The organism is Niveispirillum sp. FG156 (genome assembly GCF_057809555.1).
Map to the genome: position 1 here is coordinate 57672 of NZ_JBMDKE010000009.1, position 115343 is coordinate 173014.

Below are 115343 nucleotides of genomic sequence, written 5' to 3' on the forward strand. Positions count from 1 at the left end.
TCGCAGAAGGCCAGGGAACGCGGGGTCTCTTCCACCGACAGCCCGTCGCGGGCCTTGAACCATTGCCGTTCCTCATCGACCAAGGAAATCAAGGCAATAGGTACGCGTAAGGCCCGTTTGGCCAGGGTGACGATACGGTTGAACTGCGGTTCCGGCTGGCTGTCCAGTACATGATACCGGTCGAGCGTGCGCAGGCGCAGCGCTTCATCCGTTTGCAGGCCACAGGCCCCGGCATGAAACGCCCCACCGGGCGGTTGGGTGTCGATGATCGCCGCCATGGTCGCCCCGCCTCCCGTCATGTCTGGAACTGGTTAATTCCCCGAAATGTATATGCAGTTGGCACGGGCGCGATAGCTATCCATTCGCTCTGTCAGTGCGGTTCTTGGGCCTATGGCGATTGGGTTACAAGCCCATCAAGATTCTCTAATGTAATATTAAAACCAATGTGTTATCATTTGTTTACAATAATGGGCGCCAGCTTTGCCTCCAGCACCCGGACGATATCTGCCGGTGCCGCCGCGATCTGCAGCCCCCGCCGCCCACCATTCATGATCATCTCGGCCAAGCCCCCGGCACTGGCATCGATCAAGGTGGGAAGGCGCTTGCGCATGCCCAGCGGGCTGATACCGCCGATCACATAGCCCGACACCCGTTCCGCCGCCTTCGGATCGGCCAGGGAGGCCCGCTTGCCGCCCGCCGCACTGGCCAGCGCCTTCAAATCCAGCCGGGCCGGCGACGGGATGACGGCACAGACCAACCCCACCCCTTCGACATCCGATACTAGCGTCTTGAACAGCATTGCCGGATCAACGCCCAGGGCTGCTGCGGCGGCCATGCCGATGGCATCGGCATCCGGATCGTAGTCATATTCCAGCAGCCGGTGGGCGATGCCGGCGGATTTCAGGGCGTTGACGGCGGGTGTTGCCTTGGCGGACATGGAATGGCGTTCTTCATGATGGGACCAAGTGGCCATTTTTTCCGCGCGTAACCGCCGGGTCAAGTCCACAACCCGTCACAAACCGATACAATTTGGTACGCGGTCACGCCTTCCCGTGCATGCCCTTGCGTGCCATCTTCCTGTAATCTTCATTTAACTGTTACCGATCCATGCAGGCCGCTGACAATCCCCATATCTTCCTGGTCGATGACCATCGCGACATCCGTGAGACCCTGACCCGCTTCCTGGAAAAGCATGGAATGCGTGTGACGGCGGCAGAGGATGCGGCGGTGGCCCGTCGGCGGCTGCGCGCCTGTGCTGCCGATCTGATTGTGCTGGATGTCATGATGCCGGGGGAGGATGGGCTCAGCCTGTTCCGCCATATCCGGGAGACGATGGACACACCTGTCATCTTCCTGACCGCCATCGGGGAACCGACGGACCGCATCGTCGGGCTGGAAATGGGTGCCGATGATTATGTGACCAAGCCGTTTGAGCCGCGCGAACTTCTGGCCCGCATCCGCGCCGTCCTGCGCCGCAGCCACTCTCTGCCCGTGACCGGTGCGCGAAAAAAGGCCGATGAAAGCCGACTTTCCTTTGATGGTTGGATGCTGGACCTGAATCGCCGCGAATTGACCGGGGCCGATGGCGTCGTCGTTTCGCTGTCGACGGCGGAGTTCTCGTTGCTGGAGGCGTTTGTGCGCCATCCCAATATGGTGCTGACCCGTGAGCAATTGCTGGATCTGACCAAGGGGCGGGAAGCCGATGTCTTCGACCGTTCCATCGACAATCAGGTCAGCCGCCTTCGTCGCAAGATCGAACCCGATCCCCGCAATCCCACCCTGATCAAGACGGTCTGGGGTGGGGGCTATTGCCTGGCGACGGAGGTCCGGGCGGCATGAAGGGGGTGATGTCCTTCCTGCGCCATCCGCGCAGCCTGTTCACTCATATGGTGGCGCTGCTGGTCGGTGCCATGCTGGTGGCGAAATTCGCCAGTTGGACGGCATCGCTGGACGACAAGGCCGCCACCGTCCGCCGCACCCATATTGAAGAGACGCTGCTGCGCATCGCGGCCACCACCCGCGTCATGGATACATTGCCGCGCGCACACCGGTCCGACACACTGGCCGCCATCCGCGCGCGGGAAACCCGCTACTCGGTGGATGATGCCCCTTCCATTCCGCCCGATTATCGCCTGACTGACCCGCAGGCCATGGCCGTGCGTGACCGGTTGATCGATATTCTGGACCTGCCGCCCAGTGCCGTGCAATTCAAGATGTGGAACCGGGCGGAGAATGCCGAACCTTCCTGGTTCCACAATCCCTGGGCCGCCATCGAACCGGTGGAGATGGGGATGAAATTCTCTGTCCGCCTGGATGACGGGCAATGGCTGAACGCCGTCAACCGCCGCATGGTACAGCCCACCGTCTGGTCCTCTACCTCCACCTGGACCCTGCTGACCTCCATCCTGATGGTGGCCGCCGCCACTTTCTACATCTCCCGCCGCCTGTCGCGCCCCTTGCGCGATCTGGCTGACAGCGCCGACCGGCTGGGTCGGGGGGAGGCTGTACCCGCGCTGGAGACGGAACGCGGGCCGGAGGAGGTGCGCCGCGCGGCCAACGCCTTCAACGCCATGGCCGCCCGCATCCGGCGTTTCGTGGATGACCGTACCCGCATCCTGGCCGCCATTTCCCACGACCTGCGCACCCCCATTACCAATCTGCGCCTGCGGGTGGAGTTGCTGGAGGAGGGGGAAACCAAGTCCCGGATGCTGGAAACCCTGGATGAGCTTCGGTCGACGGTGGAGGCCACGCTCTCCTTCACGCGGGAGGAGCTTGGGGAGGAGGCGGTGCGTGCTGATCTCTCCACCCTGGTGGAAAGCGTCTGCGATGATTTCGCCGATACCGGCCATCCCGTGCATTTCAGCGCGGCCGACCGTCTGCCCCTGATCTGCCGGACCAGTTCGCTGCGCCGTGCCATCCGCAATCTGATCGAGAATGCCCTGGCCTATGGCGGCACGGCCCGCGTCTCCATCCGCAGTGATGGGGCGGGGGCGGAGATCATTGTTGCGGATGATGGGCCTGGTATCCCGGAACCTGACATGGAGCGCGTGTTTGAACCGTTCGTGCGGCTGGAGGCGTCGCGCAATCGGCGCACAGGCGGTGTCGGGCTGGGCCTGTCCATTGCCCGCTCCGTCGTGCGTGGGCATGGGGGCGACATCCGTCTGTCCAACCGCCCGGACGGTGGCCTGGACGCCATCATCATGATCCCCATTGTGACCAGTCCGGATAAAGAAGGCATAATCCTGCGCAAGGCAGCGTGACCGGTTCAGTGCTAACGTTGCCTGAATCCCCTATCCCAATCCCCAACCACCCTGGCATAGCCGGCAGCGTGGTGCAGGTCGGACAGGGTGATGGCACGGTCCAACCTTTCTGCATATTCGCGCGCCAGGGGGCGTACCTTCACACGGGCCAGCGTATCCACATGCTGACCCAGCCCGATTAGCGGCAGGGTCACAGACAGGCCCAAGCGGCTGGTGCGGGTCGTCGCCGTGGCGTCCATGCCCAGTTCCAGACCCCATCCAAATTGCCGCGTCAGGGTGAACGTCGTCCCCAGGTCACCGGCCAGATAACGGCCAAATGACAGTTCGCTGCGGCTGCCCCCATCCTTTCCTTCCCAGCCGGCAGTCACAAAGCCGGTTGTGCGGCCACTGCCCCTATAAAGCGTTTCAACGCTGGGCGGGCGTTTCCAGACATGGTGCGCGGCCAGCCCCAGTGACCAGCGTGCCGTCAGTTGCTGATAGCGTAGCTCCCCGCCGCCGCCGCCATACATCGGGTCCAGGTGCCCGATTTCAGCCAACACGTCCAGCGAGGGTGTCGCCGCATACACAAACGCCATCTGTGCCCGGTCCAGGCTGAATCGGCGATAAAGATACAGGGCCGCATCGTCCCGGCCCTTTGACGGGGGATACCAGCGGGGCAGGGGAATGTTACCCGCATTTGCCACCCGCCCCTCCGCCGTCAGGATCAATCCCGACCAAGGCAGCAGATGCAGTTGCGCACCTGCGGATGCACGGCTCGCGGCGGGATATCCGCGCGGCCCCGCCTCCACCTCTATCGTCGCATCCAGCGTCATTTCCCAATGATGGGCGAGCTTTTCCGGCGTCAGTGCACGCTCAAATCGCGTACCCCGACGGATCTCGGCTGCACTGATCCGATGGCGTTTCCATTTCCGCAGATCCGGGGCGTAGAGCCGCGCCGATACGCCGGGAAGGCCTAGGCGGTGGCTGGCCACGCTCACCCTATCCGACGTCGGATGCTGATCGGCCAGGGCGGCATGCAGCGCACCGCCCGGTGACATGAAGGGTCCGATATCCGTCCATGCTCCGGCATCGGGTTGCCGTGATCGTCCGAAATAGGGCTGGGACAGTTCGTCACCTGCAATCTGTTCCGTGATGCCCGTCACCAGCCCCCGGTCACTCAGCCAGGTGATGCTCAACATGCGTCCTGGTTCTGGTGACCAACCGGCACCCAACATTGGTCCATCCACACCACCGATCCCGGCCCGAATCCAGGTATCATTCATAAACGGTACCGGCGTCTTCACGGGCAGCAGTACCTGCAGAACCGGTCTCACATCCCCCATACCTGACCGGGCCGCCCCTGCCGTGACCTCCACCCCGGCGCGCGTCCAGCCCAGAAGCAGGCTGTCCAGCCGCCCCGTCATGTCGCCACCATGCCCGCTGCTGTCCAACACCAGATTAGGCAACAGGCCACGTGCCTCGGCCAGTTCCAGCGTCACATCCGTCTGCGCGCTCCAATCGCCTTGGCGCACCGTCACGGCAAGTGGCCTCACGGGTCGCATGCCAACACTGACCGCCGCGACATTGTCCTCCGGCATCTCCAAACCCAACCATAGCGCGCCCTCGCCCGGAGGAAAGGCGGTGGGGTGGCCGGAAATACCCGCCACCCCGGCCAATGACGGCGGGGTCAGCAACAGCAGCAATGTCAGGGCTGATAACAGGCGCATGGGACGGGGCGATGATTAGTGCAGTCACACTATCCACGCCGATATTGGCAATATCAATCAAAAGGGGATGTTCAAACCTGATATAGGTATAATTGGTAGTCTGTGTCAGGGATACAGCCCGCCAAACGGAATAATTCAGCCCGCTTGATCGCGATAAAGGAACGGTGCAGGTCCGCCCCAAGGGCCGACTTCAGAAAGTCCGACCCTTGGGCCTGCGCGATGGCAGAACGCCAGTCACCGGGCATGGCCCGGGAAAAGGGTGTTTCCTGGGTAAAGCCCTGATATTCCGCTGCCGGTCCCGGATCGATGGTATGCGCCATGCCGTGCTGCATCCCGGCAAGGACGGTTGCACCCACCAAGTAGGGATTGGCATCAACCCCGGCGGGGCGATGTTCGATGCGTCTTGCCGTGACCGGTCCGGCGGGAATACGTAACGCAACTGACCTGTCGTTAACACCCCAGGTGGGCTGCACCGGGGCATAGAGCTTGGCCACGAACCGGCGCCAGGAATTGGCATGCGGGGCAAAGGCCAGCATCCCGTCCCCCATGGTCGCCGCCAGACCGCCGATGGCATGACGCAGCAGCGGATTGGGGTACACCGCGCCCTCATCCTCCGAAAACAGGTTGTGCCCCCGGCTGTCATTCAGCGACACATGCAGATGCATCCCCGATCCGGCCTGCGCCGCGAAAGGTTTGGCCATGAAGCAGGCCACCATCCCCTGCCGCCGCGCCATGGCCCGGACCAGCCGCTTCAGCATCACCAGATCGTCGGCGGCGCGCAGCAGGTCGCGGCGATAATGCAGGGTCAGTTCATATTGCCCCGGCGCATATTCGGAAATCAGGGTTTCCAGGGGCAGACCCTGAGCCTGCGCGGCCTGATAGACGGGGCCGAAAAATGGCTGCATCCCGTCCAGATCATCCAGGCCGTAGACCTGCACCTGTCCATGCCGCCGCCCGTCCAGGGCCATGGCTGCCGGGCGTGGGCGGCCATCGGGGCCGGGTTCGGCGTCCAGAAGATAGAATTCCAGTTCGAAGGCCCCGGCGGGGTAACGCCCGCCCGCCGCCATCGCGTCGATCTGGGTGGCCATGGCATGGCGCGGATCGGCCCCGTGCGGGCGACCATCCAGATGGTACAGGCTGACCAGAACCTGTGCCCGCCTGAGTGATGTCCAGGGCAGCAGGACCAGGGTGCCAGCGATGGGCCAGGCGCGCAGATCGGCATCACCAACTGACCAGACCAGCCCCGTCTCCTCCACATCCTCCCCCGTCACATCCAGACCCAGGATGGAGGAGGGGAGGTGGCGCCCCTGCTTGTACAGTGCCTCCACCTCATGCCGGCGGATGATCTTGCCGCGCCCGATGCCGTTGGCATCGGTCAGGACGATATCGACGGCCTCCACATCGGGATGTGCCGCCAGAAAGGCTTCGGCCTCTGCCCATTCGCCGATACGCGTGGTCATGCGGCTTTCCCCTGTGCCAGGATGCAAGCCACCTCCGCAAAGGCGGTGATCAGGCGATCGACCTGTTCCTCCGTCGTGGCCGGACAGACCAGCATCATATTGTGGAACGGCGCGATCAGGATGCCGCGATTGAGAAGCGCCAGATGGATAGCCTGTTCCAGCGGTCCCGCATGCGCCGCCTCCGCCTCTGTCCCATTGCGCAAGGGGCCGGGGGCGCAGATGAACTCCACCCGCGCGCCCACCCGTACCACATGCCAGGGCAGACCCAGCCGTTCGATCACGCCTGACAGCCCGGTTGCCAGATGCCCCGCCAGCGCCTCCATCTGGGCATAGGCCGCATCGGTCATCACCTGTTCCAAAGTCGCGCGCATGCAGGCCAGGGCCAGGGCGTTGGCCGACAGGGTTGTGCCCATGCCGGAATGTCCCGGCGGTGTCACCGCCCGCACAGCATCCAGCCGGCGCGCCACATCCTCGGTGAAGCCCCAGACACTGGCCGCCACCCCGCCCGCCACCGGCTTGCCCAGCACGAACATGTCGGGTTCCAACCCATATGCGCGCGTATAACCGCCGGGACCGGTCGAGATCGTATGCGTCTCATCAATCAGCAGCAGGGTACCCGTTTCGCGCGTCAGACGTCGCAGTGCCTCGTGAAACCCCGGATCGGGCAGAACCATGCAGCAGTTGGTCAGCACCGGCTCGGTGATCACGCAGGCCACCGTTCTGTCGGAAAGGGCAGCCCCCAGCGCCGGCAGGTCATTAAACTCCACGACCCGCGCGCCTTCCGTCAGGTCGGTGAACTGACCCAGCAGGCCAGGGCGGTTGACAGGTGCACCGTCAATCAGCCGCACGAATGTCTCGTCCACCGTCCCATGGTAGCAGCCATTAAAAACCAGGATTCTGCCGCGACCGGTCACAGCACGCGCAACACGAAGGGCAAAGCGGTTGGCGTCTGTTGCCGTTGTCGCCACCTGCCAGTACGGCAGCGCGAACCGGTCGCGCAGCAGGGCGCCAACGGCCAGCGCATCATCGGTTGGCAACATATAGGTAAGGCCGCGCCCCGCCTGCGCCATCAGGGCCTGACGCACCGGTTCCGGCGAATGCCCGAACATCGACCCTGTATCGCCCAGGCAGAAATCGGCCAGTACATGGCCGTCACTGTCGGTCAAGGTGGCGCCCTGCGCGCCCGTCACCAGCATCGGGAATGGCATGGGCCAATCCCGCATCCAGTGCATCGGTACGCCTTGATAGAAGCCGGGTAAGCCGTTACCTGCGCGTGCGGCGGCATCGGGGTGGGCCGCAATGAAGCGCGCGCGTTCACTTGCCATCAATGCCTGGATGGTCTTCGCGGCTATGCCACCGGAACCGTCCACCATTCATTCCTCTCCCGCAATGTCCGACTCCGAATGTCGGGGCCGGGCATGGCGGGCGTCAAGGGGCGCTTAAGTGTGCCTCAATGCGGGAACCAGATTCCGGCCACCTTGTGCAGCTTTTCCACATCCTCGATGGACAGTTCAACCCGGCGGCGGGAAAGGGTCATGCCATAGATCACGCCCTCGTCATCCTGCCGCAGGTAGAAGGCAAGCGGACTGAAATTCAGGCGGTTGATGACCAGATCGCCAACATTGGCCGGCGCATTGGGATTGACCAGCAAGGTTGCACCGATGCCGATAGCCGGCGCGTTCGACAGATCATGGACCGTCACTGCGTAGGCGCCGGCGATGCTGCGCATCTGCGGTGCGCGGGGGATCGTCCCGGCACTCTTGGCATCTACCCCGTCGCGGGCCAGATCGCGCCCTTCATACAGGGGCAATTCCGTGTCAGCCTTGTTCTCGCTCAGCATGGTGCGCAGTGGGCTGGCGGGCGACAGCATTTCCGTCGGACCGACACCAAAGATCTTGGCCAGCCGGATAACGTGATCCGGGCGGAAAGGCCGTACACCGTTTTCCAGCTTCGATATTTCGCTTTTCGACAGCCCCGCCGACGTGGCCAGAGCCGCCAGGCTCATCCCGCGTGAGGTGCGCATCATGCGCAGATGAACACCGTCATGATGTTGCACTTGTGATGTCTCCCCTGACAGACTTCATAGGAAACATACATCTTCAGTGTCGCGCGGAAAGGTCGTAGGTACCCCCCAAAGGGTTAGGTTGCTTTTTACAGAAATCCTCACTGGTTTTCCGACGCGCTAGAGGATCATGTGGGATCAAATTTATATTACTTTTTAATATCAATATGTTGGCCTGGAAAATCGCCCCATTATAACCCTAATCACTAGGTGCTGGGTGACAGCGACAGGTCCTGTTCCCACCCTCTTATCAGGGGGACCAGCGACGGCAGGTAAAACTTTTGATATAGGGCGAAGAACCTATATCGGTCCGGACTGATCAGCTGGCGGTATACAATGTTGTTGATGTCACTTTCCGTGGCGAAATAGTCGATGCTGGCGGCTGACACAACGGCTTGGACGTGGTTGCGCACCATCAGCAGGCCGATCTGATCAATCCAGCGCGATACGGTCGGCCTGGACAGAGCAAGAGACAGATATTGGCGCAAAAAGCCTGAAAAGGCGCGGCCCGTTTCCGTCGGCGCGATCAACAGCAGGTTCGCCGTCAACAGGCTGCAGACCATTCGTGCAAAGTCATTGCAGTTGAAAACGACGTCCTTGCCCTGCATGCGGTGCAGCAGGTCCCCCACACCGCGTAGCAGCAGACAGTCAATATCGGCAACAAAGACAGGCAGATTGAGCGTGTGGAGAAGATAGTCAGCCTGTTCAAAGCGCACACTTTGGAAATGTGCGACCGGCAGGTTGGGAATCGGCGTCTGCGGATCGGCGATACACCTTGTCGTGACCTGCGACGGATCGAAATCATCACCTGTCAGGATCAGCCGGTCATCATCGATACCGATAATGTCTACTAATTCCCGCATTCGCGCCGCACCGCCAATCACATGCACAATGATCAGCGCGGGCACATCAAGGTTGCGAAGGGCCGACAGCACGAACAGCCGCGCATAGCGCCGGAAATACCCCTCATCGGCGGCGACCAGCAGCACGGTTTGGGCGGAAAGTTCCTTGGCTCTTGCCTGCAACCCGGCGGGTGCCATCGGCAGTCCGCGTGCCGTCATCAACGCGGTCGGCGCCGCTGCTGTGCCGGTCGGTACCGGCCCCAACTCCTCCGCCAATCGTATGCCACGTGACACTGCGTCGAAATGGGCGACCCAGGCATCTTTCTCGGCATTTCCGTCCGGCACATGGCCGGCGGTCAGTTGCAAGGTGATGCCTGTCATTTCATCGACAAGGCGCTGATCCTCCGGCCCGGGGCGACCGGGACAGATCAGCAGATTGAGCAGTTCAAGAATCAGCAACTGCCGGACCTGCGGTTCGACGATGGAGTTTGCCTTGCGCGCCAATGCCATGACAAGACGCCGGAAGGTCGGCCAATCCCGTTCATTTCGGGATTTGGTGGTCAGCAAATGCAGACACAGTTCGTTCTCGGGCCGCAGGGGCAGCAGCAATTGTGCGCATCGGGTTGCTTCCGTCTCACGGTTCAGCAGAACCATGGTCCGGGTCGCCACCTCCAGGAAGGGAGCATGGTCGGGGAGCAGGATGGTTATGGGCACGACATAGCGGGCCAGTTCCTCAAATCCACCCTCGCTGAACAGGGTGGCAATACGCGGCAACACCTGATCCAGCAGGACAGAGACGAAGGGAAGATGGTCGGTGAGCGACCCTGTGAGGTCCCGTACCCGGATGAAATCTTCCAGTGCCTCAACCAGATTGCCCAAGCTCTGATGACAGCGGGCCCGCAGGGCAAGGGGTTCAGCCTGCTCCGGGTTCAGCATCACAAGGTGGTCGGCCATATTGAGCGCATCCGCCGTGCGCCCCTCGGCCAGCAATCGCGCGGCCATGGCTAACAGGCTGGGGGTGTGCGCCCTGACAATGGCCTGACCGTCATGCAGGGCGATTGTATCCTCGCCCTGAATAGCGACGCGATAGCCCTGTGCCATCAACAGTTCTGCTGCGGTTCGGCGGTCTGCCTGGCTCAATCTCTCATGGCGGTAATGGATGATTGCTGGTCGCGCCCGCTTGAAATCGAAGGCGTTCAGGATGTCCAAACCGTAGCCATCGCTGTCGAACCGCAGAATGTCGACCTGTCGCACGCCCTGTTCACGGAACAGCGTATCAAGCCGGACAGCACGCACCATTGTCTGGTCAAGCAGCGAGGCCAGGAGGTCGCGGGCCGTGTCCTCTGCTGTTGCGCCCCCCAGCACAGAGATATCTGCGAGCAGGGCTTCCTTGGTGAAGGAAATGATGGTGGCCAGATGGGGCGGCAGGATGCCCCTGGTAAATGCCTCGGCATTGAAAAACCAAAGTGGGCGCTGACCGTCGATACCGGAGATGCTTGCGTGAACCGCCTTGACACGCGGCTGCGCCTGATTTTGCTGCAACAGCTGCTGATAACGTGCAAGAACCGGTTCGACAATCAGGCCAGATAAACCACGCCCGGCGATGTGGGAATAAAGCGGGTCGTTCACAACCGCCACACAGCCGCCGATCTGCACGAAGAAGGGCGATGACTTCCACAAGGTCAGGCTGGCAATGGCATCGGCAAGCAGATCATGGGTACCCTGGGACGCAACCGCCACGACAGACTCCTTGCCCCTGAATATCGGTCGATGTACGCCCTTGCCCCTGCGGACAGGTTGCGTACCGTCCCGCAGATATAGCCTGCCAAAAGGGGATCTGTCGCCACAAAGCGGAACTGGACAGGCGACAGGCATTGGGGACGCTATGGGTATTCACGCACACTCGCTTGCGCCAAACCGCGCCTTGTGGTGCGCCCGGTCCCGTGCCACCTTCCTTGCAATAACCCAGGGAGGATCACTTGGTCGAGAAGCTGTACCATTTCATCGGCGGCGCCCGTGTTGAGGGCAAGTCTGGACGTTTCGCCCCCATCTTCACCCCCATGACGGGTGAAATCTCTGCCGAGGTGCCGCTGGCCAGCACAGTGGAACTGGCCGAGGCGGTTGCCAATGCCAAGGCCGCTCAGCCCGCCTGGGCTGCGACCAACCCGCAGAAGCGCGCCCGCGTCCTGATGAAGTTCCTGGAACTGCTGAACCGAGATTTCGAAAAGATCGCGCTGAAGCTGGCCCTGGAACATGGCAAAACCATCCCCGACGCGCGCGGCGATATTCAACGCGGCCTGGAAGTGGTGGAGTTCGCCATCGGCATTCCGCACCTGCTGAAGGGCGAGTATACAGAGGGTGCTGGCCCCGGCATCGACATGTATTCGATGCGTCAGCCCCTGGGTGTGGTTGCCGGCATCACGCCGTTCAACTTCCCCGCCATGATCCCGATGTGGAAATTCGCCCCGGCCATCGCCTGCGGCAACGCCTTCATCCTGAAACCGTCGGAACGCGACCCGTCGGTGCCGCTGATGCTGGCGGAGCTGATGTATGAGGCGGGCCTGCCCAAGGGCGTCCTGAATGTCGTCAATGGCGACAAGGAAGTTGTCGATGCCATCCTCGACCATCCCGACATCAAGGCCATCGGCTTTGTCGGCTCCACCCCCATCGGTGAATATATCTACACCCGTGGCACGGCCAATGGTAAGCGCGTGCAGGCCTTTGGCGGCGCCAAGAACCATGCCCTGATTATGCCCGATGCCGACCTGGACATGGTGGCCGATGCCTTGATCGGTGCCGGCTATGGTTCCGCTGGTGAACGCTGCATGGCGATTTCGGTGGCGGTGCCGGTGGGTGAGAAGACGGCGGATGCCCTGGTCGAACGGCTGGCCCCGCGTGTCCGCACCCTGCGCGTCGGTCCCTCCACCGATGAGAAGGCCGATTTCGGTCCCGTCATCACCCGCCAACATATGGAGAAGGTGAAGTCCTACGTCGATATCGGCGTGCAGGAAGGGGCCGAACTGGTGGTCGATGGCCGCGACGTGAACCTGCAGGGCTATGAAGGTGGCTATTATGTCGGCGGCGTCCTGTTCGATTGCGTGACCACCAATATGCGGATCTATAAGGAAGAGATTTTCGGGCCTGTCCTGTCCATCGTCCGCGCGCCGGATTATGAGACGGCCTTGTCGCTGCCGACCGACCATGAATATGGCAATGGTGTCGCCATCTTCACCCGTGACGGCGATACCGCGCGTGACTTCGCTGCCCGTGTTGACGTCGGCATGGTCGGCATCAATGTGCCGCTGCCAGTGCCGCTGGCCTATTACACCTTCGGCGGCTGGAAGCGCTCGGGCTTTGGCGATCTGAACCAGCATGGCCCGGACAGTGTCCGCTTCTACACCAAGACCAAGACGGTGACGTCGCGCTGGCCGTCGGGCATCCGCTCCGGCGCGTCCTTCGTCATCCCGACCATGGGTTGATCAATCTATCCTCATTGCGTTGTCCTCCTTACGTCATCCCGGCGAAAGCCGGGACCCAGGGCCAGCAAGCCCGACCTATCGGCTTCCTTGATCAAGGTAGCTTCTGGGTTTGATCCTGTGGCCCCTGGGTTCCGGCTTTCGCCGGGATGACGTATAAGGGGCCGCTTTCTTGCAACAGGACACCCCCGATGGATTTCGATCTTTCCGAGGATCAACGCGCCATCCAGGATCTGGCACGCGGCTTCGCGGCCGAACATATGGCCCCCTTCGCCGGCGAATGGGATGAACACCATATCTTCCCTGTCGATACGCTGCGCAAGGCCGCCGAACTGGGGTTCGCCGGCATCTATTGTTCGGAAGCATCCGGCGGCACGGGACTGGGCCGGCTGGACGCGTCGATCCTGTTTGAGGAATTGTCGGCGGCCTGTCCCTCCACGGCGGCCTATATCTCCATCCACAATATGGCCGCCTGGATGATCGACACGTTCGGCAATGCCGAACAAAAGTCCCGGTGGCTGCCTGACCTGTTCTCCATGGCGAAATTCGCCAGCTACTGCCTGACCGAGCCTGGCGCCGGGTCCGACGCGGCGTCCTTGCGCACCAAGGCGGAGCGGGATGGCGACCATTATGTCCTGAACGGGTCCAAGGCCTTCATCTCCGGTGGCGGGGCATCCGACATCTATGTCGTGATGGTGCGTACCGGCGGGCCGGGGCCGAAGGGGATTTCCTGTCTGGTCGTGGAAAAGGGCATGCCCGGCCTGTCGTTTGGCAAGCAGGAAAAGAAGATGGGCTGGAACAGCCAGCCCACGGCGCAGGTGATTTTTGAGGATTGCCGTGTCCCCGTCGCCAACCGTCTGGGTGCCGAGGGCGACGGGTTCAAGATCGCCATGAAGGGCCTGGATGGCGGTCGCCTGAATATCGCCTCCTGTTCCCTGGGCGGGGCCCGCGCCTGCCTGAATGCGGCCCGCGACCATATGGAGGTGCGGCAGCAGTTCGGCAAAAAGCTGAACGAGTTCCAGGCCTTGCAGTTCAAGTTCGCCGACATGGCAACGGAGCTGGAGGCCGCCCGCCTGATGGTCCACCGGGGTGCTGCGGCCCTGGATGCCGGCCATCTCGACGCCACGCTTTACTGTGCCATGGCCAAGCGCTTTGCAACCGATGCCGGGTTCGCCGTCGCCAATGATGCGCTGCAACTTCACGGCGGATATGGTTACATCCGGGAATATCCGGTGGAGCGCATCCTGCGTGACCTGCGCGTCCACCAGATCCTGGAAGGCACCAACGAGATCATGCGCGTGATCATCGCCCGCCGCCTGCTGGGTGGGGCATAATGCCAATCTGGCAAAGGCTTGCCCTTTGATAGATTGGGGGCTGGCGACTGCCAGCCCGGCGAACATGCACCGTGATGCTCAAGTCGCCGGATGGCGGCGCCCGGCGTCTGAGAGAACGAATAAACGAGGCGAGTGAAATGACCGAGACCTACGAAAACATCCTGGTGGAGACCAAGGGCGCCGTCGGCATCATCCGGCTGAACCGGCCCAAGGCGCTGAATGCCCTGTCCGACGGTCTGGTGACCGATATGGAAAAGGCCCTGAACGCGTTCGAGGATGATGCCGCCATCAACGTCATCGTCGTCACCGGTTCGGAAAAGGCCTTTGCCGCCGGGGCGGACATCAAGGAGATGATGAATTTCTCCTACATGGATGCCTATCTGAACGATTTCATCACCAAGAAGTGGGGCCGTCTGGCCACCTGCCGCAAGCCGACCATCGCTGCTGTTGCCGGCTATGCCCTGGGTGGCGGGTGCGAGTTGGCCATGATGGCCGATTTCATCATTGCCGCCGACAATGCCAAGTTCGGCCAGCCGGAGATCACCATCGGCACCATCCCCGGTGCCGGCGGGACCCAGCGCCTGACCCGCGCCATCGGCAAGGCCAAGGCCATGGAAATGTGTCTGACGGGCCGCATGATGGACGCGGCGGAGGCGGAACGGTCGGGTCTGGTGGCCCGCGTGGTTCCCGTGGCCGACCTGATGGACGAGGTGATGAAGACGGCGGAAAAGATCGCCTCCCTGTCGCGCCCCGCCGCCATGATGGCGAAGGAAGCCTTGAACCGCAGCTTCGAAGCCACCCTGACCGAGGGCCTGCTGTTCGAACGCCGCGTCTTCCATAGCACCTTCGCCCTGGCCGATCAGAAGGAAGGCATGGCCGCCTTCGCCGAAAAGCGCCCGCCGAACTTCACGGGCAAGTAACGGCTTATCGGGGGCGGGGAGGCCGGAGCTTCCCCGCCCCTTGCTTTTGTAGCGGTTGCAAGGCCACTACATCAGGCTTATCTGTTGCGCCGCAATATAATTGATCTGGGAGGATCACCCGTGAGCAGCTTGAACGACGTCGTCATCGTTGCCGGCACCCGCACCGCCATTGGCGGTTTCGGCGGCAGCCTGAAGGATCATGCGCCCGCCGAGCTGGGTACGCTGGTGATCAAGGAGGCCGTGAGCCGCGCCGGTATCGACGCCGCCGATGTGCAGCATGTCGTGATGGGCCAGGTGATCCCCAGCGGCCCGCAAGATGCCTATCTGGCCCGTGTCGCCGCCGTGAATGCAGGCGTGCCGGTGCAGGCCCCGGCCCTGACCCTGAACCGCCTGTGCGGGTCGGGCGTGCAGGCCATCATCTCCGCCGCCCAGATGATCAAGCTCGGCGAATGCGACGTGGCCGTGGCCGGCGGGGCGGAGAGCATGAGCCGGTCGCCCCATGTCATGCCGTCGGTCCGCTGGGGCCAGCGCATGGGCGATGCCGCCGTGGTGGACGCCATGGTCACCGTCCTGACCGACCCGTTCCACAAGATCCATATGGGTATCACGGCGGAAAATGTGGCCGCCCGGCATGAGATTGACCGCGCCGCCCAGGATGCGTTGGCCCTGGAAAGCCACCACCGTGCCGCCCGCGCCACCGCCGAGGGCCGGTTCAAGTCGCAGATCCTGCCGGTGGAGGTGAAGGTCAAGGGTGGCACCAAGCTGTTCGATACGGACGAGCATTTTCGCGCCGACGCCACCGAGGCCGACTTTGCCAAGCTGAAGCCCGTGTTCAAGAAGGACGGTTCCGTCACAGCCGGCAACGCATCCGGCGTCAATGACGGTGCCGCCGCTGTGGTCCTGATGTCCGCCGCCGAGGCCGCCAAGCGCGGGACCAAGCCGTTGGCCCGCATCATCAGCTGGGGCCATGCCGGTGTGGAGCCGGAGGTGATGGGGCTGGGTCCCGTCCATGCCGTGCCCATCGCGTTGGAACGTGCCGGGCTGACCGTCGCCGATATCGATGTGATCGAAAGCAACGAGGCCTTTGCGGCGCAGGCCTGTGCCGTGTCCAAGGTGCTGGGCTTCCCGGCGGACAAGGTGAACCCCAACGGCTCCGGCGTCTCGCTGGGCCACCCGGTGGGTGCCACCGGCGCCATCATCACCGTGAAGGCGCTGTATGAGCTGGAACGGATCGGCGGGCGTTATGGCCTGATCACCATGTGCATCGGCGGCGGCCAGGGCATCGCCATGGTCATCGAACGGCTGTAACCAGGATCATCCGTCGGTTAAGATCGGCCCACCTCGCTGAATGGCGGGGTGGGCCATTTCATTTCGGTCCCACAATAATCAAGATAAAGGTTGGGTCCATGCATATCCGAAACATTCTGGCGGCGCTGTCATTGCTGATCGCCCTGCCTGCCGCCGCCGCACCGGCGGATGGTTTCCTGGCCGCACTGCAGCCCCTGTGCGGCAAGGCGTTCGAGGGCACGATCACCACGAACGAAGGCGGGGCCGCCAATGACCCGTTCGTGGGCAAGCGGCTGGTCATGCATGTGCGAGCCTGCAAGGCGGGGGAGGTTCGCATTCCCCTGCATGTGGGGGAGGACCGGTCGCGCACCTGGATCGTCACCCGTACCGAAACGGGCCTGCGCCTGAAACATGATCACCGTCATGAGGATGGGACGGAGGATAAGCTGACCCAATATGGCGGCGACACGATTGCCCCCGGCACCGCCGCACGTCAGGACTTCCCCGCCGACGCCTTCTCCAAGACCCTGTTTGCCGATAACAAGCTGCCACCGGGCGCGCAGCAGAATGTCTGGGCATTGGAACAGGGGCAGGGGACCTTCACCTATGAGTTGTCCCGCCCCGGCCGCGTGGTGCGCATGGTCTTCGACCTGACCAAACCCGTGGCCGCCCCGCCTGCACCCTGGGGGCATGAGTGAGGCTTCCAAGGCGTCCCAGGACGCGCTAGGAAGGATCGTTCAACCAAGAAGGAAAGCCCCATGGCCCAGGTCACCGTCATCGGTTCCATTAATTACGACATCCTGTCCACCATGGAACGCGCGCCCAAGGCGGGGGAGACGGTGAATGGCCAGACGGTGCAGTTGATGCCGGGCGGCAAGGGCCTGAACCAGGCGGTCGCCGCCCGGCAGCAGGGTGTGCCCGTGTCCTTCGTGGGCAAGGTCGGACAGGACATGTTCGGCGACCGCATCCTGTCCTTCTTCGCTGAAAAGGGCATTGACGCCACCCATGTGGGGCGGTCGGCGGATGAAGCGACGGGATCGGCCCTGATCCTGGTGGATGCGACGGCGGAAAACCGCATCGTTGTCATTCCCGCCGCCAACCGGCAGATCGTGCCCGCCGATGCCGATGGCCTGTCCATTTCGCCCGGCGACATCCTGGTCAGCCAGTTTGAGGTGCCGCGCGCCACCATCGCCGCCCTGTTCGCCAAGGGCCGGGCCGCCGGTGCCCGTACCCTGCTGAACGCCGCACCGGCCTTGGATGACGCGCCCGACAGCCTGTGGACCGACACCGACATCCTTGTGGTGAATGAGACGGAGCTGGGCCATTTCGCGGGCGTGGAACTGTCGGGCGACGCCGCGGTGGCCGATATCGCCGCCCCGGCCCGCGGGCTGCTGCGCCGCCCGGAGCAGGTGATCATCGCAACGCTGGGCGTGCGCGGGGCCCTGGCCGTCACCATGGATAGCGAAACCCTGGTACCGGGGCGCAAGGTGGTGGCCGTGGACACGACGGGGGCGGGTGATTGTTTTGTGGGCAGCCTGTCGGCCCGGCTGGCGGCGGGGGATGATCTGGCCACCGCCATGCGCTATGCCAATGTCGCGGCCTCCATCGCCTGCACGCGCATCGGCACCGGTACCGCTATGCCCGTCGCGGAAGAGGTACGGGCCGCCCTGTGACGCGAAATCACTTGGGAAACCCGGCCTTGCTTGGCTAATCTAGGAACCTTGATCCATCCGGGAGGGCCGGGCCATGAGCGACACCTATGTCACGCTCAAGATCCGTGAGGCATTGAAGGCCGCACAGGGCAGCCGCAGCCAGGCGCAGCGTGTGCTGATCGCCTGGGCGCTGGATGACGAACAATTGCTGCGCGGCCTGTGCAAGCCGTTCCTGAAGGCGATTGCCGGCAGCGCCGTTGACCGTGTGGCCCGTGGGGGTTCCATCACCACGGCGGCCCCGGCCCCCGGCCAGGGCGTGGTGCGCGCGGCGCGTCCGTCCACCGGGCCGAAGAAACTGTCGCCGCAGATGATGGATGCCATCATCGCCCGCATGGGCACGGGCGGCGGTGGGGCGGCACCCGCACCCGACGATGGACAAGAACAGGCCGACAATCTGAAGGCCCTGGCCGCTGCCTTTACCCAGCGCAAGAAGCCGTGATGCGGCGTCCGGCGGCTTTGTTGATGCTGTGCCTGCTCTCCGCCCTGCCGGCCCGCGCGCAGCAGGCCGAGGCGCGGGAGGCGGCACAGTCCGCCAATTGCAAGCCGACCAAACTGGAAGTCATGAAGCAGGTCACGGGCCGCATCGCGGAGACGATCTATAAGGTCAGTTGTGCGGCACCGAAGGACAGTTTCGTCCTGATCCAGTGCCGCGACCGCACCTGCGCGGTGATGCGCTGACCCGCACCCGAATCAGCCGGTGAAATAACGGCGCGTTTCGTCACCGACTGGGAAAAGCCGTACCGCCTGTTCCAGCATTTCGGCCTCCAGGGCGCCCACTGCCGGTAATCCATCGCCGCCGATCAGCATCGGGGCGCGGAACCATTCAACCCCGTCCACCAGCCCCGTCTTCAGGAATGAGGTGGCCACAGCAGGCCCACCCTCCACCAGCAGCCGTGTGATACCCTGGCCGGCCAGGGCGGTCAGGGCGGCGGCAATGGACAGGCGGCCCGTTTCATCGCGATCAACCCGCAGGATGCGAACACCAAGCGCCTCCAGGTCCGCAGCACGGGACCCGTCTGCGTCCGCCAGCGTCACCACCCAGGTAGGCGCCACGCTGGCGGCCCCCTGCACCAGCTTTGCGCTGGGCGGCAGGCGCAGATGACTATCCAGCACGATGCGCACGGGGCTGCACCCCTCCAACCCCGGAAGCCGGCAGGTCAGTTCGGGATCATCGGCCAGCGCCGTGCCGATTCCGACCAGGATGGCATCATGATTGGCGCGCAGCAGGTGGCCGCGTGCGCGGCTGTCGGGGCCGGTGATCCATTGGCTATGTCCGGTCGAGGTGGCGACACGGGCGTCCAGGCTGGTGGCCAGTTTCAGGGTGACGCCGGGGCGGCCCTTCAGGATGCGGCTGATGAAGCCGGCATTGACCGCCTGCGCCTCTTCCGCACACAACCCGACATCGACCTGAATCCCCGCTTCGCGCAGACGGCGGATACCGCCACCTGAGACGCGGGGGTCCGGGTCCTCGCATGCCACCACGATACGGGTGATGCCGGCCTCGATCAGCGCCTCTGAACAGGGCGGGGTCTTGCCATGGTGGTTGCAGGGCTCCAGGCTGACATAGACGGTGGCGCCGCGTGCCGCATCACCGGCCTGGACCAGGGCCTGCGGTTCCCCATGCGGGCGACCGCCGGGGGCGGTGACCCCCCGGCCCACAACCTGTCCATCCTTCACCACGATGCAGCCGACCGACGGATTGGGCCAGACACGGCCCAGATTGCGCCGGGCCAGGGCCAGGGCGGCGCGCATATGCGCCGCGTCATCCGTGCTGAAGGATGGGGCCGCGCCGATCACGCCATCCCCGCTCAATCGTTGTCTTCGGGCCGCAGCTTTTCAACGAAATCGTTGAAATCCGCCGCCTCGCGGAAATCGCGATAGACGGACGCGTAGCGGATATAGGCAACCTTGTCGATGCCGGCCAGCTGGTTCATCACCATCTCACCGATCTGGGTGGAGGGGATTTCAGTCTCCCCGCTGCTTTCAAGCTGCCGCACGATGGAATTGACCACACGGTCGATCCGGTCAGCATCCACGGGCCGCTTGCGCAGCGAAATGCGCATGGAACGCAACAGCTTCTCCCGGTCGAAGGGTTCCTTCTGACCGGACGATTTCACGACATAAAGCTCACGCAGCTGCACCCGTTCGAAGGTGGTGAAGCGGGCGCCGCAGGCCGGGCAGAAACGGCGGCGGCGGATGGCGGACCCATCATCGGTGGGACGGCTGTCCTTCACCTGGGTATCGTCATTCCCGCAGAACGGGCAGCGCATATGAGCCCTCCATGATTATTATGGTTGCCGATACGAAAACCCCGGTTCCGGCATGGGGCCGAAACCGGGGTTTGTCAATCACAGCGTCTGGTAGATGGGGAAGCGGCGGCACAGTTCCTGTACCCGCGCGCGCACCCGGCCTTCCGCCGCTGCATTGTCACCATTGCTGACCGCGAGCGCGTCCAGCACCTCCACGATCATGTCGCCGACCTGGGCGAATTCGGCGGTGCCGAAGCCGCGCGTGGTGGCCGCCGGGGTGCCCAGACGCACACCGGAGGTCACGAACGGCTTTTCCGGGTCGAACGGCACGCCATTCTTGTTGCAGGTCATGCCGGCATTTTCCAGCGCATGCTCGGCGGCCTTGCCCGTCAGCTTCTTCGGACGCAGGTCAACCAGCACGATATGGCTGTCGGTGCCGCCAGACACGATGTCCAGGCCGCCGGCGATCAGACGCTCGGCCAGAACCTTGGCATTGGCAACGACATTGGCGGCATAGGTCTTGAATTCAGGACGCAGCGCCTCACCGAAGGCCACGGCCTTGCCGGCGATGACATGCATCAGCGGGCCGCCCTGCAGGCCCGGGAACACGGCGGAATTGAACTTCTTGCCCAGGTCCAGGTCGTCGGACAGGATCATGCCGCCACGCGGACCGCGCAGGGTCTTGTGCGTGGTGGTGGTCACGACATGGGCGTGCGGCAGGGGCGAGGGGTAGACGCCAGCGGCGACCAGACCCGCATAATGGGCCATGTCCACCATCAGATAGGCGCCGATCTCGTCCGCGATCTTGCGGAAGCGGGCAAAGTCGATCTGGCGCGGATAGGCGGAACCACCGGCGATGATCAGCTTGGGCTTATGCTCACGCGCCTTCGCCTCGACATCGTCATAATCGATCAGGTTGGTATCGCGGGTCACGCCATAGGACACGACCTTGAACCACTTGCCCGACTGGTTGGCAGGGGCGCCATGGGTCAGGTGACCGCCGGCGGCCAGATCCATGCCCATGAAGGTGTCGCCGGGCTGCAAGAGCGCCATGAACACGGCCTGGTTGGCCTGCGCGCCGGAATGCGGCTGAACGTTCGCATACTCACAGCCGAACAGCTTCTTCGCGCGCTCAATAGCCAGCGTTTCGGCGATGTCGACATATTCGCAGCCGCCATAATAGCGCTTGCCCGAGTAACCCTCGGCATACTTGTTGGTCAGAACCGAACCCTGGGCCTCCAGCACGGCGGTGGAGACGATGTTTTCCGAGGCGATCAGTTCGATCTGATCCTGCTGGCGGCCCAGTTCCTGACGCAGCGAGGCGTACAGTTCGGGATCGGCGTCGGACAGCTTGTCGGTGAAGAAACCCTGGATGCTCATGTTCGTCTGGTCCTCTGGTACCGGTCGGGCGTTTTAGCCCAACATCGCGACACGGCGGGCATGACGGCCGCCTTCGAATTCCGTGGTGAAGAAGGTGGCAACACAGTCCTTCGCCACCTCCACGCCGATGGTGCGCGCGCCCAGGCACAGCACGTTGGCATCATTATGCAGGCGGGTCAGCCGGGCCTCCGTCGGCGTATGGCACAGGGCGGCACGCACATGACGGTGTCGGTTGGCGGCAATGGAAATGCCGATACCGGTGCCGCAGATCAGCACGCCAGCATTGGCCCGCCCATCGGCCAGGGCCGCAGCGACAGCATCCGCAAAGCTGGGATAATCTACCGACTCCGGCCCGTTGGTGCCAAGGTCGAGGACCGTGTGACCGGCGGCGCGCAGTTGTTCGGCCAGGACGGCCTTCAGTTCCGGGCTGGCATGATCGCCGGCAATCGCGATGGTCTGGATACCCATAATCCACCCTCTCCGGGCAAGGAGGCCCGGCACCCCTGGAAACAGAGAAGCAACCCCATCACTAGGGGGTCGCCGACGGGCAGGACCCTAGCAGAAGTGTCGCCGCCACACCAGTTCCCGCCCTGGCCCATGAAAGCAGCCCGGCCTTGCCCCCGGCGCGCGCCTGGAGTGACCGTTGCAAGTCTGAAAGTAATGACACAATAGAAATAATTGAAACAGAGCGCTGGCAAATCTTATAGGGGCAACTTACCCTGTGGTTCTCAAGCGCTATCACCATAAATGAAGATAATTTGATAAATCTTGAAAATTGCTGAGAAATCCATTGTTCATCTGGATCGTCCAATCAGACTAATATCCATTGGCCGTGGTGGATCTACAAAAAGCGAAATCAGTGACTTATGATATTTCGTCAACCATAGACTGATATGATAATGGCAATCCAAGTAAAAAACTTCCCCGTTTTCAACGGTTCCGTGTTGACATGCGAACGCACCCATGCGAAGCGTCCGTTCATAGTTGATTAACCGTTCAGGAATGTTGGGTGCGATGGAACAGCAAGGGAATGAGGTGTTGACGGGGGATCTGCTGCGTATGACGGCGGAGATCGTATCCGCCTATGTCGGCCAGAATGCACTGCCGACGCAGCAATTGCCGGAGGTCATCAACTCCGTCTATGTAACCTTGACGGGGCTGCAGGGCGCTCCTGCTGAAGTGCCGCAGGAACCGATGCGTCCTGCCGTGCCGATCAAGAAGTCGGTGACGCCGGAATACATTGTCTGTCTGGAGGATGGGAAGAAACTGAAGATGCTGAAGCGGCATCTGCGTTCCACCTACGACATGACTCCGGAAGAATACCGTGCCAAGTGGGGCCTGCCGCCTGATTACCCCATGGTGGCGCCCAATTATGCGGCACAGCGGTCTGAATTCGCCAAAAAGATCGGTCTGGGCCGGGGCGATACGCGCAGCGCTTCCCGCCGCCGGGCCTGACCTGCCTGGGTTTCCATAAGAAAAGGCCGCGCGGGACACTGCCCGCGCGGCCTTTTTGGTTTCAGGACTGGCCCTTGCGCAGCACGTAATTCAATTTGGCCAGGGCGTTGCGCGCCAGAACGGTCTTACCGGCACTGGCGGGCCCCTGAATGATGATCTCGGTATTGGTGGCCGGGTCGATGGCGCTGACCCGCACGATGTTGCCGACCGGATGGAATTCGATCAGCACATCCTTTTCATTCAAAGGCGGCCGTGGCATGGCGGCGCCCCGCAGTCAGAGCGGCCCCGACGACGCATAGGCGCCGTAGGACAGAGACGAGGTCCAGAACCGCTCCAGCGTGCGCATCGTCTCGTTTGCGCGCGTCAGCTCCTCTGCCGACAGACCGGACTTGTCCAGCGCATCCACCTGACGGGAGAACAGTTCCGAAATCCGGTCGCGCAGCTTCAGCCCCTTGTCGGACAAGCGGACACGGACGGAGCGACGGTCATGCGTGGAACGTTCCTGCGTCAGGTAACCGTTCTCATGCATCTTCTTGACGTTGTAAGAAACGTTGGAGCCAAGATAATAGCCCCGTGCCGTCAATTCACCGACGGTCAGCTCATCATCGCCGATATTATACAGGATCAGACTTTGGACATTGTTGATGTCCTGCATGCCAAGACGGTCCAGCTCGATCTTCAGCACTTCCAGGAAATGGCGATGCAGCCGCTCGATAAGCAGGATGCTGTCATAATAGGGTTGCCGCAATGCCATCTCCATTGGTCCCATGCGCCCGCGTGCGTGAAACTTCACCGGCAATAATGACCGCCTTTTATCACGAACCGGGCCTGTGACTAGTCAAAAACCATACTCCGTTCGGGGAGGCGGCGCGTAAAATAACCGAATTCCGTAACAATGTGCCAGAAAACCCATCGCACGGCGTGTATGTCACGCGCCGCGCTTCGCGCCCAGCTTGGCGCGGGCCATGTTCAAGGACACGGCAAGGGCCTGTCCGATCTGGCCGCCATCACCCTTGATATCGTCACGCACCAGAACATGCATGGCGTCGATATGCAGGCCGACAACGGCCAACTGCGCCACGCTTGGGTTGGGGATGGGCACCAGGAAATGGTTCAGTGAGTTGGCGAAATCGGACAGAAGATCATATCCGAAGGTCTTGCCCAACGTCATGATGCCGTCGCTGATCTTGATCACCCGCTTCAGATGGGAGGGGCGGTTATCAACGTCGGTCATGGCGCGGCGATAAGCGTCCTGCAATTCCGTGAGATCGACGCGTGTCTGGGCGATATGGGCATCGGACATACGGGCGACATGTGTGCTGGCGCGTGCAAGGGCGGCCGGGTCGATCATGCCCGGCTTTCCATCGGCAGAGCCGCCCACCTTCTCGCGCAGCTTGTTCGGCCGCTTGATGATCTCGACCGCCGGCACACGTGCGTCGGGCTTCAGATTGTCATTCATGCGCTTGCCCGCTGGGCCTCGGCTTCCGCCGGAACCTCAGCCCCTCCATCAACATTCTCAGCGGGATTCTCCACAGAACCACCCTGGCTGTCGATAACCATGTGAGCGCCTTCGTCAACAACCCGCACATCTTCGGGGCTCATCAGGCGGCGGTCGGCACCATCATGGGGCAAAGTCTGACGTCGGCGGTCGGGTCCGAAATAATTCGGCGCGCGTACAAAGGATCGCGGCTTGTCGATGATGGCCAGAAGACGGCTGGCGACATTGATGACCGACATGGGCTTGGCCAGATATTCCGTCACCCCGCTGTCGCGGGCCAGGCGCACTGCCGCCTCATCGGCCTCACCACTCATCATCACGACGGGCAGGAAACGGATCTTGTCGCTTTCATGTTCGCGCACCCATTTCAGCAAACCGATCCCATCCATCGGCTCCATCAGGTGGTCAGCGAAAATAATGTCCACATCGCGGCCCGCGGTACTGTCCATCTGGGCGGAAACGTCGAGGATGGCCATTGCCTCCTCCCCATTATCCGCCTGCAAAACCTTGCCGATCCCTAACGCCTTGAAAATGGTCACCATGATGGAACGCACAAAGCGGTTATCGTCCGCGATCAGCACGGACAGACCGTCGAACCGATAATATTTGCCGCTGGAAGGTGGTTTCGACATCAGGTCAGACGTTCCGCGCAAGACCGCCCCGTGTGGGGCGTGCCGTTACAGCTATCGTCATCCCGACGGCGAATGCAAGCACAGAGAGTATCACCGAAAGCATAAGTTCAGCCTTTGCCAGAGTGCCGGCATTTAAATTGGTTGATATTTATATAGGGTTAACATGATCATCCATGCGTTGGTAACCATGCTACCCTGTGCGGGAAGGTCAGTTTCCAGTAAAATTGATCGGCGTAAACAAAACATTAAACAAGCAATGAATACGTTTGCGGAAGGCCAGCATGAACGGCACTGTCGCGATAGTTGAAAGTCAGCGCTGGACGCAAAGCGCCAATGCTTGGGATCATTGGGCTGATGGCATGGCCAACCCCGCCGACCGGATTAACCAGCCGCTTCTCGACCTTGCCGGTGCCCCGCCGGGCTCACGGGTATTGGATATCGCCGCCGGTGTGGGGGAACCATCCCTGACCCAGGCTCACCGGATCGGTGCCGATGGTCTTGTCGTGGCCTGCGATCTGGTTCCGGCAATGCTGTCGGGACTCGGGCGGCGCGCCAGGGGCCATCCGTATCCGCCGCATCCTGTGACCGCCGACATGACCATCCTGCCCTTTGCCGATGGCGGATTCGACCGGGTTCTGTGCCGGTTCGGTCTGATGTTCGTGCCTGAACATGAAGCTGCCCTGGCGGAGATGCGCCGGGTCCTGCGCCCCAACGGGGTTGCCGCCTTGGCGGTCTGGGGACCACGGGCCGGGAACAGTCTGTTCGACCGTCTGGGACGCCTGCTCTCCCGCGAATATGGGGAGAGGGTGGATGCCTTGCTTTCCCCGCTTTTCCGCTTCGCCGATCCGGGAAACCTGCTGCGGCAGGCTGAAGCCGCCGGTTTCCGCCATGTCCGGGCGGAGACATTAATGCTGAACAATCCGGCCAGGGCAGACCATCCCTTCTGGCTGCCGACATTGGAGATGGCATTCAGCCCCCTTGTCGCCGCCATGCCCCCTGATCAGCGCGCCGCCCTGCATGCCCGTATCGCCGCTGATTTCGCTACAGCGACGGATGAGCAGGGGCGGTTCCACGTTCATATGGCGGTTAACCTAATCCGGCTGCAAACATGATTAACGGAATGTTATATATCAATCCGATGCATCGCTTGACTATGAACAGGCAAGCTCTATCGTGCCGGCACTGTCAGACAGGTGTGTGATGATTGATGTAAAGACCTTGTGCCTCGGTGTGTTGAGCCGTGGCGATGCTTCCGGCTATGAAATTCGCAAGGAATTCGAGGAAGGCCCGCTGAGCCATTTCAGTGATGCGGGCTTCGGATCCATTTATCCGGCGCTGAAGCGACTGCTGGATGATGGCCAGATCGTGATGCTGCCGCATAATGGTGATGGCCGGCCCGACAAGAAACTGTACCGCATCACGCCCGCAGGGCGGCATGCGCTTTACCAGGCACTGATCAAGACGCCGTCTGCGGACAAGCTGCGGTCCGACCTGATGTTTATCCTCAGCTTCGGCCACCTGCTGCCGCCGCGTCATCTGGACCGGATCATTGGTGACCGGATCAGCGATTACCGTCAGATGATCGCGACCCTGGAAGTGGAGGGCAGCACCGCCCATCGCACGCCCGGCGAACGATTCGTGGAGGGAATGGGTCTGGCGATCTATCGCGCCGTTGCCGGATACCTGGAGGAACACCGCCATGAGCTGGTGGCGGCCGCGTTGATGGAAAGCCAGGTCGCCTGAGCATATTCCTTGTTACGCCCCTTCCGCCGCAGATGCGGAAAGGGGCGACGGCGGCGCGCACATACGGCCACCGGCCTGCGTCAGCATCGCATTAGCCCCATCCCGCCATGCGCCACGCGCATCTATCGCCCCCTCGCACAAATGCGCGGTAAGCCCTAGGTTATGCCCCATGTTTACCGGAATCATCACCGATGTCGGCCGCGTCGTGGAGATCGAGCGCCGTGGCGACCTGAGACTGACCATCCAAACGCGGTTCGACCTGAACAGCGTTGCCATGGGTGCGTCCATTGCTTCCAACGGGGTCTGCCTGACCGTCGTGGAGAAGCTGGCCGACGCCTATAAGGTGGATGTGTCTGCCGAAACCATCGCCAAAACCACGGTCGGCGACTGGGGGATTGGCACGCCCCTCAACCTGGAACGCTCCTTGAAACTGGGGGATGAGCTGGGCGGGCATCTGGTCTATGGCCATGTCGATGGTGTGGGGGAGGTGGTGTCCGTCACCCAAGATGGTGACAGTCACCGCTGGCGCTTCCGCGTACCGCAGAGCCTGAAGCGCTTCATCGCGGCCAAGGGATCTGTCGCACTGAACGGCGTGTCACTGACCGTCAATGAGGTCGATGACGATGTCTTCGGCGTCAATATCATCCCGCATACGGCGGAACAGACGACCTTCGGCCTGATCGGGCCGGGGGCGAAGATCAATCTGGAAGTGGACATGCTGGCGCGCTACGTCGCCCGGCTGGTGGGGAAGGACGTTTAATCCATGTCGGCCATCGAAACCCGTCTGACCGAGGACGACCGTCCCGTGCTGTCCAGCACCGAGGAACTGATCGAAGAGGCCCGCCAGGGCCGCATGTTCATCCTGGTCGATGATGAGGACCGGGAGAATGAGGGCGATCTGGTCATCCCCGCCTCCGCCGCCACGCCGGAAGCCATCAATTTCATGGCGCGCTTCGGGCGCGGCCTGATCTGTCTGGCCATTGACAGCCCGATGAATGAACGTCTGCGCCTGCCCCTGATGGCGCAGCAGAATGGCACCCGGCACCAGACGGCCTTTACCGTGTCGATCGAGGCGCGGACCGGCGTGACCACGGGCATTTCCGCTGCCGACCGTGCCCGCACCATCCAGGTCGCCATTGATGAGAATGTCGACAGCCGCGATATCGTGACCCCCGGTCACGTCTTTCCGCTGCTGGCGCGTGACGGCGGCACCCTGGTCCGTGCTGGCCATACCGAGGCGTCGGTGGACCTGTCGCGTCTGGCCGGTCTGCCCGCCGCCGGCGTGATCTGCGAGATCATGAATGATGACGGCACCATGGCCCGTATGCCGGATCTGGTGAAGTTCGCGCAGCTGCACGGGCTGAAGATCGGCACCATCGCTGACCTGATCGCCTATCGCCGCCGCACCGAAACCATTGTCGAACGCTCCTACCGCACTGTTCTGGACAGCCATCATGGCGGTCGGTTCGAAATGATCGTCTATCGCAACCGTATTTCGGGTGCGGAGCATATCGCGCTGGTCAAGGGCGACATCCATGATGATGTGCCGGTGCCGGTGCGCATGCATTCGCTGAACATCGTCAAGGACCTGCTGGCCGACAGCCGCCATGGCCCGGTGGGCAGCTTGGAAGCCGCCATGAAGGCCGTGGGTGATGAAGGGCGCGGCGTCATCGTCCTGATGCGCGATGCCCAGCCCTTCTCGCTGGCCGACCGGCTGCGCGCCATTGATGATGGCAATGACGACCTGAACGGGGAGCTGCGCGATTACGGTATCGGCGCCCAGATCCTGAACGACCTGGGCGTGAAGAAGATGGTGCTGTTGAGCAATACCAAAAAGACGGTGGTGGGCCTCGAAGGCTATGGCTTGACCATTGTCGGTCAAAGGGCCATACCCACCCCCTTCTGATCTTTCAACATGACGGACTGGATGGCCCCCATGGCTGACGCGCCCCATATCATGATCGTTGAGGCCCGTTTTTACGACGACCTCGCGGACGAACTGGTGAAGGGCGCCGTGGCAGCCCTGGATGCCGTGGGCGCGACCTATGAGATTTTCCAGGTGCCCGGTGCCCTGGAAATCCCCGCCGCCATCCAGTTCTCTGTCCGCTCCATGGATTTCTATTCCGGTCGCCGCCGTTTTGACGGTTACGTGGCGCTGGGCTGCGTGATCCGGGGCGAGACGACGCATTACGACTATGTCTGCCAGGAAAGCGCCCATGGCCTGGCTCAGCTGTCGCTGAACCATACGCTGGCCATCGGCAACGGCATTCTCACCACCGAGAATTATGAGCAGGCCTGGGCCCGCGCCGCCGTCAATCAGAAGAACAAGGGCGGTTTCGCCGCCAATGCCTGCCTTCAGATGATCGAGCTGAAGAAGCAGTTCCGTCTCTATTCACGCTGAGTTTCCAGGTTTAAATATGCCCCCGCGCAAGAAGATCACCCCGCCGGCCGCCACTGAACCGGCCCCCAAGATCAAGCCCACCGGGTCTGCCAAAGCCCGCCGCTCGGCTGCCCGTCTGGCCGCCGTCCAGGGCCTGTACCAGATTGATCTGGCCGGGGCGTCCAGCGACACGGTGATCCATGAATTTGCGCGTCACCGCATCGGCCAGGAACAGGATGGCGAGGAGTTTGTGACCGCCGACCCCACCCTGTTCGCCGATATCGTGCGCGGGGTACAGGGTCGTCTGGCCGAGGTGGATCAGCATCTGGGCGGGTTGCTGGACCGGCAATGGTCGCTGGAGCGGATGGAACTGTTGCTGCGCGCCATCCTGCGGGCCGGGTCCTGGGAACTGCTGGCCAATATAGCGGTCGCCCCGCACATCATCATCAATGACTATATCGACGTGGCCCATGCCTTTTTCGCGGGTCGCGAGCCGGGCATGGTCAATGGCGTTCTGGACAAGCTGGCCCGTACGCTGCGCGCCGCCGAAATGAACGCCAAGCCGGCGGGCAAGGGCGACGCGTCGTGACCAGTCAGGGCGGCGCCGTCAGCTTGGGCGAATTTGGCCGGATCGAACGTTTCTTCCGGCCCCTGGCCGTGGGCGTGCCCGGCGCCTTCGACCTGACCGACGATGCCGCCGTCCTGGACGTGCCGCATGATCAGCAGTTGGTGGTCACCACCGACGCCATGGTCAGCGGCGTGCATTTCCTGCCGGGCGACAATCCCGCCGACCTGGCCTGGAAAATCCTGGCTGTCAACATGTCGGATCTGGCGGCCAAGGGTGCCGAACCGCTGGCCTATTCCCTGGTCACCAACCTGCCGAAAAGTATTGGCGATGATTGGGTGGAAGCCTTCGCCAAGGGGTTGGGGGAGGCGCAGCGCGCTTTCAAGGTCAATCTGCTGGGCGGCGATACCGTCTCCACCTCTGGTCCCTTGTCCCTGACCATCACGGCTCTGGGTCTGGTGCCGCGCAACCGCATGATCCGGCGCAAGGGGGCGAAGTTGGGCGACGCCCTGTTCGTCACCGGTTCCATCGGCGATGCGGCCTTGGGCTTGAAGCTGGCGCAGGGTGCGCTGACGCAGCCGGTACCGGAGGCTGACCGCGCCTATCTCCTGTCCCGCCTGCGCCGCCCGGCCCCGCGTCTGGACCTTGTCGCCTCGCTGCGCGTATTCGGCACGGCGGCCCTGGATATTTCCGACGGGCTGGTTGCCGACCTGCGGCACATGGCGCTGACCAGCAAGGTGCGGTTGTCACTGGATGTGCAGTCCGTGCCGCTGTCCGGACCGGCCCTGCGCCTGCTGGTCGGCATGCCCACCCTGCGTCGCACCATCCTGACCGGTGGCGATGATTACGAGGTGGCCTTCACCGCCCCTGCTGATAAGGCCGAAGACATCGCCGCCGCCGGTCAGAATGCCGGCATCGCCGTCACCCGTATCGGCAAGGTAGTGGACGGCGAACCGGGTCTCGACATCCTGGGCCTGGACGGGGCCGAAACGGATCTCGGCCCCGGCGGCTGGCGTCATTTCTGAGACGGCTGGTATTGCCGTAGGTCAGGTCGAGGCATAAGCCTCGCCCTGACAGAACGGGCTTTTAATCCATACCTGTCAGGGCTCGCCTTCGGCTCGACCTGACCTACGGCCTGAACACCATTACCGCGCCGCCGGCTCCCGCCAGGGTCAGGGATAGCGCATCGCCGGTCTTTACTGTGCGGGTGCTGCGGGCGATTGCGGCGACGGCGGTTCCATCCTGGATGATGTCCGCCCGATAGCTGCCTTTCCCCAGGAAGCTCAGCGGCAGGTCAACCGTCCGCCCCTGCTCGTTATTGATGATGCCCACGTACCAGACATCCCCCTTGCGCCGGGCCAGGGCGATATACTGCCCCACCTCACCCGCCACAAACCGCACCTCGTCCCACACGGTCGGAACCGAGCGGATGAAGTCCAGCCCGTCTTGCCCCTTATAGGCGTCGGGGCTGTCGGACACGCAGGCAAACGGGCTGTCATAGACCACATACAGCGCCAACCCATGCGCCCGCGTCGTCTGCACCATCGGCAGCTTGAAGCGCGGATCAAACGTCGCCGGCGTAGCATGGCGGAAACCGCCGGGCGTGTAATCCATGGGACCCAGCAGCAGGCGCGTATAGGCCAGCATGACATTATGGGTGGGCGTGATGCGGCTGGACCATTTGTTATATTCCGCCCCCAGTACCCCTTCCTGCGTCAGGTAATGCGGATATGTCCGGATCAGGCCCGTGGGGTGATAGGCGCCGTGCAGGTCCACCATCAGCTTGTTCCTGGCCGCGACGGTCAACAGGCGGTGGTAGAAATCCACCATCCATTGGTCGTCACGGTCCATGAAATCGACCTTGATGCCCTTGATGCCCATCTTGGCATAGTGGGCCAGCACCGCCTCCATCCTGGGTTCCAGCATTTCCCAATGCATCCACAGCCACAGGCCCACCCCCTTCTTGCGGCCATGCTCGATCATGGCGGGCAGGTTCAGGCCTGGGGTGACTTTCATCAGGTCGGCGCCGGGCCGCACACTGCCCTCACCGCCGGAATTCAGGTACCAGCCATCATCGACCAGCATGTATTCAAGGCCTTGGGCCGCCGCCTGATCGATGAAGGCGGCGACGGTGGCGTCATTGGCCTGGACCTCATTCTGCGCACCCGGCGCGCGCCAGCCATTCCACCAGTCCCAGGATGCCTTGCCCGGCTTGATCCAGCTTGTGTCCTTGAACGCCGGGTCGGGGTTAAGCGTCGTCATCAGGTTCGATTCGTTCAGCGCGCCGGGATGCCGCGCCAGCATGATGATGCGCCAGGGGCTGAGGGCGCCATCCGCCGGGATGGGTCGCCGCACCGCGATCTTCGGTTCGTCCGGGCGGGGCGACAGCACGCTTTCCACGCCCAGGCTGCCATCGCCGGGCCGGGTCAGGTATAGGCCGGCATAGTCCTTCAGGTCCGCTTCCGCGATGGCAAAGGCCGGGCCATTGTCCGCTGTCTGGCAGACCAGCGGGGCGTCATACAGGTGGCTGGGCCGGATACGACCGGCAGGAATGGGGTCAAACTCCCCCTCATGTGAGGTGCGGAAATGCCCCAGGTTGAGACCCCAGCAGTTGAAGTCGCCGGCAAAGCTGAATCGGGTGCGTTCCTGCCGCAGCGCCATTTCCGTCAGGCCCGCCTGCTGAGGCAGACGGTAGCGCAGGGCCACCCCGTCATCATAGGCGCGGATGATCACATCCAGCTTGCGCCCTAGCGCGTCCTTTTCCGTCAGACTGACCGTCACCTCGTTGAAATGGTCGCGCGCCGTGGAGACCTTGCCGGCCACAAGGCGATAGGTGCTGTCGCTGGTCCGTGTCGCGGTCCCGGTAACCGTCAGCCCACCGACCAGCGGCTTGCGCTGCCCGTCCAGATCCAGCCCCAGGATGGAGGGCGACAGCACCGCCACATCGCCATAGCGCACGGCATAGGTGAGCCGCTCCGCGCTGTCCTGATCGATGCGGACCGCCACCGTGCCATCGGGTGAGGTCAGGTCGATAGGGGCCGCCGCCACCGGGGCCGTGGTCAGCAGCAGGGATAAAACGCTGGTCAGAAGCTTGTTCATCCTATCCTTCCTATTCTTATCCGCTGTTTGATTGGCCGCTGAAATCCGACATTGCCTCCCCGGCGAAGGCCGGGGCCCAGGGGGAACAGGCACAAACCGTTCCGATGCCCCGGTTGACGCGACATATAGGTTGGGCGCTTGGCCCCTGGGCACCGGCCTTCGCCGGGGAGGCCGGAAAGAACCGCGCGCGCCTCACACCAGTCCCCGCCCGTTCAGGCGCAGGGCCAGCATGGGGGTCGTATTGGGCCGGTCGGGCAAGGTGATCTCCAGCCCGGCTGCCGTCTGCCGGAAGGGCAGGGGCGTGCCCTCTCGGCCCAGCAGTTCCGCGCGTTCCACCACACCCTGGCCGTCCCCGGCCAAGCTGCCCACGATCAGGCATCCATCGGCGGGCCAGGCCATGGCCAGCACATACAGCGCGTCCGCCTTGGTGGTGAAGCGCAGGTCGGCGGCGGTGAAAGGCTCCTGTTTGGCTTCGTCCTTGGCGAACCGCGTCGGCCCCTCACCAAACCGGCGCCAGGGCCTTGTACCGAAAATCGCCTCGCCGTTGCTGGCGGTCCAGGCGGCCAACCCATCCAGGAAGCGGATTTCAAGATCGTCCAGGCTGCCATCGCCGCGAAGGGGCACCGACAGCAGCAGGTTGCCATTCTTGGAGACGATGTCCGTCAGGCTTTGCACCACCTGGGTGACGGATTTATAGCCGCCGCGTTCGTAAAGCCTCCGGTCGTAATGCCATTGCCCGATGCAGGTGCAGGTCTGCCAGGGATCGGCGCGGATTTCATCGACGAAGCTGCGCTCGTGATCTTCAACAATGGCCTTGCGCTGCCGTTCCTCGGCCAGGCGCTTACCATTGACCACCACCTCCATCCGCCCGTCATGCCATTGCTGGGACAGGTTGTAATAGCGGGCGGTCACATCCAGGCCGACCTGACCGAAGGGCAGGCCGTAATTGTCGAAATAGACCAGATCGGGCCGGTATTTCTCAATGGCGTCCAGGGCACGCAGGTACCAGGATTTCACGAAGGCCGGATTGCCGGGCGGCGGGGTTTCCAGCCATTGGCCGGTATGGGCATCGTGCCAGTCATCCATGGCCTTGGTGGAAGCGATGCCCCCCGGAGGCACCATCATCGGGCCGCCATAAAGCTCCTGCGGGTCCAGCCCATCCCACCATGTCCCCTTGCCATCGGCGCGGGTCAGGCGGTGGGCATCATAGCGGATGCCGGCCCGTGACCCTTCGGGATCATAGCCATAGGCCGTCTGGAACCAGTGCCAGGCATGGGCGCCATGGTTGGAAATGCCAAAGCGCAGGCCGGCCCGTCGCGCCAGCTTCTCCCAAATGCCGACAATATCGCGCTTCGGTCCCACCCGCGTGGAATTCCAGGGGTGCCAGCGGCTGTCGAAATTATCGAAATTGTCGTGATGCTGGGCCATGGCCACGACATAGCGGGCACCCGCCCTCTGGTACCGGCCCATCAGGTCGCGCGGGTCCCATCTTTCCGCCTTCCACCGCCCGATGATCTCCATGAAGCCCGTATCTGACGGGTGCCCATAGGTCTTCAGATGGTGGTCGTACATGCAGTGGCCCTGCATATACATGAAGCGGCCATACCAGTCGCCCGCCTCCGGCACGCATTGCGGCCCCCAATGCGCCCATAGGCCCAGCTTAGCATCGCGGAACCAGTCGGGCGTGCGGTATCCGGCGGCCAGACTATCCCAGTTGGGTTGAAAAAGCGCTTCTTCCTGAGCCTTGGCGGGCAGGGCCGTCAGACCCGCTGCCGATATCGTCCCCAAGAGCTGGCGTCTCGTCAGCTTCATTCCGTCGCTTCCCCCATCGGCCTGGCTGGTTTCACGCCATCGCGGTGTGACCGAAGCTTATTTATCCGATAAATCATCTATACACCCTTGCGCACGCCGGTTGATAGCGCTATCATCGAATTAATAAAACAAACATCCGAAATCATAGCGGATGTGAATTCGGGGGAAACCGGGCACGGAAGGCGGCCATCAAAAAGGCCGTGCTGTCGCCCGCTGGGAAGGCTTTCGATGAAGCTGCGCACCATCCTTATGGCCGGCATTGCCGGCGGCCTGTGGGCAACCATGTTCTTTGCCACCGGTATCATTGCCGGTTCGGTGCCGCCCGGCTCCAATGGCAAGGCCGGTATTGCCGATCCCGCGCGCTGGCCCATGGTGAAGGCGCCGAAGCTGGCCGATGCCGCGACGGAGGCGAAGATCACCGCCCTGCTGTCGCGGATGAGTGTGGAGGAAAAGGTGGGTCAGATGATCCAGGCCGACCTACCCTCCATCAAACCGTCGGACCTGCGTGACTATCCGCTGGGCTCTGTCCTGGCCGGGGGCGACAGCGCACCGTTCAATGCACCGGACCGGTCGGGCGTCGGCCCCTGGGTCGAGACGGCCCGCGCGCTGCGCGCCGTCGCCCTGGAACAGCGTCCGGGGCATGAGCCGATCCCCCTGATTTTCGGCATCGATGCCGTCCACGGGAACAGCAATGTCGTCGGGGCCACGCTGTTCCCGCACAATATTGGCCTGGGCGCTGCCAACGATGCCGACCTGATCCGGCGTATCGGCGCTGCGACGGCACTGGAAACGGCGGCATCGGGTATCGACTGGGCCTTCGCCCCCACCTTGGCCGTCCCGCAGGATGACCGCTGGGGCCGCACCTATGAAGGTTATTCCGAAGACCCGGACCTTGTGCGCCGCTATGCCGGCGCGATGGTGGAGGGCCTGCAGGGCGCCTATTCGCCGGCGGGCTCTGACAGCGCTGTCCAGAAGGGGCGGGTGGCCGCGTCGGCCAAACACTTCCTGGGCGATGGCGGCACCAGCAACGGCATCGACCAGGGTGACACTGCGGTTGGTGAGGATGATCTGATCCGCATCCACGCCGCAGGATATCCGCCCGCCCTTCAAGCTGGGGCCATGACAGTCATGGTCAGCTTCTCCTCCTGGCAGGGGGTGAAGATGCATGGCAATGGCACCTTGCTGAATGGTGTGTTGAAGGATCGCTGGGGTTTTGACGGTTTCGTGATCAGCGACTGGAACGGTCATGCCCAGGTTCCGGGCTGCAAGGAGGATGATTGCGTCGCCTCCGTGATGGCCGGCATCGACATGCTGATGGCGCCCTATGACTGGAAGGCGCTGTTCAAGAACATGGTGGCGCAGGTCAAGGCGGGGACCATTCCCATGGCCCGCCTGGATGATGCCGTGCGCCGCATCCTGCGCGTGAAATTCCGCCTGGGCCTGTTTGATGCCGCCCGCCCGCTGGAGGGCCGGGGCGAGTTGCTGGGCAGCGCCGATCACCGTGCCCTGGCGCGGGAGGCGGCGGCCAAGTCGCTGGTCCTGCTGAAGAACCAGGGCAATATCCTGCCGCTGAAAGCCAGCGCCAGGGTGCTTGTGGCCGGCAGTGGTGCCGATGATATTGGGCGGCAATCGGGCGGCTGGTCCTTGTCCTGGCAGGGGACGGGGAACAAGAACAGCGACTTCCCCGATGCGCAATCGATCTATGCCGGCTTGAAGGAAACATTGTCGGCACAGGGGGGTGAGGCCATCCTGTCCGTTGATGGCAGCGCCCGTGACAAGGTCGATGCCGCCATCGTCGTGTTTGGCGAAATGCCCTATGCCGAGGGGCAGGGCGATATCCCGACGCTGGAATATCAGCCGGGCGACAAGTCGGACCTGGCCCTGCTGAAAGGCCTGCGGGCGCGCGGTATTCCGGTGGTCGCCCTGTTCCTGTCGGGCCGCCCGCTGTGGGTGAACCCGGAGATCAATGCATCAGACGCCTTTGTCGCCGCCTGGCTTCCGGGCAGCGAGGGTGGGGCCATCGCCGATGTCCTGATCGGGGACAAGGCCGGCAAGCCGCGCCGTGACTTCAAGGGCCGCCTATCCTTCTCCTGGCCCGCCAATGCGGCGCAGGCCGTGCTGAACAAGGGGCAGGCGGGATATGCGCCGCTGTTCCCGCTTGGCTATGGCCTTGATTATGCGGGCACATCCAAGGCCGCTGTCGTGCTGGCGCAGCCCTTGCCTGAACAGTCGGGCGTGTCGCCGGCTTCGGCCAATACCGACACCTGGTTCGCGCGGGGCCGCAACCCGGCGCCGTGGAAATTCACCCTGCGCCAGGGGGCGGTGCAGGTGCCCGTCGGCAATGACGGTAGCATCGTGACCCTGGGCGAGGCCCTGTCCCTGCGCCCCGTCGATGCTGGCGGGCTGCAGGGGGCGGGGCGGGCGCTGACCTGGACGGGTAAGGGCGATGCCGCCCTGACTGTCACAGGTGGGCCGGTGCTGGACCTGGACCGCCTGTCCCTGGGTAATGCCCTGCTGCTGGATTACCGCGTCGATCAGGCCCCGGCGGGTCCCGTACGGGTCACCATCGGGCAGGGGGCAGCCCTGGATCTGACACCGACCCTGACCGCATCGCCTGTTGGACAGTGGCGGTCGGTGAAGCTGCGCCTGTCCTGTTTCAAGCAGGCGGGCGCGCAGCTGAAGGCGGTCGAGACACCTTTTACCTTGGCCACGGGGGCACCCGCCGGCCTTTCCATCGCGACGGTCAGGATCGTGTCGGACGTGTCCGATGCCATCTGTCCGGCCGCCCTTGCGCGTCCCTGATCCGGGACGCGGCGTATCGCATCCACCGGCGTGACGTTTTCGTGCCGGTCACAGTCAAAAAATCAAACAGGGGGGTATTGAGATGAGTGCAAGAAACGCCCGCAAGGGCATTCGCTACGGCGCGTCGCTGATCGCATTGACAGCGCTGTTTCCGGTGCAGGTGGCACTGGCCCAGACCGCCGATAATGGTGGTCAGCTGGAAGAAATCATCGTCACCGGTATCCGCGCGCAGGTACAGTCGGCACAGGCGATCAAGCAGAATGCCGAACAGCTGGTCGACAGCGTCACCGCCGTCGATATCGGCGCCCTGCCGGACCGGTCGGTGACGGAGGTTCTGCAGCGCATCCCCGGCATCACCATTGGCCGCACCGCCAATGGCCGCGACGCCGACCGCCTGTCCATCGAAGGCAGCGGCGTGCAGGTCCGGGGCCTGTCGCTGGTGCGTGGTGAATTCAATGGCCGCGACAGTTTCGGTGCCAATAATGGCCGCGCCCTGGGGTTTGAGGATGTGCCCCCGGAACTGATGGCCGGCGTCGATGTCTATAAGAACCCGTCCGCCGACCTGATCGAGGGCGGGTTGGGCGGCGTGGTCAATCTGCGCACCCGCACGCCGTTCGACGCCAAGGGCCGCATCCTCGCCGGCTCCGTCGATTATTCCTATACCGATCTGCGCAAGGAAGCGAAGCCGTCCGGCTCCGTGCTTTATTCCGACCGCTGGGAAAGCAACAAGCTGGGTGAGTTCGGCGTGCTGGTCGATCTGGCCTATTCCGAGCTGTCCACCCGCGCCGACACCTTCTCCGTCAATGCCTATCGCGAGCGTATGGGCGCCGATCCCAATTCCACCAACAAGCCGGGCAATTACATTGCCGGCGTGGCGCCGGGCAAGACGGTCTATGTGCCCGATGGCTGGGGCTACCGTACCCTGGATTTCGAGCGTGAGCGGTTTGGCGTGGCCGGCGTGGTGCAGTGGCGGCCCGACGCGCGCTGGGACATCACGGCGCAATATCTTCGCTCTGCCGCCGAACAGGCAGCACTCGAACATGTGGTGGGCCTGAATACCGGGTCGGCCAACGGTCCGGCGGCGGGCACCAGCTTCACCTACGATGATCGCGGCTATTTCATCAAGGGCACCATCGCCAATCAGGCCGATGGCACTGGCACAACCCAGGATGTCGACCTGCTGGACGCCCGCTGGAATCGCCGCTACTCGACCACCGAAGATGCCTCGCTGAACATCAAGTTCAATCCGAACGACCGCTGGTCGTTCAGCGGCGACGTGCAATATGTGAAGTCGAAGACCAAGTCGATCGACTTCACCCTGTTCGACGCGATGCCGGGCGGTACCGCCATTCCCGCCTCTACGTTGGACCTGACGGGCGGGCTGCCCAAGGTGACGCTGTCCATCGCCGACAGTTACCGCAACAACCCCGCCAACTATTATTACAGCGCCGCGATGGACAACCATCAGCGCAATCAGGCGGACCAGTGGGCCGAACGGTTCGATACCGAATATAGTTTCGATGATGACTGGCTGTCGTCGGCCCGGTTCGGCGTACGCCATAACAAGCGCGATGCCGTGACCCGCGACAGCAATTACAACTGGGGCTGGATCAGCCAGAGCTGGACCGGTGCCGGCCTCGCCACCCTGGACAAGGCAGGTTCCAAGGTCCCCTATTACAGCTATGGCGATGATGATTTCATGCGCGGCGCGGTTCAGCTGCCGGGCAATTTCCTGGTCCCCGATGGCCGTCTGGCCAAGGACTATGTGAAGGGTGCCGCCGCCATTGCCTCTGTCCAGATGGAATCCCCCGGCACGACCGGCTGGCGTCCCTTCAACGGCGATTATGAGGCACAGACCGGCGGTGGTGGTGGTGTGAACCGCCAGTCGGAGGAAACCTGGGCCGCCTATGGTCTGGTGCGCTTCGCCAATCAGGTGAAGCTGTTCGGCGAGGATAAGGATGTCGATGGCAATATCGGCCTGCGTTACGTCCATACCGAAACCAATGGCCAGGGCTTCTCCGTGGTGCAGTCGGCCAGCTCGCTCAATCTGGGGCCGGGCGCGGCAGCGCAGGATCTGGCCTTCCTGAACGGCACGCGATCCACGCTTGAAGGGGGGCGGACCTATGATTACTTCCTGCCCAGCCTGAATGTGCGTGTGAAGTTGACCGACGAACTGCAATGGCGCTTTGCCGCCGGCAGCTCCATTGTGCGTCCCGACCTGCAGCAGTTGCAGGCCACAGCCAATATCACCGCCGATGGCGGACATCTGGTTGGCAACACCTGCCAGAGCGGGTCCGGCCCCGGCGATGTCAAGAACTGCGTCTATCAGTTCAAGGGCAGTGCGGGTAACCCGGACCTGAAGCCCCTGCGTTCCAACCAGTTCGACACCTCGCTGGAATGGTATTTCGCGCCGACGGGCAGCGTGACGGGCGTGGTGTTCTATAAGGACATCTACAACTTCATCACCAACACGCTGCAGGCGGTGAAATTCACCAATAATGGCGTGACCCGCGATGTCTCCGCGACCCGGCCCTACAATGCCGGCAAGGGCAGCATCAAGGGCTTCGAACTGGCCTATTCGCAGTTCTACGACTTCCTGCCCGACCCGTTCAGCGGGCTGGGTCTGCAGGCCAACATTACGCATATCGAGTCCAAGGGCACACGCAACGCCGCCGTCAACCCGTTCGATGCCAACCAGCAGGCCAATGTCCAGGGGTCGACCAACCTGCCGCTGGAGGGTATGTCGAAATGGGCCTACAACATCCAGGGCCTGTACGAAAAGGGTCCCATCTCCCTGCGTCTGGCCTGGAATTGGCGTGAGCGTTACCTGCTCACCACCACGGCGGCGAATATCAATATCCCGGCCTGGGCGGATGATTACGGGCAGCTGGATGCGTCCGTTTTCTTCACCATCAACGACCATATCAAGGCCGGTGTCGAAGCGGCGAACCTGTCCAATTCCCGCACCAAGGTTCTGGTCGGGTTCCCGGGCAAGCTGACCATGCATAATTGGGTGGATGCCGACCGCCGCTACACCTTCGTGGTCCGCGCCACCTACTGATTTTCACGGTCCCCATGCCCCTCCCAGGGCTGGAAACTTCCGGACCGGTGTTGCCACCGGTCCGGGCTTCTTTTTCTTCTGGCAACAGACTGTGTTACCGTTATCGCAGACGCCGCAAAGGCGCGGATGGTAGGGGGAGGAGGGATGATGCAGACAAAGCCTCTGGACATCACCATCGTCGGCGGTGGCACCGCCGGATGGATGACGGCGGCCCTTCTGGCCAAGGCGACCAAGGGCCGTCTGGGCCGCATCACCCTGATTGAATCGGTTGAGATCGGCACTGTCGGCGTGGGTGAGGCGACGATCCCGCCCATTCAATTCTTCAACCAGCTTCTGGGCATTGACGAGCGTGACTTCGTGGCGCGCACCCAGGCCAGTTTCAAGCTGGGCATCGAATTCCGCAACTGGACCCGTACCGGGCACAGCTATATCCACCCGTTCGGCAGCTACGGCGCCAATATCGATGCCGTATCCTTCCATCATTACTGGCTGCGTGCCCGCGCGCTGGGTGACGGCACCGACATCGGTGATTACTGCCCCGCCATCGTGGCGGCCCGACAGGGAAGATTTTCGCCCGAAATCCCGCAGGGTCCGGCCTCCGCCCCGCTTTTGTCGTACGCCTATCATTTTGATGCCGCCCTTTACGCCGCCTATCTGCGCGATTTTGCGACAAGGGCGGGTGTGACGCGGATTGAGGGGCGGATCACCGGCATCCGGCAGCGGGCCGAAGATGGCTATATCACAACACTCGACCTGGCCGATGGTGGCAGCGTCGGGGGTGACCTGTTCATCGATTGCTCCGGTTTCCGCTCCCTGCTGCTGGGTCAGACGCTGGGCGTGGGGTTCAAGGACTGGAGCCGCTGGCTGCCCTGCGACCGCGCACTGGCGGTCCCTTGCGAGGGCGGGCGGGAGATCGCACCCTATACAAGGTCCACCGCCCATACCGCCGGCTGGCAATGGCGCATCCCGTTGCAGCACCGGATCGGCAATGGCCATGTCTATTCCTCGGCCTTCATGTCGGATGAAGAGGCGGAGGGCTTGCTGCTGGGCCATCTGGATGGCCGCCCCCTGGCCGATGCCCGCCCGTTGCGCTTTACCGCGGGGCGGCGGGACAAGGCCTGGGTGCGCAATGTCCTGGGCATCGGGCTTGCCGGCGGGTTCCTGGAACCGCTGGAGAGCACCTCGATCCACCTGATCCAGACGGCGCTGTTCCGCCTGCTGGCCCTGATGCCCACCGATATCCGGGATCAGGCGACGCGGGACGAGTTCAACCGGTTGAGCGAGATCGAGTATGAGCAGATCCGCGACTTCCTGATCCTGCATTACAATGCGACGGAACGGGACGACAGCGACTTCTGGAACTATTGCCGCACCATGCCGATCCCGGACAGTCTGCGGCACAAGATCGACCTGTTCCGCGCCCGTGGCCGCGTCGCCCGCTTTGATGGGCAGTTATTCGCGGAGGCTAGCTGGCTTGCCGTATTCCTGGGCCAGGGGGTGGACCCGGTCGGGTACGACCCGATGGCCGACATCATGGCGGAGGGGGAGTTACAGCAGCGCCTGTCCCGCCACCGTGATTATGTGCAGCGGGCGGTCGCCACCATGCCGGCCCACCGCGATTTCATCGACCGTCATTGCAAGGCGCCGGCTACCGCCGCCTGAGCCTTGTCCGCACCCGACCCCGAACGGAGCCGTGATGCCTGTTTCCCGCTTTTCCCGCCTGCTGGCTGTCGGCCTGCTCTCCTTTGGTCTTGCCACCGGCCCGGCCCTGGCCGCCGATGCCCCGCTGCCGCGCATGGTGACACAGGATGGGCGCCATGCCCTGCTGGTCGATGGCAAGCCGTTCCTGATCCTGGGCGCGCAGGTCAATAATTCCAGCAACTATCCCGCCGCCTTGCCCTCTGTCTGGCCGGCGGTGAAGGAGGTGGGGGCCAACACGCTTCAGGTTCCCATCGCCTGGGAACAGATCGAGCCAAAGGAAGGCCAGTTCGATTTCAGCTTTGTCGACCATCTGCTGGAACAGGCCCGCGCCAACAATGTGCGGCTGATCCCGCTCTGGTTTGCGACCTGGAAGAATAACGGTCCCAATTACGCGCCGTCCTGGGTCAAGCTGAACAATGACCGCTTCCCGCGCGTGGTGGAAGCCAAGGGCATTATCCGCAATTCCCTGTCGCCGCATGGCAAGGAAACGCTGGAGGCTGACAAACGCGCCTTTGCCGCCCTGATGCGCCACCTGAAGAAGGTGGACCCGCAGCGCACGATCATCATGGTGCAGGTGGAGAATGAGGTTGGCACCTATGGCGCCATCCGCGACCATGGGCCGGCGGCGGAGAAACTGTTCAACGGGCCGGTGCCAGCCGCGCTGGTCAAGGCTATGGGCCGGAAGCCGGGCACCTGGGCCAACGTGTTCGGCAAGGATGCCGATGAATTCTTCCATGCCTGGCATATCGGCACCTTCTGTGACGCGGTGACGGCGGCGGGCAAGAAGGAATATGACCTGCCCATGTATGTGAACGCGGCGCTCCGCGACCCGTTCAAGGATCAGGACCCCTACACCTATTCCGCCGGCGGCCCTACTTGGAACGTGCTGGATGTGTGGAAGGCGGCGGCCCCCAGCATCGATTTCCTGGCGCCCGACATCTATATGCATAGCTATACGCCCTATACGAAGACGCTGGAACAATATGGCCGCCCCGACAACGCCCTGATGGTGGCAGAGATGGGCAGCAAGGCCGTCTATGCCCGCTATCTGTTCGCGGTGCTGGGGCAGCAGGGCATCGGGTTCAGCCCGTTCGGCCTGGACTATACCGGCTATGCCAATGCGCCCTTGGGCGCGGAGAAGGTGACACCGGAGACGCTGGCACCGTTCGCCCTGGCCTACCGCACTGTCACGCCCATCGCCGACCTGATCGCGGAACGCAGCCTGAAGGGAAGGGTTTGGGGCGGAGCAGAGCCGGAGGCCGTGCATGCCGAACAGATCGCCCTGGGCGATGCGCCGTGGAAGGTGGAGCTGTCCTACGGTCTGGGCCAATTCGGCATGGAAAAGCCGCCCGGCATTCCCGTGCCCAAGGGCGGAGCCGTGGTGATCGAGATGGGCAAGGATGATTACCTGATTACCGGTGTGCATGCGCGGGTGGATTTCATCAGCACGCGTGAGGGTCGCGGTCGGATTTACGACCGGGTGGAGGAGGGGCGCTTTGTTGACGGCGCCTGGGTCATGGACCGGGTGTGGAACGGCGACCAGACCGATTACGGCCTGAACCTGACCGACCGGGCGCAGTTGTTGCGGGTGAAGTTGGGGACGTATCCGACGAAGTGAGGGGTGGGGTAGGGAACGCTGCTCCCTCACCCTCCCATTGGCTGGCGCCAACGGGCCCCTCCCTCTCCCACCTTCGTGGGCGAGGGGTGAAAATTTTAGCCCCTCGCCCGCTTGGCGGGAGAGGGAGGGGCCCACGCCGCAAGGTGTGGGAGGGTGAGGGAACCCCCTTCACCACAATGATATTGGCAGTTAGACAGGGAGAAAACGACGCATGACTTTCCGATCCATGATGCTGGCCCGCGCGGCCCTTCTGCCGCTGCTGTTGCTGGCGGGCTGCGATGGCGGCGCCAAATCCGGCGGCGACACGGTGGCCCAGGTCATACAGGCCGGTGCGGTACAGCAGACCCCGGACGGTTTGGTCGCGACCCTGTCATCGGGACCGGCAAAGAAGCTGCGCCTGCAGGTCATCAATGACCGCACGATCCGCGTTACGGCGGTGCCGACCGACAGCCTGGACATCCCGGCCAGCCTGATCACCGTGGCCGGCCCCGCCAAGGGTGGCTTCACCCTGGAACAGGATGGCAAGGTCGCGCGGCTGAAGACCCCGGAACTGACGGCGGAACTGAATCTGGCCACCGGTACCGTGCGTTTCCTGGACAAAAACGGCAACCCTCTGCTGGCCGAGAAGGACCGGGGTGCCATCGCCCCGGTGAAGGTGCTGGATCGCGACTATTACACGATCAGCCAGACCTTCAACCCCGGCACGGACGAGGCCTTTTACGGCCTGGGCCAGCATCAGAACGGTGTGCTGAACTGGAACGGTGAAGACCTGCGTCTGGCCCAGCACAACATGGACATCGCGGTTCCATTCGTGGTGTCCAGCCGCAATTACGGCGTGCTGTGGGACAATAACTCCATCACCCGTTTCGGCGTGCCGCATGATTATGCCGATCTGGATGGCAGCCTGAAGCTGTTCGATGCCGACGGCAAGGAAGGGGCGCTGACCGCCACCTATACCAAGGATGGCGAGACCAAGCTGGTCCGCCGCGAGGCCAAGATCGACTGGCGGGACCTTGACGATCTGCTGAATTGGCCTGCTGAAGTCGGCGGCAACCGCCGCCCTGACAAGACCCGCGACACGCCGGGCCAGAAGGTGACCTGGGAAGGCAAGATCAGTACGGACAAGGCCGGCACGCACAAGTTCCAGCTCTATTCATCGGGCTATGCCACCGTCTTCATCGATGGCAAGGAAGTAATCCACCGCTGGCGCCAGAACTGGAACCCTTGGTTCCATAATTTTGAGGTGGCGCTGGAAGCCGGCAAGCAGCACGACATCCGTATCGAGTGGCAGCCCGATGGCGGCTATATCGGCGTCTCCCACCAGGACCCGCTGCCGCCTGAGCAGCGCAACGCCCTGACCCTGTCGTCAGAAGTGGCCAATGCCCTGGATTACTATGTCATCGCGGGTGACGATATCGATGGCGTGATCGCCGGGTACCGGCAACTGACAGGCAAGTCCGTGATGTTGCCACGCTGGGCCTATGGTTTCTGGCAGAGCCGGGAACGCTACAAGACCCAGGAAGAGGTGGTGGGCACCGTCAAGGAATATCGCAAGCGCGGCATTCCGCTGGATAACATCGTGCTGGACTGGAACTACTGGCCAGAGGATAGCTGGGGCAGCCACGACTTCGACAAGGCCCGTTTCCCCGATCCCGCCGGCATGGTGCAGGAAGTTCACAAGCTGAACGCCCGGTTCATGATCTCCGTCTGGCCGAAATTCTATCCCAATACGGCGCATTACAAGGAGCTGGACGCCAAGGGCTACATCTATCGCCGCAATGTGGAGAAGGGGGAGCGTGACTGGATCGGCGACGGTTATCTGAACGCCCATTACGACACCTACAGCCAGGAAGCGCGGGATATCTACTGGCGGCAGATGCGCGACAAGCTGAACGTGCTGAAGGTCGATGCCTGGTGGCTGGACAATACCGAGCCGGATGTCCATTCCAATCTGCCGATTGAGGAGGTGAAGCTGCGCATCGGGCCGACTTCCATGGGTCCGGGCTCTGCCTTCTTCAACTCCTACCCCTTGATGCAGACCAAGGCCGTGTATGAGGGGGAGCGCCGCGACGATGGCGGGCAGCGCAGCTTCATCCTGACCCGTTCCGGCTTTGCCGGGCAGCAACGCCATGGCATGGCGGTGTGGTCAGGCGATGTGGTGTCGCGCTTTGTCGATCTGGAGCATCAGATCGCTGCGGGTATCAATACCTCGCTGTCCGGCCTGCCCAACTGGACCACCGATATTGGCGGCTTCGCGCTGGAAAAGCGGTTCGAGGCACAGCCAATGAAGGCGGAGGATCAGGCGGAATGGCGCGAGTTGAACCTGCGCTGGTTCCAGTTCGGGGCATTCAGCCCGCTGTTCCGTTCCCACGGGCAGTTCCCGCTGCGCGAGATCTATAATATCGCGCCGGAAAGCTCGGACGTGTACCAGTCCATGGTCTGGTACACCAAGCTGCGTTACAGCCTGCTGCCCTATATCTACACCCTGGCCGGTGACACCTGGCACAAGGACGGGACCATCATGCGCGCCCTGGCGCAGGATTTCCCCGCCGATGCCAAGGTGAAGGATCTGGGTACCCAATACCTGTTCGGGCCCAGCATCCTGGTCGCGCCCGTCTATACCCAGGGCGCCACCACCAAGGCCGTCTATCTGCCCGCCGGCGCCAACTGGGTGAATTTCTATACCGGTGAGAAGCTGACGGGTGGGCAGGAGGTGACGGTGGATGCACCGTTGACCCGTATCCCGCTGTTCGTGCGGGAAGGGGCAATCATCCCGACCGGCCCGGCAGTGCAATCCACGGCAGAGAAGCAGGATGGTTCCCTGCTGATCAATGTCTATGCCGGGGCCGATGGCAGCTTCGATCTCTATGAAGATGAAGGCACCACCTATGGCTATGAAAAGGGTGAGTTCAGCCGCATCAAGCTGTCCTGGAACCAGGCCAGTGGTGAGCTGACCATCGCCCAGCGGCAGGGGACGTTCCCTGGCATGGCGGAAAAGCGCACCATCCGTGTGCGCTGGATCGACGGCAAGAACACCAAGGCCGCTGACTTCAATGTGAAGGGCGAGCGCGAGGTGATGTATGACGGCAAGCAGGTTGTTGTGAAGCGTTAAGCGTAGCGCCGTAGGTCAGGTCGAGGCGAAAGCCTCGCCCTGACAGAAAAGGCTATAATCCAATCCTGTCAGGGCGTGGGCTGACGCCCCCGACCTGACCTACGCATCTTTGCCAGGGGATTACCATGAACCGCCGCCATCTGCTTGCCACCGCCCCCCTGTTGCCACTGCTGGCCGTGACACAAGCGGGTGCGGCAGAACCGGTGCAGGCGCTGGACTGGGCCAATCGCGCCCGCTATGCCGCCGCAAACACCGCCGACAAGGCACTGCCCGCCGACAAACGGCGCGTGGTGTTCATGGGGGACAGCATTACGGAGAACTGGGCACGTCCCGAACATGACGGCGCGTTCTTCCCCACCCATGGCTTCATCGGGCGCGGCATTTCGGGACAGACAACGTCGCAGATGCTGCTGCGCTTCACGCCCGACGTGTTGGACCTGGCCCCGCGCGCCGTCCATATCCTGGCCGGCACCAATGATGTCGCCGAAAATGGCGGCACCTATGAACCGGCCCTGACCCATGACAATCTGGCCGCCATGGCGTCGCTGGCCAAGGCTGCGGGGATGAAGGTTTTCATCGGCTCCGTGCCGCCCGCGCGTGATGTCTATTGGCGCAAATCGGTGGGTGACCCGACGGAACGTATCCTGGCGCTGAATGCCTGGATCGCCGGCTTCTGCCGCGAACAGGGCCACATCTATATCGATTACTGGCCTGTCCTGGCCGATGCGAACAAGGGCCTGAAGGCGGAACTGGGCCTGGACCCGGTGCATCCCAACCGCGCCGGCTATCTGGCCATGGGGCCGCTGGCGCTGAAGGTTCTGGCTGGTATTTAGATCGGGTTTACGTTGACTGGAATCGCCCCCCTATCGTCATCCCGGCGAAAGCCGGGATGACGATGAAAACGCGTTTCCAATTAAAAGAAGTTCGCTCTAGCGCGGTCGACTTCGGCGGCGAGACTACCAGCGCGCCGCATATCGTTGTTTACCAGGTTGGGGCATCAATCTTGATCTTACCGTCCAGCACCGCAATCGGATTGGCGGCGATTTGCGGGTAGTACTGCTTCAACATGGCGTGCCAGTCGTCCGGCAAATCTTCGAAGCGGCTGACCGTTCCGCCATTGGCGAACAGTGCCAGCGATCCGGGCCGGTCGCCCATCTTCAGCCATGCCGGCCAACTGCGGACATCGTTGGATTGGACGCGGGAATTGACATGGGTGGTTAGCGGATCAAGCACGATGTCGCGGGGGGCGGAGATCGTGCTGACCTCGTTCAGATGGGATACCGAACCGTCGGGCGTGGTGACGCGGGTGTGGGAACGATCGCGGATGGCCAGTTCTGTCTGACCCAGCGGAAAAATGGTGACGGGCGCGCGTTCATGCTCATATTTCGGCTGACCGGGCGCTGCGGGGATCATAGCTTCATTGTCGGCCGACACCGTCACATGCGTCGGAACCGGTCCACGCCCTCCGACTGCTACCGTCTCCCCGGTGATGGGATTGTAGAGGGATTTCAGACGCTCGCCCGTCTGCACGTCCACGCGGAAACTGATTTCCAGATCAATCAGATGGAAGCTGCCATCGCTGTTTTGCGTTACACGCCGAATGGAACCAAGGTTCAGGGCATAAAGAGGGATCAGGTCGCCCCCTGTCGACGCCATATAGGGGCCCTTGATCCACGAAAACAGCAACCCGTCATCCGTGCGGTAGCGCAGTTTGCGATAGATTATGCGTGCGTCGGCAGGATTGGCGATGTCCAGCGGTCGCTGCGTTGCCGCAAGGGATGGACTGACGGCAGTTGCCGCGACAATGCCCATCCCCCATTTCAATGCATCGCGCCGTCCCGGTCGGGCCACATCCAGCATGATCTTCTTTCCGCACCGCATCTCATGAAAGAAGCACTTTATTCCAAGCCGGAGGCGGGACTACCGCCATTGTGCAATTGTCCGCCCTATGACCAGAGACGGGGGGTGGCGCGGCAGTCACCCTGACGGGCCGCGTGGTGATAACGGTGCTACAGCACGCGGCCTGATCCCATTCTGTCGATGGCCGCCCGGCATTCGCTGTCATCCAGCAGCCGGGCGGACAGCAGACCATCGGCATCCGCCCCTGCCAGTGCCGCCGCACCCGGCGGCGGATCGAACACCCGGACCATGCCCATCACCTGTGTCGCCGGCTCTCTCGCCCGCGCCGCCACGGGCAGCAGCAGACGGGTGAACCCGCGCCAGCCCTTGCCCACCGGCACCAGAAACCCGCGATAGAGCAGGGGAAGGCCGCCATCCAGGGTGCGGTGGAACAGGGCGCTGCGGCCCGGCACGCTGTGCGGTGCGATCATCTGATCCAGGAACAGGCCGGTCCCGTCATTCCCGAACAGATCGCGCATCCGCGTGCCCGACAGGCGGCAGCGTAGCCGGTCGCCCAGCCGTTCATAGATGAACATGAAGGGCAGGATCGATCGGGGCAGGTCGCACGGGTCCATCTGTGCCCGCACCGGCAACATGCCATCATTGGCGGCACGGGCCTGACACCAGTGGCGCAACAGGGCCAGCATGCCGCGATCTGTGGTCAGGGCCGCCAGATCCGCATCGATAGTGTTTTCCCAGCCCGGCTGCATGCCCATCCCTGTATGTCTTAGCAACAGCTTATGCGCGAGCAGGGCGTGTCAGCAAATAAACAATCAAGCAGGCGAAGCGGCGGGCCAGCGTGATAGGATCATCATGACGGCCCGTTCCCGCCCGAGGATGAAGATGATCCGCCGCTTGCCCCTGTCCTGCCTTGCCCTGTCGCTTCTGCTGGTGCTGCCGGGCTGCCTGACCCCGCGCTGGGCACAGCCGGTGAACCCTTTCATGAATGATGACGGTGACCGGGGACACGCCGCGCTGAAGGCCAGGGACTATGTCATGGCGCTGGAATTCTATGGCAGGCTGGTGGAGGAAAAGCCCGACGACATGACGGCCCGTTATCAACTGGCCCTGGTCAATCAGGAGGTCGGGCGCCTGGACGACGCCTATGGCCTTTACCGTATCGTCTATGTCTCCGGCAGCGAGGATGACACGCCGCTGCTGAATGGCGGCAGCACGGAGGAGCCGCTGTTTCAGTCTGCCGAACGGCAATTGATGCTGCTGAGTGGCCGGCTGGGCAAGGATACGGAACTGCGCGATATGCAGGCCGAACGCGCCCGCCGCATCGCGGCGGAACAGGCGCAGAAGGAAGCCGCCAAGAAAAAGGCGGAGCAGGAGGGTGCACCCGCCGCCACCGGCTGTTCCATCCGCAATATCGGTATCTGCCCGCATTGACCGGCGGACGCGGAGGCTTTCAGGCTTTATTCGGCGGCGATGGCCGGGGCCATGTGGGCGTCACAATTGGCCGCCTTGGTTTCGCCCACCATCTCCCGGATGGTGGTGAAGCAGCGGCCACATTGCGGGGTCTTGCCGCAGGCCTTGAACACACTGGCTATGCTGCTGGCCCCGTCCTCAACAGTCCGGCGTACCGTCTTGCAGTTGATGGCATTGCAGATGCAGACATACATGATCGGCGCCAAACCCCGGACCAGCGTGTGATGATCACTAGTTACTGCAAATCAGTCGCATATGCCAGAGGAAAATGAGAATGCATCGCAGGTGCGACAAGGTGGTCTTAATTTCCATAATGAAAGTTATCGATTTTTTGATTTGTAAGCGGTGGGTTCTATTTTGAAGCACGACTCTTCTTTATAATCAGATGGTTAGCAATGGAGACTGCCATGGGAGAGCATTATTCGCACCTGAGTTTGGCGGAACGACGTCGGATTGACGCGATGTTCCAGGCGTCGATCCCGGTTCGGGAGATCGCGGCACAGCTTGGCCGGCATCGCGGGACGATCCATCGTGAGATCAACCGGAACTTTTACCATACGAGTTTCCGGGATCGGTTTGGCAACGACTACCGGGGCTACTACTGCCTGACGGCGAACGCGATGGCCAAGTGCCGACGGCGGTCTGGCCGGGTGAAGTTGCTGCGGCATCCGGCCCTTCTGGCGCATGTGGTGGCGAAGCTGCATTCAGGCTGGTCGCCGCAGCAGGTTTCTGGTCGCCTGAAGATCGAGCCGGAGCAAGTGGGCCGGATTTCGCATGAGAGCATCTACCGACATATCTACAGTGCCGAGGGCAGAGAGGCGAAGCTGTATGCCCTGCTTGCTGTGGCCCGGCGGCACCGCCGTCGTCAGAAAGGCCGCAAGCCTCGGACCTCGGTGATCCCGGCGGAGCGGTGGATTGAAGCCCGCCCGGCTGAAATCGGTGATCGCAGCCAGTTCGGCCATTGGGAGGCGGATTTGGTGATCTTTGCGCGCAAGCATGGCAAGAGCAACGTCACTTCGCTCCAGGAGCGGCAAACCCGATATCTGCTGTTACTGGGCAACGAGGATCGACGCTCCACTGGCGTTATGTCCCGTATCACCGATGCTCTGGCCCCCCTGCCCAGCTCCGCCCGGCGCAGCATCACCTTCGACCGGGGCACCGAGTTTGTGGGTGCCTGGCGGTCATTGTCCATGCCCAGTTGGTTCTGCGACCCGCACAGCCCCTGGCAAAAGGGCGGCGTTGAGAATGCCAATGGACGGGTGCGACGCCGATTGCCGCTCGACAGTCCGGTCGAGGATCGATCCTCGACCGGACTGTCGGCCATCGCAACCAGGATGAACGACACACCCCGTAAGTGCCTGGGATGGCAAACCCCGGCAGAGGCTTTCAGCAGCAAGCTGGCTGCTATCAAGCGAACCGACTACACTGACTTGCAACCCAGTCGCACTTCAGCGTGAATCTGCCCAAAATCGCCGCCCCCTTACGACAGCCACATCCTCAGCGCCTCGTTGAAAGCGACGGGTTCCTCAGCGGGTGCCATGTGGCCGGCCTTCTCGATAATCGACAAACGCGAACCCGTAATCGCCGCTGCGATGTCCTGATGCTGATCAACCGGTGACCAGCGGTCGTCACGACCGACGATCACGGCGGTGGAACAGGTGATTGTGGCCAGGACCGGTGCCGCATCGGGACGGTTCAACAGGGCGTTGATCTGCGCCTCATAGATGGCCACGCCGGCATCGACGCACATGGCCCGCAAGCTGGTGTAGAGTTCCAGGTCATCGGCATGGGCCGGCCCGATCATCGGCGGCAGCCACTGATCAATCATCGCCCCCGCCCCGGCATTGCGGCCCAGGTCACGCAGGGCAAAGCGCTTTTCGGCCTCTCCGGGGCGGACGGGATGCACGCCTGTATCGGCCAGGGCCAGGCGCGCCACCCGTTCCGGTGCGCGCCGGTAAAGTTCCAATGCCACCCGCGCGCCCATCGAATGGCCCAACAGCGCACACCGTGCAGGCATGCGCGCCAGGGCATAGTCAACCATGGCCGCAATGCTGTCGGCCCCGCCATAAAAGCCGTCGATGCATTGTCCTTCGAAGGCACCGATCTGATGGCCGAACATCCGGCTGTCGCACATCAGTCCGGGCAGGATAACCAGCGGCGCGTCACAGGCGGCAGGGGCAGACATCGGCAATCCTTTACGGGTTTACACCGTAAGTGATGGCACACCGGAGCCGCCCACCGCTAATCGCTTTTACCCCTCGCCGATAAACTTTGGCTAACCATCGCCAACCCGTTCTTTACCAATCGCGCAGCTTACCAAGCACCGACGTCGGCAAAGCGGGCCCGAAGGTCCAGCTTTTGGGCCGTTCCTCAGGCTTCAAATTCATCTGTGCCCAGTCCGTCAGGCGGGCTTGCAGGCTTTCGGCGTCCATGGTGCTTGCCGGTACGATAAAGGCCTTCAGGCGCAGACCGTCGCTGATTGTTATGGGCAGCACGGCCGCCTCGGTCACATCGGGATGCTGACGCAGGCGGGCTGCCACCTGTTCGGGAAAAACATTGACGCCCCCCACCTGTACCGCGCTATCGCGACGGCCCCGCAGGCGGAACTGCCCGTTTCCCGATAGCACCACCCGGTCAAGCAGGTCTTGCCCCTGCCCTTGCCAATCCCGGTCAAGCCGGCTGCCGTCCGCCGACAGGGACAATCCCTCCAGTAGAGTGAAAGGCTCATCGGGGCGGCGGCGCCAGCCGATGCCTGCTGTCTCGCTGGAGCCGTAAATCTCTGTCAGCGACAGGCCCCGTCCGATCAGTTCCGCGAAAAGGTCGGGCGCAAGCGGCCCGGTGGAACATAGTCCGGCCCTGCCCGTCAGGTCGGCGGGGCCGGTGCGCGCGATCAAGGCCCATTGTTCGGGCACCGCCACCAGCAGATCACCCGCCACCATCTCCGCCACTACTCGGCCCGGCATGCGCCCGCGCGCATCCGTGAAGGATATGCCCAGAAAACGGGGCAGCAGAATGGTGAACAGAAAGCCGTATATATGATGGGACGGCACCATCCCGATCACCCGCCGCACCGGCCCCAGGTGCCGGGCCTGCGCCCGGATTTCGGCCTCAAGCCCGGCCAGTGTGTGACGGCAGGGCTTTGGCCTGCCCGTACTGCCAGACGTGTGAAAGGTCAACTCTGCATCGAAGACCGACAGGCCACGGGCCGCGATCTGCGTCCAGTCGCCCAAACGGCGATGCATCAGCAGATAATCCTCAATCCCCGACCGGTGGAGGTGCAGCGCTTCTGTCAGACCGGTGGCCACCGTCACCAGTTCCAGACTGTCCATGCCAAGGCCACCGGAACCGAGTTCCAGGTCCGGCGACAAGGTGGCAGGCGGCGGCAGGACTTCGCCGGGGCGAAGACGGGCAAGATCCCCTGCGACCTTATCGGCGATGAAGCGCGACAGGCTGTCCCCAGCCTGCCACCAGGGAGCGGTTTCCGCATCGGTGCGCGGTGCCGCAGGCGTCGATGTCATGGAAACCACTCCCGGTGGAAGGCGGCTCAGAGCCGCTTCACGAAGACCCAGTAGCTGTCGCCGACCAGGGCCTTCTTCATATGAACCTTCACCTTGGTGGGCTTCATATTATAGTCGAACGTGTACTCGATCATGGTGTTCAGATTGCCGGACTTCACGCCGGCATCAAAGGCACCCTTGAAGGCGGCGGTGTTGGTGCAGGGGGCCACTTCTGTAAAGAAGCTCTTGCCGATCACGGCCTTGGGGTCGCGCCCGGTGATGGCCCCTTCAGCTGCATTATATTGAAGGATGCGGCCTTCCGAATCCAACTGCACAGCGCCGAAGGCCAAACCATCGATCTCGGTGGACGACATTTTCGACATGACATTGTCAATGTCAGCCTTGCCGAACTCAACGAGTTGGAAATCATTCAACATGGTTTGCTGTCCTGTCCGATCATTGCCTGCCTGGAAAATCAGGCGTGCTGATAACTGGCTCAGGACAGCTCCCCTTCAATGGGCATAGGCATTATGGCCTATCCAATTACAGCCGCGCGGCATGCCAGCGCAGATGGTCTTCCATGAAGCTGGAGATGAAATAGTAGGAATGATCGTAACCTTCCTGCAGGCGCAGGGTCAGGGCGATCCCGGCCTTGGCGCAGGCATCGGCCAGCAGTTGCGGGCGCAGCTGGTTTTCCAGGAACCCGTCTGCCGTTCCCTGATCGACCAGGATTTCCGGCACCCGCGCCCCATCCTCAATCAGCGCCACGGCATCGTGCCGGCGCCAGGACGCCTGATCGCCGCCCAGATAGGCCGGAAAGGCCTTCTGCCCCCACGGCACCTGCGCCGGCGCCACGATGGGCGCGAAGGCGGACACGGACTTGAACCGGCCCGGATGGCGCAGGGCCACGGTCAGCGCGCCATGCCCGCCCATGGAATGACCGGTGATGCCCTGCCGGTCCATATCAACGGGGAAATGCTCCGCCACCAGGGCCGGCAATTCCACCGTCACATAGGTCCACATCCTGAAATGCGGCGTCCAGGGTGCCTCCGTCGCATCAACATAGAAGCCCGCCCCCTGGCCCAAATCCCAGCCGGCATCATCAGCCACGCCCTCGCCACGCGGGCTGGTGTCGGGGCAGACGATGATCAGGCCCAGTTCCGCCGCCCAGCGCCGGAACTCCCCCTTCTCCGTCACATTGGCATGGGTGCAGGTCAGACCCGACAGGTACCAGACGACAGGGCATTTGGCCCCGCCGGCCGCCTGTGGCGGGGTGAAGACGCTGAACAGCATTTGCGTGCCGGTGGCGGTGGAGGTGTGGCGATACACACCCTGTACACCGCCATGGGACCGGGTGGTGGAGACGGTTTCAAGGGTCATGATGGGGCGCACCGATATTGAGGAAACGGGTTCCCTCACCCTCCCAAGCCTTTCGGCTTGGGCCCCTCCCTCTCCCACCTTCGTGGGCGAGGGTAAAAATTCTGCCCCTCGCCCGCATGGCAGGAGAGGGAGGGGCCCGCCCGCGTCAGCGGATGGGAGGGTGAGGGAACAACGACAAGAATTAATAAACCACAACGCTGCGGATGCTCTCACCCGCATGCATCAAGTCGAAGCCCTTGTTGATCTCGTCCAGGGTCAGGACATGGGTGATCATCGGGTCGATCTCGATCTTGCCCTGCATGTACCAGTCGACGATCTTCGGCACATCGGTGCGCCCGCGCGCGCCGCCAAAGGCCGACCCCTTCCAGACCCTGCCCGTGACCAGTTGGAACGGACGCGTCGAAATCTCCTTACCGGCCTCCGCGACGCCGATCACCACCGACACGCCCCAGCCACGGTGGCAGGCCTCCAGCGCCTGACGCATCACAATGGTATTGCCGGTGCAGTCGAACGTGTAGTCGGCGCCACCCTCGGTCAATGCCACCAGATGCTGGACGATATCGCCCTCGATCTTCTGCGGATTGACGAAATGGGTCATGCCGAAGCGCTGGCCCCATTCGGCCTTGCGGTCGTTGATATCGACGCCGATGATCTTGTCGGCACCCACCATGCGGGCCGCCTGAATGACATTCAGGCCGATACCACCCAGGCCGAACACCACGACATTGGAACCCGGTTCCACCTTGGCCGTGTTGGTCACCGCACCCACGCCCGTGGTCACGCCGCAGCCGATATAGCAGGAGGACTGGAACGGCGCGTCCTCGCGGATCTTGGCAACCGCGATTTCCGGCAGGACGGTGAAGTTGGAGAAAGTGGAACAGCCCATGTAATGGAAGACCGGCTGGCCCTTATAGCTGAACCGCGATGTGCCGTCGGGCATCAGGCCCTTACCCTGCGTGGCGCGGATCGAGGTGCACAGGTTGGTCTTGCGCGACAGGCAGCTTTTGCACTGGCGGCATTCCGGGGTGTAGAGGGGGATGACATGGTCGCCGGGCTTCAGGCTGGTAACCCCTGCCCCCACTTCGCGCACGATCCCGGCCCCTTCATGGCCCAGGATGGAGGGGAAGATGCCTTCGCTGTCGAACCCGTCCAGCGTGTAGGCATCGGTGTGGCAGATCCCCGTCGCCATGATCTCGATCAGCACCTCGCCCGGCTTGGGCCCTTCCAGGTCCAGTTCGACGATTTCCAGCGGCTTCTTGGCCTCGAAAGCGACGGCGGCGCGGGTCTTCATGGCGGTCTTATCCGGTCAGGGGTCGTGAAAGGGTTCGCCCGGCGAGGGTCGCACGGACAGGTCGGGGGCGACAATAGCTTGAAAGCCCTGGCAACGATCATGCATTTTGGCAAATGATTATTGCTGTGTGGGAACAATCATGGGCTCCTGGGACGGGATCGACAGTTTCATCGCCGTCTGCGAGACGGAAAGCTTCTCCGCCGCCGCAGCCCGCCTGGGCGTCTCCACTTCCCATGTCAGCCGGGAGGTGGCGCGACTGGAGGACCGGCTGCAGGTCCGCCTGCTTTACCGCACCACGCGGCGGGTCAGCGTCACCGATGCAGGGCGCACCTTTCTGGAACGCTGCCGCCGGCTGGTGGAGGAACGGGAGGAAGCGTTCGCCACCGTCAGCGAAAGCGACGGCGCCCCGCGCGGCCATCTGCGCCTCACCTGCTCCATCGCCTATGGCGAACGCTTCATCGTGCCCCTGGTCAACCGCTTCCTGCTGACCCATCCGCAGTTGTCGGTCAGCATTGATCTGACCAACCGGCTGACCGATCTGGTGGGTGAAGGGTTCGATCTGGCGGTGCGCACCGGCACCAGCCTGGATGACAGCCGCCTGATTGCCGTGCGTCTGGCGTCACGCCGCCGCTATCTTTGTGCCGCCCCCGCCTATCTGGAACGGCATGGCGCGCCGGGCTGCCTGGATGATCTGGCCCACCACCAGTGCCTGATGGGCACTGCCGACCTGTGGCATTTCGAGGATCAGGGCCGGCAGGTCTCCTTCCGGCCTGTCGGCAGCTGGCGCTGCAACAGCGGCTTTGCCGTGCTGGACGCTGCACGCCAGGGGCTGGGCCTCTGTCAACTACCGGATTTCTATGTGGAAACGGAGCTGGCGACCGGAACATTGGTCAGCCTTCTGGACCGTCACCGCCCGCCGGACGAAGGGATCTGGGCGGTTTATCCCCATCGCCGTCACCTGTCGCCCAAGGTTTCGCTGCTGGTGGATTACCTGAAATCCCATGTCGGTCGGCTGTGACATCTACGGGGAAGATCACCCAAACCTCAGCCATTCTTGATAAAACATGGTCTAATATAGCAGTAGAAACAGAGTCCTAGGACCATCGGCAGGATTGACGGAAAAGTCCGGTCGCTGATGATGGCACGTCATCTCCCCATTTTCCGCGGGAAACCCGACTTGACCGGCACCATGCAGCATCTGACCGCCGATAGTCTGGCGGGGGAACGGCACCTGCGCGTGCTGATCGAAAGCGTGCATGACTACGCCATCTATATGGTGGACCCCAACGGCATCGTGGTCAGTTGGAATGGCGGAGCGCAGCGCTTCAAGGGCTATCGCGCCAGTGAAATCATCGGTCAGCATTTCTCACGCTTCTTCCGGGCGGAGGATGTGCGCGACGGGCTTCCCGCCCGCGTGCTCGCCACAGCACTTGCCGAGGGCCGGTTCGAGGCTGAAGGCTGGCGCGTGCGCAAGGATGGCGGCCATTTCTGGGCCAGCGTGGTGGTCGAACCGGTGCGTGACGATGACGGGACCCTGATCGGTTTCGCCAAGGTCACCCGCGACATCACCGAACGCCGTCAGGCGCAACAGGCGCTGGAGGAAGCGCGCGAGGCCCTGTTCCAGGCACAGAAGCTGGAAACCGTGGGTCGGCTGACCGGCAGCGTGGCGCATGATTTCAACAACCTTCTGCAGGTGATCGGCAACAGTCTGGAACTGGTTTCCGCCCGCCTGCCCCCGGACCTGCCGGATGTGCAGCGCCATATGGCGACGGCGCGGTCGGCGCTGGAAACCGCTGGGGCCGTCACACAGCGGCTTCTGGCCTTTGCCCGGCGTCAACCATTGCAGCCCGAAGCCGTCGATCTGAATGCCCTTGCCCGTGGCATGGCCGAACTGGTCCGCCGGTCGGTGGGGGAGGATGTGCTGCTGCGCCTTGATCTGACCGACGATATCTGTTCCGCCTGGGCCGACCCGCATCAGGTGGAAAGCGGTATCCTCAACCTCGCTGTCAATGCCCGCGATGCTATGCCCGATGGCGGCACCCTGACCATCGCCACCCGCATGCGCCATATCGACCGCGCTGCCGCCGCCGCAAACGAGGTGGAGGAAGGCGAGTATGCCACCCTGTCCGTGGCCGATACCGGTATCGGCATGTCGGCGGAGGTGCTGGCCCGCGCCGTCGAGCCCTTCTTCACCACCAAGCCGGTCGGCCATGGCACCGGCCTTGGCCTGTCGCAACTATATGGGTTTGCGCGGCAATCGGGTGGCTTCCTGACCCTGGACAGCCGGGAGCGACGGGGAACAAAGGTGACGCTGCACCTGCCCTGCCACATCTTTTCCGCCGCCGAACCGTCGGGGGAGCAAGGTCCGGCGATGCCGCCCGAAACCCCGTCATCGATCTATCGCCTGCTGCTGGTGGAGGATGAGGTGCTGATACGCCTTGTCCTGGCCGAGGCGCTGGAGGAACAGGGGCATGTGGTACATCAGGCGGGCAATACCGATGCGGCCCTGGATATCCTGTCGGACCATCCGGACATTCAATTCCTGGTCACCGATGTCGGCCTGCCCGGCACCAATGGACGGCAATTGGCGGAGCTGGCGCTGGGCCGCTGGCCGGGGCTGAAAGTGTTGTTCCTGACCGGCTATATCGACCGGGCCGACACGTCCCGCCTGCCCCCCGGCACCCAGATGCTGACCAAGCCGACCAGCATCGATGCGCTGCTGGCCAAGCTGCGGCAGATGGCGACGGGGTAGCCGGCATTACGCCGGCATGCCCTGCGAAACGCCGTCAATTACCCTGCATATCGACAGATCGCCGCCTTCCGATCGGCGGCGGCGGGCGGCACCATTCCCCGTAAACACCTTTCGGGAAACGGGGAACATTATGAAGAACATCCTGCTGCTGGGCGCCGGCAAGATCGGCATCGCCATCACCCTGCTGCTGCGCCGGACCGGTGATTACACCGTGACCGTCGCCGACCACAGCGCCGATGCCCTGAAGCGGTTCACCGACCTGGGTGTGGACACGGTGCAGTTGGACATCAATGACGGCGCCGCCCTGCGCAAGACCATGGCCGGCAAGTACGCGGTGCTGAACGCCCTGCCCTTCCATACGACCTCTACCGTCGCCTATGGCGCCTATGATGCCGGCATCCATTATTTCGACCTGACCGAGGATGTGGCCAGCACGCGTGTGGTGAAGGAAGTGGCCGCCAAGGCCGGCAGCGCCTTTGTCCCGCAATGCGGGCTTGCCCCCGGTTTCGTCTCCATCGCGGCCCATGGTCTGGCCGCCGGCTTCGACAGCTTGCGCGATGTGCAGCTGCGCGTCGGTGCCCTGCCCCGCTATCCCACCAACGCCCTGAAATACAACCTGACCTGGTCCACCGACGGCCTGATCAACGAATATCTGAACCCGTGCGAGGCCGTGCAGGACGGCAAGAATGTCGAGCTGCCGCCCCTGGAAGACCTGGAAGAATTCGTGCTGGAGGGTGTCGCCTACGAGGCATTCAACACCTCCGGCGGCCTGGGCTCGCTGACCGAGACGCTGGCCGGCAAGGTGGAGAACCTGACCTACAAGTCAGTGCGCTATCCCGGCCACTGCGCCATCATCAAGCTGCTGGTGGAGGATCTGCGTCTGGCCCGTCGCCGTGACCTGTTGAAGGAAGTGCTGGAAGAGGCCCTGCCCATCACCATGCAGGATGTCGTCCTGGTCTTCTGCACCGTCAGCGGCAAGCGCCATGGCCGTCTGGAACAGGAAAGCATCGTCCGCCATATCCATGGTGAAGAGGTCGAAGGCCAGTTCCTGTCGGCCATTCAGATGAGCACGGCTGCCGGCATCTGCGCCATGCTGGACCTGCAGGCAGCGGGCCACCTGCCCTCCAAGGGCTTTGTCCGTCAGGAGCAGATGCCACTGGACCTGTTCCTTTCCAACCGTTTCGGAAAGGTTTATGCGTGAGGGCTCGGTCTCTGAACTGACACTCCTCTTTCTCGTCATCCCGGCGAAAGCCGGGACCCAGGAGCCACCGGATCATACCTTCAAGCAGCGTTTATGAGCGCCGCCGAAAGGTCGGGCGCTTGGCCCCTGGGTCCCGGCTTTCGCCGGGATGACGAGAGATGAGAATGAAACCTAGACAATAGACAGCCATCCATACCGGAGTTCCGCCCCATGTCCGCCACCGCCGCCCTTCTGGACCGTCTGGGCATCGCCCATCTCGTCGCTGACGGGGACATCGTTTCCCGGTCCCCCATCGACGGCGCCCGCCTGGGTTCCGTGAAGGCGCACAAAGCCGCCGAGGTTGATGCCGCCTTGGCCCAGTCCGCCGCCGCCTTCAAGGCCTGGCGCACCGTCCCTGCCCCGCGCCGGGGCGAGTTGATCCGCCTGTTCGGTGAGGTGCTGCGCGAGCATAAGGCCGACCTGGGCGCGTTGGTGACGCTGGAAGCCGGCAAGATCGTCCAGGAAGGCCTGGGCGAAGTGCAGGAGATGATCGACATCTGCGACTTTGCCGTTGGCCTGTCGCGGCAGTTGCACGGCCTGACCATCGCTTCGGAGCGTCCCCGCCACCGCATGGTGGAGACGTGGCAACCGCTGGGCCCCGTCGCCATCATCACCGCCTTCAACTTCCCCGTCGCCGTCTGGGCCTGGAACGCGGCCCTGGCCGTGGTTTGTGGCGATCCGGTGATCTGGAAGCCGTCGGAAAAGACGCCGCTGACGGCGCTGGCCACCCAGGCCCTGTTCGAAAAGGCCCTGGCCCGCTTCGGCGACGCGCCCGCAGGATTGTCGCAGTTGCTGTTCGGTCTGCGCGAGGTGGGTGAGCAGATCGCCGCCGACCCCCGCGTGCCGCTGGTCAGCGCCACCGGCTCCACCCGCATGGGCCGCGAGGTCGCTCCGGTCGTGGCCAAGCGCTTTGGCCGCTCCATCCTGGAGCTGGGCGGCAACAATGCCATGATCGTCACGCCGTCAGCCGACCTGAAACTGGCCGTGCGCGCCATCCTGTTCGCCGCCGTGGGCACCGCCGGTCAGCGCTGCACCACCCTGCGCCGTCTGATCGTGCATACCGATTGCTATGACAAGGTGGTGTCGGCGGTGAAGAATGCCTTTGCCGCCATTCAGCCGGGCGACCCGCGCAATGCCGGCACCCTGATGGGTCCGCTGGTCGACAAGGCCGCCTTTGAAGCCGTGACCAAGGCCCTGGATGCCGCCAAGGCACAGGGCGGTACCGTCCATGGCGGTGGCCGCGCCCTGGCCGATACGTTCCCCGATGCCTGGTACGCCTACCCCGCCATCGCGGAAATGCCGGCCCAGACGGAGATCGTTCGCCACGAGACCTTCGGCCCCATCCTCTACGTCCTGCGCTACAGCGACTTCGAAGAGGCCGTGGCCCTGCAGAACGACGTGCCGCAGGGCCTGTCGTCCAGCATCATCACCCGCGACCTGCTGGAGGCCGAGCGCTTCCTGGCCCCCGATGGCTCCGACTGCGGCATCGCCAATGTCAATATGGGCCCCAGCGGTGCGGAAATCGGCGGTGCCTTCGGTGGCGAGAAGGAAACCGGTGGTGGCCGCGAAAGCGGTTCGGACAGCTGGCGGCAATATATGCGCCGCCAGACCTCGGCCATCAATTATGGCACGTCCCTACCGCTGGCCCAGGGGATTGAGTTCCCCGAGCTGTGATAGGATGCGTGACTTTCGGGTTCGTCAGTTCCCAATAGGCTGCTAAAGCCTTCATCACCGTCATCCCCGCGTAAGCGGGGACCCAGCGTGAGGCGCGGTCAGCGCCGATATGAGCCATGTCGCGGCTATCGCCGCTCGCGCTGGGTTCCCGCTTTCGCGGGAATGACGTTGGAGGTATCTGCAACCTGAATAATTTTCAGTTGACCGATCTCAAGGCCCCCGATGGACTCCACCGACGCTCAACAGGATGCCGTTGATACGGCCCTGCTCGCCCTGCTGAAGGCCAATGCCCGTGAACCGGCGGCGTCGCTGGCGCGCAAGCTGGGACTGGCACGGTCGTCGGTACAGGCCCGTATCGCACGGCTGGAACGGCTCGGCGTCATTCAGGGCTATACGCTGCGTCAGGACCCGGGCAGCAGCCGTCTGATCCGCGCCTATGTCCTGCTCTCCACCAACCCCAAGATGCTGTCGCGCATCGTGGCGGAGGTGAAGCGGATCACCGAGGTGGAAAGCCTGTCCGCCATTTCCGGCACCTATGACATGATGGCCGTCATTGCGGCACAGTCGGTGCAAGATATCGACCGGGTCCTGGACCTGCTGGGTCAGGTGCAGGGCGTGGAGCGCACCATGTCATCCCTGGTCCTGTCGGACAAGTTCAGGCGATAAGCGCCGGGCAGAGGATCATCTCAACCGCCTCCCCGGCCTTCGCCGGGGAGGCAACTTTTGGGGGGCACTCCGACTTTCACCCCACCGCGCGACGCGCCAGAACGCCCACAATATTGGCCCGGTACGCTGCATCGGCATGCATATCGCTGTTAAGGCCATCGGCATCCAGAACCAAGCCATCCAGCGCCTCCGCACTGAACCGTGCGCTTAGCGCGGCCTCCGCCGCGTCCCAGCGGAAGACGGAAGGCCCGGCACCCGTCACCGCCACCCGCACCACATCCCCCCGTTTGGCCACGAACACGCCCGCCATGGCGTAACGGCTGGCCGGATTGGGAAACTTGGCATAGCGGGCATGGGACGCGGCAGGGAAGAACACGGATGTCACGACCTCACCGGGCCGCAACGCCGTCTCAAACAGTCCCGTAAAGAATTCCCCGCCCGCAATATCCCGCCGGTCGGTGCGGATCACCGCATCCAGGGCAACCACTGCCGCTGGATAATCCGCCGCCGGGTCGGCATTGGCGATGGACCCGCCGATGGTGCCCCGGTTGCGCACCTGTGGGTCGCCAATATGGGCCGCCAGATCGGCCAAGCCTGGCAGCACCGCGCGCACCCCGTCACTGCCCGCCACGACGGCATGGGTCGCCATGGCCCCGATGCGCACCCCGTCACCCTCCGCCGCAATATCCCGCAATCCCGGCACCGCCGACAGGTCCACCAGGGATGTCGGCATGGCCAGCCGCTGTTTCAGCGTCGGGATCAGGGTCTGGCCGCCAGCCAGGACCTTGGCATCCTCATCTCCCGTCAACAGATCGACGATATCGGACAGGACGGCGGGACGGTGATAGTCGAACCCATACATGGCCTCACCCTTCCCGCATGGCCTGCGCGCCCGCGCGCACGGCCTTCACGATATTCTGGTAACCGGTGCAGCGGCAGAGATTACCTTCCAGTCCCTCGCGTATCGTCGCCTCCTCCAGGTCCGGTGCCGTCCGGGCCAGCTCGATGGCGCCCATCACCATGCCCGGCGTGCAGAAGCCGCATTGCAGGCCATGATGCTCCCGGAACGCCGCCTGCATCGGGTGCAACGCCCCGTCCGGCCCCGTGATCCCTTCGATGGTCAGCACATCCGTGCCGTCGGCCTGCACGGCCAGCACGGCACAGCTTTTGACCGACAACCCATCAAGATGAACCGTACAGGCACCGCACTGGCTGGTATCACACCCGACATGGGTGCCGGTCAGCCCCAGCTCATCGCGCAGCAACTGCGACAGCAGCAGACGCGGGTCCACTTCAAGGCTTACCGGGTTGCCATTGACGGTCAGGGTAATCGCGACGGACATCATGCCCCCTTCAATCTCTTGGCCCTTATCTGTGCCGCCGTTGGTCACTGCGTCAAGCGGCTGCGCACCCCGACACAATTGTCACCGCTTCGTAACAGGCTTGTTACAGCCCTATCGGACTACCCCCATCGCTGGCATCCTTCCGCGCAAAATCCTGTCGGACGGAGGATAAGAAATGCGTTTTGGGTCTTTCGCGCGTGTGGGTCTGCTGCTGGCGGCGGCGTCGGTGGCCTTGGCTGCCCCGGCCCTGGCACAGCAGAAAAAGGTAATGAGTGCCACCGACATGTGGGGGCTGAAGCGGGTGGCATCGCCCGCCCTGTCGCCCGACGGCAAGTCGGCCGTCGTGTCGGTTTCCGTCTTCGACCTGAAGACGGACAAGCGCGCCGCCGATCTGTGGCTGTTTCCTGTCGATGGCGGTCCGGCACGGCAGCTGACCACCGATCCGGCGGCGGAAGCCGATGCGGTGTGGAGCCCGGATGGCAAATATATCGCCTTCACCGCCAAGCGCGACGATGACAAGGCCCCGCAGATCTATGTCCTGCCCGTGAGCGGGGGTGAGGCGAAGCGGGTGACCAGTGTCCCCACCGGTGCCCGCACGCCGAAATGGCTGGCCGATGGCAAGGGGCTGGTCTTCATGGCCCGTGTCTGGACCGACCTGTCTACCTGGGAGGAGCAGGCCAAGCGCCTGAAGGACCGGGAAGAAACCAAAATGTCGGCCAGGGTATGGGACAAGGCGCCCATCGCCTATTTCGACCATTACCTGGACGACCGCGAAAACCACCTCTACGCCACCGACATTGATGGTGCCGCCCCACGCGCCATCACGCTGGGGTCGGGTGTGTCGGTGCAATATAACGAAGGCGGCGCGCCGTTCGATATCTCGCCCGACGGCAAGGAAATCGCCTTCCCCGTGAATGTCGACAAGGTCGGCAACCGGCCCAATATCGACCTGTTCACCATCGCCGTGGCCGGTGGTGCCGCCACCAACATCACACCTGACAACAAGACCGGGCCGGACAGCAACCCCGTCTATTCGCCTGACGGCAAGTCACTGGCCTATAATCAGCGTACCATTTTCGGCTTCTATGGCGAGAATGCGAAGCTGATGGTGCGCGACCGGGCCACGGGTGCCACGCGCAACATCACCGACAGGTTCGACCGGTCGGCCAATGACTTTTCCTGGACCGATGACAGCAGCGCCCTGTATGGCGCGGTCGATGATGCTTCGGTTCAGCGCGTCTATCGCTATGACCCCAAGGGCAAGGAAAAGCCGCGCCGCATCACCGATGGTTCCACGGGCGACGTGACCGATGTGGAAGTGGCCGGCAAGTCGCTGGTGGCCCTGCGTCAGTCGATCAGCGCGCCCGCCGAACTGGTCGCCATCGACGCGAAGTCCGGCAAGGTCCGCGACATTTCCGCCGCCAATGCCCAGACCCTGGCCGGGTTCCAGATGGGCAAGGTGGAAAGCGTCACCTACAAGGGGGCCAACGGCGACGATATCCAGATGTGGGTGGTCTATCCGCCCAATTTCGACCCGGCGAAGAAATATCCTTCCATGATGCTGGTCCATGGCGGCCCGCATAATGCCATCACCGATGCTTTCAGCTATCGCTGGAACGCGCAGGTCTTCGCCGGCTGGGGCTATGTCGTCACTTGGCATAATTTCCACGGGTCCAGCGGCTTTGGTCAGGCCTTCACCGACAGCATCAATCCCGAATGGGGCGAGGTGCCGTATCAGGACACGATGAAGGCCGCCGAATGGCTGATGGCCAAGCCCTTCATCGACAAGGATCGTATGCTGGCCGCCGGTGCGTCTTATGGCGGCTACCTGACCAGCTTCATCCTGGGCCGCGAACATCCGTTCAAGACCCTGGTGATCCACGCCGCCGTCTATAACCTCTATACTCAGTACGCCGCCGATTTCAGCGGCAGCCAGGCACGGTTCAAGGAATTCTGGGACGATCAGGCCAATATCGCCCGCAATTCCCCGCATATGCAGGCCGGTAATTTCAAGACGCCGACTCTGGTCCTGCATGGCGAGCAGGATCTGCGCGTGCCCATCAACCATGGTATCGAACTGTTCAACACGTTGCAGCGCCGGGGCGTGGAAAGCCGTCTGGTCTATTTCCCCGACGAGAACCACTGGGTCCTGAAACCGCAGAACAGCGTCTTCTGGTATGGCGAGGTTGAACGCTGGACCAAGGCGCATGTGGCGCCGGGGCCGGCTAACTGAGGCCAGAAATCAGGAGGGCGGGACCGAAAGATTCCGCCCTTTTCGTTTGTGTTGTTCCCTCACCCTCCCAAACGCTGGCGCGTTCGGGTCCATCGCTGCCAAGCGATGGGAAGGTGAGGGAACCACGCCCATTATTCCACCCAATGAAATAATGAACTGCCCAACCAACGAATTAACGCCAACGCCTTCATGACCCATTCTGCCCTGGAAGGCCGGGACCGCCGGCCCCTCGAAACCAGGGATCAGAACCATGAAGCTCCACTACCATCCCCTGTCGGGCAATGCCCACCGCGCCCGCCTGTTCCTGTCACTGCTGGCCCTGCCGCATGAACTGGTGGAGGTCGATCTGATGGAAGGCGCGCATAAGCGGTCGGAATTCCTGGCCCTGAACCCGTTCGGGCAGGTGCCGGTGCTGGAGGATGACGGGGTTGTGATCCCGGACAGCGTCGCCATCCTGATCTATCTGGCCAAAAAGCATGGCGGCAACTGGTTGCCCGAGGATGCGGAAGGGGCCGCTGCGGTTCAGCGCTGGCTGTCTGTCGCCACGGGTGATCTGGCCTTCGGGCCGGCGGCGGCCCGCCTGATCACGCTGTTCGGTGCAAAGCTGAACCCCGATGAAGTGGTGGCCCGCGCCCATCTGATGCTGGGCCGGCTGGAGGCGCATCTGGAGGACCGTGACTGGATGGTCGGCACGCGTCCCACCATCGCTGACGTCGCGCTCTATTCCTACCTGTCCAGCGCGCCGGAGGGGAATATCGACCTCACCGCCTATCGCCATGTGAAGGCCTTCCTGACCCGGATCGAAGGGCTTCCCGGCTTCGTGCCGTTCGCCCGCAACAAGGTCGGCCTGTTCGCCTGAAACCCGACAGCCCAAAGCGATGGAGGGGATGATGAGCGCCAAGCGGCCCATCTGGCATGAAGGTGAAACGGCCCTCCAGGAAAAGCTGGGCGTGGCTGCGCGGATGCAGGATGTGGGACAGCGGGTCATCCGTGACCACATGCCCCAGCAGCATCGCGACTTCTATGCCCATGCCCCCTTTATCGTGGCAGGGTCGGTGGATGGTGCCGGCGATGCCTGGGCCACGCTGCTGGCCGGTGGGGCGGGGTTCATCACCTCCCCCACCGCCACGCGGCTGGACATCCAGGTCCCGCTGGCCCCGCAGGACCCGGCCAGTGCCGGCATGAATAAAGGCGACGCCATCGGCCTGCTGGGGATTGAGTTGCACACCCGCCGCCGCAACCGCGTCAACGGCATCATCCGGGCAAGCCATCCCGGCCTGCTGCGGTTTGAGGTGGATCAGAGCTTCGGCAATTGCCCGCAATATATCCAGCTGCGCGACGTCGCCCTGGTCCGCGACCCCGCCGAACCCTTCAGGGGCGAGGTGCAGGAAAGCAGCCAGATCGACGCCACCGCACGCGCCATGATCGAAGGCACCGATACATTCTTCGTCGCCTCCTATGCCGACCGGGACGGGCACCGTCAGGTCGATGTCTCCCACCGGGGCGGCAAGGCGGGGTTTGTGCGCGTCGGTGATGACGGCACCCTGACCATTCCGGATTTCGCCGGCAACCTGTTCTTTTCCACGCTGGGCAACATCCTGCTGAATGGCAAGGCCGGGCTGGTCTTTGTCGATTTCGCCACCGGCGACATGCTGCACCTGACGGGTGACGCGACCCTGATCCTGGACGGGCCGGAGGTGGCTTCGTTTCAGGGGGCCGAACGGCTATGGACCTTCCGCCCCCGCTGCGTGGTGCATCGCCCGGCGGCCCTGCCCCTGCGCTGGTCTTTTCAGCCGCAGGGCTGGTCGCCCAATTCCCTGATGACGGGTGATTGGCAACAGGCGGCGGACCGGCTGCGCGCCGCCGATCTCTCCACCCAATGGCGGCCCTTCACGGTTGCCCGCATCGTGGAGGAATCGTCCAGCATCCGTTCCTTCCACTTGGCTCCCGCCGACGGGGCCGGCCTGCTGCCGCATCTGGCGGGACAGCATCTGCCCATCCGCCTGACCCTGCCTGGCCAGGACAGACCCGTGATCCGCACCTACACCCTGTCGGTGGCGCCGTCTGATGGCTATTACCGGATCAGTGTAAAGCGCGACGGGCTGGCCTCCCAATACCTGCACGACCATGTCCGCCGCGGCGACCGGATCGAGGCGCGCGCCCCCGCCGGTGCCTTCACCATAGACGCGGGCGAGAAGCGCCCCGCTGTCCTGCTGGCCGCCGGGGTGGGCATCACGCCGATGCTGGCCATGCTGCGCCACATCGTCTACGAAGGGCTGCGCACCCGGTCCATCCGCCCCACCATCCTGTTCCAGGCCGCCCGCACCAGGGCTGAACGCGTATTCGACCGCGAACTGGCCGACCTGGTCGCGTCGGCGGGCGGTGCCGTGCGGGTCATCCGGGTGTTGAGCGACCCGGACGATGCCATGCAGGGCCGCGACTACGATGTCGCCGGCCGCATCGACACCGCCCTTCTGAAGGAACACCTGTCCTTCAACGACTATGATTTCTATCTCTGCGGCCCGCCCGCCTTCACCCAGGCGCAGTATGACGGTCTGCGCGCCCTGACCATCGCCGACCACCGCATCCATGCCGAAGCCTTCGGCCCCTCCTCCCTGACCCGCAGCACCGACAGCGCCAAACCGGCATCACCGCAGCCACCACCCGCCACCGCCCCGGTCCCCGTGACCTTCACCACCTCGGCCAAGGAGGCCCGCTGGACCCCCGGTTCCGGCACCCTGCTGGAACTGGCGGAGGCGCGCGGCCTGTCCCCAGAATTCAGCTGCCGTGGCGGCACCTGCGGCAGTTGCAAGACCAGGCTGCTGGCCGGTGCCGTCAGCTATCTCAAGCAACCCACCGCCCCGCGCAGCGCCGACGAGGTGCTGATCTGCTGCGCCGTACCCAGCGGGGATCAGCCTTTGCAACTCGATATCTAACCAAGGGTCATCGACGATGACCCTTGGAGGCTGGCGACCGCCAGCCCGGCGCATGAGGGAAAATGTACAACCAAGGAGAACCACCATGTCCCGTCCCCCCCTGCCCCCCTTCACCGAACAATCCGCCATCGAGAAGGTGCGTCTGGCCGAAGATGGCTGGAACAGCCGCGATCCGGCCAAGGTGGCGCTGGCCTATACTACCGACACCCGCTGGCGCAACCGCGCCGAGTTCGTAAACAGCCGGGCGGAAGCAGAGGCCTTCCTGGCCCGCAAATGGAACCGGGAGCTGGAATACCGCCTGATCAAGGAACTCTGGGCCTTCACCGGGAACCGCATCGCGGTGCGCTACGCCTATGAATATCGTGACGACAGCGGCCAATGGTACCGCGCCTATGGCAACGAGAATTGGGAATTCGCGGAGGATGGCTTGATGCGCGCCCGCCATGCCAGCATCAACGAACACCCGATCACCGAGGCCGACCGCAAGTTCCGCTGGCCGCAGGGCCGCCGGCCTGATGACCATCCGGGGCTGAGCCATTTCGGATTCTGAGGGGCACCCTCACCCTCCCACGCCTTACGGCGCGGGCCCCTCCCTCTCCCTGCCAAGCGGGCGAGGGGCTAAATTTTCACCCCTCGCCCACGAAGGTGGGAGAGGGAGGGGCCCAAGCCTGCCAAGGCTTGGGAGGGTGAGGGAACAACAGACCCAATCAATATCCTCCGCCAATGCTATGCTATCCCTCCCCAAAACCCCAACGAAAGGAACAAGGATGGATCGCTGGCAGTCCATGCGCATCTTCGTGAAGGTCGCGGAGACGGCCAGCTTTGCCGAGGCGGCGCGCCAGTTGAACCTGAGCGCGCCGGCGGTCACCCGCGCCATCGCGGCGCTGGAGGAAACCATTGGTGCGCGCCTGTTCGTGCGCACCACCCGCTCGGTCAAGCTGACGGAGGGTGGGGGCCGGTATCTGGAGGATTGCCGCCGCATCCTGTCCGATATCGTGGAGGCGGAGGCCGCCGCCGGCGGTTCCTATGCCACGCCCACCGGCACCCTGTCGGTCACGGCCCCGCTGCTGTTCGGGCAGATGCATGTGCTGCCCATCCTGTTGGACTACATGGATGCCCATCCCGCCATGGCGGTACGTACCCTATTCATCGACCGCTCTGTGAACATCATTGATGAAGGCGTCGATGTCGCCGTGCGCATCGGCCACCTGCCCGACAGCGCCTTTACCGCCATCCGCGTCGGGCGGGTGCGGCGCGTCATCTGCGCCTCCCCCAGCTATCTTGCAGAACATGGCGAACCGGAAAGCCCTGCCGACCTGAACCGCCACCGTATCGCTGCCCCCACCAGCGCCTGGGCCATCAATGAATGGCGGTTCAAGGGGGACCAACGTCTGACGGTCCGCCCCGCCCTGCAATGCAACACCAACGAGGCGGTGATCAGTGCCGCGCTGGCCGGCTGGGGCCTGACGCGGGTGCTGCATTATCAGGTCGGCCCGGCCCTGGCCGCCGGCAAGCTGCGCATCGTGCTGGCGGAGCATGAGGAGGAGCCGGTGCCCGTGCATGTCCTGCATCCGGAGGGTCGGCACGCCCCTGCCAAGGTCCGGGCCTTTGTCGACATGGCGGTCGACCGGCTGCGCGCCAACCTGCTGCTGAACGGGTAGCGGGACTGCCCCACCCTTGCTACCCTGCCGATATAACAAACGGGGAAACGCAGGGATGAACATCAGGGCATTGATCCTTCTCGCATTGTTAGCGGTACCGAACGCCGCCGCCGCCGCCGCCGATGCCCCCCTGGCCCGCACAGAAGCGGGGACGGTGCGCGGCCTGTCTGCCGAGGGTGTGGACAGGTTCCTGGGCATCCCCTTCGCGGTCCCGCCCGTGGGTGATCTGCGCTGGCGCCCCCCGGCCCCTGCCGCTGCCTGGAATGGCGAACGCCCGGCCACCACCTATGGCGCCGACTGTGCGCAAAAGCCCTTTATCGGTGATGACGCCCCACTGGCGACCATTCCGGCGGAGGATTGCCTGTTCCTGAATGTCTGGCGGCCGGCGGGGATGGCCGGAAAGCGGCTGCCGGTCATGGTCTGGATCCATGGCGGCGGCTTCGTGAATGGCGGCACCTCCCCCGCCATCTATGACGGGTCGCGCATGGCGCGTGACCGGGTGGTGGTGGTCAGCGCCAATCACCGGCTGGGCCGTTTCGGTTTCTTCGCCCATCCTGCCCTGACGGCGGAGGCGGCGGGCGGCCCCACCGCCAATTTCGGCTTCATGGACCAGATCGCGGCCCTGCGCTGGGTCGCGGCCAATATCGCCGCCTTCGGTGGGGACCCGTCCAACGTCACCATCTTCGGGGAAAGTGCCGGCGGGGAATCGGTCAATGTCCTGCTGACCACGCCGCTGGCCGCCGGCCTGTTCCACAAGGCCATTGCCATGTCGGGCGGGGGGCGGAACACATTGCTGCCCTCCCCCGGTTTCAAGGAAGGGGAGGCCATCGGCGCCCTGTTCGCCCGCAACCAGGGGATCGAGGGCAGCGGGCCGGAGGCGCTGGCCGCCCTACGCGCCCTGCCGGCGGAACGGCTGGTGGGTAACTTGAACCTCGCCACCCTGGGCGGCACAAAGGATTATTCCGGTCCCGTCATGGGGGTGCCGTCGATGCCCGACGAACCGCTGGCCCTGATGCGGGCCGGCAAGGCGGCGCGGGTCCCCTATATGGTCGGCGCCACCAGCGATGATGGCTGGCATGAGGGCGGCAGCAAGGAGGATGTGCTGTCCCGCTTCGGTCCCCTGCGGGACGAGGCGGCACGGATTTACGATCCCACCGGCACCGACACGGCGGATAAGGTGGGCCACCGCGTATCAGGCGATGCCATCTTCATCGAACCCGCCCGCGCCACGGCCCGCGCCATGGTGGCACTGGGCGTGCCCGTCTATCACTACCGCTTCTCCTATGTCGCCGAACGCATGCGCGACCGCTGGCCCGGCACACCGCATGCCAAGGAACTGCCCTTCGTGTTCGACCATGTACTGCCGCGCTATGGCAGCCGGACGACATCGGCGGATTTGGCCATGGCACCCCGCCTGCGTGCCTACTGGACCCGCTTTGCCAAGACGGGTGTCCCCGCCCCCGCCGGTGATCCAGTCGCCCCCTTGTTCAAGGCGGGTGAGGAAAAACTGATCGATTTCAGCAATGACGGCCCGGTCGTGACGACCGATCCGCTGCGGGCCCGCCTGGACCTGACCGAACGGCGGCTGGATGGGCGGCCATGAAAAAAGCCCGGCCCCTTTTCGGGGGCCGGGTCCATCAGGATCAAGTCTTATGGGAGGGTGGTCCAACAGGGTTCCGCGCCCGAGGAAGGGGAAAGCGGTATCGGCACCACACTGATCCTTTATTTATAGGATAAATCTGATCAGTCAAGCCTGCGGCCTTTGCAGTCGCGAAAATTATCATATATATCCCAAGCAAGCTCAGGGATCGGCTCAACGACCCTTCCACGGGGGAAAACCATATGCGACGCGGGCCATTCATTGCCGGCGACTGGGGTACCAGCAATCTGCGCCTGTGGCTGTGCGCGGACGATGGCACCGTGCTGGACCGGGCGGAAGGGCCGGGTGTGGCCGCCGCCACGGGCCGGCTGGAAGCGGTGTTTCTTGACGCGACGGCGGCTTGGCGCGCGGCCCATGGCCCCCTGCCCGCCCTGATGTGCGGCATGGTCGGCTCCACCATCGGCTGGGTGGAAGCGGCATATCATCCTTGCCCTGCCGATGTACGATCGCTGGCCACCGGCCTGACGCGATTCACCGCCGCCGAGGCAGAGATCGCCATCGTGCCGGGCCTTTCGACGCGCACCGCCCTGGACGCACCCGACGTGATGCGCGGGGAGGAGACGCAGATTCTGGGCGTACTGGCGACCAGACCGGAGCTGGCACGGGGCCACCACCTGCTCTGCCTGCCCGGCACCCACGCCAAATGGGCGCTGCTGATTGATGGACGGGTGGAGAATTTCCAGACCGGCTTCACGGGCGAGCTGTTCGCCCTGCTTCGGCAGCACAGCGTGCTGGGCCGGGGCACCGACGGCTTGCAGCCGCAGGTAGGGCCGGCCTTCACCCTGGGCGTTGAACGCGCCCTGTCGGGCGTCAGCCTGTCGCATCTGCTGTTCCAGGCACGGTCGCGGCAATTGCTGGACGGCATGAATGCGCAGGATGCCCTGTCCTTCCTGTCCGGTCTGGTCATCGGGGGCGATGTCGCGGGCGGGCTTGCCATGATGGCCGGTCTGACCGACGCGCCGGTGATCCTGGTGGCCAGCCCGGCCCTGATCCAGTCCTATAAGGCTGCCCTGTCCGTCGCGGGGCGGGGCGGCATCGGCCTTGATGGCGGTGACCTTGCCCTGGCGGGCCTGCTTTCCATCCGCGCCGCAACCCTTGCCGGAAACCTGTGATGACCCATCCGCTTGACCGTTTCCTGACCGAAAGCCCCCTGGTCGCCATCCTGCGCGGCGTCACGCCCGATACGGTGCTGGCCATCGGGCAGGCGCTGTTCGATGCCGGTTTCCGCGCCATCGAGGTGCCGTTGAACAGCCCGGACCCGTTCGACAGCATCGCCATCCTGGCCCGGCATTTCGGTGACACCTGTCTGGTGGGCGCCGGCACCGTTCTGACACCGGAGGCGGTGGAAAAGGTGGCGGCGGCAGGTGGCCGGCTGATTGTCACCCCCAATACCGATCCTGCGGTCATCACGCGCGCGGTGGAACTGGGCCTGCTGCCCATGCCCGGATTCGCCACCGCGACGGAGGCCTTTGCCGCCATCAAGGCCGGCGCGCGGCACCTGAAACTGTTCCCCGCCGCCACCTATGGTCATGGCCATATCAAGGCCCTGTCGGCGGTGATGCCGGCGGATGTGAAGCTTTATGCCGTCGGCGGCGTCGGGGCGGACAACCTGTCCGTCTGGCGGGCGGCGGGCGTGGCCGGTATCGGCGTGGGCAGCGAAATCTTCAAGCCCGGCCTGACGGCAGATCAGGTTGGCATCCGGGCACAGCAGATTATATCGGCATGGTGCAGGACAGCTGATTGATATCGTTGTCTTGCCTTTATCTGCCGCCTGCTGAATATGCTATTGGGCACGAATGATCAGGGGCGCCGCCGGGGTGGCGGTTGACCGAAGGGGGAGCGGAAACGCATGAGCGTGAATGAACGGGGCTTGCGCGCGGAATCCGGCCGGAACTTCACCTATGGCATTCTTCAGCAGCTTGGCGTCGATATTGTTACCGGTACCTATGGCCATTCCAATCCGTTCCCGACGGAGGCGGAACTGTGCAAGCGGCTGGGCGCCAGCCGGTCGGTGCTGCGCGAAGCGGTGAAGATGCTGACGGCCAAGGGCCTGCTAAAGGCCCGGCCGCGTCAGGGCACCTGGATCGAGCCGGAGCGCAACTGGAACCTGCTAGACCCCGATGTGCTGCGCTGGTTGCTGGAGCGGAAATTTTCGCCGGCCCTGCTTCTGGAATTCACACAGGTGCGCCTGGCCATCGAACCGGTGGCGGCATCGCTGGCCGCCCGTCATGCCGATGACAAGGCAAGGGCCGCAATCCGGGCGGCAATGGCCCGCATGCAGGCTGCCGAACTGGGCGATGATGACCCCCTGACCTCCGACATCGCCTTCCATGTGGCGGTGCTGGAGGCGACGGGAAACCGGTTCTATGCTCAGCTGCGTGACGTCATCGACGCCGCCCTGCGCACCTCCATTCGCCTGACCAATCGCCGCAAGGGCGTTCGGTTGGCCAGCGTTGCCGACCATCAGAAGGTGGCTGACGCCATCAATGCCGGTAACGCGGACGAAGCAGCAATCGCCATGCGCCACCTGATCGTGGAGGCCATGACCTTGATCGAAAATGCCATTGCCACCGGCGAACTGTCGGATTGATTGAGAAGGGCTTAGCGCCACCATTTCCGCATCGGCTCTTAACGAGCAGGCGTTTATATGGCCTCCCCGGCATGGGACAGGGAGGCCATATTTTTCTACTCACAAAAGCCCCTACAGCGGCTTGATGCCCTGCCCGTAATTGAACACCGAATCCCGGTCATACTTGGTTTTCACCTCCCGCAGCCGGGTCAGGTTCTCCCCATAGTAAGCCTTGGCCCAATCATCCAGCGAGGGGTCGGGGAAATTCTGATAGGCACCGACAGCCGAGAATGTCCGGTTGGCCAGCGCATAGAAATCCTTCTGCCAGGTCAGATTGTCATTGATCAGGCCCTGCGGGTCCGTCGGCTGCCACCAGTTCATCTCCACCGAGAACAGCCAGTCATTGCCGCGATGGACATAGGCGGTGGCGTCGGCCTGCATGTCGTTGCAGGCCCCGCCCGTCTGGAAGAACTTGTAGGCGACGGGCATGGAGGTGCCGGGCTGCAGGCGACCGGCGTCGAACAGGGCCTGCACCCCATCGCGGCTGATCCGCGATGCCTGCACATAACTGGACTTCTCCTGGTAATAGTAGGGGTAGGTTTCTTCGGCCAGATAATCCTGCGCCACCCAATAGGGGATGTCCTCATGGACCCAGACCTTCTGGGCCGTCTCCCATAGCGGGCCGAACATGTCCTTCAGGGTCTTGCCCTTGGTCTTGTGCAATTGCGCCAGGATCGACACTTCGCTGCCGATCCCCTGGCAGCGCTGCTGGATGCTGGGCAGGGTGACATTGATCTTGCTGCCGAACGTGTTGGGCATGTTGGGCAGCCGGGTCAGCAGCGCATGCAGAACATCGGCCTGCTTGTCCGTCCATTTCAACTGACAGACAGACACGGTCTCTGCGGGGAAGGTGCGCAGCAGGAATTCCGTATTGATACCGAAATTGCCACCGGCCCCGCCCCGGCAGGCCCAGTAAAGGTCGCTGTCATTCTTGGCATCGGCCTTGTGGATCTTGGCATCCGCCGTCACCACCGTGGTGCCGGCCAGAAGGTCGGACGCGATGCCGTACATCCGCATGCTGAACCCGATACCGCCGCCCAGCAGGAAGCCGGCGGCGCCCACCGCGTCGCAACGGCCATGGGTGATGGTAAGGCCCGCACGCTCCAGGTCCTTATAGACCAGGGCGTTGCCGGTGCCGCCCTTGACACGGACGATGCCTTCCTTCTTGTCCACCACCTCGACGCCGGCCATCAGCGACATGTCGATCAACAGACCGTTGGTGGAGGAATAGCCCGCGTAATTGTGCCCGCCCGACCGCACGGCAAAGGGCAGCCCCTGCTGCTGCACCCAGTTCAGGGCACCCTGCACATCCTCCGTCTTCAGACAGCGGGCAATACCCATGGGCAGGGTGTTGTAGCGCAGGTTGTTGGGCCGGCAGACATCGTTGAAGAACGGGTCCTGCGGGCGCAACACGCCGCCGCTGACCCGGCTGGCCAGATCGCTCCAGGCCGATACCGGCGGGCAGGCATTGGCCGGCATGGCGGCCCGCGCCGCACCCCAGGGCATGGAGGCAGCCAGCGGCGCCACCGCCGCGAACTTGCCCGCCCCCACCAGGAAATTGCGACGAGACGGCTCGATATTGCGCAGCATCATTCCCTCCCCAAGGATATTATCGCTTAGGTTTATAATGGCATATGCGCAATCGCGTCAACGTGGTGATATGACTTGCTAGAGTTCTGGGTTCATTCCGATACCGGAATAGTTTTCCCTACCGAAAATCTTCTATTTCGATCCCGAAACGTTTCAACTTGTCATAAAGGGTTTTCTTTGGAACGGCCAATGCTTCCGCCGCCGCCGGCACATCGCCCTTCTGGTCGGTCAGGGCAGCCATGATCAACTGGCGTTCAAATGCCTCCACCTGCGCCGCCAGCCCGACCGCGTCTGCCCCCGCACCCAACAAGGCCGGCAGACCCAGCGCCATACGGTCGGCGACATTGCGCAATTCGCGGACATTGCCGGGCCAGGTATGGGCCAGCAGCGCCTGACGATCCGCCGCCGGCACCAGTGGTGGCGGTGTGCCCAGTCGGTCGCTGGCCGTCAGCAGGAAATGGTCCAACAGCATGGGGATATCCTCGCGCCGCTGCCGCAGCGGCGGGATGGACAGGGGCACGACATTCAGCCGGAAATACAGATCCTCGCGGAACCGCCCCTGCTTCGACAGCGCGCCCAGATCCTCCTTGGTGGCCGCGACAAAGCGGATATTCAGCGCGATGGAGCGGTTGGAGCCCAGCCGTTCCACCCGCCGGTCCTGCAGCACGCGCAGCAGCTTCACCTGGGCTGCCATCGGCATGCTTTCGATCTCGTCCAGGAAGACGGTGCCGCCATCGGCGAATTCCAGCCTGCCGATGCGGGTCTTGGCGGCCCCGGTAAAGGCGCCCGCCTCATGCCCGAACAGTTCGCTTTCCACCATACTGTCGGGGATCGCCCCGCAATTGATGGCGACGAACGGCTTGGGCGCGCGCTTGGAGAACTGGTGCAGGGCGTGGGCCACCATCTCCTTGCCGCTGCCCGTCTCACCCAGAATCAGGACATCGGCGCCGGTATCCGCCACCTGCCGGATCAGCTTCTTGACGGCCATCATGCAAGCCGACCGGCCCAGCAGGGCAGCATCCAAGCCATCCTGCTGTACCAGCGCCTGACGCAGCGCCCCCACCTCTGCCACCAGCCGGCGTTTTTCCAGCGCGCGGTTGACGGTGCTGACCAGCCGGTCGGACGCGAACGGCTTCTCGATGAAATCATAGGCGCCGTCGCGCATGGCGCCCACCGCCATGGCAATATCACCATGCCCCGTCATCAGGATGACCGGCAGCCCCGCATCCACACCCTGTGCCGCCTTCAGCAGCGCCAACCCATCCATCCCCGGCAGGCACACATCGGTGATCAGCACATCCGCCCCGTCCCGCTGCAATGCGTCCAGCGCTGGTTCCGCCGCCGCAAAGCCGCGCACGGGCAGGTCGGCCAGTTCCAGCGCCTGTTCCACGCCCAACCGTACGGAATCATCATCCTCCACCAGCAGGATGCGCGGTGCGCCCATGCCCTAAACCCCTTCTGCCGCCGGCAGGTCGATGCTGAAAACCGCCCCGCCATCCTGCCCGTTCGCGGCGGTCAGACTACCATCATGGTCGCGGATGATGCTGGCCGAAATCACCAGCCCCAGGCCAAGGCCGACACCGGGCGGCTTGGTGGTGAAGAACGGTTCGAACAGATGCGGCATATGTTCATCCGCAATCCCCGGCCCCGTATCGACGACGCACAGCTGTACCCGCTCCCCCGCCGCCTCTCCCGTCACCAACACCCGCCGCTGCACCTGACCCGCGACCGCGTCCAGGGCATTGCCGATCAGGTTGACCAGCACCTGTTCCAGGCGCAGCGGGTCACAGCGCACAATCAGCCCATCGGCCAAATCCAGCACGATCTCCGCCCCCACCCGCCGCACCTTTTCGGCCAAAAGCGTCAGGGCATTGTCGGTGGCGCGGGCCACGGCCACATCCTCGGGCCTGTTGTCCGACCGCCGGGCAAAGGTGCGCAGCTGCCCCGTGATCCGCGCCATCCGTTCCGTCAGGCCCGCAATATGGCGCAAATTCTCCTCCACCCGGTCCAGCTTGCCGCGTTCCAGGAACGCCGCCGCATTGTCGGAAAAGGTGCGAAGGGCCGCCAACGGCTGGTTCAGCTCATGCGTGATGCCCGCCGACAGCTGGCCCAGGGCCGCCAGCTTGGCCGCCTGCACCAGATCATCCTGCGCCCGACGCAGGTCCTCGTTCGCGGCGACCAGTTCGGCGGTGCGCGCCGCCACCTCGCGCTCCAGCGCTGCCGCCGAGCGTTCCCAGGCCCGCCTTGTCCGCCGCCGCTGCCGCCAGTAAAGCCAGCCCAACAGGCAGAGTGCTGCCACCCCCACCCCACCGACACGGCCCACAATGCGGGCCATCTGCACCCCGTCCAGGCTGGAAAGAAGGTAAAGCCGCCAGGTCGTGCCCTCCACCGCACTGTCGCTGGCCAGATAGGCCACGGGCGCGCCGGCCAGCGTCACCGTCCCGTCTGTACCCGCGCGCCAGTCCAGCCCACGCAGCGCCACCCCCTCATACTGCCTTGTATCGGCCAGCCGCACCTTCTCCGCATCCGACAGCGGCGTCAGTGTGCGGAAGGTCCAGTCGGGCACCGATGACAGGATCACCACGCCATTGCCATCCACCACCAAAATGCGATCCGACAACCCGGCCCAGCTTTTCTCCACCGGGGCCAGCGACACCTTGACGACGGTAATGCCCAGGGTCAGGCCGCCTTCTTCAAGCGCGCGGGCAAAATAATGCCCCGGTTCCCGGCTGGTGGTACCCACGCCATAGAAGCGCCCCGCCCCGCTGGCCAGCGCCTCGCGGAAATAGGGGCGATAGGCGAAGTTGCGGCCCACGAAACTGTCCGCCTGGCGCCAGTTGCTGGCCGCCAGCGTCGTGCCGCCCGTATCCATCAGGTACAGCGCCGCCGCCCCCGTGCGCGCCGCAATCTGCTCCATATAGATATTCGCAGCTTCCACCGCCCCCGGATCGTCCGGGTTTTGCAACGCGGCGCGCAGGGTGCGTGACAGGCCCAGGATGGCGGGCGTCGTCTCATGCCGCGTCAGCTCACTGCGCAGGCCCGCGACATACAGGTCGCGCTTCGGCCCCGCCTGATCCAGCAACGCGTCCCGGCTGATCCCCGCCGCCAGCTCCCCGCCAGCCCAGGCCAGGACAAGCGCCAACAGGGCGAAGCCCAGCCCGATGATCAGGCCGGTCCCGACCTGTCCCGGACGCGGTGTGGAGGGGGAAATAATCATGGTCGGCCCAGGATAGGATGCGGGCCGGCCCGCCGCAAGGCCACGCCGTCAGCTCTCGGCGCACATGACACCGGGGGCAATTTCAAATCGCACAGGCGTGACCGGTAACAACAGATATTATACATTTCCATTATTCCGCCGTTAATAATTGGCGTGACAGGCTGACCCTGCCTCATCCGGAGGCCCCTGACAGCAGGAAAGGAGTTCGCCTCATGCGTGCAACTTCCATGATCCTTCCCGCCCTTGTCACCGCGCTGTTCCTTCCCTCCCCCGCCCTGGCCCAGATGGCGCCGCCGCCCGTCACCGATGACATCAACCTGTCCTTGCAGGTGGAGGATTGGGTGAAGGCGGAAACGGCGCGCGTCATCCTGGTCGTTGATCTGGCGGGTCAGGCAGGCGGGGTGAACCGCACCGACCTGTTGAAAACCGCCGATGCCATTGCCGACCGCACCGACTGGCGCGTCATCGCCATGGACAAGGTGTCTGACAGCGCCGGCCTGGACCGCTGGCGCGCCATGCTGGAAACAAGGCTGCCGGAGGGGCGGTTGGCGGGGCTGGCCGAACGGGCCAAGCGTGCCAGCAAACCCGGACAGCAGGTTCGCATCGCCGCCGTGCGGTTTGAGCCGACATTGCAGGAGATGGAGGCCGCCCGTTCCGCCCTGCGCGTCAAGCTCTATGCCCGCATCAAGGATGAGATTGCCCTGTTGCAGCAGACCTTCCCCGACCGCCGCTACCGGGTACAAAGCCTGCGCTTCAACGAGGATAGCGGCGGTTATCGCGACACGGCCCCACCGCCGCCACCCTTTATCCCACCACCGGAAATCCAGATCGCAAGCGACGCCATCCGCACGGAAATAATCGAGGAGACGCGCCCCGCTACGGCCACGACCGGCAGCGGCGGGCAGGAGGATAAGATGATCGTGCAGGCCATGGTGTCGCTGGGCGCCTTCGCCAGTCCCACGCAATGAAACGAAAAGGCCCCTTTCCCGATCCGGGAAAGGGGCCTTTGCCGCATAACCCTTACTCCGCCGGGGCCAGCACGGCGCGCGGGCGCTCCAAAGCCTCTTCGATCCCCGTGGGGTTTGCCAGTTCGGCCTGCAGCTTGGCCGTATCCAGCGCCCCTTCCCACTTGGCCACCACCAGCGTGGCGACACCATTGCCGATCAGGTTGGTCAGCGCGCGCGCCTCCGACATGAAGCGATCCACACCCAGGATCAGGGCGATGGACGCCACCGGGATATGCCCTACGGTGGCCAGCGTGGCGGCCAGCACGATGAAGCCCGATCCGGTCACCCCCGCCGCACCCTTGGAGGTCAGCAGCAGCACTGCCAGAATGCCCAGCTCCTGCCAGATGCTGAGCTCGGTATTGGTGGCCTGGGCCAGGAAGATGGCGGCCATGGTCAGATAGATGCAGGTGCCATCCAGGTTGAACGAATAACCGGTGGGTACGACCAGACCCACGACCGACTTTTCCACACCCAGCTTGTTCAGCTTGGCCATCAGGCGCGGCAGGGCGCTTTCCGATGACGACGTGCCCAGCACGATCAGCAGCTCTTCACGGATATAGCGGATGAAGCGGGTGATGGAGAAACCGCAGACCCGCGCCACCACACCCAGCACGCCAAAGATGAAGATCAGGCAGGTGACATAAAAGGCGGCCATCAGTTGCCCCAGCGAGATCAGCGTATCAACGCCATACTTGCCGATGGTAAAGGCCATGGCCCCGAACGCGCCGATGGGGGCGACCTTCATCAGGATGCCGACAATCTTGAAAAAGATGCCCGACGCCTGATCGATCAGGTGCAGCATGGGCCGGCCCTTGTCACCCAGGCTTTGCAGGCCAAAGGCGAACAGGATGGCGATGAACAGCACCTGCAAAATCTCGCCCTCGGCAAAGGCACCGACCACCGTGGTGGGGATGATATGCATCAGAAAGGCGACGGTCCCCTGCTCCTGCGCCTTGGCGGCATAGGATGCGATGGACTTGGTGTCCAGCGTGGCGGGATCGACATTCATGCCGGCCCCCGGTTGCCAGACATTGACGATCACCATGCCCAGAACCAGGGCGACGGTCGTCAGAACCTCAAAGTAAATCAGGGCCTTGAACCCAACCCGCCCCACCTTCTTCATATCCTCCATGCCGGCAATGCCATGCACGACGGTCAGAAAGATGATGGGCGCGATCAACATCTTGATCATCTTGATGAAGGCATCGCCCAACGGCTTCATGCTTTCACCCACCGACGGGTAGAAATGCCCCAGCGCGATGCCAAGGGCGATGGCCGCCAGCACCTGCACATAAAGGCTCTGATAGAACTTTTTCGGCGCCGCCGGGCTGGCGGCGATGCTGGCACCCTGGGCCATGTCGCTTCTCCCAATAATCCGTTTCCGCCGGGTTGGGAGGCCGCCTGGCCCCGTCCCGCCTTCGGGGGGCTATAGGCATGTGCTGTGCCAGGGGCAGGGATGCAGAGGAATCAAGGGGTTGGCGCGGGGCGGGGGTGGGTTTTGTCTGGAAGTTCGGACAGGGGTAGCGGGGTTTGCGCGAGATTTCGGACGGGGGCCGGGGAGGGGGGCATCCAGCGAAATTTGCCACCTCGACCGGCACTCTGTCTTTCGCGTGCTCGGTGTCGTATTCTGTATGCGTCACACAACTCAACCCTACGCAGTATCCATGACCGCGAGCACAGAAACTTCAGCACTAACCCCCGCTGAGCAGAACCCATGGTATCTGTTGGCGACTCTGCATGGTGTTGGAAGCATTACCAATCCAGAAGTTCAAAATCAAAATCGTTTAACCTGGAATCGCTTTCATGCTTCTTTGTTGAAGGACGAAGATCGGAAGTTTTTGAAAGATTTCATTTATGATCAGAATATAATTCCATTTGACGAAAATGAAATGATTGAAATTGAAAAATTGTACAGAAAAGTATCTAAATCTAATTGTATTTCACCAATCATGTCCAGATTTGCAATATTAAATAACTGTGAATATTTAGATGAAGTTGATTTTTCAGGGTATATATTTTTTAATGTTGATTTTAGTGGCTCTGCTTTTTACGATATATCAACATTTTCAAGGGCAATATTTCTTGGATCTGCTGATTTTGATCAGTGTAAATTTAAGAATTATGTTAGTTTTTATAAATCTAATTTCGCATCCGGCGTCAAATTTGAACAAGCCGAGTTTTTTGATTTAGCTGTGTTCAGTGACATAAAGTGTCATCGGTATGCTGCTTTCAGCAATGCTGATTTTTACAATAAAGTGGATTTTACAGATGCAAAATTTCAGGCTCCGACCAACTTTGATAGCTGCCGGTTTGATAAATCGCCGCCCCAGCTCGACGGCGCCACGCTGCACCAGCGCACGAACTGGCGCCGGGTGACTTGGCCAAGTCTTCAAGGACTAGAGATTACACAGGTAGAAGGCCTCACCGACGCCTATAGCTGCCTCAAGTTAGAGATGGATAAACAAAAACGACATCATGATGAACTCATGTTCTTCTCTAAGGAATTAGAGTGCCGTAAGGTCGAGCTTGGGAACCTAAAAGGACTCCCTATTTCCCTATTTGGGTGGACCTGTGACTATGGCCAAAGCGTAGTTTTGCCGACACTATGGCTTTTTGATCTCATACTTATTGGCTGGAATATCATGATGACATTTTATGCCCCCGAAATGACTTGGGATAAGGCGCTATTGATCAGCATCGCGAACTCTCTTGGTAGCTTCGGCATTCGAAAGGAAATTATGGAAGGCCTGCCCAAGACCCCTTCTACTGGAATGCAGATGTTCCTTATGATGCAAGGTATTATTGCATTGATCCTCCTCTTCCTCATCGGCCTCGGCCTGCGCAACCGGTTTCGGATGAAGTGATCCGCCGCCCCTTTTCGCCTTCCCGGCGGAGGCCGGGACCCAGGGGCCACAAGTTCAAACCTCGGCGGTGCGTTCATAAGAGCTGCTGAAAGGTCGGGCGCTTGGCCCCTGGGTCCCGGCCTTCGCCGGGAAGGCGGTGGGGGCTATGAAGGGGGATGTGGCGGGGTAAACGGCGGCCATGCCCGCCAAAGCCCAAACCCACGCCCACCCCAACCGCACCCCTGCCCCCCGCCAACCGCCCTTGTCGCAGCGCACAAACCCATGCGATAAGGCACCCATAACGCAACATTCTGGAACCGCCGCCCATCGGGCCGCCACCGTTCCGGTGGTGCTTATGATGTTCGGCTGCATCCTGCGCCGGGCCGGTTACAGGGTTACGTTTCCTCACATGCAAGATTTCAACGGCCTCGGGCTGCTGTCCCCGCTTTCCGCCGGCTTGGCCACGGCGGGCTATACCACCCCCACCCCGATCCAGGCCCAGGCCCTGCCCGCCGCTTTGGCCGGTCGTGACGTGCTGGGTCTGGCCCAAACGGGTACGGGCAAGACAGCGGCCTTTGCCCTGCCGGTGCTCCAGGCCCTGACCAAGGCGGATAAACGCGCCCGTCCGCATTATCCCCGCGCCCTGATCATGCTGCCCACCCGCGAACTGGCGCTGCAGGTCGGTACCGTGTTCGACCTGCTGGGCGTGCAACTGCCTTTCACCAATGCCGTGGTGCATGGTGGTGTCTCGATCAATCCGCAGCTGAAGGCGCTGGCCGCCGGCGTCGATATCCTGATCGCCACGCCGGGCCGCCTGATCGACCTGATGGATCAGGGCAAGTGCAAGCTGGACAATATCGCCCTGTTCGTCCTGGACGAGGCGGACCGCATGCTGGACATGGGGTTCCTGCCGGCGGTGAAGAAGATCGTGGCCAAGCTGCCGAAGACGGGCCGCCAGACCATGTTCTTCTCCGCCACCATGCCCAATGACGTCTCCGGTCTGGCCGAAAGCCTGCTGCATGATCATGTCCGGGTGGAGGTGACGCCGCCCGCCACCACCGTGGAACGCATCGATCAGTCGGTGATCCATCTGGACATGGCGCAGAAGGCACCGACCCTGGTGAAGCTGCTGTCCGATCCGGCGGTAGAGACCGCCATCATCTTCACCCGCACCAAGCATGGCGCCAATAAACTGGCGGCACAGTTGGCGGGCGCCGGCCTGGATGCCGATGCCTATCACGCCAACAAGTCGCAGAATGCCCGCGAACGCGCCCTGGATTCCTTCCGCGCCGGCAAGACCCGCGCCCTGGTCGCCACCGACATTGCGGCGCGCGGCATCGATGTGGACCTGATCACCCACGTCTTCAATTATGACTTGCCGGAAGTGCCCGACGCCTATGTCCACCGCATTGGCCGCACGGGCCGCGCGGGCCGGGCCGGCACCGCCGTTTCCCTGGTCACGCCCGCCGACCGTCCGCTGCTGAAGCAGATCGAGAAGGTCACGCGACAGTCGATCCCGCGCCACGCGATGGAACCCGCCGCCGCCGCCGTCCTGCCGCAGCTGAAGCCCGAACGCCCGCCGCAGCCGAGCCCCAAGCGCAACCGTCCCAAGCCGGCGGGCCAGCCGGGCGAGCGCGCGCAGCAGGGCCGTGGCCATCGCGGCCAGCCGCGCAACGCCGAGGCGGCACGCGGCGACAGCCCGCGCACCGACGCGCCCCGCGCCGAGGGCACGGCAAACCCATCTGGCAACCCGTCCGCCACCCCGAGCGCCCGGCCGCAGCAGCCGCGCCCCCAGGGTCCCCGCTCGCAGGGTCAGGGCCAACGCCCCCAGGGCCAGGGACAGCGCCCGGCCCAGCAGGGCAAGCCGCAGCAGCATTCCCGCCCCGCCGCCAAGCAGACCGCCGACAACCGCCCCGCCCGCGACGGTGCCGCCAAGCCGCAGCGTCCGGCCCGTGAGGGGGCGGAGGCTTCCGGTGGTGACTGGACTCCAGATTTCCTGCGCCGTCCCGCGCGCGGGTGAGATTGGTTGGGAGGAGGGTGTTCCCTCACCCTCCCAAACGCTTGCGCGTTCGGGCCCCTCCCTCTCCCACCTTCGTGGGCGAGGGGTAAAATAGGGCAAAACGTTAAGTTCCGCCCCTCGCCCACGAAGGTGGGAGAGGGAGGGGCCTATTGACGCCCGTCAATGGGAGGGTGAGGGAACCACGCAGCCCTATCCAACCGCTGACTTCCCCACCGCACAATGCTACACTGCGCCAGACAGCGGTCGGACTTTGTCCAAAGACCCGCCCCCCCCCTGCAACACCCCTTCATTTTCTGTTGCATCCTGTTGCACGACCGCGCGGGAACCGTTGTTCTGGTAACTGAATTACCAAACTGACATCGAATTCTTGTAACTGGGGGGATCAAATTCCCCGCGAACCATGCTATAAGGCATGGGAACGATGGGGCGCGCACGCCCCGATAAGATTATTGCGCCACCAGAGCCTCAAGGATCGCCCATGCGCCGCCACCGCCACGCCAAGATCGTCGCCACCGTCGGCCCGGCCAGCAATACGCCGGAAAAGCTGAAGGAGCTGTTCCTGGCCGGTGCCGACGTGTTCCGCCTGAATTTCAGCCACGGCACCCATGAGGACCATGCCAAGGTCCACGCCGCCATCCGCGCCCTGGAAAAGGAAGTGGGCCGTCCCATCGGCATCCTGCAGGATTTGCAGGGTCCCAAGATCCGTATCGGCACCCTGACCGCCGGCAAGGAAGAGCTGGTGAATGGGGAGAAGGTGACCTTTGTCCTGGGCAAGGAACCGGGCGGAAAGGACAATATCCCCCTGCCCCATCCCGAGATTTTCAAGGCCATCATGCCAGGCCAGGACCTGCTGATCGATGATGGCCGCGTGCGCGTGCGGGTGCGTGGCGTGACGGATGACAAGATCACGGCGGAGGTGATTGTCGGCGGCGTCATTTCCAACCGCAAGGGCGTGAACCTGCCGGGCACCGCCCTGGACCTGTCGCCCCTGACGGAGAAGGACCGCGCCGATCTGGCCTTTGGCCTGTCGCTGGGCATGGACTGGATCGCCCTGTCCTTCGTGCAGCGCCCGTCCGACGTGATTGAGGCCAAGGCCCTGATCGGTGACAAGGCCGGTCTGGTCTCCAAGATCGAAAAGCCGCAGGCGCTGGACAAGATCGAGGATATTATCCGCCTGTCCGACGCCATCATGGTGGCTAGAGGCGACCTGGGCGTTGAAATCCCGCATGAGGATGTGCCCGGCCGTCAGAAGGAACTGGTCCGCGCCGCGCGCCTGGCCGCCAAGCCGGTGATCGTGGCCACCCAGATGCTGGACAGCATGGTGGCCAGCCCCACCCCGACCCGCGCCGAGGCCTCCGACGTCGCCACCGCCGTCTATGATGGTGCCGATGCCGTCATGCTGTCCGCCGAAAGTGCGTCGGGCCAGTATCCGGTGGAAGCCGTGTCAATGATGAACCGCATCATCACCAGCACGGAGCATCACCCGACATACCGCCCCATCATCACGGCGCTGGAGCCGGAGGTAGATCACACCCCGTCGCATGCCGTCGCCGGTGTGGCCGCCGATCTGGCCGGCACCATCGATGCCGCTGCCATCTTCGCCTATACGTCCAGCGGCAATACCGTTGCCCGTATCGCCCGCAAGCGTCCGGACGTGCCGGTGCTGGCCACCACCCCGCATGAGGGTGTGGCCCGCCGTCTGGCGCTCGTCTGGGGCTCGCACGCTATCCATTCCGTCGATGTCGGCACATATGAAGAGATGGTGGACCGCGCCCGTACCCTGGCCGTGAAGGAAGAGTTCGCCCGTCCCGGTGAACGGATCGTCATCGTCGCCGGCATCCCCTTCGGCCAGTCGGGCAGCACCAACAATCTGCGCATCGCCAAGATCTGATCCTACAAATTACGACCGCCTCTCCTTCGCCGGGGAGGCGGTTTTCTTGGGCCGCGAAACCCGATCCCCATTGCACAGCGCCAGCCGCAGGCGCACAATCTGTACCTCAGCCAAAAAAGAAAGCCGGCTGCGAGACGCAGCCGGCCAGAGATGAAGGGAGCCTCATAAGGAGGTAAAGTCCCTGACCGTTGCCCTTATGCAACGGTCAAGTCACTTTCTTATAGCCCTTCACGAGCCGTTTGAAAAGCAAAAAACGTGTCCGAAAGGCTACACTCGGCAAATTTCATATTCCGGCCCCTTGCGCGGGACGGGATGCTGCCCATCAATCCCCGCGCACCTCTTCCACCATTTCCTCCAGCCGCTCAAAGTCCGGAACGACCAGACTGTTGCCCTGGCGGATGACGATATTGTCGCGTGACAGGTCGCTCATCACGCGCGCCACCGTCTCACGCGTGGTCGACACGCGCGACGCGATGTCGGAATGGATGGGCACGGGCGTGATTTCGGCCTTGCCGTCCGGGCGCAGGCCGGCCTTGGCCAGGCGCAGCAATTCAGCATGCACGCGGTTATTGGCGCCCAGAGTGGACAGATCCATGATACGGCCCGTGGAGGCGCGCACGATCTGGGTCAGGCGGTGCATGACCTTGGCGGCCACACCCGGATGGTTGGTCGCCGTTTCCAGGAACAGGCGCGGCGACATGAAGGCGACCTGCGTTTCGGTCAGCGCCACGATGCTGGCCGAGCGGGGGCCGCCATCGATGGCCGACAATTCGCCCAGATAACCACCGGCATCGATATCATCGAAGGTGATCTCGCGCCCCGACAGGGAATAGTTCACGACGCGAACCCGCCCCTCTACGATCAGACAGACATCGCGGCTGTCGGACGACCGGTCCACGATCTGTTCATGGGGATGGAAGTGGCGCCAACTGCATTGGCGCGCGATGGCGGCACGCGCCTCCGCCGTCAGGCTTTGCAGCAGTTCAATCCGGTCAAGATTGGCGTTATGGGCGTCGCTCACGTCGTCTATCCGGGCTTGGGATACGGTCATTGGAATGTATATCTAGGCCGTTCGCCTGCAAACCGCTACGGTTACATCCCTGTTTTTGCAGCAACGGCGGATGGAGACCAGCATGAGCGGAACCGATGGCGGGGAACAGCGGCGAGGCCGGGCGCGGTTCGCGGGCCTGCACCTGACGCTGGCGGCCCGGCTGAAGGCCTATCTGTTCACCGGCATCCTGGTCACCGCCCCCATTTCCATCACGCTGTATCTGGCCTGGCTGGTCGTGGACGGGGTCGATAATCTGGTCGACAGCCTGCTGCCCACCCCCTATCACCCCGACCAGTTTCTGCCCTTCACCCTTCCGGGGCTGGGCCTGCTGCTGCTGCTGGTCTTCCTGGTCCTGGTGGGGATGGTGTCGGCGGGGGTGGTCGGCAATCTGCTGGTCCGACTCGGCGAGGCGCTGGTGGGCCGGATGCCGGTGCTGCGCGGCATCTATTCAGCGGTGAAGCAGGTTTTTGAAACCGTGCTAGCCCAGAAATCGGACGCGTTCCGCGAAGTGGTGCTGGTGGAGTTCCCCCGCCCCGGCGCCTGGGCCATCGCCTTTGTCACCGGCGGCACTAAGGGTGACCTGCAGCAGGCACTGGGCGGCGGCGACTGGGTCAATGTCTTCGTGCCCACCACCCCCAACCCCACCTCCGGCTATCTGATGTTCGTGCCGCGCAATCAGGTGAAGCCGCTGGCCATGAGTGTGGAGGATGGGTTGAAGATGGTGGTGTCCGGCGGGCTGGTCGGGCCAGAGGACGCGACGATAAAAGCACCCTGATGCGCGTATAAACGTCCATCTCATTCTTGCTTTGATTGAGATTGCTCTACGCCGGGTGCCTAAGTCATATTACTGCCCTTATCCAAGATCGAGGAGGGGGCAGATGGGACAGGACCGGAGCATGTGGCGTGGGGGTGCGGCCTTCGTTGGCGCAGGCCTGCTGCTGACGGCGTGCGGCAGCGTGTCGGCAGAGCCGCCGCGCCTGTTGAAGGCACCATCGGTGTTGAAGTCGGACGAACAGAAGCCGCGCGATCAGGAAAAACCACAGGGCTACAATCTTCTGTCGCTGGGCGCCCTGAACGCCGCCATTCAGCAGGGCCGTGAAATCCACTATGTCCTGCCCATCAAATATACCGACGGCACCATCTTCAACCCGTCCACGGGCAAGAATGACAAGGTGCGGCTGCGTTCCTATGGCGATCAGTTCCTGGCCCCCACCATCCTGATGGAACCCGGTCAGACGGTGCGCATCAGCCTGCTGAACCAGTTACCGGCGGAGCCGAAATGCGGCATCGACCCCAGTACGGGCAAACCCTATCTCACCAACCAGCCGCACTGTTTCAACAACACCAACCTGCACAGCCATGGCCTGTGGGTTTCGCCGACCGGCAACAGCGACAATGTCCTGCTGAATATCGAGCCAGGGGTGAATTTCCAGTACGAGTACAATGTGCCGGAAGATCACCCCGCCGGCACCTTCTGGTATCACCCGCACAAGCATGGCTCCACCTCCATCCAGGTGGGCAGCGGTATGGCCGGCGCCCTGGTGATCAAAGGCAGCCGAGCGCCATCGGAACTGTCTAATGGCGACCTGGACACGCTGTTGCAGCCGGTAACGGCCAATGGCGATTTCGCCGGTCAGGTGATGCTGATCCAGCAGATCCCCTATGCCTGCTTCAAGGATGGTATTCTCCAGACCAGCGGCCCGAACGGCACCTGGACCTGCGCCGATGATCAGATCGGCAAGGTCGAGAATTTCGACGCGCAGTTCGATCCCAAGGCCTGGGGAAAGAGCGGGCGTTTCACCATGTTCAACGGCATCGTCCGCCCCAAGATGGAAGCCAAGACGGGCCAGATGTACCGTTGGCGGCTGATCCATGCCGGTGTGGAGGAAACCATCAACCTGCGTGTCCGTAAGATGGGGGCGAAGGCGCCCGCGACCGGCCTGGTGAAGAATGTGAAGGCGGCGGCGGATGAAGTGGCCAAGTCCTGTACCGGGATCGACGTCACCCAGTATGAGGTGGCGACCGACGGCCTGACCCGTCCGCAGGTCTTCACAAAGACGGTCAACAACCTGCAGCCGGGTTACCGCAGCGACATCCTGTTCGTGCTGCCGGAGGCCGGGCGCTACTGCGTCTATGATGACAGCAGCGGCACCGATCAGGTGGCGGGCGAGGATAATCCCAAGATCATCGGCGTCATCGAGGCGACCGGCGAAAAGGTAGCCAGCACCGACGCCTTGGTGCAGGCCAAACTGCTGGAGGGGGCGTCACGCCTGCAGGGGCCGGTGCGGGAAACGGTGATGCGCGATCTGGAAGACCCGAAGAACCTGAAGCTGACGAAATATGTTCCGCATCCGACCATCACGGACGCGGAAATCGCCAAATGGGGCCAGCCTGACATCCCCATCACCTTCAATATCGACACCAGCACGCCCGATACCAAATTCACCGTCAATGACAAGGAATATGACCCCGCCGTGGTGAACCAGACCCTGGTCCTGGGCACCGCACAGCAATGGATATTGAATTCCAAGCGGGCGAACCACCCGTTCCACATCCATGTGAACCCGTTCCAGATCCTGTCGATCCGGAAGAAGAATCCCGACGGCACGCCGGGACCGGAATGGACGGACGGTATCTATGCGGGCATGCAGGGAACGTGGAAGGACACGCTGATCACCGACCCCAACGCCATCATCACGGTCCGAACTCGCTATAACCGCTATATTGGCGAGTTCGTGCTGCATTGCCACATCCTGGATCACGAGGATAAGGGCATGATGCAGAACGTGCAGATCGTCCTGCCCGGCACCGACGGCAAGGCGGCGGCGATGGGGCATCATTGAAGGGTTGGGGGTGTGCTGTCGGCCACGGCTGACAGCACACCCCCAACACTCATTCCACCTCCTTGGGCGCCAGCAGTAGATACATCGCCGGCGTCACCAGACGTGACAGGACGGTGGAGGAGACCAGACCACCGATGATGACGGCGGCCAGCGGTGAATAGAGGCCCGACCCGCCCAGCGCTAAGGGCATCAACCCGCCGATGGCCGTGACGGAGGTCAGGAGGACGGGCAGGAAACGCACCTCCCCCGCCTCCTCAATCGCCGCCTTCAGCGGGGTGCCGGCCCGGCGCAGCTGGGTCGTGAAATCGACCAGCAGGATCGAATTCTTGATCTCAATCCCGATCAGCGCGATGAAGCCGATGACCGCTGTGAAGGACAAGGTGTAACCCGTCACGAACAGGGCCACCATGCCGCCGATGATGCCCAGCGGAATGACACCGGCCACAACGGCGGTGGTGGCGAAGCTGCGGAATTCCAGGATCAGGACGGCCATGATGCCGAACATGGCCACCAGGATGGCCCCCGACAGGCCGGCAAAGCTTTTCGACCGCGTCTCTGCCTCCCCGCCCGTCATCAACCGATAACCCGGTGGCAGGCCCAGGGCCGACAGCTGTTCACCGATGGCACGGGCAACACGATCAGTATTGTGGCCCGTGGCCGTGAAGGCGGTGATGGTGACGGCGCGTTCGCGGTTGAACCGGTCGATGCGGGCCGGGCTGGTGATGAAATGCGGGTCGCTGATGGCGGACAGGGGCACCGCGCCTGCTGCAGCCGGCACCCGGATATCACCCAGCACCGACAGTTCATGCCGCCCCTCCATGGGCAGGCGCAGGGTGATGGGATAATCGTCGCCGTCGCTTTCCCGGTATGTCGCCACCGCCTCCCCCGACAGGGACAGGCGCACGGCGCGGTCCACGGCCCCCGCCGGCACGCCCAGAACACCGGCCTTGTCCAGATCGATCCCAAGATCCAGGTCGGTGCGGTCGAGGCGCAGCGGGTTGACCACGTCGCGCGAACCAAGCGTGCCCTCAATGATCGACGTCACCTTGGCCGCCAGTTCCTTCAGCACCGGCAATTCGGGACCCAGAATGCGCACGGCGATGGGGGCTTCGATGGGCGGACCGTTTTCAAACACCCGTACAATGATCTGGGCACCGGGATAGGCGGCCAGCCGGGCGCGTAGCTTGTCCAGTTCCGCCGTACTCTGCCGGCCCTTCCATTCGGTCAGACCGACAAAGATGGCGCCATGCGTGGGGTCATCCTCCCGCGGGGTGATGTTGTAATAGATGCGGGGATTGCCATGCCCGGCATTGGCCATGACAAAGCGCACGTCCGGCATCTGCTTCACCTGTTCCTCAACGAACTTCACGGCTTTATCCGTCTCCGCCAGGGGCGCGCCGTCGGGCAGGTCAATCTCGATCAGGAATTGTGGAATGTCGGCGGACGGAAACAGGCTGAACCCGATGCGCGGTACCAGGGCGACGGACCCGGCGAACAGGATGGTCGCGATCAGCACCGTGATGTCGGGCCGTTCCAGCGCCCGGTGCAGCACAGGGCGATAGACGGCATGGATGGCACCCATGACCATCCGCAGGGCCTTGTTCCCCTCCGGATGCTCATGCCGCGACAGGATGCGGGCGGACAGGAACGGGATCATGGTCAGCGCCACGAACAAGGATGCGGCCACCGTCGCCAGCACCGATACAGGCAACGACTTGATGAACTTGCCCGACCCTTCGGGCAAAAACATCAGGGGCAGGAAGGCCAGCAGTAGCGTGGCCGTACAGCCCAGAACCGCCACCGCGATCTGTCGCGTGCCCTCAATCGCCGCCTCTTCCCGGCTTTTGCCCATACGCAGATGCCGGGCGATATTCTCCGTCACCACAATACTGTCATCGACCAGCAGGCCCAGCGACAGGACGAAACCGGCAATGGAGAGCTGGTTCAAGGTGAAGCCTGCAAACTGCAACACCGTCACACCGATGGCCAGCGACAGCGGAATGGCCAGCATCACCACCAGCGAGGCGCGCAAGCCCAGCGGGATCAAGGTGATCAGCACCAACCCCAGCGCAATGGCGAAATCCCGGAACAGGGCCGACAGGCGCTTGGATACGTTTTCTGACTGATCGAAGCCGCGTTCCAGCTTGATGTTGGACGGCAGCGACCGCTCAAACTCATCCAGCGCGGCATAGGCATTCTTCTTCAGCTCGAAGATGTTCTGCCCCGGCTTCTGATTGGCGGTGACGAACACCGCCCGCTTGCCATTGAAGCGCGCAATATGGTTGGCCTCATCCGCCGCCCAGGTGACATCCGCGACATCGCGCACCCGCACCACCCGGCCATCGGATGCCCGGACAACGGTATCGGCAATATCGTCCAGCGTGTCGAAATCACCCTCGGTCTTCACCGTGAAGCGGCGTTCCCCGGCATGCAGAGCCCCCAACGGAACCGCCGCACCTTCCGCCTTCAAGGCGTCGGCCACCGCCGTAACGGGCAGGCGCAGTTCGGCCAGCCGCCCGGCATCGACGGCAACGCGCACCTCCGTCCGCTCCTCCCCCCAGATCTCGCTTTCCCAGACGCCGGGAACACGGTCGACAATATCGCGCAGATCATCGGCCCGCTTACGCAGTTCCAGCGCAGAGGCGCCGTCACCGACGAGCGCCACCTGCATGAAGTTGGTCAGGGCGGTGTTAAATTTCTTCACTTCCAGCCGGACAAGGCCGGCGGGCAGGGTCGGGCGGATGGCATTGACCTCCCGCACCACCTGATCATACTTGCGCTCCGCGTCGCTGGACCAGTCGAACTCCACCGTGATCACGGCCACCCCGTCGCGGGTGCGCGAGGTGATCTTGTTGATGTCATCCAGACTGTCGATGGCATCTTCCAGTGGGTCGGTGACCTGCTTTTCCAGGTCAATCGTATCGGCGCCCGGCAGCACGGCCACCACCAGGATGGTGGGGATGGGAAAGCTGGGGTCTTCTGCACGCGGGATGGACAGAAGCGAGCTGACGCCCATGGCGGCCAGCATGGCGAACAGCACCAGGGTGAATTGCCACTGGCGCACGGAGAAGGCGGCGATATTGCCCATGGTTCACTTCCCCGCCGGCGCGATGGTGATGGCGCTGTCGGGCCGCAGATAGGCACCACCGGCCGAGACGACGCGTTCGCCCTGCGCAAGACCGCCCGCCACCAGAAGATCGGCGCCGCGCAATCCCGCCACCTTCACCTGCCGCCGTTCCACGCCCTTGCCATCGGCCTTCACGACATAAAGCGTGGCCAGATCGCCGAACCCCTCAATGATGGCGGATGCTGGCACCGCCAGCGGCGGGGCAGCGCCACCGGGTCGCGGCGCGATATGCATGGTAACGATGCGACCGCTGGACAGATAGGCCGGCGCCTCGGGCAAGGTCACCTCCACATCGAAGACGCCGGTGCCCGTGGCACTCTTGGCGGCGATGCGGGTGACGTGACCGGTCAGCCTGCCTTCCGGCAGGTCCAGTTCGACGGTATTGCCGGTGGCGATGCGGGCCACGTCGCGGTCGGACAGGCCCGCCCGCACGATCACCCCGCTTTCACGATCCCCGATGACCAGGGCCGTGGTGCCGGCGGGCACGATCTGCCCCGGTTCCAGCGGCCTGGCCAGCACCACGCCATCGGCGGGGGCCGCAATCTCCGACAGGCCCCGGTTGAAGGCGATGGCGTCGCGGTCGGCCTGCGCCGTATCCAGCGCCGATTTGGCGGCATCGACCCGCGCCTTTTCAACAAAGCCCTTGGCAACCAGCGGCAGCAGCCGATCCAGATCCTGCCGTGCCTTGGTGACACGGGCATCCGCCGCGCGAAGCTGTGCGTCCACCTCCGTCACCTGAATGCGCGCCAGCCGCTGACCGCGTGTCACCGGGTCGGCGATATCGACCTGAAACCCCTCCACCTTGCCCGCCACCTTGAAGGAAAGCGGGATTTCCCGCTTGAAGGCGACGCTGCCGGTGGCCTTCACCATCTGCGCCTCCGGTGCCGGGCGGGCGACACTGACCGATACGGGCACGGGTGGGGCGGCAGGCGCCGCTTGTGCCGTATCGGGATTGGCCTTGCCACAGGCGGACAGGGCAAGGGCGAGGATCAGCGGGATGGACGCGCGCAGCATGGCACACCTAACCTAACGGCGATAAGTTTACGGTGTTAGGTTTAGTCCGAACGCGCTATAGGTCAATAGGGATTCTGAAGGTTGATGGCATGGTTAACGAAAAAGGTGGGCGTGCAGCAAATCCGGGCAAGCGGACACGGCTTCCCGCCGCCGAACGGCGCGCCCAGATCCTGACCGTGGCCCGCGACCTGTTCGTGACGCAGGGGTTTGAACAGGCCAGCATGCGCCGCATCGCGGATGCTGCCGGCATCACGCCCACCGCCATCTATGACCATTTCGCCGACAAGGAAGCGCTGCTGACCGCCATCGCGGCGGATTTCTTCGATGGTCTGGTGGCGGCCATGACGGTGCCGCCGGACGCGGCGACAGACCCGCTGGGCCTGCTGCGACAGCTGATGATCAATTATGTGCGCTATGGCCTGGCGCACCCCAACGAATACAGGCTGGTCTTCATGAGCAGCCTGTCACGCTTCGTCCCCACTTTGGGCCATCGCGGCCTGCCCTGCGCTGGCGAGGTGCCGGAGGATGTGGCCCAGAAAACCGTCAAGGCGATGCAGTCCTTCGGCATTCTGCAAACCGGCATCGAACGGCTGGTCGCCGCCGGCCTGCTGCGCGCCGACGACCCGGCAGGCTTCGCCGACAGCGTCTGGGCCATGGGCCATGGCATCGTATCCCTGGTCATCACCAAGGGCGACAGCAACTTCACCCCCATCGACCGCTGGATCGATACCTCCATCGGGATTTTGATGGAGGGGATGCGCCCGCGTTAGCTGACGCCGCCCCCAACCTCATCCAGATAGACCTTCGCCATTTCCGCATAATGCGGGGCGATGGACATCTGTATCCTGATGTCATCCTGGGTCAGGGCGCGCAGGAATTTAGCGGGGCTGCCGCCCCACAATTCGCCGGCCTTCACCCGCTTGCCCGGCGTGACCAGGGCACCGGCGGCGACCATGGCACCCGCCTCGACCACGGCGCCATCCATGACGCAGGCCTTCATGCCGATAAACGCCCCATCCTCCACCACGCAGCCGTGCAGCAGGGCCAGGTGGCCGACGGTGACATTGTCACCAATGGTCGTGCTGAACCGTTCACGGGTGCAGTGGACGACGCTGCCATCCTGGATGTTGCTGTTGCGGCCAATGCGGATGGCATTGACGTCACCACGAATGGTGACACCAAACCACAGGTTGGTCCCGGCCCCGATCTCGACATCGCCGATAACCGTGGCATTGGCCAGGAATACCGACGGGTCGATGACGGGCAGCTTGCCCTTGAAGGGCAGGATGGTGGGGATGGGGCGCGTATGGATCATGGGAACACCGGTACGACATCCAGGCCCAAGGTTTCATCAAACCCGTTCATGATGTTGAAATTCTGAACAGCCTGACCCGACGCGCCCTTCATCAGATTATCGATGACGGAGACCAGGATGGCGCGGCCCGGAATACGGTCGGCAAAGACATTGATCAGGGCCAGGTTGGACCCGGCCACATGCCGCGTCTGCGGACCGACACCGGGTGCCAGCACCTTCACAAACGCCTCTCCCGCATAGGCCTTTTCCAGGCTGGCGCGTAGGGAAGCGACATCCACCCCGTCCTTCAGGCGGACATAGGTGGTGGCCATCATGCCCCGGTTCATGGGGATCAGGTGCGGGGTGAAGGCGACGCGGATATCGGCGCGCCCCGCAGCCCAACCCAGGCTCTGTTCAATCTCCGGCGCGTGGCGGTGCGATGCGATACCATAAGCATGCATGCCCTCCGCCACTTCGCAATAAAGGCTGCCCTGCTTGGCATCGCGGCCCGCACCCGACACGCCCGACTTGGCATCGATGATGATGTCATCGGCGGAAATCAGACTGTCCTTCAGCAGCGGCAATAGCGGCAGCAGCGATGCCGTCGGATAGCAGCCGGGATTGGCCACCAGCCGGGCCGTGGCCACCTGTTCGCGCGCCACCTCCGACAGGCCGTAAATAGCGGTTTCCTGCAGGTCCACGGCCTTGTGCGCGTGGCCATACCATTCGGCATAGGTGTCGACATTGAACAGCCGGAAATCCGCCGACAGGTCGCAGACGCGGACATGGGCGGGCAGGCCGGCGATCACCTCCTGCGTGGTGCCATGCGGCAGGCCGCAGAAGACGAAATCCACCTCGCCCCAGTTCACGTCGGCGATCTTGGTCAGGGCCGGCAGGTCATAGGGGGCCAGATGCGGGAACACGTCGGCCACCGGCTTGCCGGCGGCGCGTTCCCCCGTCAGGGCCGTGATGCGGACACGCGGATGGCGCAGCAGCAATCGCATCAGCTCCGCCCCTGTATAGCCGGAAGCGCCCAGAATCGCGACGCGGACGGGGGGGACGGCGGAAGCGGTGCTCATTTACGGCAATCTCCTGGTCAAAGACGGGTGCCCCACACTGGCACCCGTCTGTTACAAATACAGCTTCATGCCCTCATGCGAAGCATCAAAGCCAAGGCGCTGGTAGAACCTGTGCGCATCGGTCCGCCGCTTGTCGGTGGTCAACTGCACCATGCCGCAGCCACGGGCGCGGGCCATATCCAGGCAATTTTCGATCAGAATGGCGCCCAGCCCCTTGGAGCGAAGGTTGGAGGCCACCCGCACCGCCTCGATGGTGCAACGACGCATACCCTTGCGGCCCAGACCCCGCGCATAGTTCAGCTGCGCCATGCCCACCACGCGGCCATCCATATCCAGAAGCAGGATTTCGGCATTGGGGTCCAGGATGATCTCGTCCCAGGCCTCGTAATAGGGTTCCAGGTCGGCGGCCCCTTCCCGCCCCTGTCCCAGCATGTCATCGGTCAGCAGCGCCACCATCTCCGGCACGTCGCGGCGCTGCGCCACGCGAACCACGACATCATCCTTGATCGACATGCATTCCCCCTGAAAGCCAGGGGCCCATCATAGAGCGCGAGGGGGCGGGACCGAACCTATTTCGCATGTCGCATACGGTTGAAAAAGAAAGGCGCCATACCTGATTACAGTTGACTGCAACCAGACATGACGCCTTCTCATTCTTTCGTGGCTGAAGGGGACGGATGGGCCGTCCCCGCCACGGAGGAGGTAGGATGCTGACACATCCGAAAACCCTCCGCCTGCATCTCCGGTTTCTGGGTGTTTCCCTGAAGCTGGAGATTTGCTGGTAGGAAGGAATGTCCTGGCGGTGTTAGCGCACCGTCAGGACGCCTCCATATATACGCGAAATCCTACCGCCTTTCAACGCCGCCACCGGGCGCGGCCCAGCGTTGCAGGAACCGCCCTTAACGGATCGCAAGGCCGGGGCGCATAGTTTCCATCTGTCGCCCGTTACCTGCCCCGGTCCCATGTCCGATGCCTCCCCGGTCGATCAGCCGACCAGCCCCTTCGCCTACACCCCCTATCGGCTTTACTGGTTTGCCCGCATCTGCGCCATCCTGGCCCTGCAAATGCAGATCGTTGCCACCGGCTGGCGCGTCTATGACGTGTCGGGCAGCGCCATGGCGCTGGGCTTCATTGGGCTGGCGGAATTTCTGCCCTCCATTCTTCTGGTCCTGGTCACGGGCCACGTTGCCGACCGGTTCGACCGCCGCCGCGTGATCAATGTCTGCCAGGGGCTGGAAATCGTCGCCATGCTTGTGCTGTGGATGGCGCTTTGGGATGACAATACCAAGGCGCTGTGGCCAGCCTTCTTGTCGGTCACCATCCTGGGCACCGCCCGCGCGTTTGAGATGCCGGCGGCGGCATCGCTGGTGCCCAATCTGATCCCGCCCGCCATTTTTCCGCGCGCGGTGGCGTTGAATTCGTCGGCCTGGCAGGGGGCCTCCATTGTCGGGCCGGCGCTGGGCGGGCTGCTTTACGGCTTCATCGGCCATTGGGTTTTCGCGCTGTGCGCCCTGCTGTTCATGGTCGCCTTCACCCTGGTCCGGTTCATCAAGCTGCCGCCCAAGACCGCGCCGGCAGCGGTGAAGAAGGTCAGCCTGGAAACCCTGTTCGCGGGTTTCCGCTTCATCTGGGGCAAGCCCATCGTGCTGGGCGCCATCTCGCTGGACCTGTTCGCGGTGCTGCTGGGCGGGGCAACGGCGCTGCTGCCCGTGCTGGCCAAGGATCAGTTTGATGCCGGTCCCGTCATGGCTGGCATCCTGCGCGCCGCCCCCTCGGTCGGGGCGCTGGCGACGGGGCTGGTGCTGGCCTTCTGGCCCGTGCGGCGACGGGTGGGGCGGGTGCTGTTCATCTGCGTTGCCGCCTTCGGCGTCGGCACCATCATCTTCGGATCGACGACATCGGCCATTATCGCCGGCATCGCCCTGATCGTCATGGGCGCGGTGGATATGGTCAGCGTCTTCATCCGTCAGTCACTGGTGCAGCTGGAAACGCCCGATGACATGCGCGGTCGGGTCAGCGCCGTCAGCAGCCTGTTCATCGGCGCATCCAACCAGCTGGGCGAGTTTGAAAGCGGCCTGACGGCACATTGGTGGGGTGCCGGCCCCGCCGTGATCGTCGGTGGTGTCGGCACGCTGGTGATCGTGGCGCTGTGGTGCGTTCTGTTCCCCGCCTTGCGCAAGGTGGACCGGTTCCCCGGCGCCCTGGACAAGGGCTGACGAGGATTAATAGCCGCGCGTACGGTCCACAACATTGTGCAGCGGCTCGCCCCGCCGATGACGGTCGATATTGGCCGCCACGATGCGCGATGCAGTTCCCGGATGGGTCAGGGCCGCCGCGTGCGGCAGCAGCGTGATCTTCGGGTGGGTCCAGAAAGGGTGGGAAACCGGCAACGGTTCCACCGCGAAGACATCCAGCGTCGCCGCCAACAGATGGCCGGCATCCAGCAGCGGGATCAGATCATCTTCCACCAGATGCCCGCCACGCGCCGCATTGATCAGATAAGAACCGCGCGGCAGGGTCGATAAGGTGGAACGGTTCAGAATGCCGCGCGTCTGATCGGTCAGGGGCAGCAGACAGACGAGGATATCCGTCTGGGCCAGGAACCCATCCAACTGCTCCTGCCCGGCAAAGCCGCGCACGCCAGGCAGGTCCTTGGCCGTCCGGCTCCACCCCGCCACATCGAACCCGAACCCGGTCAGCGCCTTGGCGCAAGCCGCTCCCAGTTCGCCCATGCCCAGGATGCCGATACGGCGTTCGGACGGAAGAAGCTGCGGCAACTGCTTCCAGATGCCCGCCCGTTGCTGTGCCGCATAGTCCGGCATGGAGCGGTGATAATGCAGGACCTGCATCAACACAAACTCCACCATGCCGGTGACCAGCGTGGGATCGACCATGCGCACCAGCGGAATATCGGCGGGCAACGTCGTATCGGTCAGCACATGTTCGACGCCGGCGCCAAGCGAGAAGATCACCTTCAGGTTCGGCAGATCGGACAGGATGCCCGCCGGCTGTTTCCAGACAAAGGCATAGTCGATCTCCGCCTTGTCGCCGGTTTCCGGCCACAGGCGGATGTCGATGCCGGGCCAGGCGGTCGTCAGGGCCTTGACCCAGGCCTCCTGATCCACCGTGGGGCAGGCATAGAGCAGCACGGGCGGCTTCATGGCAATGACCTCTTTCACGCGACGACCGGCTTGTACCCGGCGCTGTTGGAATGGACGGACTTGCGACGCCCCTTGAACCCCGCCATCTGCAACAGGCTCAACAGGCTGTCATTAAATTCGACGGGACGTTCATAGAACACGGAATGGCCCGTGTCCTGCACTTCCACCAAGAAGCTGCCCGGCACCTGCGCCTGTACCGCCCGGATGGCGTCGACGGGAAAGACAGGGTCCAGGTGCCCCGCAATGAACAGGATGGGGAAACCCAGGCTGCCCAGCAGGGCGGGCGGCACAGCGCGCGGCCAACTGCCCTTCAGGCCCTTGCGGTCGGTTCCGTTGAAGCCAGACAAGGCGGCGTAGAGCCAGGACAATTCCGGGTCCCGCGCTTTGAACGGCGCGCCAAGGACGCGGTCAAGCTGGGGCAGGTCATTGCTTGCCGCCCGCGCCGCCGCCATCAGGTCGGCCACGTCGCCTTCCTCCGCAACCGCATGCAGGGACGACGCGATACACAGGGCCGCGACCCGGCCCGGATGGCGCAGGGCGAAATTGATGCAGGTCCCCGCCCCCATCGACTGCCCCACCAGCGCCACACGGTCGAGCCCCAGATGGTCCAGCAAGGCGGTCAGATCATCGGCAAAGGCGCTGCGGCCCAGGCCGGCCCGGTCGGTGGACTTGCCAAAACCGCGATGGTCGAACAGCACCACCTGATAGGCCTTGGTCAGAACCGGCACCTGCCGGAACCAAATGGCATGATTGCCACCCACCCCGTGGGCCAGCACGATGGCCGGCCCCTCGCCATGGGTCTCATAATAAAGTTGATCGTCGCCAGCAGACAGATAGGGCATTGGAGTTCTTTCTTGCTTGTGCCCCTTCCCGTCATCCCGGCGAACGCCGGGACCCAGGGGCCACGGGCACTGCGGTCAGGGTGGCATCATTGAAAGCCGGTGAGTGATCGGGCTTTTGGCCCCTGGGTCCCGGCTTTCGCCGGGATGACGAGGGAGGAAGGAGCCTCTCACCCCACGCCCATCAACCGACTCAACTCCACGACATATTCCCCGAACGCCGCACTTTCGCGCGTCTTGCTGGGGTCGCGGGGACGGGGAAGGTCGATGGTGACGTCGCGGATCACCCGGCCCGGCCGTTCCGACATCACCAGCACCCGGTCGGACAGTAGCACCGCCTCCGCGATGGAATGGGTGATCAGGACCACGGTCTTGGCATCCCGCTGCCAGATGCGCAGCAATTCCATGTTCAGCCGGTCACGGGTCAGCGCGTCCAGCGCCCCGAACGGCTCATCCATCAGCAGCACGCGCGGATCGCACAGCAGAGTCTGGCCGATGGCCACCCGGTGGCGCATGCCGCCCGACAGCTGATGCGGGAAATGCTTCTCAAATCCTTTCAGGCCCAGCGTTTCGACCATCGGTCCGATATCGGCGGCCCGCGCCGCCGCCGTGCCGTGCCGGATTTCCAGGCCCAGGCGCAAATTCGCCTCGATATTCAGCCAGGGCAGCAGGTTGGCAGTCTGGAACACCACGCCGACATCATCGCGGGGGCCGCTGACCCGCGCACCGAAAATGTCGATGCCCCCTTCCTCGCACCCGACCAGGCCTGCCAGGATGCGCAACAAGGTGCTCTTGCCGCAGCCACTGGGCCCCAGGATCGAAACGAATTCCCGGTCGCTTATGTCCGCCGTCACATTCTCCAGCGCCGTCAAACCGCCAAAGCGCTTGGTCACGCCGTCGATGACGATGGCCGTCGGGGCCATCTCCGCCACGGGCTTCAACCCTGCCGCCACCATACCAGCCTCCCCAATGCCTCGATCAGATAGAACAGGGCCAGCGACAGGCCCGTGACGACCAGCAGGGCCGAAAAGGACAGGGCCGTCTGCGATGACCCGGTGGCGATCAGGATCAGATTGCCCAATCCATCATTGGACCCGACAAACTCCCCCACGATGGCCCCGATGACGGCCAGCGGCATGGCAACCTTGGCCCCGTCGACAAAGCTGGGCAGGGCCGCCGGCACGCGCAGCCGCCAGAATGACGCCCAGGGCCGGGCTCCCAATGCCCGGAAATGTTCTTCCAGATGGGCCGGCGTGCTGGCCAGACCGCCCAGGGTTGTGATGACGATGGGGAAGAAGGCGAACAGGAAGGCCATGGTGACCTTTGATGCCAGCCCATAACCGCACCAGACCACGATGATGGGCGCCAGCCCGATCTTTGGGATGGATTGCAGCGCCACCACAAACGGGTAGAGCGTGCGCCGGGCCAGCGGCACGAAAAAGATCAGGGCCGCCAGCGCCACGCCCAGGACGGTGGCGAAGGCGAAACCCAAAGCCACCTCCCCCAGCGTGACCAGCGAATGCTGCCAGAGCTGGGCCCGCGCTCTCCACGTCTCCTCCGCGATGGATGAGAGCGAGGGCAGCAGATAGGGTTTCACTTCGAACAGCCTTACCCCGCCTTCCCACAGGATGATCAGGGCGACGCAGAATAGCAGTACCTCGGCCACACGCCGGATCGTGCCAGTCATTTCCCCCCTCCCTTTTTCAGCTGTTCGATGCGGGCCGGCGGCGGAACCACGAATTTCTCCAGGTCCCAGCGGTCGAACGTGTACATCTGTTTGCCGGGCCATATGGCGGGCGTATGGGGATGGTCCTCATCCACCTGGATCATGTCGGAATAGAATTCGACATTGTTGCCGTCCGGGTCCTTGAACACGATGAAAGTGTTGCCGCCCGGCCCATGCCGCCCATATCCCCGGTCGATGGACACACCGCGCTCCATCAGGAATTCGGTGATCTTCTCCATCTCCGCCATATCGGCGACCTGATAGCTGAAATGCTCCACGGGGGACGTGGCGGGGTCGTGCCGTGCCGCCTGATCCGGCGGCATCTGTAACAGGGCCAGATCGTGATGATCCGTGGCGGCCCGCAGAAAGACCATGTGCCCGTCGATCCAGTCGGACACTTCCAGCCCGACAATGTCGCGGTAAAAGGCCAGCGATACCTGGATATCCCGCACCTTCAGCACCAGATGGCCGAGCTTCAACGGCTTGGGTCGAAACATGATGTGGCTCCTTGTCTGATTACCGTAGGTCGTGGGTGAGGCAAGGCCGAACCCCGACAAACCACGGTGCCAATCAGTGTCGGGGTTCGGCTCCGCCTCACCCGCGACCTACGGCAGATAATCGGTCGTGAACACGTCGCCGACCTTCACATCCGCCTTCAGCCCATAGGCGCCGCGCAGGAAGTCGAGCGTGCCGGCCACCCGGTCGGTTTCCATCCAGCCGGCGCGGGCCTGATGCTTCAGCAATGCGCCGGTTTCCAGCAGTTGCTGCTTGGTGATGGAAGCGTCCAGCACGGGGTAATGTTTCAGCATCACGGCCACCGCAGCGTCGGGGTCGGCCAGGGCGGCGGCGTAGCCGCGATATGTAGCCTTCAGGAAGGCGCGCACCTGTTCGGGCCGCTCCTTGATGACCTTGTCGCTGCTGATCAGGCCGTTGCCATAGATGTCGAGGTTGAAGTCGGCATAGGCAAGCCAGCCCAGGCTCAGCCCCGCCTCTTCCGCCCGGCGGCGGAACAGGGGCAGGGAATTGCCCAGCCAGCATTCACCCGCATCGATCTTACCCTCCACCAGGGAGGCGACGACGACGGCAGGGTCCAGCTGCATCAGCGTAACCTTGCCCTTGTCCACGCCGTTCTTGTCCAGCCAGGCCGGAACCAGCACCTGCATGGGGGAGTTCTGGCCACCACCGACCACCATGCCGGCCAGATCAGCAGGGCTTTCCACCTTGTGCCGTTCCTTGATGAAGCACAGGCCGGCGGGCCAGCGGTCGCTAATGGCGCCGATCATGCGGGCCGTCCCGCCATTGGCACGGTTCAGGATGACGGCCAGCGGATCGGCATAGCCAAACTGGAACATGCCCTGGTCCAGCTCATTGGCGGTGCGGATGCCGCCGAAACCGCGCACCGCCTCCACCAAAAGCCCTTCTTCGGCATAGAACCCCTTGTCGATGGCCAGGATGACCCCGGCCATGCTGCCCTGCGGCAGCCAGGACATGTTGAAGGTGACCTTCTCCGCCGCGTGCTTGTCCTCCCCGCACCCGCCCAGCAGCAGACCGGCGGTGAGAAGGGTGGCGGCGGTCACTATGCGGGCAAAGCGGCGCATCTCAACCCTCCGCAATCACGGGATTGGCAATCTCGCCCACATGTTCGATTCCGGCCACCATGCGGTCGCCGGGTTTCAGGAAGATGCCGCGCGCCATGCCCACTCCGGCGGGCGTGCCCGTGGCCAGAAGGTCGGTGGGGCGCAGTTCCAGCAGGCGCGACAGATAGGCGATCTGTTCGAATGTATTGAAGATCATGTCGCCGCTGGTCCCGTCCTGCATCATCTCCCCGTTCACCGACAGGGTCAGGCGCAGGCGGTGCAGGTCAGGCACGCAGGATTTCGGCACGAACCAGGGGCCGACAGGCGTGAAACTGTCAAAGCTCTTGCCACGGAACCAGTCATGGCTGAACGGAAAGTCGGTGCGCCGCGTCAGGTCGCGGGCGGAGATATCGTTGACCACGACATAACCCGCGACATGGTCCAGGGCGCGTGCCTCCGGGATACGCCGCCCGGCCTTGCCGATGACCACACCCAGTTCGACCTCCCAATCCACCTTCTGGCTTTCGGGCGGCAGAACCACGGGTTCATCCGGGCCGATGATGCTGGATTGGGATTTCATGAAGACGAACGGCGTGCTGTCCACCTTGGCCGCCAGTTTCGTCTCCATCTCCGCCGCATGCTCGATATAGTTGGACGCAGCACCGAAGATGCGGAACGGCTGGAACGGTACGGCGGTGCGCGGTGCCTTTGTCAGCGCCACATTACCCTGCCGCGCGCCATTGTCGGCGGCCACGGCCAGGCGGTCGATGCGTGCCTCCAGGTCGGTCCAGCGGCGGATGATGTCCGTGACTGACAGGCTGCCCACCTCACCCGCATCGGGAAGGGCCGAGAGCAGAACGGCCCCGTCAGGCAGGACCAGTGCAGCCGGACCATCGGCATGTTCAAGCGTAGCAAGGGCATACCAGGACATGACTTCCCCCTTGGCCGCCCGGCCCTGCCGGCGGCGTGATTGGATCAAATGGGTGAGGTTGCGTTGAGGGAAGTGTCGCGCCGTCACCCCAACGGAACAAGCATAGGGATGCTATTGCGGAAGGTGATTTTGTTATAACGGGCCGAAGCGCACGCCACCGCGCGCAGAAATGCGAAAGGCCGGACAGCCATCGCCGTCCGGCCTTTCAGCACCTGATCTGGAAGGATCGTCGGGATCAGATCCCGCGCAACCCGCCCTTGGCTCCCTCTTCCAGGAACCATTGATAGGTGAGGCGTAGCCCCTCAGCCAGACTGGTCCTGGCAGTCCAGCCCAGCTTGGCCAGCTTGGCATTATCCATCAGCTTGCGCGGGCTGCCATCCGGCTTGGTCGCGTCAAAGGCGAACCGGCCCTGCCAGCCGACGGTGGCGGCCACCTGTTCGGCCAGCGTACGGATCGACACTTCCTGGCCGGTGCCGATATTCACATGGTCATAGCCGCTGTAATTCTTCAGCAGATAGACCAGACCGTCGGCCAGATCATCGACATAGAGGAATTCGCGCAGCGGCTTGCCGGTGCCCCAGATCGTGACCTCCGGCAGCCTGTCACGCTTGGCATCGTGCAACCGGGCCATCAGGGCCGGCAGGACGTGGCTGCCCTGGGGATGGAAGTTATCACCGATGCCGTAAAGGTTGGTCGGCATGGCGGAGATATAGTCGCAGCCATGCTGCTTGCGGTAGGCCTGGCACAGCTTGATACCCGCGATCTTCGCGATCGCGTACCATTCATTGGTCGGCTCAAGCGGGCCGGTCAACAGTGCATCCTCCGTCATCGGCTGCGGTGCCAGCTTCGGATAGATGCAGGACGAACCCAGGAACAGCAGCTTTTCGACATTGTTGCGGAACGACGCCTGGATGATGTTCGTCTCGATCATCAGGTTTTCGTAAAGAAAATCCGCCGGATAGCTGTTATTGGCCAGGATGCCGCCGACCTTGGCGGCGGCCACCACGACGGCGTCCGGCTTGTTGGCGGCGACCCATTCCTCCACCGCGGCCTGACGGGTCAGGTCCAGCGTATCGCGGCCTGCCGTCAGAACGGTGCACCCTTCAGATTGCAGGCGGCGCACAACGGCGCCACCCACCATGCCACGATGGCCGGCGACCCAGACGCGCTTGCCCGTCAGGTCATAGGGCTTCAGATCGCTCATCATCCGTTCCTTTGGGGCGCCAGTCAGGCCAGCAGCTTCACGTCGGATTGAACCATGTCCTTCACCAGATCGGTGAAGGAGGTGGTGTGGGTCCAGCCCAGCTTTTCCTTGGCCTTGGCCGGATCGCCCAGCAGCAGGTCAACCTCGGTCGGGCGGAAATAGCGCGGGTCGATGCGGACCAGGACGGCGCCGCTGGCGGCATCCACGCCGACCTCGTCCACACCCTCACCACTCCATTCGATATTCTTGCCGACATGGCCGAAGGCGCGTTCCACGAATTCGCGCACCGTGTGCGTTTCACCCGTGGCCAGCACGTAATCCTCGGCTTTTTCCTGCTGCAGGATGCGCCACATGCCTTCGACATAGTCGCGCGCATGGCCCCAGTCGCGCTTGGCGTCCAGATTGCCCAGATACAGGCAATCCTGCTTGCCATGATGGATGGCGGCCACGGCACGCGTGATCTTGCGCGTCACGAAGGTTTCGCCGCGGATCGGGCTTTCATGGTTGAACAGGATGCCGTTGCTGGCATGCATGCCATAGGCCTCGCGGTAGTTCACCGTGATCCAATAGGCGTAAAGCTTGGCGGCGGCATAGGGGCTGCGCGGATAGAACGGCGTCGTCTCCCGCTGCGGCACTTCCTGCACCAGACCGTACAGTTCCGACGTGGATGCCTGATAGAAGCGGGTCTTTTCTTCCAGCTTCAGGATGCGGATGGCCTCCAGCAGGCGCAACGTGCCGATGCCATCGGCATTGGCGGTATATTCCGGGGTCTCGAAGCTGACCTGGACATGGCTTTGCGCGGCCAGGTTATAGATCTCGTCCGGCTGGGTTTCCTGCACGATGCGGATCAGGTTGGTGCTGTCGGTCAGGTCGCCGTAATGCAGCTGGAACCGCACATCCTTTTCATGGATGTCCTGATACAGATGGTCGATGCGGGCCGTATTCAGCGAGGAGGAGCGGCGCTTCAGACCATGGACGATATAGCCCTTGGACAGCAGCAGTTCCGACAGATAGGCACCATCCTGGCCGGTGACGCCGGTGATCAAGGCAACCTTACGCGACATGCTTCTACTCTCCGGGGCGATGGTTGGCCCACCGCCGTTAAAGGAACCGCCTGACCGCCCCGCCAGCGGCGAACAAACCGTGCTTCTACCGCGTCGCGGCAGAATTGTGAACCCACGCCGAACGCGAACCCGTTACGCCCCCAGCGTCTCCAGCGCCCGGAACACCGCATCGGCATCGCCAACATCCGCGCGGATGTAACGCTGGCCCTCGCGCTGACCCTCACGGCAGATCAGGTCGACATCCGATTCAGGCGAGCCGATATAAAGCACATCCTTGCCTGACGCGATGCAGCCATAGGTCTTGGACGGAATGACATAGGCCACGAACCCGTCGCGCAAGGTGATCAGATGCGCATCGGGCGTGACCAGCAGGCGGCCCAGATCGCCGAACGGCACGGGACGGCCGCGCGCCACGGGCAGGCCCTCATCCTTCAACCTTTGTTCCACCACATCGGCCCCGGCCCCGATGGCATTCAGCCACAGGCCGACGGTGCCGCTGCCGGTACGGTGATGGCGGATATAGGCGTCGATGAAAGTGTCGGTATCGTGCGCCACACCCCAATTGCCGGAATAAAGCAGGATTTTTTTGCCCGCCAGTTCCGCCGGGATGGCCAGCGGCACCTCATCGCCTGTCAGTTCGACGGGCGGCGGGTCACGCTTCAACACGATGTTATCGGCGGGGATGCCATACCGGCGCAGCAAGCGGACCTGATCCTCGCCCGACGCCTCAAACATCTGCACCCGGCGGCGCAGCCAGATGGTCAGGGCCAGGGCCGCGTCCAGCACCTTGGACGGCTTGGTCCGCGATGCGATCAGGCATTCGGGATGGAAGTCCGCGATGCGATAGATCAGCTTCTTGCGCAGCAGGACATTCAGCGGCACCAGGAAATGCAGCAGGAAGGGCGGCGACCCGGTGAACAGGATCTCATCCGCCGCCGACAGGTATTTCCAGGCCCGGCTGATCAGCATGGCATTGGTGCGCATGGTCCAGGCCAAACGCCGGCCCAGGCTGGCGCGGTCAAGCGGTGGGGCCGGCAGGCGCAGGGTGCGGACGATGCCGGGGCCAACCGTTTCTTCTTCCAGGCTCGCCGTCGAACCGGAAGTCAGGCCCACCAGCGTGACGTCATAGCCCAACGCCGCGCGTTCACGGCAATGCATCACGGCATATTGGCCGACGGCGCCGAAATCAGGCGGCAGCCAGTCGCACAGGTAAACAAGCTTGGTCATCATCAACCGGATCGGGATCGGTACAAGCGCGGCATTGACTGCGAAAGCAGCGGCGCTGTCAATCCGCCCCGCTCGCCGGGCTGCCTCCCGCGCTGGTGCCGGAACCTTCGGACAGAAGATGCGTTGCCTCTGCCTTGGCCCGCGCAATATCGGCGGCGAAGATCACCGGCCCCTTGCGGTGGCGCAGGCCCAATCCGCGCAGCACGCCCAGCGGTTGGCGCTGCACCCCCGCCATCACCACATGCGCCCCGCGCTTGCCCGCCCGCACCACCAGGGTGGACAGGGCGTCGGCGCCGGTAGCGTCCAGCATGGGCACGGCATTCATATCCAGGATCAGGACACGCGGCGCACCACCGGTGCGGTCCAGCACATCCAGCAGCTTGCGTGCCGCCCCAAAGAACATCGGTCCATCAATACGGTAAAGCGCGGCCCCTGCCGGCAGACCCTTGGCAAGACCCGGCTGCTCCCCGCTGTCGGACACGGCCACGCTTTCCGACATGCGGTGCATGAACAGCACAGCCGCCAGCAGCACCCCGACCTCGATCGCCACCGTCAGGTCGATCGCGATGGTCAGAGTGAAGGTGGTGACCAGAAGCACCCGGTCGCTGACCGGGGCTGTGCGCAGGGCGTGCAGGAACCGTCCGGCATCGCTCATGTTCCAGGCCACCACCACCAGCACAGCGGCCAGCACCGCCAGCGGCACGAAGGCGGCCAGCCCGCTGAAGGCCAGCATGAACAGCAGCAGGAAGGCCGCATGCAGCATGCCGGAGACAGGCGAGCGGGCACCCGACCGGATATTGGTGACGGTGCGCGCAATCGCCCCCGTGGCCGGCAGCCCACCCACCAGGGCCGACGCCGTATTGGCCACCCCCTGAGCCAGCAATTCGGCATTGGGCCGGTGCCGCCGCCCCGTCATGCCATCCGCCACGACCGCCGAGAGCAGCGACTCGACCCCTGCCAGAAAGGCGATGGTCAATGCTGCTGGCAGCAGGGTGCGCAGCTTCACCCATGTAATATCCGGCAGCACCGGCATCGGCAGATGATCAGGGATACCGCCGAATTTTGAACCAATGGTTTCCACCGGCAGACCAAGGGCGAAGGCCACAACAGAGCCCAGTACCACGGCCACCAGAAACCCCGGTATCTTGGGCGCCCAGCGGCGCAGTCCCAGGATCAAGGCCAATGCCCCCAGCCCGACCAGGGCAGCCACCCCCACCGTGTCGCGCGCGGCCCAGAAGGCAGGCCATTTATCAATGAACTCCGCCGGGACACCTCCCATCGACAGGCCCAGCAGATCCTTGATCTGGCTGGAGAAGATGATGACGGCGATGCCGGCGGTGAAGCCGGTCACGACAGGTTCGGGGATATACTTGATCCACTGCCCCAGCCGCAGCAGCGCGGCGGCCACCAGGACGATGCCGGCCATCAGGGTCGCCAGCACCAGGCCATCATAGCCATGCTGATTAATCACCCCGACCACAACGACGACAAACGCCCCCGTCGGCCCCCCGATCTGTACCCGGCTGCCGCCCAACGCCGAAATCAGGAACCCCGCAACCACGGCGGTGACCAACCCCTTGTCTGGCGTCGTGCCCGACGCAATGGCCAGCGCCATGGCCAGCGGCAGGGCCACGATGGCCACCGTCAGCCCGGCAATGGCATCGGCGCGCAGCGCGGCAAGGCCGTAACCTTCGCGCAGGGTAGTGACCAGTTTTGGCAGCAGTTCACGGGTCAGAGGAACCGGGGTGGCGCTCATGGGCAGCCTCACAGAACAACATCAGGAATTATGTAGTTCTTTCAGGTTCCGCCTTTTGGGGGGTGTTGGTCAAGGGGATGTCAATCAGTCCAGATAACTGGGTATTGCCGTCCGCTCAATGATCTCTGAAGCGAGATGCCAAAAATCTGATTCGGCGTTACGAACGGCAACGGCCAGAGCGCCCATCGCGCCGTCGGCAGCCGACAGTTTAAACATAGGCTTCCGCGCATCTTGCGCAATAGAGACCAAACTCCGACTATTTTTAATCTCTGCCAAGCAATGTTTCGTTTGCACTGCTTCTGATAGTGGAAATGACCGCAGAAACTCCCGATAGGATTGGTCAACTTCTTCCGATGAACAACGGTTAACGTCTGTTTGACTAAACCTTCCGTTAATATATGGCATCAAGACGTAACCAAGTGGAATCATTTGACCGCTGGGTAACAGTTGATCCGGATTTTGCCATCTGCTTCTTAAAGCCTGCCAATCGGCACACCACTCAACAAGCGTGCAGCCAAGGTCTTCCAGCACGCTCACGGTTGAACGATCCGGTGCCAATGGCACCACGACAAAATCCGATCCGGTCAAAGCTGATCGGCTGATAGCCCCAAAATTCGGGCCTGTATCTGCCAGAATGAATTCCGCCCCATGTGCCTTGGCGGCTACCTGCGCAACCTGCCAGAAAGATGACAAGGTCAGCAGAGAGCGGGGCATGTTTTCGCTGCCGTTAATGGCTTTGAACCACTCAGCCGACAGCCCCCTCTCAATTCCCCCCAGGGCGAGATCCCCCGGTACCAGATGCAGGTTTGGCGTTATCTCCTGTGTTTCCGGGGGCAGAATATCACCCCCGATAAACAAGGGCTTCACGCACTGAAAAATCGTGGTGCCATAGTCAGTCGGCGTATTCTTCGTCCAGATCGCCTCAAACGCCTCATCTTGCAAAAATGCCGATGTCAGGTTGGCCTGAGGGTCCAGATCGATGGTCACCACTTTCCGGCCCATTTCCGACAACATCCACGCCAGATGGAAGACAAGCGATGTCCGTCCAACCCGCGCCTTATTGTTGAAAAAGGTCAGAACCGGAACGCTCATGGTGCCTTCCTGAGGGTCGCCAGGACGAAATTGTCCTGCACATTGAATTCCAGCAGTGGGTTACCGTTCTTCTTCATCAGGTCTTGCGCATTGGCGATCCCAGCGCCAAACCGCTGCGCATAACCTAAAATCTTGAACGCCGCCGCCAGTTGCGGATTGCGATAATCCGTAAAGCCGGGCCGCCCGAAATTCTCACGTGTCACCACGCCATAGGGGCCGCCGGGGTTCAGTATTTCAACCCGATCATTGAACCAGTATAGCCGAACCGGCGCATTGGTTCCTTCATAGGTCCGGTGCATCACGGCGTTCCGCGCCAATTGCTGCAAGGCTGCCAACGGATAGGGGCTGGTCCGCACCTCACGATCCTGCGACGTAAAGTCAATGCGGCTGGCAAGGTGCAGCCGAAGCTTTTCGTCCAGTTGCCGCAGCTTCATCGACAGAGTTCCGTCAATTTCAGCCGCATCAATGATGGGGTCGCTCAACTCCGTTCCGTCGATGCGCAGGAACTGGATGTAATCCCCCGGTATCCAGGTACGCGGGGTGATGCCCAGTACTAGGTGGCCAAGCACGGTCGGCACCGGTTCGTCCGCAGCGATGACCATACCGCAGGACGCCAGCCGCTGCTCATAGGTGCGGCCATTGGCGGCCAAGATATCCGGGGCCACGGCATTGATCAGATATTCATGTTCAAAATCAAGCCGACTCAAATCATCCAGGCTGCTACCGCGCACCGGTTGCGCCTCGAACAGCCGATCCCGAAACCGGCGCTTTTCGTTCAATATCCGCTCATCCTGCGCCGTGGCGATATCGCGGCGGGGGCCCGTGCGCACCCAAATGCGGCCATCATATCGAACCGGCGGCGCATCGGCGGGATAGACGGTGACAACCGCCATCTCCGCACCCTTCAATCGCCGGCGCTCCACGATCAAGGTTGGCGGCGGTACGATCTGCCCATCCGTTTTGATATGGGCAAGGGATTGTAAAAGCTGGTCAGTCACGATGATACCAGCCGGGCTGCCATCATCGCGGGCGCCGATGAACAACACGCCGGGCCGATCATGGTTGGGCAGGTCGTTGGCGAAGGCACAGACAGCTTGGCGTGCCTTGTTGGCAACATCGCCCTTCCAGTCCTGCTTGCGCTCGCTCCGGTCAGACTCCAAATCATCCAACAGCGACAGAAGCTCCGCATCGCTTAACGGCGTCATCGCGCTCACCCAGCCGTGAAACATTGCTTCTATCGATATGGGCGCTGAAGTCGATAGGCGTCAATGAAAACAAAGCCCCATTGCCCTCTGCCCCCCGCCAGCGTATTCCAGAAGCATTCACCCCCGCGCATGCCCGAAAGCCGCCCCCCGCCCATGTCCCAGCCGTCTGATCCCTCCCCCGCCATCCCCGCCGCCGTGGGGGCCAGCCTGTCGGGGACGAACCTGGAGCGGGCGGGGGATCATAATCAGCGGGTGACGTTGCAGGCGATCCGGGTCGGTGGTCCGATCACGCGGGCCGATCTGGCGGAGATTACCGGGCTGACGGCCCCTGCCATTGCCAACATCACCAAGCGTCTGCTGGCCGAAGGGTTGATCCTGGAGGCCGGAAGGCTGCTGGGGCAGCGGGGACAGCCGGCCATGAAGCTGGCCATCAATCCCGATGGCTGCTTTTCCATCGGCGTCAATATCGACCGCGACCATATCACCCTGGTGGTGCTGGACCTGCTGGGTCAGGTGCGGGCGCGCGCCACGCGGGAGGTGGATTTCGCCCTGCCGGATGAGGTGGCTGAGTTTGTGCGCACCGAACTGTCGGCCATCCTGGCTAAAGGCACCATCAAGGCCAAGCGCCTGATCGGGCTGGGTATCGCCCTGCCGGACGATCTGGGCCGGGTGCATCTGCCGCATCAACCGGACGAATATGAGGTCTGGAACCAGACCGATATCCCGTCGCTATTCACGGGCCTGCCGGCCCTGCCCATCTTTGTGGAGAATGACGCGACGGCGGCAGCCCTGGGCGAGGCGCAGTTCGGTCTGGGTCTGCGCCATCCCAGCTTTTTCTACCTGCTGATCAGCCGGGGGCTGGGCGGCGGGCTGGTCCTGGATGGGCAATATTTCCGGGGTGCCGATGGCCGGGCTGGAGAGATCGGGTTCCTGCCGGTCCATCATCCCGCAACCAAGGCGGCGGCATTGCAGGATGCTGTGTCGCTGTCGGCCCTGTTCGATCATATGGAAGCGCGCGGCCAGCGGGTGACGCAGCCCGACGACCTTCTGTCGCTGAACGAGGCGGGCAAGGCAGCCCTGGCCGACTGGATCACACTGTCGGCGGATCTGCTGACCGGACCGATGCT

98 protein-coding genes and 1 pseudogene (2 of these 99 cut by a window edge) are annotated in these 115343 nt (G+C 63.3%); 49 read left to right on the top strand and 50 right to left on the bottom strand.

Going from position 1 to position 115343, the window contains the following annotated elements; genetic code table 11:
• On the bottom strand, nt 1–278 hold the 5' portion of the coding sequence (locus ACODSP_RS07385; protein WP_488964981.1) for a GGDEF domain-containing protein. 766 nt of this gene lie to the left of the window's left edge; only the first 278 of its 1044 coding nucleotides appear in the window; its start codon is at nt 276–278; its stop codon lies off the left edge, out of view.
• A 173-nt stretch (nt 279–451) separates the two neighbouring features.
• Nucleotides 452–937, bottom strand: coding sequence for a Cys-tRNA(Pro) deacylase (ybaK, locus tag ACODSP_RS07390; protein WP_488964982.1), 486 nt, complete (start codon nt 935–937; stop codon nt 452–454).
• Between the two features lie 170 nt (nt 938–1107).
• Between ybaK and ACODSP_RS07395 the strand changes: the two genes are divergently transcribed.
• Both ACODSP_RS07395 and ACODSP_RS07400 read left to right on the top strand, forming a co-directional pair.
• The gene (locus tag ACODSP_RS07395) at nt 1108–1839 is read left to right on the top strand and encodes a response regulator (RefSeq protein ID WP_054168205.1); all 732 of its coding nucleotides are present in this window, start codon (nt 1108–1110) and stop codon (nt 1837–1839) included.
• Nucleotides 1836–3260 (top strand): sensor histidine kinase, encoded by a 1425-nt coding sequence (locus ACODSP_RS07400; protein WP_488964983.1) that lies wholly within the window; start codon nt 1836–1838, stop codon nt 3258–3260. Before ACODSP_RS07395 ends, ACODSP_RS07400 begins: the two co-directional genes overlap by 4 nt.
• 11 nt (nt 3261–3271) lie before the next feature.
• Here the strand turns inward: ACODSP_RS07400 and ACODSP_RS07405 are convergent, their stop codons facing one another.
• The 5 genes from ACODSP_RS07405 to ACODSP_RS07425 all read right to left on the bottom strand — a co-directional run bounded on the left by ACODSP_RS07405 (nt 3272) and on the right by ACODSP_RS07425 (nt 11070).
• The gene (locus tag ACODSP_RS07405; protein ID WP_488964984.1) at nt 3272–4966 is read right to left on the bottom strand and encodes a YjbH domain-containing protein; all 1695 of its coding nucleotides are present in this window, start codon (nt 4964–4966) and stop codon (nt 3272–3274) included.
• 71 nt (nt 4967–5037) lie between these two features.
• The gene (locus ACODSP_RS07410; protein WP_488964985.1) at nt 5038–6426 is read right to left on the bottom strand and encodes a glutamine synthetase family protein; all 1389 of its coding nucleotides are present in this window, start codon (nt 6424–6426) and stop codon (nt 5038–5040) included.
• Nucleotides 6423–7799 carry an aspartate aminotransferase family protein gene (locus ACODSP_RS07415; protein WP_488964986.1) on the bottom strand — a complete coding sequence of 459 codons (1377 nt, stop codon included), beginning with the start codon at nt 7797–7799 and terminating at the stop codon, nt 6423–6425. Before ACODSP_RS07415 ends, ACODSP_RS07410 begins: the two co-directional genes overlap by 4 nt.
• A gap of 77 nt (nt 7800–7876) precedes the next feature.
• Entirely contained in the window at nt 7877–8482 is a 606-nt protein-coding gene (locus ACODSP_RS07420; RefSeq protein WP_082372328.1) for a helix-turn-helix domain-containing protein, read from the bottom strand.
• Between the two features lie 212 nt (nt 8483–8694).
• Nucleotides 8695–11070, bottom strand: a complete 2376-nt coding sequence (locus ACODSP_RS07425; RefSeq protein ID WP_488964987.1) for an FkbM family methyltransferase — start codon at nt 11068–11070, stop codon at nt 8695–8697.
• A gap of 239 nt (nt 11071–11309) precedes the next feature.
• Between ACODSP_RS07425 and ACODSP_RS07430 the strand changes: the two genes are divergently transcribed.
• The 8 genes from ACODSP_RS07430 to ACODSP_RS07465 all read left to right on the top strand — a co-directional run bounded on the left by ACODSP_RS07430 (nt 11310) and on the right by ACODSP_RS07465 (nt 18737).
• Nucleotides 11310–12809: a CoA-acylating methylmalonate-semialdehyde dehydrogenase gene (locus ACODSP_RS07430; protein ID WP_488964988.1), complete on the top strand. Its 1500-nt coding sequence runs from the start codon at nt 11310–11312 to the stop codon at nt 12807–12809.
• 188 nt (nt 12810–12997) lie between these two features.
• Nucleotides 12998–14140 carry an isobutyryl-CoA dehydrogenase gene (locus ACODSP_RS07435; protein ID WP_488964989.1) on the top strand — a complete coding sequence of 381 codons (1143 nt, stop codon included), beginning with the start codon at nt 12998–13000 and terminating at the stop codon, nt 14138–14140.
• 137 nt (nt 14141–14277) lie between these two features.
• Nucleotides 14278–15060: an enoyl-CoA hydratase gene (locus tag ACODSP_RS07440; protein WP_488964990.1), complete on the top strand. Its 783-nt coding sequence runs from the start codon at nt 14278–14280 to the stop codon at nt 15058–15060.
• Between the two features lie 129 nt (nt 15061–15189).
• On the top strand, nt 15190–16368 hold the full coding sequence (locus tag ACODSP_RS07445; RefSeq protein ID WP_488965069.1) for an acetyl-CoA C-acyltransferase family protein: 1179 nt from the start codon (nt 15190–15192) through the stop codon (nt 16366–16368).
• Between the two features lie 98 nt (nt 16369–16466).
• Complete coding sequence (locus ACODSP_RS07450) at nt 16467–17045, top strand: hypothetical protein (RefSeq protein ID WP_488964991.1); 579 nt, start codon at nt 16467–16469, stop codon at nt 17043–17045.
• 60 nt (nt 17046–17105) lie between these two features.
• Nucleotides 17106–18020 (top strand): ribokinase, encoded by a 915-nt coding sequence (locus tag ACODSP_RS07455; protein WP_488964992.1) that lies wholly within the window; start codon nt 17106–17108, stop codon nt 18018–18020.
• A gap of 73 nt (nt 18021–18093) precedes the next feature.
• Nucleotides 18094–18498, top strand: coding sequence for a hypothetical protein (locus tag ACODSP_RS07460; protein WP_054168194.1), 405 nt, complete (start codon nt 18094–18096; stop codon nt 18496–18498).
• On the top strand, nt 18498–18737 hold the full coding sequence (locus ACODSP_RS07465; protein WP_054168193.1) for a hypothetical protein: 240 nt from the start codon (nt 18498–18500) through the stop codon (nt 18735–18737). Before ACODSP_RS07460 ends, ACODSP_RS07465 begins: the two co-directional genes overlap by 1 nt.
• A gap of 12 nt (nt 18738–18749) precedes the next feature.
• On the opposite strand, the gene ribD is transcribed toward ACODSP_RS07465, so the two are convergent.
• The 4 genes from ribD to rpiB form a co-directional block, all read right to left on the bottom strand.
• A complete protein-coding gene (ribD, locus tag ACODSP_RS07470) occupies nt 18750–19871 on the bottom strand; it encodes a bifunctional diaminohydroxyphosphoribosylaminopyrimidine deaminase/5-amino-6-(5-phosphoribosylamino)uracil reductase RibD (RefSeq protein ID WP_488964993.1) in 1122 nt (373 codons plus the stop codon).
• Nucleotides 19868–20329: a transcriptional regulator NrdR gene (nrdR, locus tag ACODSP_RS07475; protein ID WP_488964994.1), complete on the bottom strand. Its 462-nt coding sequence runs from the start codon at nt 20327–20329 to the stop codon at nt 19868–19870. The genes ribD and nrdR overlap by 4 nt, the downstream gene beginning before the upstream one ends.
• 78 nt (nt 20330–20407) lie before the next feature.
• Nucleotides 20408–21688, bottom strand: a complete 1281-nt coding sequence (glyA, locus tag ACODSP_RS07480; protein WP_488964995.1) for a serine hydroxymethyltransferase — start codon at nt 21686–21688, stop codon at nt 20408–20410.
• A gap of 33 nt (nt 21689–21721) precedes the next feature.
• Nucleotides 21722–22156, bottom strand: a complete 435-nt coding sequence (gene rpiB / locus ACODSP_RS07485) for a ribose 5-phosphate isomerase B (RefSeq protein ID WP_102114860.1) — start codon at nt 22154–22156, stop codon at nt 21722–21724.
• 546 nt (nt 22157–22702) lie between these two features.
• Between rpiB and ACODSP_RS07490 the strand changes: the two genes are divergently transcribed.
• Complete coding sequence (locus ACODSP_RS07490) at nt 22703–23143, top strand: Ros/MucR family transcriptional regulator (RefSeq protein ID WP_488964996.1); 441 nt, start codon at nt 22703–22705, stop codon at nt 23141–23143.
• Nucleotides 23144–23204: 61 nt separating this feature from the next.
• Here the strand turns inward: ACODSP_RS07490 and ACODSP_RS07495 are convergent, their stop codons facing one another.
• From ACODSP_RS07495 to ACODSP_RS07510, 4 genes are all read right to left on the bottom strand, one after another.
• The gene (locus ACODSP_RS07495) at nt 23205–23402 is read right to left on the bottom strand and encodes a DUF6898 family protein (protein ID WP_102114862.1); all 198 of its coding nucleotides are present in this window, start codon (nt 23400–23402) and stop codon (nt 23205–23207) included.
• Nucleotides 23403–23417: 15 nt separating this feature from the next.
• A complete protein-coding gene (locus tag ACODSP_RS07500; RefSeq protein ID WP_054168223.1) occupies nt 23418–23891 on the bottom strand; it encodes a MarR family winged helix-turn-helix transcriptional regulator in 474 nt (157 codons plus the stop codon).
• Nucleotides 23892–24071: 180 nt separating this feature from the next.
• Nucleotides 24072–24602 carry a hypothetical protein gene (locus tag ACODSP_RS07505; RefSeq protein ID WP_488964997.1) on the bottom strand — a complete coding sequence of 177 codons (531 nt, stop codon included), beginning with the start codon at nt 24600–24602 and terminating at the stop codon, nt 24072–24074.
• Nucleotides 24599–25273: a response regulator gene (locus ACODSP_RS07510; RefSeq protein ID WP_054168185.1), complete on the bottom strand. Its 675-nt coding sequence runs from the start codon at nt 25271–25273 to the stop codon at nt 24599–24601. The genes ACODSP_RS07505 and ACODSP_RS07510 overlap by 4 nt, the downstream gene beginning before the upstream one ends.
• 281 nt (nt 25274–25554) lie before the next feature.
• Between ACODSP_RS07510 and ACODSP_RS07515 the strand changes: the two genes are divergently transcribed.
• From ACODSP_RS07515 to thiL, 7 genes are all read left to right on the top strand, one after another.
• Complete coding sequence (locus ACODSP_RS07515) at nt 25555–26385, top strand: class I SAM-dependent methyltransferase (protein WP_488964998.1); 831 nt, start codon at nt 25555–25557, stop codon at nt 26383–26385.
• A gap of 88 nt (nt 26386–26473) precedes the next feature.
• Entirely contained in the window at nt 26474–27016 is a 543-nt protein-coding gene (locus ACODSP_RS07520) for a PadR family transcriptional regulator (RefSeq protein ID WP_488964999.1), read from the top strand.
• Nucleotides 27017–27185: 169 nt separating this feature from the next.
• Nucleotides 27186–27776: a riboflavin synthase gene (locus ACODSP_RS07525; protein WP_488965000.1), complete on the top strand. Its 591-nt coding sequence runs from the start codon at nt 27186–27188 to the stop codon at nt 27774–27776.
• Nucleotides 27777–27779: 3 nt separating this feature from the next.
• The gene (ribB, locus tag ACODSP_RS07530; protein ID WP_488965001.1) at nt 27780–28922 is read left to right on the top strand and encodes a 3,4-dihydroxy-2-butanone-4-phosphate synthase; all 1143 of its coding nucleotides are present in this window, start codon (nt 27780–27782) and stop codon (nt 28920–28922) included.
• A 30-nt stretch (nt 28923–28952) separates the two neighbouring features.
• A complete protein-coding gene (locus ACODSP_RS07535) occupies nt 28953–29417 on the top strand; it encodes a 6,7-dimethyl-8-ribityllumazine synthase (RefSeq protein ID WP_054168221.1) in 465 nt (154 codons plus the stop codon).
• A gap of 16 nt (nt 29418–29433) precedes the next feature.
• On the top strand, nt 29434–29985 hold the full coding sequence (gene nusB, locus ACODSP_RS07540) for a transcription antitermination factor NusB (protein ID WP_488965002.1): 552 nt from the start codon (nt 29434–29436) through the stop codon (nt 29983–29985).
• Nucleotides 29982–30986 (top strand): thiamine-phosphate kinase, encoded by a 1005-nt coding sequence (thiL, locus tag ACODSP_RS07545; protein WP_488965003.1) that lies wholly within the window; start codon nt 29982–29984, stop codon nt 30984–30986. The genes nusB and thiL overlap by 4 nt, the downstream gene beginning before the upstream one ends.
• A gap of 103 nt (nt 30987–31089) precedes the next feature.
• Here thiL and ACODSP_RS07550 read toward each other — a convergent pair whose 3' ends face one another.
• Together ACODSP_RS07550 and ACODSP_RS07555 are read right to left on the bottom strand one after the other, a co-directional pair.
• Nucleotides 31090–33060: a glycoside hydrolase family 97 protein gene (locus tag ACODSP_RS07550; RefSeq protein ID WP_488965004.1), complete on the bottom strand. Its 1971-nt coding sequence runs from the start codon at nt 33058–33060 to the stop codon at nt 31090–31092.
• 192 nt (nt 33061–33252) lie between these two features.
• On the bottom strand, nt 33253–34872 hold the full coding sequence (locus ACODSP_RS07555; protein WP_488965005.1) for an alpha-L-fucosidase: 1620 nt from the start codon (nt 34870–34872) through the stop codon (nt 33253–33255).
• 228 nt (nt 34873–35100) lie between these two features.
• Here ACODSP_RS07555 and ACODSP_RS07560 point away from each other — a divergent pair, with 228 nt between their 5' ends.
• The 6 genes from ACODSP_RS07560 (at nt 35101) to ACODSP_RS07585 (ending at nt 47999) form a co-directional block, all read left to right on the top strand.
• A complete protein-coding gene (locus ACODSP_RS07560) occupies nt 35101–37674 on the top strand; it encodes a glycoside hydrolase family 3 protein (protein WP_488965006.1) in 2574 nt (857 codons plus the stop codon).
• A gap of 82 nt (nt 37675–37756) precedes the next feature.
• Nucleotides 37757–40735 carry a TonB-dependent receptor gene (locus ACODSP_RS07565; protein WP_488965007.1) on the top strand — a complete coding sequence of 993 codons (2979 nt, stop codon included), beginning with the start codon at nt 37757–37759 and terminating at the stop codon, nt 40733–40735.
• A 144-nt stretch (nt 40736–40879) separates the two neighbouring features.
• On the top strand, nt 40880–42397 hold the full coding sequence (locus ACODSP_RS07570; RefSeq protein ID WP_488965008.1) for a tryptophan halogenase family protein: 1518 nt from the start codon (nt 40880–40882) through the stop codon (nt 42395–42397).
• Between the two features lie 34 nt (nt 42398–42431).
• Entirely contained in the window at nt 42432–44054 is a 1623-nt protein-coding gene (locus ACODSP_RS07575; RefSeq protein ID WP_488965009.1) for a DUF5597 domain-containing protein, read from the top strand.
• A 211-nt stretch (nt 44055–44265) separates the two neighbouring features.
• Nucleotides 44266–47166 carry a glycoside hydrolase family 31 protein gene (locus ACODSP_RS07580; protein ID WP_488965010.1) on the top strand — a complete coding sequence of 967 codons (2901 nt, stop codon included), beginning with the start codon at nt 44266–44268 and terminating at the stop codon, nt 47164–47166.
• A 125-nt stretch (nt 47167–47291) separates the two neighbouring features.
• Nucleotides 47292–47999, top strand: coding sequence for a GDSL-type esterase/lipase family protein (locus tag ACODSP_RS07585; RefSeq protein ID WP_488965011.1), 708 nt, complete (start codon nt 47292–47294; stop codon nt 47997–47999).
• Nucleotides 48000–48147: 148 nt separating this feature from the next.
• On the opposite strand, the gene ACODSP_RS07590 is transcribed toward ACODSP_RS07585, so the two are convergent.
• Both ACODSP_RS07590 and ACODSP_RS07595 read right to left on the bottom strand, forming a co-directional pair.
• Complete coding sequence (locus tag ACODSP_RS07590) at nt 48148–49026, bottom strand: DUF1838 family protein (protein ID WP_488965012.1); 879 nt, start codon at nt 49024–49026, stop codon at nt 48148–48150.
• 149 nt (nt 49027–49175) lie between these two features.
• Nucleotides 49176–49781, bottom strand: a complete 606-nt coding sequence (locus ACODSP_RS07595) for a PAS domain-containing protein (protein WP_488965013.1) — start codon at nt 49779–49781, stop codon at nt 49176–49178.
• A gap of 127 nt (nt 49782–49908) precedes the next feature.
• On the opposite strand from ACODSP_RS07595, the gene ACODSP_RS07600 reads away from it, so the two are divergent.
• Complete coding sequence (locus ACODSP_RS07600; RefSeq protein ID WP_488965014.1) at nt 49909–50457, top strand: hypothetical protein; 549 nt, start codon at nt 49909–49911, stop codon at nt 50455–50457.
• A gap of 26 nt (nt 50458–50483) precedes the next feature.
• On the opposite strand, the gene ACODSP_RS07605 is transcribed toward ACODSP_RS07600, so the two are convergent.
• Nucleotides 50484–50690: a (2Fe-2S)-binding protein gene (locus tag ACODSP_RS07605; RefSeq protein ID WP_488965015.1), complete on the bottom strand. Its 207-nt coding sequence runs from the start codon at nt 50688–50690 to the stop codon at nt 50484–50486.
• 213 nt (nt 50691–50903) lie between these two features.
• On the opposite strand from ACODSP_RS07605, the pseudogene ACODSP_RS07610 reads away from it, so the two are divergent.
• Nucleotides 50904–51884 (top strand): annotated as a pseudogene (locus ACODSP_RS07610) (IS30 family transposase); the annotation flags it as partial.
• A gap of 92 nt (nt 51885–51976) precedes the next feature.
• Here the strand turns inward: ACODSP_RS07610 and ACODSP_RS07615 are convergent.
• The 5 genes from ACODSP_RS07615 to ACODSP_RS07635 form a co-directional block, all read right to left on the bottom strand.
• Nucleotides 51977–52681, bottom strand: coding sequence for an alpha/beta fold hydrolase (locus ACODSP_RS07615; protein WP_488965016.1), 705 nt, complete (start codon nt 52679–52681; stop codon nt 51977–51979).
• A 112-nt stretch (nt 52682–52793) separates the two neighbouring features.
• Nucleotides 52794–54014 carry an AMP-binding protein gene (locus ACODSP_RS07620; protein ID WP_488965017.1) on the bottom strand — a complete coding sequence of 407 codons (1221 nt, stop codon included), beginning with the start codon at nt 54012–54014 and terminating at the stop codon, nt 52794–52796.
• A 26-nt stretch (nt 54015–54040) separates the two neighbouring features.
• On the bottom strand, nt 54041–54430 hold the full coding sequence (pyp, locus tag ACODSP_RS07625; protein WP_488965018.1) for a photoactive yellow protein: 390 nt from the start codon (nt 54428–54430) through the stop codon (nt 54041–54043).
• A 106-nt stretch (nt 54431–54536) separates the two neighbouring features.
• Complete coding sequence (gene fghA, locus ACODSP_RS07630) at nt 54537–55373, bottom strand: S-formylglutathione hydrolase (protein ID WP_488965019.1); 837 nt, start codon at nt 55371–55373, stop codon at nt 54537–54539.
• Between the two features lie 181 nt (nt 55374–55554).
• Complete coding sequence (locus tag ACODSP_RS07635) at nt 55555–56664, bottom strand: S-(hydroxymethyl)glutathione dehydrogenase/class III alcohol dehydrogenase (protein ID WP_488965020.1); 1110 nt, start codon at nt 56662–56664, stop codon at nt 55555–55557.
• Between the two features lie 139 nt (nt 56665–56803).
• On the opposite strand from ACODSP_RS07635, the gene ACODSP_RS07640 reads away from it, so the two are divergent.
• From ACODSP_RS07640 to ACODSP_RS07660, 5 genes are all read left to right on the top strand, one after another.
• Nucleotides 56804–57682 (top strand): LysR family transcriptional regulator, encoded by an 879-nt coding sequence (locus ACODSP_RS07640; RefSeq protein ID WP_488965021.1) that lies wholly within the window; start codon nt 56804–56806, stop codon nt 57680–57682.
• Between the two features lie 159 nt (nt 57683–57841).
• On the top strand, nt 57842–59416 hold the full coding sequence (locus ACODSP_RS07645; RefSeq protein WP_488965022.1) for a PAS domain-containing sensor histidine kinase: 1575 nt from the start codon (nt 57842–57844) through the stop codon (nt 59414–59416).
• Nucleotides 59417–59546: 130 nt separating this feature from the next.
• Nucleotides 59547–60617, top strand: coding sequence for a saccharopine dehydrogenase family protein (locus ACODSP_RS07650; RefSeq protein WP_488965023.1), 1071 nt, complete (start codon nt 59547–59549; stop codon nt 60615–60617).
• A gap of 210 nt (nt 60618–60827) precedes the next feature.
• Nucleotides 60828–62330, top strand: a complete 1503-nt coding sequence (gene amaB / locus ACODSP_RS07655; protein WP_488965024.1) for an L-piperidine-6-carboxylate dehydrogenase — start codon at nt 60828–60830, stop codon at nt 62328–62330.
• Between the two features lie 222 nt (nt 62331–62552).
• The gene (locus tag ACODSP_RS07660) at nt 62553–62996 is read left to right on the top strand and encodes an Lrp/AsnC family transcriptional regulator (RefSeq protein WP_488965025.1); all 444 of its coding nucleotides are present in this window, start codon (nt 62553–62555) and stop codon (nt 62994–62996) included.
• 76 nt (nt 62997–63072) lie between these two features.
• Here ACODSP_RS07660 and ACODSP_RS07665 read toward each other — a convergent pair whose 3' ends face one another.
• Together ACODSP_RS07665 and ACODSP_RS07670 are read right to left on the bottom strand one after the other, a co-directional pair.
• Nucleotides 63073–63858 (bottom strand): FAD binding domain-containing protein, encoded by a 786-nt coding sequence (locus tag ACODSP_RS07665; RefSeq protein WP_488965026.1) that lies wholly within the window; start codon nt 63856–63858, stop codon nt 63073–63075.
• A 4-nt stretch (nt 63859–63862) separates the two neighbouring features.
• Entirely contained in the window at nt 63863–64339 is a 477-nt protein-coding gene (locus ACODSP_RS07670) for a (2Fe-2S)-binding protein (RefSeq protein ID WP_488965070.1), read from the bottom strand.
• Nucleotides 64340–64514: 175 nt separating this feature from the next.
• Between ACODSP_RS07670 and ACODSP_RS07675 the strand changes: the two genes are divergently transcribed.
• From ACODSP_RS07675 to ACODSP_RS07715, 9 genes are all read left to right on the top strand, one after another.
• Nucleotides 64515–66572: an alpha/beta hydrolase family protein gene (locus ACODSP_RS07675; RefSeq protein ID WP_488965027.1), complete on the top strand. Its 2058-nt coding sequence runs from the start codon at nt 64515–64517 to the stop codon at nt 66570–66572.
• Nucleotides 66573–66822: 250 nt separating this feature from the next.
• The gene (locus ACODSP_RS07680; protein WP_488965028.1) at nt 66823–67431 is read left to right on the top strand and encodes a glutathione S-transferase family protein; all 609 of its coding nucleotides are present in this window, start codon (nt 66823–66825) and stop codon (nt 67429–67431) included.
• A gap of 28 nt (nt 67432–67459) precedes the next feature.
• Nucleotides 67460–69508, top strand: a complete 2049-nt coding sequence (locus ACODSP_RS07685) for a 2Fe-2S iron-sulfur cluster-binding protein (protein ID WP_488965029.1) — start codon at nt 67460–67462, stop codon at nt 69506–69508.
• Between the two features lie 85 nt (nt 69509–69593).
• A complete protein-coding gene (locus tag ACODSP_RS07690) occupies nt 69594–70058 on the top strand; it encodes a nuclear transport factor 2 family protein (RefSeq protein WP_488965030.1) in 465 nt (154 codons plus the stop codon).
• A gap of 217 nt (nt 70059–70275) precedes the next feature.
• Entirely contained in the window at nt 70276–71169 is an 894-nt protein-coding gene (locus ACODSP_RS07695; protein WP_488965031.1) for a LysR family transcriptional regulator, read from the top strand.
• Nucleotides 71170–71224: 55 nt separating this feature from the next.
• Entirely contained in the window at nt 71225–72772 is a 1548-nt protein-coding gene (locus ACODSP_RS07700) for a carboxylesterase/lipase family protein (RefSeq protein WP_488965032.1), read from the top strand.
• 239 nt (nt 72773–73011) lie between these two features.
• On the top strand, nt 73012–73941 hold the full coding sequence (locus ACODSP_RS07705; RefSeq protein ID WP_488965033.1) for a 2-dehydro-3-deoxygalactonokinase: 930 nt from the start codon (nt 73012–73014) through the stop codon (nt 73939–73941).
• Nucleotides 73941–74573 (top strand): 2-dehydro-3-deoxy-6-phosphogalactonate aldolase, encoded by a 633-nt coding sequence (locus tag ACODSP_RS07710; protein WP_488965034.1) that lies wholly within the window; start codon nt 73941–73943, stop codon nt 74571–74573. The genes ACODSP_RS07705 and ACODSP_RS07710 overlap by 1 nt, the downstream gene beginning before the upstream one ends.
• 105 nt (nt 74574–74678) lie before the next feature.
• A complete protein-coding gene (locus ACODSP_RS07715) occupies nt 74679–75419 on the top strand; it encodes a FadR/GntR family transcriptional regulator (protein ID WP_488965035.1) in 741 nt (246 codons plus the stop codon).
• 111 nt (nt 75420–75530) lie between these two features.
• Here the strand turns inward: ACODSP_RS07715 and ACODSP_RS07720 are convergent, their stop codons facing one another.
• The 3 genes from ACODSP_RS07720 to ACODSP_RS07730 form a co-directional block, all read right to left on the bottom strand.
• Nucleotides 75531–77051 carry an FAD-binding oxidoreductase gene (locus ACODSP_RS07720; RefSeq protein WP_488965036.1) on the bottom strand — a complete coding sequence of 507 codons (1521 nt, stop codon included), beginning with the start codon at nt 77049–77051 and terminating at the stop codon, nt 75531–75533.
• A gap of 115 nt (nt 77052–77166) precedes the next feature.
• On the bottom strand, nt 77167–78492 hold the full coding sequence (locus ACODSP_RS07725; protein WP_488965037.1) for a sigma-54-dependent transcriptional regulator: 1326 nt from the start codon (nt 78490–78492) through the stop codon (nt 77167–77169).
• Between the two features lie 3 nt (nt 78493–78495).
• Nucleotides 78496–80265, bottom strand: coding sequence for a sensor histidine kinase (locus ACODSP_RS07730; RefSeq protein ID WP_488965038.1), 1770 nt, complete (start codon nt 80263–80265; stop codon nt 78496–78498).
• 212 nt (nt 80266–80477) lie between these two features.
• Here ACODSP_RS07730 and ACODSP_RS07735 point away from each other — a divergent pair, with 212 nt between their 5' ends.
• On the top strand, nt 80478–81233 hold the full coding sequence (locus tag ACODSP_RS07735) for a hypothetical protein (protein WP_488965039.1): 756 nt from the start codon (nt 80478–80480) through the stop codon (nt 81231–81233).
• A gap of 52 nt (nt 81234–81285) precedes the next feature.
• Here ACODSP_RS07735 and ACODSP_RS07740 read toward each other — a convergent pair whose 3' ends face one another.
• The gene (locus ACODSP_RS07740; protein WP_488965040.1) at nt 81286–82629 is read right to left on the bottom strand and encodes a dicarboxylate/amino acid:cation symporter; all 1344 of its coding nucleotides are present in this window, start codon (nt 82627–82629) and stop codon (nt 81286–81288) included.
• Between the two features lie 307 nt (nt 82630–82936).
• On the opposite strand from ACODSP_RS07740, the gene ACODSP_RS07745 reads away from it, so the two are divergent.
• From ACODSP_RS07745 to pyk, 3 genes are all read left to right on the top strand, one after another.
• Nucleotides 82937–84136, top strand: coding sequence for a pentapeptide repeat-containing protein (locus ACODSP_RS07745; RefSeq protein WP_488965041.1), 1200 nt, complete (start codon nt 82937–82939; stop codon nt 84134–84136).
• Nucleotides 84137–84524: 388 nt separating this feature from the next.
• On the top strand, nt 84525–86135 hold the full coding sequence (locus ACODSP_RS07750; RefSeq protein WP_488965042.1) for a DEAD/DEAH box helicase: 1611 nt from the start codon (nt 84525–84527) through the stop codon (nt 86133–86135).
• Between the two features lie 478 nt (nt 86136–86613).
• Nucleotides 86614–88026, top strand: coding sequence for a pyruvate kinase (gene pyk / locus ACODSP_RS07755; protein WP_488965043.1), 1413 nt, complete (start codon nt 86614–86616; stop codon nt 88024–88026).
• Nucleotides 88027–88348: 322 nt separating this feature from the next.
• Here the strand turns inward: pyk and ACODSP_RS07760 are convergent, their stop codons facing one another.
• Entirely contained in the window at nt 88349–89047 is a 699-nt protein-coding gene (locus ACODSP_RS07760) for a Crp/Fnr family transcriptional regulator (RefSeq protein ID WP_082372236.1), read from the bottom strand.
• Between the two features lie 112 nt (nt 89048–89159).
• Here ACODSP_RS07760 and ACODSP_RS07765 point away from each other — a divergent pair, with 112 nt between their 5' ends.
• Nucleotides 89160–89852, top strand: coding sequence for a DUF502 domain-containing protein (locus tag ACODSP_RS07765; protein ID WP_488965044.1), 693 nt, complete (start codon nt 89160–89162; stop codon nt 89850–89852).
• A gap of 103 nt (nt 89853–89955) precedes the next feature.
• A complete protein-coding gene (locus ACODSP_RS07770; RefSeq protein ID WP_488965045.1) occupies nt 89956–91920 on the top strand; it encodes a multicopper oxidase family protein in 1965 nt (654 codons plus the stop codon).
• Between the two features lie 49 nt (nt 91921–91969).
• Here ACODSP_RS07770 and ACODSP_RS07775 read toward each other — a convergent pair whose 3' ends face one another.
• Together ACODSP_RS07775 and ACODSP_RS07780 are read right to left on the bottom strand one after the other, a co-directional pair.
• On the bottom strand, nt 91970–95008 hold the full coding sequence (locus ACODSP_RS07775; protein ID WP_488965046.1) for an efflux RND transporter permease subunit: 3039 nt from the start codon (nt 95006–95008) through the stop codon (nt 91970–91972).
• A gap of 3 nt (nt 95009–95011) precedes the next feature.
• The gene (locus ACODSP_RS07780; protein WP_488965047.1) at nt 95012–96061 is read right to left on the bottom strand and encodes an efflux RND transporter periplasmic adaptor subunit; all 1050 of its coding nucleotides are present in this window, start codon (nt 96059–96061) and stop codon (nt 95012–95014) included.
• A gap of 89 nt (nt 96062–96150) precedes the next feature.
• Here ACODSP_RS07780 and ACODSP_RS07785 point away from each other — a divergent pair, with 89 nt between their 5' ends.
• A complete protein-coding gene (locus ACODSP_RS07785; protein ID WP_488965048.1) occupies nt 96151–96831 on the top strand; it encodes a TetR/AcrR family transcriptional regulator in 681 nt (226 codons plus the stop codon).
• Here ACODSP_RS07785 and ACODSP_RS07790 read toward each other — a convergent pair.
• From ACODSP_RS07790 to ACODSP_RS07800, 3 genes are read right to left on the bottom strand one after another with little or no spacing between them, the layout of a single operon-like run.
• Nucleotides 96828–97376 (bottom strand): gamma carbonic anhydrase family protein, encoded by a 549-nt coding sequence (locus ACODSP_RS07790; RefSeq protein ID WP_488965049.1) that lies wholly within the window; start codon nt 97374–97376, stop codon nt 96828–96830. The genes ACODSP_RS07785 and ACODSP_RS07790 overlap by 4 nt on opposite strands.
• Nucleotides 97373–98434, bottom strand: coding sequence for an N-acetyl-gamma-glutamyl-phosphate reductase (gene argC / locus ACODSP_RS07795; RefSeq protein WP_488965050.1), 1062 nt, complete (start codon nt 98432–98434; stop codon nt 97373–97375). Before argC ends, ACODSP_RS07790 begins: the two co-directional genes overlap by 4 nt.
• 51 nt (nt 98435–98485) lie before the next feature.
• Entirely contained in the window at nt 98486–98947 is a 462-nt protein-coding gene (locus tag ACODSP_RS07800; RefSeq protein WP_488965051.1) for a GNAT family N-acetyltransferase, read from the bottom strand.
• A gap of 449 nt (nt 98948–99396) precedes the next feature.
• On the opposite strand from ACODSP_RS07800, the gene ACODSP_RS07805 reads away from it, so the two are divergent.
• Nucleotides 99397–100650 (top strand): MFS transporter, encoded by a 1254-nt coding sequence (locus tag ACODSP_RS07805; protein WP_488965052.1) that lies wholly within the window; start codon nt 99397–99399, stop codon nt 100648–100650.
• 6 nt (nt 100651–100656) lie between these two features.
• On the opposite strand, the gene ACODSP_RS07810 is transcribed toward ACODSP_RS07805, so the two are convergent.
• The 13 genes from ACODSP_RS07810 to ACODSP_RS07870 all read right to left on the bottom strand — a co-directional run bounded on the left by ACODSP_RS07810 (nt 100657) and on the right by ACODSP_RS07870 (nt 114216).
• Nucleotides 100657–101595 (bottom strand): 2-hydroxyacid dehydrogenase, encoded by a 939-nt coding sequence (locus ACODSP_RS07810; protein WP_488965053.1) that lies wholly within the window; start codon nt 101593–101595, stop codon nt 100657–100659.
• A gap of 14 nt (nt 101596–101609) precedes the next feature.
• The gene (locus ACODSP_RS07815; RefSeq protein WP_488965054.1) at nt 101610–102437 is read right to left on the bottom strand and encodes an alpha/beta fold hydrolase; all 828 of its coding nucleotides are present in this window, start codon (nt 102435–102437) and stop codon (nt 101610–101612) included.
• Between the two features lie 167 nt (nt 102438–102604).
• Entirely contained in the window at nt 102605–103390 is a 786-nt protein-coding gene (locus ACODSP_RS07820) for an ABC transporter ATP-binding protein (protein ID WP_488965055.1), read from the bottom strand.
• Nucleotides 103372–104121 carry an ABC transporter permease gene (locus ACODSP_RS07825; RefSeq protein ID WP_488965056.1) on the bottom strand — a complete coding sequence of 250 codons (750 nt, stop codon included), beginning with the start codon at nt 104119–104121 and terminating at the stop codon, nt 103372–103374. The genes ACODSP_RS07820 and ACODSP_RS07825 overlap by 19 nt, the downstream gene beginning before the upstream one ends.
• Nucleotides 104118–104657: a VOC family protein gene (locus tag ACODSP_RS07830; RefSeq protein ID WP_488965057.1), complete on the bottom strand. Its 540-nt coding sequence runs from the start codon at nt 104655–104657 to the stop codon at nt 104118–104120. Before ACODSP_RS07830 ends, ACODSP_RS07825 begins: the two co-directional genes overlap by 4 nt.
• Before the next feature lie 108 nt (nt 104658–104765).
• Nucleotides 104766–105758 (bottom strand): ABC transporter substrate-binding protein, encoded by a 993-nt coding sequence (locus tag ACODSP_RS07835; protein ID WP_488965058.1) that lies wholly within the window; start codon nt 105756–105758, stop codon nt 104766–104768.
• Nucleotide 105759: 1 nt separating this feature from the next.
• Entirely contained in the window at nt 105760–106668 is a 909-nt protein-coding gene (locus ACODSP_RS07840) for a fumarylacetoacetate hydrolase family protein (protein ID WP_488965059.1), read from the bottom strand.
• 235 nt (nt 106669–106903) lie between these two features.
• Complete coding sequence (gene fcl, locus ACODSP_RS07845; protein WP_488965060.1) at nt 106904–107875, bottom strand: GDP-L-fucose synthase; 972 nt, start codon at nt 107873–107875, stop codon at nt 106904–106906.
• A gap of 20 nt (nt 107876–107895) precedes the next feature.
• Nucleotides 107896–108936 carry a GDP-mannose 4,6-dehydratase gene (gene gmd, locus ACODSP_RS07850; protein ID WP_488965061.1) on the bottom strand — a complete coding sequence of 347 codons (1041 nt, stop codon included), beginning with the start codon at nt 108934–108936 and terminating at the stop codon, nt 107896–107898.
• A gap of 132 nt (nt 108937–109068) precedes the next feature.
• Nucleotides 109069–110166 (bottom strand): glycosyltransferase family protein, encoded by a 1098-nt coding sequence (locus tag ACODSP_RS07855; RefSeq protein WP_488965062.1) that lies wholly within the window; start codon nt 110164–110166, stop codon nt 109069–109071.
• Nucleotides 110167–110221: 55 nt separating this feature from the next.
• A complete protein-coding gene (locus ACODSP_RS07860; protein WP_488965063.1) occupies nt 110222–111919 on the bottom strand; it encodes a SulP family inorganic anion transporter in 1698 nt (565 codons plus the stop codon).
• 84 nt (nt 111920–112003) lie between these two features.
• Nucleotides 112004–113011, bottom strand: a complete 1008-nt coding sequence (locus ACODSP_RS07865) for a ParA family protein (RefSeq protein ID WP_488965064.1) — start codon at nt 113009–113011, stop codon at nt 112004–112006.
• Nucleotides 113008–114216: an ATP-binding protein gene (locus ACODSP_RS07870; protein WP_488965065.1), complete on the bottom strand. Its 1209-nt coding sequence runs from the start codon at nt 114214–114216 to the stop codon at nt 113008–113010. Before ACODSP_RS07870 ends, ACODSP_RS07865 begins: the two co-directional genes overlap by 4 nt.
• A gap of 153 nt (nt 114217–114369) precedes the next feature.
• Here ACODSP_RS07870 and ACODSP_RS07875 point away from each other — a divergent pair, with 153 nt between their 5' ends.
• A protein-coding gene (locus ACODSP_RS07875; RefSeq protein WP_488965066.1) for an ROK family transcriptional regulator crosses the window boundary here: on the top strand, nt 114370–115343 show its 5' portion. The gene runs 250 nt beyond the window's last position; only the first 974 of its 1224 coding nucleotides appear in the window; it begins with the start codon at nt 114370–114372; its stop codon lies beyond the right edge, outside the window.

Excerpts from the sequence above, each read along its gene's own strand:
- ybaK (WP_488964982.1), bottom strand. The coding sequence starts at position 937 with ATGTCCGCCAAGGCAACACCCGCCGTCAACGCCCTGAAATCCGCCGGC.
- ACODSP_RS07395 (WP_054168205.1), top strand. The coding sequence starts at position 1,108 with ATGCAGGCCGCTGACAATCCCCATATCTTCCTGGTCGATGACCATCGC.
- ACODSP_RS07400 (WP_488964983.1), top strand. The coding sequence starts at position 1,836 with ATGAAGGGGGTGATGTCCTTCCTGCGCCATCCGCGCAGCCTGTTCACT.
- ACODSP_RS07405 (WP_488964984.1), bottom strand. The coding sequence starts at position 4,966 with ATGCGCCTGTTATCAGCCCTGACATTGCTGCTGTTGCTGACCCCGCCG.
- ACODSP_RS07410 (WP_488964985.1), bottom strand. The coding sequence starts at position 6,426 with ATGACCACGCGTATCGGCGAATGGGCAGAGGCCGAAGCCTTTCTGGCG.
- ACODSP_RS07415 (WP_488964986.1), bottom strand. The coding sequence starts at position 7,799 with ATGGTGGACGGTTCCGGTGGCATAGCCGCGAAGACCATCCAGGCATTG.
- ACODSP_RS07435 (WP_488964989.1), top strand. The coding sequence starts at position 12,998 with ATGGATTTCGATCTTTCCGAGGATCAACGCGCCATCCAGGATCTGGCA.
- ACODSP_RS07440 (WP_488964990.1), top strand. The coding sequence starts at position 14,278 with ATGACCGAGACCTACGAAAACATCCTGGTGGAGACCAAGGGCGCCGTC.
- ACODSP_RS07450 (WP_488964991.1), top strand. The coding sequence starts at position 16,467 with ATGCATATCCGAAACATTCTGGCGGCGCTGTCATTGCTGATCGCCCTG.
- ACODSP_RS07455 (WP_488964992.1), top strand. The coding sequence starts at position 17,106 with ATGGCCCAGGTCACCGTCATCGGTTCCATTAATTACGACATCCTGTCC.
- ACODSP_RS07460 (WP_054168194.1), top strand. The coding sequence starts at position 18,094 with ATGAGCGACACCTATGTCACGCTCAAGATCCGTGAGGCATTGAAGGCC.
- ACODSP_RS07465 (WP_054168193.1), top strand. The coding sequence starts at position 18,498 with ATGCGGCGTCCGGCGGCTTTGTTGATGCTGTGCCTGCTCTCCGCCCTG.
- nrdR (WP_488964994.1), bottom strand. The coding sequence starts at position 20,329 with ATGCGCTGCCCGTTCTGCGGGAATGACGATACCCAGGTGAAGGACAGC.
- glyA (WP_488964995.1), bottom strand. The coding sequence starts at position 21,688 with ATGAGCATCCAGGGTTTCTTCACCGACAAGCTGTCCGACGCCGATCCC.
- rpiB (WP_102114860.1), bottom strand. The coding sequence starts at position 22,156 with ATGGGTATCCAGACCATCGCGATTGCCGGCGATCATGCCAGCCCGGAA.
- ACODSP_RS07490 (WP_488964996.1), top strand. The coding sequence starts at position 22,703 with ATGGAACAGCAAGGGAATGAGGTGTTGACGGGGGATCTGCTGCGTATG.
- ACODSP_RS07495 (WP_102114862.1), bottom strand. The coding sequence starts at position 23,402 with ATGCCACGGCCGCCTTTGAATGAAAAGGATGTGCTGATCGAATTCCAT.
- ACODSP_RS07505 (WP_488964997.1), bottom strand. The coding sequence starts at position 24,602 with ATGAATGACAATCTGAAGCCCGACGCACGTGTGCCGGCGGTCGAGATC.
- ACODSP_RS07510 (WP_054168185.1), bottom strand. The coding sequence starts at position 25,273 with ATGTCGAAACCACCTTCCAGCGGCAAATATTATCGGTTCGACGGTCTG.
- ACODSP_RS07515 (WP_488964998.1), top strand. The coding sequence starts at position 25,555 with ATGAACGGCACTGTCGCGATAGTTGAAAGTCAGCGCTGGACGCAAAGC.
- ACODSP_RS07520 (WP_488964999.1), top strand. The coding sequence starts at position 26,474 with ATGATTGATGTAAAGACCTTGTGCCTCGGTGTGTTGAGCCGTGGCGAT.
- ACODSP_RS07525 (WP_488965000.1), top strand. The coding sequence starts at position 27,186 with ATGTTTACCGGAATCATCACCGATGTCGGCCGCGTCGTGGAGATCGAG.
- ribB (WP_488965001.1), top strand. The coding sequence starts at position 27,780 with ATGTCGGCCATCGAAACCCGTCTGACCGAGGACGACCGTCCCGTGCTG.
- ACODSP_RS07535 (WP_054168221.1), top strand. The coding sequence starts at position 28,953 with ATGGCTGACGCGCCCCATATCATGATCGTTGAGGCCCGTTTTTACGAC.
- nusB (WP_488965002.1), top strand. The coding sequence starts at position 29,434 with ATGCCCCCGCGCAAGAAGATCACCCCGCCGGCCGCCACTGAACCGGCC.
- ACODSP_RS07550 (WP_488965004.1), bottom strand. The coding sequence starts at position 33,060 with ATGAACAAGCTTCTGACCAGCGTTTTATCCCTGCTGCTGACCACGGCC.
- ACODSP_RS07555 (WP_488965005.1), bottom strand. The coding sequence starts at position 34,872 with ATGAAGCTGACGAGACGCCAGCTCTTGGGGACGATATCGGCAGCGGGT.
- ACODSP_RS07560 (WP_488965006.1), top strand. The coding sequence starts at position 35,101 with ATGAAGCTGCGCACCATCCTTATGGCCGGCATTGCCGGCGGCCTGTGG.
- ACODSP_RS07565 (WP_488965007.1), top strand. The coding sequence starts at position 37,757 with ATGAGTGCAAGAAACGCCCGCAAGGGCATTCGCTACGGCGCGTCGCTG.
- ACODSP_RS07570 (WP_488965008.1), top strand. The coding sequence starts at position 40,880 with ATGATGCAGACAAAGCCTCTGGACATCACCATCGTCGGCGGTGGCACC.
- ACODSP_RS07575 (WP_488965009.1), top strand. The coding sequence starts at position 42,432 with ATGCCTGTTTCCCGCTTTTCCCGCCTGCTGGCTGTCGGCCTGCTCTCC.
- ACODSP_RS07580 (WP_488965010.1), top strand. The coding sequence starts at position 44,266 with ATGACTTTCCGATCCATGATGCTGGCCCGCGCGGCCCTTCTGCCGCTG.
- ACODSP_RS07585 (WP_488965011.1), top strand. The coding sequence starts at position 47,292 with ATGAACCGCCGCCATCTGCTTGCCACCGCCCCCCTGTTGCCACTGCTG.
- ACODSP_RS07590 (WP_488965012.1), bottom strand. The coding sequence starts at position 49,026 with ATGCTGGATGTGGCCCGACCGGGACGGCGCGATGCATTGAAATGGGGG.
- ACODSP_RS07595 (WP_488965013.1), bottom strand. The coding sequence starts at position 49,781 with ATGGGCATGCAGCCGGGCTGGGAAAACACTATCGATGCGGATCTGGCG.
- ACODSP_RS07600 (WP_488965014.1), top strand. The coding sequence starts at position 49,909 with ATGATCCGCCGCTTGCCCCTGTCCTGCCTTGCCCTGTCGCTTCTGCTG.
- ACODSP_RS07605 (WP_488965015.1), bottom strand. The coding sequence starts at position 50,690 with ATGTATGTCTGCATCTGCAATGCCATCAACTGCAAGACGGTACGCCGG.
- ACODSP_RS07615 (WP_488965016.1), bottom strand. The coding sequence starts at position 52,681 with ATGTCTGCCCCTGCCGCCTGTGACGCGCCGCTGGTTATCCTGCCCGGA.
- ACODSP_RS07620 (WP_488965017.1), bottom strand. The coding sequence starts at position 54,014 with ATGACATCGACGCCTGCGGCACCGCGCACCGATGCGGAAACCGCTCCC.
- pyp (WP_488965018.1), bottom strand. The coding sequence starts at position 54,430 with ATGTTGAATGATTTCCAACTCGTTGAGTTCGGCAAGGCTGACATTGAC.
- fghA (WP_488965019.1), bottom strand. The coding sequence starts at position 55,373 with ATGACCCTTGAAACCGTCTCCACCACCCGGTCCCATGGCGGTGTACAG.
- ACODSP_RS07635 (WP_488965020.1), bottom strand. The coding sequence starts at position 56,664 with ATGAAGACCCGCGCCGCCGTCGCTTTCGAGGCCAAGAAGCCGCTGGAA.
- ACODSP_RS07640 (WP_488965021.1), top strand. The coding sequence starts at position 56,804 with ATGGGCTCCTGGGACGGGATCGACAGTTTCATCGCCGTCTGCGAGACG.
- ACODSP_RS07650 (WP_488965023.1), top strand. The coding sequence starts at position 59,547 with ATGAAGAACATCCTGCTGCTGGGCGCCGGCAAGATCGGCATCGCCATC.
- amaB (WP_488965024.1), top strand. The coding sequence starts at position 60,828 with ATGTCCGCCACCGCCGCCCTTCTGGACCGTCTGGGCATCGCCCATCTC.
- ACODSP_RS07660 (WP_488965025.1), top strand. The coding sequence starts at position 62,553 with ATGGACTCCACCGACGCTCAACAGGATGCCGTTGATACGGCCCTGCTC.
- ACODSP_RS07665 (WP_488965026.1), bottom strand. The coding sequence starts at position 63,858 with ATGTATGGGTTCGACTATCACCGTCCCGCCGTCCTGTCCGATATCGTC.
- ACODSP_RS07670 (WP_488965070.1), bottom strand. The coding sequence starts at position 64,339 with ATGTCCGTCGCGATTACCCTGACCGTCAATGGCAACCCGGTAAGCCTT.
- ACODSP_RS07675 (WP_488965027.1), top strand. The coding sequence starts at position 64,515 with ATGCGTTTTGGGTCTTTCGCGCGTGTGGGTCTGCTGCTGGCGGCGGCG.
- ACODSP_RS07680 (WP_488965028.1), top strand. The coding sequence starts at position 66,823 with ATGAAGCTCCACTACCATCCCCTGTCGGGCAATGCCCACCGCGCCCGC.
- ACODSP_RS07685 (WP_488965029.1), top strand. The coding sequence starts at position 67,460 with ATGATGAGCGCCAAGCGGCCCATCTGGCATGAAGGTGAAACGGCCCTC.
- ACODSP_RS07690 (WP_488965030.1), top strand. The coding sequence starts at position 69,594 with ATGTCCCGTCCCCCCCTGCCCCCCTTCACCGAACAATCCGCCATCGAG.
- ACODSP_RS07695 (WP_488965031.1), top strand. The coding sequence starts at position 70,276 with ATGGATCGCTGGCAGTCCATGCGCATCTTCGTGAAGGTCGCGGAGACG.
- ACODSP_RS07700 (WP_488965032.1), top strand. The coding sequence starts at position 71,225 with ATGAACATCAGGGCATTGATCCTTCTCGCATTGTTAGCGGTACCGAAC.
- ACODSP_RS07705 (WP_488965033.1), top strand. The coding sequence starts at position 73,012 with ATGCGACGCGGGCCATTCATTGCCGGCGACTGGGGTACCAGCAATCTG.
- ACODSP_RS07710 (WP_488965034.1), top strand. The coding sequence starts at position 73,941 with ATGACCCATCCGCTTGACCGTTTCCTGACCGAAAGCCCCCTGGTCGCC.
- ACODSP_RS07715 (WP_488965035.1), top strand. The coding sequence starts at position 74,679 with ATGAGCGTGAATGAACGGGGCTTGCGCGCGGAATCCGGCCGGAACTTC.
- ACODSP_RS07720 (WP_488965036.1), bottom strand. The coding sequence starts at position 77,051 with ATGATGCTGCGCAATATCGAGCCGTCTCGTCGCAATTTCCTGGTGGGG.
- ACODSP_RS07725 (WP_488965037.1), bottom strand. The coding sequence starts at position 78,492 with ATGGGCGCACCGCGCATCCTGCTGGTGGAGGATGATGATTCCGTACGG.
- ACODSP_RS07730 (WP_488965038.1), bottom strand. The coding sequence starts at position 80,265 with ATGATTATTTCCCCCTCCACACCGCGTCCGGGACAGGTCGGGACCGGC.
- ACODSP_RS07735 (WP_488965039.1), top strand. The coding sequence starts at position 80,478 with ATGCGTGCAACTTCCATGATCCTTCCCGCCCTTGTCACCGCGCTGTTC.
- ACODSP_RS07740 (WP_488965040.1), bottom strand. The coding sequence starts at position 82,629 with ATGGCCCAGGGTGCCAGCATCGCCGCCAGCCCGGCGGCGCCGAAAAAG.
- ACODSP_RS07745 (WP_488965041.1), top strand. The coding sequence starts at position 82,937 with ATGACCGCGAGCACAGAAACTTCAGCACTAACCCCCGCTGAGCAGAAC.
- ACODSP_RS07750 (WP_488965042.1), top strand. The coding sequence starts at position 84,525 with ATGCAAGATTTCAACGGCCTCGGGCTGCTGTCCCCGCTTTCCGCCGGC.
- pyk (WP_488965043.1), top strand. The coding sequence starts at position 86,614 with ATGCGCCGCCACCGCCACGCCAAGATCGTCGCCACCGTCGGCCCGGCC.
- ACODSP_RS07765 (WP_488965044.1), top strand. The coding sequence starts at position 89,160 with ATGAGCGGAACCGATGGCGGGGAACAGCGGCGAGGCCGGGCGCGGTTC.
- ACODSP_RS07770 (WP_488965045.1), top strand. The coding sequence starts at position 89,956 with ATGGGACAGGACCGGAGCATGTGGCGTGGGGGTGCGGCCTTCGTTGGC.
- ACODSP_RS07775 (WP_488965046.1), bottom strand. The coding sequence starts at position 95,008 with ATGGGCAATATCGCCGCCTTCTCCGTGCGCCAGTGGCAATTCACCCTG.
- ACODSP_RS07780 (WP_488965047.1), bottom strand. The coding sequence starts at position 96,061 with ATGCTGCGCGCGTCCATCCCGCTGATCCTCGCCCTTGCCCTGTCCGCC.
- ACODSP_RS07785 (WP_488965048.1), top strand. The coding sequence starts at position 96,151 with ATGGTTAACGAAAAAGGTGGGCGTGCAGCAAATCCGGGCAAGCGGACA.
- ACODSP_RS07790 (WP_488965049.1), bottom strand. The coding sequence starts at position 97,376 with ATGATCCATACGCGCCCCATCCCCACCATCCTGCCCTTCAAGGGCAAG.
- argC (WP_488965050.1), bottom strand. The coding sequence starts at position 98,434 with ATGAGCACCGCTTCCGCCGTCCCCCCCGTCCGCGTCGCGATTCTGGGC.
- ACODSP_RS07800 (WP_488965051.1), bottom strand. The coding sequence starts at position 98,947 with ATGTCGATCAAGGATGATGTCGTGGTTCGCGTGGCGCAGCGCCGCGAC.
- ACODSP_RS07805 (WP_488965052.1), top strand. The coding sequence starts at position 99,397 with ATGTCCGATGCCTCCCCGGTCGATCAGCCGACCAGCCCCTTCGCCTAC.
- ACODSP_RS07810 (WP_488965053.1), bottom strand. The coding sequence starts at position 101,595 with ATGAAGCCGCCCGTGCTGCTCTATGCCTGCCCCACGGTGGATCAGGAG.
- ACODSP_RS07815 (WP_488965054.1), bottom strand. The coding sequence starts at position 102,437 with ATGCCCTATCTGTCTGCTGGCGACGATCAACTTTATTATGAGACCCAT.
- ACODSP_RS07820 (WP_488965055.1), bottom strand. The coding sequence starts at position 103,390 with ATGGTGGCGGCAGGGTTGAAGCCCGTGGCGGAGATGGCCCCGACGGCC.
- ACODSP_RS07825 (WP_488965056.1), bottom strand. The coding sequence starts at position 104,121 with ATGACTGGCACGATCCGGCGTGTGGCCGAGGTACTGCTATTCTGCGTC.
- ACODSP_RS07830 (WP_488965057.1), bottom strand. The coding sequence starts at position 104,657 with ATGTTTCGACCCAAGCCGTTGAAGCTCGGCCATCTGGTGCTGAAGGTG.
- ACODSP_RS07835 (WP_488965058.1), bottom strand. The coding sequence starts at position 105,758 with ATGCGCCGCTTTGCCCGCATAGTGACCGCCGCCACCCTTCTCACCGCC.
- ACODSP_RS07840 (WP_488965059.1), bottom strand. The coding sequence starts at position 106,668 with ATGTCCTGGTATGCCCTTGCTACGCTTGAACATGCCGATGGTCCGGCT.
- fcl (WP_488965060.1), bottom strand. The coding sequence starts at position 107,875 with ATGATGAGCGATCTGAAGCCCTATGACCTGACGGGCAAGCGCGTCTGG.
- gmd (WP_488965061.1), bottom strand. The coding sequence starts at position 108,936 with ATGTCGCGTAAGGTTGCCTTGATCACCGGCGTCACCGGCCAGGATGGT.
- ACODSP_RS07855 (WP_488965062.1), bottom strand. The coding sequence starts at position 110,166 with ATGATGACCAAGCTTGTTTACCTGTGCGACTGGCTGCCGCCTGATTTC.
- ACODSP_RS07860 (WP_488965063.1), bottom strand. The coding sequence starts at position 111,919 with ATGAGCGCCACCCCGGTTCCTCTGACCCGTGAACTGCTGCCAAAACTG.
- ACODSP_RS07865 (WP_488965064.1), bottom strand. The coding sequence starts at position 113,011 with ATGAGCGTTCCGGTTCTGACCTTTTTCAACAATAAGGCGCGGGTTGGA.
- ACODSP_RS07870 (WP_488965065.1), bottom strand. The coding sequence starts at position 114,216 with ATGACGCCGTTAAGCGATGCGGAGCTTCTGTCGCTGTTGGATGATTTG.